Origin of the sequence: Streptomyces sp. NPDC048441, assembly GCF_043200235.1 — a bacterium.
Taxonomy (GTDB): Bacteria; Actinomycetota; Actinomycetes; order Streptomycetales; family Streptomycetaceae; genus Streptomyces.
On sequence record NZ_JBICXM010000005.1, the window covers coordinates 341,913 to 453,267 of the forward strand.

Sequence of the window (111,355 nt, forward strand, 5' to 3'; positions counted from 1 at the left end):
AGTGACGACCTCCACGCGCGCGCGAGGTCCCACCACACGCTCGCCGCGCACCGTGTACCCGACGCTCTCCCCGACCTTCTCGCCGAGCAGCCACGCCATCCGCCGCGCGGCGGCCCGTGCGGCGATGCGCCGGGGCTCCGCGACCACCACACGACGTGCCGGCGTGTCCCCGAGCAGCCCGGCGAGGGCCAGTGGCACCAGCGTCGTCTTGCCCGTCCCGGGCGGGGCGCACAGCACGGCGCTGCCCGGCCCCTCCAGAGCGGAACGCAGGGCGGGCAGCGCGCCGCGTACGGGCAGGTCCAGGGCGTCGTTACGGAGACGGATCACGCACTCAGTCTCGTACGCAGACGAAGATCGCCGACCCCGGGATCAGATTCCCGCGCAACGGTGACCAGCCGCCCCACTCCTGGGTGTTCCACGCGGGCCACTGGGGCTCCACCAGATCGACCAGGCGGAAGCCGCCGGCCACGATGTCGCGCACCCGGTCGCCGACCGTCCGATGGTGCTCTACGTAGACGGCGTTCCCCTGCTCGTCCTGCTCCACGTAGGGAGTGCGGTCGAAGTACGAGGCCGCCACCGTGAGGCCCTCGGGACCCGGCTCGTCAGGGAAGGCCCAGCGCATCGGGTGGGTCGCCGAGAACACGAACCGGCCGCCGGGCCGCAGCACGCGGTGCACGTCCTTGAGGACCCGGACCGGATCCGCGACGAACGGCATCGCTCCGTAGGCCGAGCACACGAGGTCGAAGCTGCCGTCGGCGAACGGCAGCGCCCCCGCGTCCGCCTCTACCAGCGGCACTCCGCCACCGATCCGCAGCGCGTGCTGGAGCTGCCGGTGGGAGAGGTCGAGGGCGACCGGGCGCGCACCCTGCGCGGCGAGCCAGCGCGAGCACTGCGCCGCGCCCGCGCCGATCTCCAGGACGTCCTTGCCCGCCAGCTCCTCGGGCGGGCCGAGCAGCTCGGCCTCCACCTCGTCGAGTCCTTCGGGACCCCACACGAACCGGTCGTCACCCAGGAAGGTGCCGTGCTCGACTTGGTAGTCGTCCGCGTTCCTGTCCCACCAGCCGCGATTGGCGCGACTGCTCTCCGTGACATCGGCGTCACGCCGGGTTGCTTCGGGCTCGGGCGTCTCGGGCAGCTCGGACTCTTGGATGATCGGCTCCATCGTCGTACTCTTCCGTCTGGCTTGTCGCGGCTCGTCGCAGCGGGACAGTAGCGGTGGTGCCGTCAAGGCGTCGCGACAGGGCGCGGTGCGGCCCGTGTGGCCTCATGCGACAGCATTTGTGCCGGGTATGCGGCGTTCCGCCCCGGGTGTGCGCCTTCGCGCATTGACCCTGTCCGGCTGCCCCCGTATGCTACAAGTTGCGCTGCGAGCCTGCCTTCCTCAGACATAGCAGGATGCGCTCGCATCTGTTGTATGTCCCCTCGGTTGTCGAGGCGCCTTCCGTTTCTTCGGAAACTTAGGAATCGGCGCTTCCCAGGCTGTCCGGCTTCTTCAGAGCGAAATCGGCTCCGGCGCTAGCAGTACCTACGACTCACTGTCCGTACCGGAGCCCTTACCCACATGACGAGCAGCACCGAGACCACCGCTTCCACCACCCCGCAGGTAGCGGTCAACGACATCGGTAACGAGGAAGCCTTCCTCGCCGCGATCGACGAGACGATCAAGTACTTCAACGACGGCGACATCGTCGACGGCGTCATCGTGAAGGTCGACCGGGACGAGGTCCTGCTCGACATCGGTTACAAGACCGAAGGCGTGATCCCGAGCCGCGAGCTCTCGATCAAGCACGATGTCGACCCGAACGAGGTCGTCAAGGTCGGCGACGAGATCGAGGCCCTGGTTCTCCAGAAGGAGGACAAGGAAGGCCGTCTCATCCTGTCCAAGAAGCGCGCTCAGTACGAGCGTGCCTGGGGCACGATCGAGAAGATCAAGGAAGAAGACGGCATCGTCACCGGTACCGTCATCGAGGTCGTCAAGGGTGGTCTCATCCTCGACATCGGCCTCCGTGGCTTCCTGCCGGCTTCCCTCGTCGAGATGCGCCGCGTCCGCGACCTCCAGCCCTACGTGGGCAAGGAGCTCGAGGCCAAGATCATCGAGCTGGACAAGAACCGCAACAACGTGGTCCTGTCCCGCCGTGCCTGGCTCGAGCAGACTCAGAGCGAGGTCCGTCAGACCTTCCTCACGACCCTGCAGAAGGGTCAGGTCCGCTCCGGCGTCGTTTCCTCGATCGTCAACTTCGGTGCGTTCGTGGACCTCGGCGGCGTCGACGGTCTTGTGCACGTCTCCGAGCTTTCCTGGAAGCACATCGACCACCCCTCCGAGGTTGTCGAGGTCGGCCAGGAAGTCACCGTCGAGGTTCTCGACGTCGACATGGACCGCGAGCGCGTCTCGCTGTCGCTCAAGGCGACGCAGGAAGACCCGTGGCAGCAGTTCGCCCGTACGCACCAGATCGGGCAGGTTGTTCCCGGTAAGGTCACCAAGCTCGTTCCGTTCGGTGCGTTCGTGCGCGTCGACGAGGGCATCGAGGGTCTGGTCCACATCTCCGAGCTGGCCGAGCGCCACGTGGAGATCCCGGAGCAGGTCGTCCAGGTCAACGACGAGATCTTCGTCAAGGTCATCGACATCGACCTCGAGCGCCGCCGCATCAGCCTCTCGCTGAAGCAGGCCAACGAGGCCTTCGGCGCCGACCCGTCGGCCGTCGAGTTCGACCCGACCCTGTACGGCATGGCCGCGTCGTACGACGACCAGGGGAACTACATCTACCCCGAGGGCTTCGACCCCGAGACCAACGACTGGCTCGAGGGCTTCGAGTCGCAGCGTGAGGTCTGGGAGACGCAGTACGCCGAGGCGCAGACGCGCTTCGAGCAGCACCAGGCCCAGGTCATCAAGTCCCGCGAGGCGGACGCACAGGCCGAGGCCGAGGGCGCTGCGGCTCCCGCTTCCTCGACCGGTACGCCGGCTGCCGGTGGCAGCGGTGGCGCTGGTGGCGGCGGCGGTTCGTACTCCTCGGAGTCGGACGACAACTCTGGCGCGCTGGCCTCGGACGAGGCGCTTGCCGCGCTTCGCGAGAAGCTCGCTGGCGGCCAGAGCTGAGGCTCGCCTCTAGGTGGTAGCAGCTGAACACTGCGGGCCCGCATCCCTTCGGGGGTGCGGGCCCGCTGTTCTGTTTTCAGCCGCGGGCCCGGTGGGGGCTTGGCGCGCAGTTCCCCGCGCCCCTGACGGGGCGTTCTGAGGGACGCTGCTTTACGTGGCTACGGAGTCACCGTGATGTTCGTCAGGGCCTTGCCGCCCGTTACTGTGTTGCTCGCGTATACCGTCGTCTTGCAACTGCCGCTGAAGTTGGTCACGTTGATCGCCAGCTGCTTGTCGCCGGTCGAGCCGCTCAGGGTCGACTTGTTGCCGCGGAAGACCGTGCCGCAGCCCCAGCCGGACTGCTGGGTGTGGGTCTCGTAGCCGTTGTTGAGCGTGTTCTTGCCGGTGTTGTCCTCGATGACGTAGTCGTTGCCCTTCACGTCGATCCACGAGTCGTCGAAGTGGGCTCCGGTCATGCCCTTGCCGTCGAAGGTGTTGCCGGTGACCTTGCCGCCTGTGGTGCCCTCCTTGATGTCGATCGACTCGCCGCCCACGTCCGGACCGATCGTGTTTCCCAGGATCTGAACGTTGTCGCTCTTGTCGGAGAGTGTGTTGGCGGTGCCTACGTAGACGCCCTCTCCCATGCCACTGCCGTCGTTCCCGGTGTCGTAGATCTTCGAGTTCTTGATGACACCGTCGGCGCTCGACTTCCGGAAGTGGACGCCCTCCATATCGAGGCCGTGGACCGTGACCGTGTCCACGACGACACCCTTCGCGGAGTCGATCATGATGCCCTTCTGGCCGCCCGTGACGGTGAGGCCCTTCACCGTCCAGTAGGAGGCGCCGTTCAGATGCAGGCCGTATCCGCCGCCCGCCGTGAGTACCGCCTTCGAGGAGCCGGTCAGGGTGATGCGGGAGCCTGAGCTCGCGGCCGTACTCGTCTTGAAGTTCCCGGTGTACGTGCCGTCGGCGAGGTGGATCGTGTCGCCTGGGGAGGCGCTGGTGAGCGCGGACTTGAGCTCGGCCGCCGTGGAGACGTCGATGGTCCCGGCCGCCTTGGGGGCGGGGGAAGCTGTGGCCACGACGGCCAGGCCTCCGGTGGCGGCGGTCGCGGCGAGCGCGGAGATGAGCAGGGTGCGTCGGGTGTGCATGGGGGTGACCCTCCGGTTCTTGTACATGAACACTGGGTGTGAATATGAACGTAGAGGTGGGGCATGTCCGCGTCAAGGTCTGGACTAAGCCGCGAACTCCGCGTCCCTCTGGGGGTGTTCACGCATACGGACGTCGACAAGTCGTGAGCCGGGAATGCCCGCGGCCCATGGTGCGTTCTGCTGTACGAGTCACGACGACGAGGGCGAGGAGCGGTCACCGTGCTTGATCCGCAGGGTTTGTACGAATGGGAACCGAAGGGCCTCGCTGTTGTCGACATGGCGCTCGCCCAGGAGTCGGCCGGACTGGTCATGCTCTACCACTTCGACGGCTACATCGACGCGGGGGAGACCGGCGACCAGATCGTCGAGAGGCTCACGGACGCCCTGCCCGGTCAGGTGGTGGCGCGCTTCGACCACGACCGGCTCGTGGACTACCGCGCGCGTCGCCCGCTGCTCACGTTCCGGCGCGACCGCTGGACCGAGTACGAGGAGCCCACACTCGAGGTGCGGTTGCTCCAGGACGCCACAGGCGCGCCTTTCCTGCTGCTCACCGGCCCTGAGCCGGACATCGAGTGGGAGCGTTTCGCGGCGGCGGTCCGGCAGATCGTGGAGCGCCTCGGCGTACGGCTCTCGGTGAACTTCCACGGCATCCCGATGGGCGTGCCACACACCCGCCCCGTAGGCCTCACCCCGCACGGCAATCGCACCGACCTGGTGCCGGGGCACCGCAGCCCCTTCGATGAGGCGCAGGTGCCGGGCAGTGCCGCCTCTCTGGTGGAGTACCGCCTCCTGGAAGCGGGCCACGACGTGCTCGGCGTCGCCGCGCACGTCCCGCACTACATCGCGCGCTCCGCGTACCCGGACGCGGCCCTCACGGTCCTCGAGGCGATCACCGCCGCGACGGGCATGGTGCTGCCGAGCGTCGCGCACGGCCTGCGCACCGAGGCGCACCGCACCCAGACCGAGATCGACCGGCAGATCCAGGAGGGCGACGAGGAACTGGTCGCCCTCGTCCAGGGACTTGAGCACCAGTACGACGCGTCGGCGGGCGCCGACGCGCGCGGCAACATGCTTGCGGAGCCCCTGGACATTCCGTCGGCCGACGAGATAGGCCAGGAATTCGAGCGGTTCCTCGCCGAGCGCGAGGGCGACGCGTAGCCGTACGGGCCGGGGAGGCGGCGCGCGACGCCAACCCCTAGGCTGCCGGTCATGCTGAAGGTGGGCCTGACCGGCGGTATCGGCGCCGGCAAGAGTGAAGTCTCCCGTTTGCTGGTCGCGGCCGGGGCGGTACTGATCGACGCCGACAAGATCGCGCGCGAGGTGGTGGAACCGGGAACTCCGGGTCTGGCGGCGGTCGTTGATGCTTTCGGCCCGGAGATTCTCGCGCCGGACGGCTCCCTGGACCGGCCGAAGCTGGGCTCGATCGTCTTCGCCGACCCGGAGAAGCTGGCCGTCCTGAACTCGATCGTGCACCCGCTGGTCGGCGCCCGCTCCGCCGATCTTGAGGGGGCGGCCGCACCGGACACGGTGGTCATCCACGACGTGCCGCTGCTCGCGGAGAACGGCCTGGCGCCGCTGTACGACCTCGTGGTCGTCGTCGACGCGAGCCCCGAGACCCAGCTCGACCGCCTCGTGCGGCTGCGCGGCATGAGCGAGGAGGACGCCCGCGCGCGGATGGCCGTCCAGGCGACGCGCGAGAAGCGGCTGGAGATCGCCGACATCGTGATCGACAACGACGGCCCGCTCGAAGGCCTTGAGCAGCGCGTCGACGCCGTATGGGCGGACCTCGCACGGCGGGCGCGGGCGGCGGAATAGGTGTCGGCGTTTCGGGCGTTGACACAGGGCAGCGAGGGAAGGAGTCACGCGTGCCCGAAATCACCCCGGAGACCCATGTCATCGACTTCCGTGCGGCGGAGCAGCTCCTGGCCGCGCGGGATCCCCGAGGCGCGGTGAAGCTGCTCGACACGGTCATCGCGGCCCATCCCGAGAACACGGCTGCACGCCTGCTGCGGGCCCGTGCCTTCTTCGCCGCTGCCCAACTGCGTGCTGCCGAGCTGGAGTTCAGCATTGTCCTGGAGCGCGAACCGGACAACGCGTTCGCCCATTTCGCGCTCGCCCGCACCTACGAGCGTGCGGCACGGACCGACCAGGCCCGGCGGCACTTCCGCCTCGCCGCGGCGCTGGACCCGCAGCCGGAGTATCTGGCGGCGGCGCGCTTCGAGGGCGGAGATCCACCAGAAGCGCCCTAGCCGGTCCTCGGCGGTTCGTACGGCGGGATGTCGCGCCCCGGCTGGTAGTGCGGGCCCTGGTGGATGTGGTGCACGATCACCGCCATGTCGGCGGTGACGACCAGCCAGAGCACTCCGCAGGCCGCCGCCCACTCGGGACGTCCCACGAGGGCGAAGACGATGGTGCCGAAGGTCGCCCAGATCAGGCCCCATACGCTGAACCAGAAGCGCATCCGCAGGGGACTGCGCGCGGTCAATGGTTCACTGCCTGTACGCATCATGAGAGGTCATCTCCACCCTCTCCACCCTGTCCTGCGGTATCTCCACCTTCCAGGATCCACCCGTGGGTGGTGGACCGGAAGGGCCGCAGGATCCAAGATCGTAGATGTGCAGATCAGGGGGTGTGGCTGTGCTGGACGTACTGAGGGCCAGGGCGAGGACGGACGAGGGGTTCGCGGCGTGGCTGAAAGATCTTGAGGACGCGGAGGAGCCGCGAGCTCGGGCGGTGCTGCCCAGCGCCGACGAACTGCCGGACGTGCTGCTCGACCTGGCGGTGCCGCACGAGGACATCAACGGCCTCGTGGCGTTGCACAGGCGGCTGACGGAGGACGCTGAGGCGCGCCGGCTGCTCGACCGCAGCGTCGACGCGACGGTGCGGGACATGGGGAAGGTGGGCGCGGGGCCCAAGTATCCGCCCCTGCCTGCGGAGTTGGGTCCGCTCAGCTTCTTCTTCCACGTGTATGTCTTTGTGGCGTCGCTGCCGTACGTGCGCGCCTACCACCGGAGCCGGGGCATCCCCGACGACGTCTCGCGGCGTACGCTCGCCGACCTCGGACGGCACATAGCCGTGCATCGCAGGGCGCGTGGTGGCCCCGGCCTGCTGCAGCCGGGCTGGAACTCCCTGCATTTCCGCGGTGAGCTGTACCAACTGGGGCGGCTGCAGTTCCAGCGTGCCGTGCTGGGCGAGCGGATGGGGCGGGCGTTGGCGGCGGCGGGATATTCCGCAGGTCAGGGGGACCCTTGTCTGAACCTCCACGTCACCGACTTCCGGGGGCCGCTGTCGCCGGAGGCGTGCGACCGGTCGATAGCTCTCGCGCGGGAGTTCTTCGCACGCCACTTCCCGGAGGAGCGATATGAGACAGCCGTGTGCCACTCCTGGCTGCTCGATCCGCAGCTGAAGCGGTATCTGCCCGCGGGATCGAACATCGTCCGCTTCCAGGGGCGCTTCCGGGCGGCCGACGGATATGGGCGCGAGCCGGAGGACAGCGTGCCTGTCGCTTTCGTCTTCGGCGACGGAGACCTCCCCCCGGCCGAACTGCCCAGGCGGACAAGGGTGGAGAGGGCGGTGGGGGATCACTTGCGGGCTGGAGGTCATTGGTATGCGGGGCATGGCTGGTTCCCGCTGTAGGGAGTGGGGCCACGGGGACGGGAGGGAACGGGCCATCGACGCGTTTCGTTGACGGAGCATGACTGTTGAGATGCGTGAGGGATACGAGGGGACGGGCCCCGGAGCGATCACGCCGGACGGCTGTGCGGTGGACCTGTACGCGCGCTTGTCCGTCGGGAACGAACCCGATGTCATCGCCGGTGCGGTGCCGGCCGGGGCGCACATTCTGGAGTTGGGCAGCGGTGCGGGGCGGGTCACACGTCCCTTGCTGGAGCGGGGGTTCCGGATCACGGCGGTGGACGAGTCCGCCGAGATGCTGGAGAAGGTCGCCGCGCTCGACGGGAGGGTGCGCACGATCCGGAGCCCGATCGAGAAGCTCGACCTGGGCGAGCGGTTCGAGGTGGTGCTGCTCGCGTCGTTCCTGGTGCACAACGGCGACGTGTCGGTGCGGCGCAGGATGCTGCGGGCCTGCTGGAGCCATGTGACGGACGACGGCTGTGTGCTGATCCAGCGGGAGGGCGCGGATTACCACACGAACCTGCCGAGGGAGCGGGTCGACCCTGGTGGGTACACCGTGCGGATCGTGTCGGCGGAGCCGGTCGGGGGCGGGGTGAACCGGGTGCACGCGGAGTACATCTTCCCGGATGTCCGGTGGACCCAGACGTTCCTTTCGCGGCCTCTGTCGAAGGAGGGGTTCGAGGAGGCGCTCGAGGAGGCGGGGCTGAAGGTCGACAAGTACCTGACGGAGGACGGGATTTGGGTTCGGGCGGTGCCAGTCCGCTGACGCGGGCAGCCGGGAGCACGGCGGAGTGGTGGCGCGGCGGGGTGGTGGCGCGGCGGGGTGGTGGCGCGGAGGGGTGGTGGCCGGGTGGTGGCGCGGGCCTGGGCGGTCGGCTGAGATGCCGCTGTGCGGGCGTCGCGCGGGGAAGGGTGCCGCAGGGCGATGAGTTCCGCGGGGCGGGTCGGTCTATCTCGGTGACAGCACAACAGCCCCTGCTCACCGAGGAGATCACCATGACCACGGCCACCGCCACCACCACGGCCACCGCCACCACCACGGCCACCGCCACCACCACTGCCACCGGTTCCTCCGCCCGTACTGCCGCTGCCGGACGCCGCCCCGTACGCATCGCGCTGCGCACCGTCCAGGTGGTGCTCGCCCTGTTCTTCGGCCTCGCCAGTGGGGCGCCGAAGCTGATCGCGCACCCCACGGCGGTCGAGGCCTTCGAGCGGCTCGGATGGGGCGAGCCGGGGATGTACGCGATCGGCACGCTCGAGGTGCTCGGCGGGATCGCGCTGCTGATTCCGGTGCTCAACTCCGTCGGCGCGGCGGGCCTCGTCGGGCTGATGATCGGCGCGTCCATCGTGAGCGTCACCGCGCTCGGCGGGGAGAACGCCGCCACGCCGCCCATCCTGATCCTGCCGCTGGCGTGGATCGCCTGGGCGCGACGCGGGCAGACGGTGGAGCTGGTCCGGCTTCTGCGCCGCAGGGCGTGAGGCACAGGGCGTGAAAAGCGTCCAGCGAAAGTCCGTCCGCCGTAGCGGAGTCAGGTCCTTGCGTCGAGGGCTCACCCGGAGACTGCCGGGCGAGCCCTCGACGCAAGGGCACGCTGCGGTCTAGTTTCCGCTAGGGCGCTTCTGATGGATCTCCGCGGCGTCGCGACACCCGGCACGCACTCCCCCAAGCTCTCGGCTTCGCTCGAGCAGAGAGTGCCCCCATGACGCACGGCGCGAAGGGACAGGTGGCTCCGCCACATGACCCTTCACACCGCACTTCCCCAAGCTCTTCGAGCAGGGGGGACCCCCAGCGCACGCACCGAACGCCGCTCCTTCTCCCACGGAGATCCATCAGAAGCGCCCTAGCCCTCGACGCCGCGAAGGCGCTCCATCTCGCGGCGGTCGCGTTTGGTGGGGCGGCCCGTGCCGCGGTCCCGGATCCCGGCGGGGGCCACTGCCTCGCGGGGCGGCGGGGGAGGGCTGTTGTCGATGTAGCACTCGATGGCCACCGGAGCGCCCACGCGCTTGCGGATGAGGCGTTTGATGACGACGACATGCTCGCGGCCGCCCGCGTGGCGCAGCCGCACCTCGTCGCCCACATGCACGCCGTAAGCGGGCTTCACGCGCTCGCCGTTGACCCGTACATGGCCGCCCTTGCAGGCCGCCGCGCCCATGGAGCGGGTCTTGACCAGACGTACGGACCAGATCCAGACGTCGACCCGTACGGAACCCCCGCCAGCCCCCGCGCCCCCGCCAGCCCTCGCGCCCCCGCCCGCGCCTGCCGGACCGCTACCGCCTGAAGTCTCCGAAGCCATACCCCGACTGTAATGCGGCAGCAGTGCGGCATCCCCGGCCGCACGGCGAGCCGTCCGGAAACGGTTCGCCTCGGAGTCTGATAATTCGGGCTAATCACCACAAAGCCGAATGTAGACCGAGGGGTGCCGCCCATGAAGCTCGAAGCCACCGTCGACGACCTGATGGACACGTTGCGAGCCGACCTCGAACGGCTTGCCGCGATTCCCTCGATCGCCTTCCCCGGCTTCCCGCCGGAGCCGGTGCGAGAAGCGCACGATCTGCTGGTCGAGCTGTTGCGGGGAGCGGGGGTGCCGACCGTCGAGCGGCTCGATCTGCCGGACACCGCGCCCGTGATCTACGGGGAGATCCCGCCGCCGACCCCCGATGCGCCGACGGTCCTGCTCTACGGCCACTACGACGTCCAGCCGCCCGGCGACGAGTCCCTGTGGAAGTCGCCGCCCTTCGAGCCGACCCCGATCGAGGGAGGCCTGCGCGCCCGTGGCATCGCGGACGACAAGTCCAATGTCATCGCGCACCTGGGGATGCTGCGGGCGTACGGGGGACGGCCGCCGGTCGGGATCAAGATCGTCATCGAGGGGCAGGAGGAGTACGGCAGCGCCTTCGACGACTATCCGCCCACCGATCCGGAGCGGTTCGCCTGCGATGCCATGGTCGTCGCCGACCTCGGGAACCTCCGGCCGGGCACCCCCACCCTCACCACCGCCCTGCGCGGCGCATCCGAAGTGATCGTAGAAGTGCGCACCCTGGCTGAACCGCGCCACAGCGGGGAGTTCGGCGGTGCGGCGCCCGACGCGCTGCTCGTGCTCCTCAAGGCGCTTGCCACTCTGCACGACGTACACGGCGATGTGGCGGTGGAAGGGCTCCGGCGCGAGGACTGGACCGGCACCACCTACACCGAGGACGAGTTCCGCGCGCTCGCCAGTGTGCGCGAAGGAGTGCCGCTCGTCGGCAGCGGCAGCCTGGGCGAGCGGCTGTGGAGCGGCCCCGCGATCACCGTGGTCGGCCTGGACGCACCCAGCGTCGAGCACGCCGCGTCGGCCGTCGTGCCGTACGCACGCGCCAAGTTGAACCTCCGATTCCACCCCCGCCAGGACGCGAAGGAGGCGCAGGGCAAGCTGGTCGACCACCTGCGGTCGCTCACCCCCTTCGGGGTTCCGCTCACCGTCACGCCCGGCGACACAGGCCCCGGATACGAGGCGGCCACCGGCGGCCCCGCCTACCGCGCCGCCCGCGCCGCGCTCAAGGAGGCCTGGGGCGAGGACGCCTCGTTCGTCGCGACCGGCGGCTCCATCCCCCTGGTCAACGGCCTCGCGAAGGCGGCACCCGGCGCCGAGGTGCTGCTCTTCGGCGCTCAGGACAGCATGTGCAATCTGCACGCCCCGAACGAGCGCGTCCTCTTCTCCGAACTGCGCAACACGGTCGTCGCCATGGCCGCCTTCGTGCGCGAGTACGCCGCCGACTTCAGTGGCTCCGATGGTTCTGCCGGCTCCGACGGCTCCGATGCCACCCCGGAGAGCGGCGCATGAGTACCACCGCGACCGACCGACCCGGCACCGAAGAACCCGAGCACAAACCGAAGTTCACTTTCCCCAGCGCCCTGACCATCCTCGCGATCGTCACCGTGGCCGTCTGGCTGCTCGCCTTCCTCATCCCGTCCGGCGCCTACGACCGCAACGGCAAGGGCGCCCCGGTCGAGGGCAGCTACCACCGGGTCGACTCGGGCCAGAGCTTCGTCGACCGCCTGAACGACCTCTTCCTCGCGCCGGTGAACGGCCTGTACGGGGTCCAGGACGAGAAGTCGGGCATCGTGGGGCCCGACATGGCCGGGGAGTTGTACGGCAGCGCGGGCGTGTTCCTGTTCGTGCTCGCCATCGGCGCGTTCATCACCGTGGTCTTCGCCACCGGCGCCCTCGACCGCGGGATCGGCCGCCTCGCCCACCGGCTTCGTGACCGCGGCGCGATGCTGATCGCCGGGGTGATGATCGTCTTCTCCGTTCTCGGCACCGTCGAGGGGTTCGCGGAGGAGACGCTCGGCTTCTACGGCCTGATCGTGCCGCTGATGCTCGCCCTGGGCTACGACCGGATGGTCGCGGTCGGCGCGATCATCCTGGGGGCGGGCATCGGCGTGCTGTGCTCGACGGTCAACCCCTTCGCGACCGGAGTGGCATCGTCCGCCGCCGACATCTCACTCGGCGACGGCATCGTGCTGCGGTTCGTGATGTGGATCGTCCTGACCACGGTCACCATCGCCTACGTCATCCGCTACGCGAAGCGCGTACAGAAGAAACCGGAACGCTCCCTCAGCGGCTTCCTGCCCGGTGACCGCGAGCAGACGGCCGCCGACGCGGGCGAGGTGCCGGAACTGACGAGCCTGCACAAGGCCGTGCTCGTGCTCGTCGCGCTCGTCTTCGCCTTCATGATCTTCTCCGTGGTGCCGTGGGCGAGCGCGCTCACGGGCAAGGCGGACGCGACACCGTACGGCTTCGAACTCGGCTGGTCCTTCCCGCAGTTGGCGGCGCTCTTCCTCTGTGCCGCCGTGCTCGTCGGGGTCGTGGCGCGGATGGGCGAGCAGCAGGTCAGCTCGACGATCATCCAGGGCGCGGCCGACTTCATCTCGCCCGCCCTGGTGATCGTGCTCGCGCGCGGAGTCACCGTGATCATGAACAATTCGAAGGTCACGGACACGGTCCTGCACTCGATCGAGGGCGTGGTCAAGGGCACGTCCTCCGGCCTCTTCGCGATCATCGTCTTCGTCGTGAACCTGCCGCTGGCCTTCCTGATCCCCTCCACATCCGGCCACGCGACGCTCGCCATGCCGATCCTCGCCCCGCTCGCCGACTTCGCCGGGGTCTCGCGCTCGGTCGTCGTCACCGCGTGGCAGGCGGCCAGCGGCTGGATGAACCTCTGGGTGCCGACGACGGCCGTGACCATCGGCGGGGTCGCGCTCGCGAAGGTCGGTTACGACAAGTACCTGCGGTTCGTCTGGCCGCTGCTCGCCATCCTCTTCCTGCTGATCTGCGTCTTCGTGGCGCTAGGAGCTGCGCTGACATGACAACAGCTGACATGACAACAAACTCACCCACTGCCGAGGCCCGTCCTTCGGCCGCCGCGTACCGCAACCTCGCGGTCGCCACGGTCGGGTTCACGCTCACCTTCTGGGCCTGGGATCTGATCGCGCCGCTCGGCAGCGACTTCGGGGACCGGCTCGGACTCACGTCGTTCGCGCAGTCGCTGCTGGTCGCCGTGCCGGTCATCGTCGGCTCGCTGGGCCGGGTGCCGGCCGGCGCGCTCACCGACCGCTACGGCGCCAAACTGATGTTCCCGCTGGTCTCGGCGCTCACGATCGTGCCGGTGCTGCTGATCATCCTGGCCAAGGACAGTTACGTCGGGATGCTCGCGGTCGGCTTCCTGCTCGGCCTCGGCGGGACGACGTTCGCGATCGGCATCCCGCTGGTCAACTCCTGGTTCCCGCCCGCCCACCGGGGCTTCGCGCTCGGGGTCTTCGGGATGGGGATGGGAGGCGTGGCGCTTTCCGGCTACTTCACGCCGCGCATCGCCAAGCACGGCGAGAACCTGCCCTATCTGGTGGTGGCGGTCGCCCTTGCCGCCTTCGCGGTGATCGGGGCGCTGCTCATCACCGACCACCCCGACCGGCCGGTCCCGACGAGCCCGCTCGCGACCCGACTCGGGGCGGCGGGGCGGCTACGGGTGACCTGGGAGCTCTCCGCGCTGTACGCGATCGGGTTCGGCGGCATCGTGGCCTTCGGGGTCTATCTGCCCACCTATCTGAAGACGTGGTACGACCTGTCGCCCACGGACGCGGGCACGAAGGCGGCCGGGTTCGCGCTGGTCACGGTCGTCTTCCGGCCCGTCGGAGGCTGGCTCTCCGACCGGATCCATCCGGCGACGGTCACCTCGTTCGCGCTGGCCGTCGTCGCCGTCTTCGCCATCGCGCAGGCCTTCGAACCGACGCTGAATCCGGGCGGCACGATCTGCTTCCTCGTCATGGCGGCGGGGCTCGGCACGGCGAGCGGCAGCGTCTTCGCCCTCGTCTCGCAGGTGACGCCACAGGCGCAGGTCGGCTCCGTGACGGGAATCGTGGGAGCGATGGGAGGCCTTGGCGGGTTCGTCCCGCCGCTGGTCATGGGGGCCATCTACAGCGCCAAGGACTCGTACTCGATCGGGTTCATGCTGCTCTCGGATCTGGCGCTCGCGGGGTGCGTGTACGCGTACGGGCGGATGCGGGGGCTCCGGGCGGGGTGAGGTGTCAGTGGCCCGGGGAGGGTTATCGTCGCGCGATGGGCCTTTATCCGGAGATCGAACCGTACGACCACGGAATGCTTGAAGTCGGCGACGGCAACCGCGTGTACTGGGAGGTGTGCGGCAATCCGCTGGGGAAGCCGGCGGTGGTGCTGCACGGAGGACCGGGGTCGGGGTGCACGCCGTTCTTCCGGCGGTACTTCGACCCCGACGCGTATCGCGTCGTGCTCCTGGACCAGCGGGGATGCGGACGGTCGACGCCGCCCGCCAGTGACCCCCGTACGGACATGAGCGTCAACACGACGGGGCATCTGCTGGCCGACCTGGAGCTGCTGCGGCGGCATCTGGGGATCGAGCGGTGGCTGGTGTGGGGCGCGTCCTGGGGGTCCGTGCTGGGGCTCCGCTATGCGCAGATCCAACCCGACCGGGTGTCGGAGCTGGTCCTGACGGGCCTCGCCACCGGGAGCCGGGCGGAGGTCGAGCTGCTGACCCGGGGTCTCGGGCGGATCTTTCCGGAGGCGTGGGAGGCGTTCCGCGACGGGGTCCCGGAGGAGGAGCAGGGCGGGGAGCTCGCCGGGGCCTACAACCGGCTGCTCGAGTCCCCGTGTGCGGGGGTCCGGGCTGCGGCCGCGCGGGCGTGGACGGACTGGGAGACGGCCTTCGCTTCGGCGGCGCCCCGGTCTGTTCCCCGATACGAGGACGCGGCGTTTCGAGCGGGGTTCGCCCGGACCGTCACGCACTACTTCGCCAACGACCATTGGCTGGGCGGCGACGAGGTCGTCCTGCGGGACGCGGGGGCGTTGGCCGGGATTCCCGGGACGATGGTGCAGGGGAGCCTTGACTTCGGGAATCTGGTGGGGATTCCTTGGCGGCTTCAGGGGGCCTGGCCGGGGAGTGAGTTGGTCCTTGTCGGGGATGTGGGGCATGACGCGGGGGCGCGGGGGATTTCGGAGGAGCTGGTGGGGGCGACGGATCGGTATCGGGTGGGGTGAGGTCCGAGGTCCGAGGTCTCGGCGGGGCTTTCCCCCATCCCGCCCCTTTCCGATGTTCGTAAGCAGATGTTCCGTCCCGCCCGGCGTCTGACCGGGTGGGACGTCTGCCTTCCTGCGTCTGCGCCCGTCCCCGGTTCTGCCAGGTAAGGGGCGGGGCACATGGTGTGGGCGGGAGTCCCTACAGCAGGGCGCCGCCGGACACCTCGAGGCGCTGGGCGGTGACCCATCGCAGGTCCTCGGAGGCGAGCGCGGCAACCGCGTCGCCGATCTCCTGCGGTTCACCGACACGGCCGAGCGCGGTCTGCGCGCCCAAGCCCTCGCGCATCTGCGCGTCGTCCCGCATGGCGCCGCCGTTGAAGTCGGTGGCGGTCGGCCCTGGCGCGATGGTGTTTACGCGGATCTTGCGCGCCCCCAGCTCCACGGCCAAGGTCCGGCCAAGGACCTCGACCGCCGCCTTGGAGGCCGAGTACACCGAGGTGCCAGCACTGGTGTGGCGGCTGAGGGAGGAGGAGACGTTGATGATCCGCCCCCCGTCGGCCAGCACGGGCGCAAGCGCCTGGATAAGGAAGAACGTGCCGCGCACGTTGGTGTCCATCACCGCGTCGAAGTCGTCGACCGTGACCGCTTCCAACGGTCCGAACAGCCCGATCCCGGCATTGTTGACCAGGACATCAAGCCGGGTCGCGTCCCAGCGCTCCAGTTGCGCGGCCAGGTGGGAAACGAAGGCGGGAAAGGAGGCCACGTCGCTGATGTCCAGCCGCAGCGCGGCAGCCGTGGCGCCGGTTTCCTGAACGGCTTTGACCGTCTCCTCGGCCTCCTGCGCGTCGCCGCGGTAGGTGACGATGACGCGCAGCCCGTGCCGGGCCAGCGCCTGGGCCGTGGCCCGGCCCAGCCCGCGATTGCCGCCGGTCACCAATGCGGTCCTGGCTGACTCCATGTGTGCTTCTCCCTGCGGAAACGGAACGACGCAGGCGGGGGAACACTCCCGCCGACCGAATGCGAGTCGTGCGACTCGCCTCCCTGGCCACGTAAACATCCGCACAGTGGCGAGTCAAGTGACTCGCCTCGTGATGAGTCATACTGGTCCCATGACCGCAGGACTCTCCGCGCACCATCAACGACTCGCTCAGCGCAAGCGCGAGGCGATCACCGCAGCGGCCACGAAGCTGTTCCTGGAACGGGGCTATGACGGGACCTCGCTGGCGAAGATCGCGCAGGAAGCGGTCGTCTCGAAGTCCACGCTGTTCAAGCAGTTCCCGACCAAGGCGGCGCTCTTCGAGGCCATCGTTACCGAGTACTGGAAGGGTGGGCCGGACCCGGCGGCGCCCGCGACGCAGCCCGGTGACCTGGGCGTCGGCTTGAGCGCGATCGGCCGCCAGTACGCCGACCTGATCGGCCGGCCCGCGATGGCGGCCCTCTTCCGCATCGTCATCGCCGAACTGCCGCGCTTCCCGGAACTGGGACGGGCTCAGTTCGAGCTGGGCAAGCTGCCCTACTTCATCTCCGTCCAGCGCTACCTGGAGGCCCAGAACGCCGCGGGCGCTGCGGTGGTACCTGACGCGGAGAGCGCCACCAACCAGTTCCTCGGCATGATCGCCAACTATGTCCTGTGGCCGCGGATGCTGCTTGCCGACTGGAGCCCCGCACCTGCCGACGTCGGCCACGCGGTCGACGAGGCGGTCACGACGATGCTCGCCCGCTACGGCCGCAGCGCCAACGACTCGTAGCACTCCTGAGGGCTCCGGCGCCGCTGCGGGTGCGGACGGCGCTCGCCCCCGGACCCCCGGAACGCTGCGGGAGGCATGTCACAGCCGGGAAGGGGCGGGGCTGGGGACTAGTCCTGTTCTTCCTCGCCGAACAAGTGCCGCACGGTCGACCGGTAATTCGTCCGCACATGCGCCAACGCGTGGGCCCGCGCCAGACCCGCGTCCCCCGACGCCACCGCCTCGTACAGCTCCCGATGCTCCGCCAGGAGATGCACCCACTCCTCGTTCCGCCGCGTCATCCACCGCAGCCGCCCGTCCACCGGCTCCATGACCGACGTCAGCAAACCGTTCCCCGCCATCGCGAGCAAGCGGTCGTGGAAGCGCGTGTTGATGTCAGTGATCGCCTCCCCGTCCGCCGTGCGCGTCGCCGCCGCCGCGCTGTCGAGCAGGGCGGACAGCTCCGCAAGGCCCTCCTCCGTGGCGCGTTCCGCCGCGCGGCCCGCCGCGTAGACCTCCAACGCCTCGCGCAGTTCGAAGAGTTCGGTCACGTCGGTGCGGGTGAGGCGGCGTACGACGGTCCTGCGTGGCGTCTCGAAGGTGACGAAGCCCTCGGCGACAAGGGCCCGGATCGCCTCGCGCACCGGGACCCTGGACACTCCGAGGCGCTCGGCGAGCTCGCGTTCGACCAGCCGGTCACCCGGGCCGAGGCGCCCGGCGATGATCTCTTGCCGCAACTCGGCGAGCACGCGTTCGCGTACGGCGGCCAGCGGCTGCTCCACGGTCGTCATGGGGTCCATCATCGCCGAACTCCGCCATTGCCGAACTCCGCATCAGCGCATCGATTTACCGATTCGTAACCGTAGGGACATTGCCGGGCGCCCTTGGTGGCGGGAACATGACGTCACCTTTGGTATACCAAAAATTGGTATACCAAAGCACGCCGCACCTCCGTCCCCCTTGCAGGAGGCCCCGTGTCCCTCACTCAGCGCGCCGACTCCCCCGGCGCCGCGACCGACTTCGTGCCCGACCCCCGCCTCACCAACGAAGACCTCGCCCCGTCCGCCGAGCGCAAATGGAAGGTCTTCGACCTCTTCGCCCTCTGGATGTCCGACGTCCACAACCTCGGCAACTACACCTTCGCCGCCGGACTGCTGGTCCTCGGCCTCAACGTCTGGCAGATCTTCACCTCGCTCCTCGTCGGCTTCATGCTCATCTACGTCGGGATGAACATGATGGGGCGCATCGGGCAGCGCCACGGAGTGCCGTTCCCCGTGGTCAGCCGCATCAGCTTCGGTGTCTGGGGCGCCAACATCCCCGCCCTGATCAGGGCCGTGATCGCCATCATGTGGTACGGAATCCAGACCTATCTGGCCTCCATCGCGGTCAATGTGATGCTGATCGCCGCTTTCCCGGGGCTCGACTCCTGGACCGAACACTCCTTCCTCGGGCTGCACGCCCTCGGCTGGTGTTCGTTCGTCGCCCTCTGGCTGGTGCAGGGGCTGATCATGACCCGAGGCATGGAGTCCGTACGGAAGTTCCAGGACTTCTGCGGGCCCGCCATCTGGGTCGTGATGATCGCCCTCGCCGTGTGGGTCCTCTGGAAGGCGGGCTGGACCATCTCCCTGACCAGCACCCCTCACCCCGTCTCCACCGGCGAGCAGGTCCGGCAGTGGTTCGGAGCGATCGGCCTCATCCTCGCCACCTACGGCACGCTGATGCTGAACTTCTGCGACTTCTCGCGCTTCGCCCCCGACTACCGCACCGTCAAGCGCGGCAACTTCTGGGGCCTCCCCATCAACTCCACGGCCTTCGTGATTCTGTCCGTCGTCGTCACCGCCGGAAGCCTCGAAGTCTTCGGCAAGGCCATCACCGACCCCGCCGAACTGGTCGCCGAGATCGGCAACACCTGGGTGCTGATCTTCGGAGCGCTCACCTTCGCCGTCGCCACGATGGGCGTGAACATCGTGGCCAACTTCGTCTCACCCGCGTACGACCTGGCCAATGTCTGGCCGCAGAAGATCACCTTCAAGATCGGCGGAATCATCTCCACGGTCGCCGCGCTGCTCGTCACGCCGTGGAACCTCTACTCCAACCCCACCGTCGTCAACTACTTCCTCGGCGGCCTCGGCGCCTTCCTCGGGCCGCTGTTCGGGATCATCGCGGTCGACTACTTCTGGGTGAAGCGCGGGCGCATCGACGCCGAAGCTCTCTTCAAGGCCGAGCCGGGATCGCCGTACTACTACAAGAAGGGCGTCAACCCGAAGGCGCTCGCGGCCTTCGTGCCGACGGCCGGGTTCGCCGCGGTGTGTGCGCTCGTGCCGTTCTTCGACTACGTCGCGCCGTACTCCTGGTTCATCGGGACGGCCACGGCCGCGCTCCTCTACGCCGTCCTGTGCCACGCCGAGCGGACCGCCGCGCTCACGGACGAGGTCGCACCTACGGACGAGGTCGCACTCACGGGCGAGGTTGCCTTCACGGATGCGGTGGAGGGCTAGTGCGCATCGTCGTCACCAACTGCAATACGACGCGGTCGATGACCGAGGAGATCGTGGCGGGGGCGCGGGACGCTGCCGCCCCCGGCACCTCGATCGTCGGGCTCACCCCCGCCTGGGGTCCTGAGTCCGCCGAGGGGTGGCTCGACAGCTATCTCTCGGCCGCGGCCGTCCTCGACACCCTGCGCGGGTACGAGGAGTCGTACGACGCCGTCGTCATGGCCGGGTTCGGCGAGCACGGGCGTGAGGGCGCCCGTGAGCTCCTCGACGTGCCCGTCGTCGACATCACCGAGGCGGCGGCCCATCTGGCCTGTCTGCTCGGGCGGCGGTACGGCGTCGTCACCACCCTCGACCGGGCGCGCGGCCAGATCGAGGACAGTCTGCACGCGGCGGGCGTCGCGCGGAACTGCGCGGCCGTCGTGGGGACCGGGCTCGGCGTCCTAGACCTCGCGGACTCCGAGGTCACCGTCCGCGCGTTCCTCGCCGCCGCCGAGCGGGCCCGCGAAGCGGGGGCCGAAGTCCTGGTGCTGGGCTGCGCCGGGATGACCGGGCTTCAGGAGAAGGTCGGCGCCGCTCTCGACATGCCGGTGGTCGACGGTGTCGCCGCGGCGGTGAAGCTCGCCGAATCGCTCGTCGGGCTCGGCCTGACCACGAGCCGCGCCGGCGGCTACGCCAAACCCCTGCCGAAGGCGCGCACTTGGGCACCACCGTCGCAGTCGCCGCCGTCGGAGTGATTCTCCGGGCGATCTGCCGCCGGACCGGCGGTGTACGCGGCCTCGCGGGGGTCGGGTGACCGCAGACTCCGGGGAATGCGCCGGGCCGGTCCGGTGCCGAGCAAGTGGAGTGCCCGGTGTCGCAGCCGTCCCTCGGATCAGCTGGCCGAGCCCGTCGCCGTTCCCGTGGCGCCCAAGCCCGTGGTGCCCAACCTCGCGGCGCCCAACCCCGTGGCGCTCGTCCCCGCTTCGCCCGGCTCATCGCCGCCGTGCTCCTCACGGGCGCGGCGGCGTCCGGCTGTGCGGGGGTGACGGGCGTGGTGCCGGGGGGCACCGCTGACGGCGCGTACGCATCCGGCGCTTCCGGGCACGCGGGAGCCGCCCCCGCCACCAGCTTCTGGGTCGACCCGAACAGTGCCGCCGCCCGCCAGGCCGCCCAGTGGCGAAGCCAGGGCTACACCGCCAAGGCCCGGCTCATCAACCGCATCGCGGGACGCGCCCAGGCCCTGTGGCTCAACGATCCGGAGCCGGGGCCCGCCGTCCGTGCGGCCACGGAGGCCGCGGCGAGGCAGCGGCGCACGGCAGTGCTCGTCGCCTACTTCATCCCGCACCGCGACTGCGGCGACTACTCGGCAGGCGGGGCGGCCACCGCGGGTGAGTACCGGCGGTGGATCGACCAGTTCGCCGCGGGCATCGGCGACCGTCCCGCGTACGTCATCGTCGAACCGGACGCGGTCGCGCAGAAGATCGCGGGCTGTGCGAAGGCGGACGCCCGCGAGCGGTACGGCCTCCTCGCCTACGCGGTCGGCCGCATCAAGGCGCGCCCGCACGCCAGGGTCTATCTCGACGCGGGCAACTCCGGCTGGATCCCCGATGAACGCCGCCTCGTCGCCCCGCTGCGGCAGGCCGGGGTCTCCAGGGCCGACGGCTTCGCGCTCAATGTCTCCAACTATCATACGAACACGGTCAGTTCGGCCTACGGCAACCGTCTCTCCAGAGAGCTCGGCGGCGCCAAGCACTTCGTCGTCGACAGCAGCCGCAACGGCAACGGCCCCTACACCGGAAGCGGCGCCAACTCCTGGTGCAACCCGCCTGGCCGCGCCCTCGGCACCCCGCCCACCACCCGCACCGGCGCCTCCGCCCTCGACGCCTACCTGTGGATCAAGCGGCCGGGCGAGTCCGACGGAACCTGCCGGGGCGGTCCGCGCGCCGGGCTGTGGTGGGCGCAGTACGCGCTGGGGCTCGCCAGCAGGGCGCGCGGCTAGCGGGGGTGCCCGTCGGGGACGATGGCCGTCGCCGTGATCTCGACGAGCTGACCGGCGTAGCCGAGGCATGTCGTGCCGAGCAGCGTCGACGTGTGCGGGCCCTTCGCGAGCAGGTCGGAGGCGCGGACGACCTCCCACGCCTCGCTCAGCGGTCCTGGCTCGTCGCTCACGACGTACACCGTGCTGGCCACCACCTGCGTCAGGTCGCTGCCGATGGCGCGCAGGGCCTCGTCGAGGTTGGCGATGACCTGCGCGGTCTGGCGCACCACGTCGCCCTTCCCGACGAGATTCCCCGCCGGGTCGAGCGGCACCGAGCCCGCCATGAACGCGAGCTTGGTGCCTGCCTCGACGACTGCGGCATGGGCGTATCCCGGCGGCGGGAAGAGGGTGGGCACGACGGTGCGGTGAGTAGTGGCAGCCATGGTGCTGATCGTGCGGGACGCGGGCGGTGGCGCGCCATCGAATTTCCACCCCGGGGTGCCGGGCCCGTCAGTGCACCGCCGCCGGTGAAATCCCGTCCCGGACAAGGAGATTGGGCTTGCCGTCCCCGTCCGCCCGCGTGCTCCAGATGTCCTGCTTCCGGTCGCCGCCGCCCGGCAGCGCGTACGCGAGGGTGTCGTCGTCCAGCCACGCGGCCTGGTCGTCGACGTTACGGGACTCGGCGACCGAGTGTTCGCGCATGGTGCGCAGGTCGAGTACGTAGAGGCGCCAGGGATCCGAAGTGCCCTTCCGTACCCGCTTCTTGAAGGCGATGCGGGTGTTGTCGGGCGAGAGGGAGGGGCACTCGACGTTCGTCCGCAGGGCCTTGGCGGTCCACTTCTTCATGTCGCCCTCGACCAGATAGGTCTTGCCCTTCGTCGAGACGGTCGCGTAGAAGCGGTTGTCGTCCTTGGCGAAGGTGACGCCCCAGTAGTTGACGTCGGGGGAGTGGTAGCGGCTGCCGTCCAGGGTGAGTTGGATCTCCTCCATGTTCTTGATGAGGTAGCCGGTGCGGGTGTCCAGGATCGATGTGCGGGTGGAGAAGGAGGAGCCCGCGTACGAATCCCCCGTGGCGAACATCGTCCAGGACAGCATCCGGCCCGACGCCGAGACGCGGGCCCGGTTGGGGATGCCGGTCAGGGCGATGCGGCGCTTCTCGCGCAGCTTCCGGTCCAGGACCAGGGCGTACGACGTGGGCGGGATGCCCGCGCGGCGCTGGAGGCAGAGTGCGGTGTTCGCGGCGGCGTAGAAGCGTTCGCAGGAGGGTCCGCCCGGGGTGCGGTGACCCTTGCCGGACGGGGTGGCGGTGCGGGCGACTCGGCCTGCACCGCCTGCACCGCCTGAGCCTTCCGTGCTGCGGAAATAGAGGTGGCCCGTGTCGAGGCCGAACTCCGATGCGGCGGCGGTCGGTTCGGCGCGTTCGGCCGCGTGCAGGGTGTAGGCGACGGCCACGGTGGCGAGGACGGCGGCGGTCGCGGCCACGGCGATGATGCGGGTGCGCAGGGACTTGGCCTTGGGGTGGGGGTCGGGGTCGGGGTCCGGGTCGTTCTGGGTCGTGCCATCTGTCATGCCGTCATGCCTGCCTTTCGCGGCGAGGGCAGCAGCGCTGTCGCCCCCGCCAGTGCCACCGTCAGTGCGAGCGCCGCGCAGGTCAGCGCGGGGCCGATGCCCCACAGAGTCCAGGCCGCGCCGAACCCGGCGGCCGCGACGAGCCGGGCGAGCGCCTGGCCCGTCTGGAGTACGGCCATACCGCTGGCCCGGCGCCCCTGCGGAAGCACCGGTGTGGCGAGCGCCATCAGGACGCCGTCGGTGGCCGCGTAGAAGATGCCGAGGAGGAGCAGTACGCCGATGAGCAGGGTCCAGCCGTCGGCGGGGGAGAGCAGCAGGACGTACCCGCCGAGGAGCGCCACATGTCCGGCCAGGAAGGGGACCCGGCGGCCCACGCGGTCGGCCAGGCGCCCCGCAGGCACCGCCAGGAGCAGATAGACGGCTGCGGCGCCCAGCGGGAGGAGCGGGAACCAGCTGATCGCGAAGTCGAGCTGCCGCTGGAGGAGCAGATAGAGGAAGGCGTCGCCGATGGTGGCAGCGCCGAGGAGGGCCGCAGCTCCGAGGATGCGGCGGAAGGCGGGGAGGCGGAGGAGGTCAAGTACCTTGAATTTCGGGGTGCTTGGCGCGCCTTCTGGCTCCGTCACCGGGACCGTCACCGGCACCGGCAGCGCGTCGCCCCGGCCCGGCACGAACGCGACCAGCATCAGTACTCCGAGAAGCCCGAAGCAGAAACTGACCACGAACACGGCGTCGTACGCGTCCGCAGTCGCCCAGAGCAGCGCGAACGCGGCGAGCGGCCCGAGCAGCGCGCCAGTCGTGTCCATCGCGCGGTGCACGCCGAACGCCCGGCCGAGGGCGTCCGGCGGGCTGCTGAGCGAGATCAGCGCGTCGCGCGGCGCGGTCCGTACGCCCTTGCCGATGCGGTCGGCGGCGAGGGCCGCGCCGATTCCGGCCGTGGCGCCGCCCGCGAGGAGCAGGCCGAGCCGGGAGAGCGCGGAGAGGGCGTAACCGCCGCCCGCGACGAGCTTGTGCCGCCCGCCGCGGTCGGCGGCGTACCCGCCGATGAGTCGTACGAAAGCGGTGACCCCGTTGTAGAGGCCGTCGAGGAATCCGAACTGGAGCGGTGAGAGGCCGAGTTGGAGGACGAAGTAGAGGGGGAGGACCGCCGTGACCATCTCGGACGAGATGTCGGTGACCAGGCTGACCGCGCCGAGGGCGATGACAGGACCGGCGACGCGGCCGCGCTTGGCTCTGGTGGTCTTGGCCTCTGCTGTGGAAGCAGCTTCGGCTTCGGCCTTCGCCTTGGCGACCGCGTCCGTTGACGCCAGATACATCTCAGCGGCTCAGTGACACTTGTAGGACGGGCTGCTGTCCTTCGTCGCGCCGTCCGTGCCGATGAGGTTCCAGGAGAAGCCGGTGTCGGTGAAGTCCAGCTTCACCACGCCGAACGTCTTGGTGAGCCGCTTCTCGCTGTTGGGCTGGACTTCCTCGATCTTGTACGGGTTGGCGCCGCCCATCCCGCCGAGCAGCTCGACGATGCCGTTGGCGTCGGCCTTCCCGTCCGGGTTCTGCGGCGCGAACCGCTCGTAGTGGTGGTCGTGGCCGTTCATGACGAGCTCGGCCTTTTTGTCGTAGAGCAGCTTCCAGACCGGCCTGCTGACCGGGTCGTTGCCGTGCTCGCCCGAGGAGTAGAGCGGGTGGTGCCAGTACGCGGCCACGCACTTCTTGGAGTTCGCGGCGAGGTCGGCCTTGAGCCAGTCGATCTGCGCGTCGTCGTCGAAGCTGTTGGAGTCGAGGGCGATGAAGTGCCAGTTGTCCTGGTCGAAGCTGTAGTAGCTCTCGCCCTTGGGGTAGGCGATGTCGCCGAAGTAGGACTTGTAGCCCTCCAGGGCGCCGTCCGGGTCGTACGTCTCGTGGTTGCCGGGCACCGGCCGCGTCTTGTCCTTGAAAGTGCCCCAGCTGGTGTCGTAGTAGGCCTCGAAGTCCTTGAGGCGTGCGTCGTCGTACTGGTTGTCGCCCATCGTCATCACGAAGGACGGGTTGAGCTTCTTGACGAGCTCGGCGGTCTTGGGGTGCTCGCAGCCGCTGTCGTCGGAGGTGCACTGCTCGGCGATGTCTCCGGCGGCGACGGCGGTGAAGGCCGCCTTCGTGTCCTGCCCGGCCGGCGCGGCGTCGGCCTTGTCGGCAGGGGACCAGAGGAGGGCGCCGCCGACGAGGGCGAGCGAGGCGCCGGCCGCGAGGGGGATGGCCCAACGGGCCTTCCTCTTGTGGGACGCGTTCGTACGGGACTTACTCGTACAGGACTTGCTCGTACGAGATTTGCTCGTGGGGGTTTCGTCCGTGCGGGAGTTCATGGCGCGGGGGGTGGGCGGCATGTCCGTCTCCTATTTCGGCGTGGGGGGCCGTGAGCGGTGCGGGGCCGTTCGCAGGGCATCCTGCCGAGACGGCATGACCGCGTCAATGACTTGGGGCGAACTACTGTTAGGAAAGTTTCCTACCAGCGCTCGCTCCGGGACGGCTGGCCTAGGGTGGCGTGCGGGAATGACATGCGGGTGACTGAAGGTGAGCGAGGTGGTGAACGTGACGGCGGGGGCTGGCGCGGGCGCCGCTGTCGTGGCCGCTGGGCTTGTCCGCACCTGCGCTGCCGTCTTCCTTCCGGCCGAGGTGCCGAGGGAGGGGCGGATCGCGTTCTGGGCGCCGGACGGGAGGCTGCCCGGCGGAGGCGGTACCGGTGGGTTTCCCGGCGCCACCGAGGGTGAGATCTCCGTCGTACGCCCACACGGCAAGGGAGTCCGTACCCGTACCGTCCCGGCGTGGATCCTGCCGATGCCGGAAGCGGTCCCGCTCCTGCTGCGCGCCACCACATCCGCGCCCCCGTACTCGCGCCAGCACCAGCACCCCCACCCGTACTCGCACCAGCACCCCGCCGTGGCCTGCTGGACCGCTGCCGCCCGGCACGCCCTGCACCTGGCCGCGCGGGGCAGGCTGCTGCCTGGTCTGACCGGCGGCGACCTGGACGCGTGGCGGGCCGGGCCGCTGGACGCCGCCGACGTCACGCAGCTGCGGGCGATCGCCGCGGCGATGCCGGCCCAGGCGCACGCCGTACCGCTGCCCGGCAGCAAGCCCCTCCTGCTCCCCGAGCCGCTCGCCCTCGTCAGGGCCTTCGTCGACGCGGTGGTGGACACCCTGCCGCGTACGCCCGCCGCGGCGCACGCGGTCGGCGCACCCTTCGCGGCACGCGAGCCGCAGCGGCTGCCGGGCGCACGGGAGTGGGCCGCGGAGGTGGCCGCCGGGATGGACGCCGGGGTGCGGGTGTCGCTGCGGCTCGATCTGCAGGCGCACGAGGTGTTCGACACCGGGGATGCTGCTGCCCCCGATGGCGTCGGCGAGGACGGCGCCGCAAGCCCGGCGGCCGCAGTCGTGCAGGTGCACAGCCTCGCCGACCCCACGCTCGTCGCGGACGCGGCTCAACTCTGGTCGGGGGTCGACCACTTCGGCCCGCGCGCCCGCGTCGACACGCTGCTCGCGGTGCGGCGCGCGGCCCGCGTATGGCCGCCGCTCGCCCGTCTCCTCGAACGGCCGCGCCCGGACGTACTTCCGCTGAGCGAGGGGGAGTTGTACGAACTCCTGGGCACGGCGGCGTCGAGGCTCGGCGCGGCGGGCGTCGCCGTCCACTGGCCCAGGGCACTGACGCGCGGCCTGACCGCGACCGCTGTCGTACGCCCCGCCCCCGGCACGGCGGCCGACAACTTCGACTTCTTCAAGACCGAGCAACTCCTGGAATTCCGCTGGCAGTTGGCGCTTGGCCCCGGCGACGGGGGCGGCACGGGCGGTGGCCCCCTCACTGAGGCGGAGATGGACATCCTGGCGGAGGCGCACCGCCCGGTCGTACGCCTCCGTGACCAATGGGTCCTGGTCGACCCCGAACTCGTACGCAAGGCACGCAAACGGGATCTGGGACTCCTGGACCCGGTGGACGCGCTCTCTGTCGCACTGACGGGGACGGCGGAGGTGGAGGGCGAGCGGGTCGAGGCGGTCCCGATCGGCGCCCTGGCCCGCCTCCGGGGACGCCTGACCGACGACCTGCGCCCGGTCGCTCAGCCCCCCGCACTCGCGGCCACCCTGCGCGACTACCAGCTCCGGGGCCTCGCGTGGCTCGACCTGATGACGTCGCTCGGCCTGGGCGGCTGCCTCGCCGACGACATGGGCCTCGGCAAGACGGTCACCCTGATCGCGCTCCATCTGCACAGGGCCCGCCCCGAACCGACGCTGGTGGTCTGCCCGGCATCGCTGCTCGGCAACTGGCAACGGGAGATCGAGCGGTTCGCGCCGGGGGTCCCGGTGCGCCGCTTCCACGGCGCGGGCCGCAGCCTCGACGGTGACCTGGAGGGCGGCTTCATCCTGACGACCTACGGCACCATGCGTACAAGCGCACCCGAACTGGCCGCGCACGCCTGGGGCTTGGTGGTGGCGGACGAGGCGCAACACGTCAAGAACCCGCACGCGGCGACGGCGAAGGCGCTGCGCACGATCCCCTCCCCGGCGAGGGTGGCCCTCACCGGCACCCCGGTCGAGAACAACCTCTCCGAGCTCTGGGCCCTGCTGGACTGGACGACACCGGGCCTGCTCGGCCCGCTCAAGGCGTTCCGCGCACGCCACGCCCGCCTGGTGGAGGGTGGCGAGACCGCCGAGAACGACGAGGCGATGGCGCGCCTGGCCCGCCTGGTCCGCCCCTTCCTCCTGCGCCGCAAGAAGTCGGACCCGGGCATCGCCCCGGAACTCCCCCCGAAGACAGAAACGGACCACCCGGTCACGCTCACCCGCGAACAGGCGTCGCTCTACGAGGCGGTCGTACGCGAGACACTCGCCCATATCGAGGCGTCCGAGGGCATCGCACGCCGAGGCCTGGTCATGAAGCTCCTGATGGCACTGAAGCAGATCTGCAACCACCCGGCGCAGTACTTGAAGGACGGCGAGATCGTGAAGCGCGGGGGCGGCTCCCGCTCAGGGAAACTGGAACTCCTGGACGAACTCCTGGACACGATCCTGGCGGAGGACGGCGCGGTCCTGATCTTCACGCAGTACGTGGAGATGGCGCGCCTGCTCGAATCGCACCTGTCACGGCGCGGCATCGGCACCCAACTCCTCCACGGCGGTACGCCGGTCCCGCGCCGGGAGGAGATGGTGGACCGCTTCCAGTCGGGCGAGGTCCCCGTGTTCCTCCTCTCCCTCAAGGCGGCGGGCACGGGCCTGAACCTCACCCGGGCGGGCCACGTCATCCACTACGACCGCTGGTGGAACCCGGCGGTAGAGGAACAGGCCACGGACCGCGCCTACCGCATCGGCCAGACGCAGCCGGTGCAGGTCCACCGGCTGATCGCGGAGGGCACGGTGGAGGACCGCATCGCCGAACTCCTGGCGGCGAAACAGGCGTTGGCGGACGCGGTGCTAGGCGAGGGCGGCGAGTCGGCACTCACGGAGCTCTCGGATGCGGACCTGGCGGATCTGGTATCGCTGCGGAGGGTTTCGTGAGGGGCGGGGGCGGTGTCCGTCGCCCTGGAGTGAGCGGGACCGGGGGTGCGGGCCGGGCGACCGGCGGCAGTCGCGTCTTCCCCCCGTTCCCTCAACACTCCGACCCCCAGGCTCCGTTCGCCACCTCCTGGTGGGGCAACGCCTGGATCGACGCGCTGGAGGGAACCGCGCTCGACCCCGGCCGCCTCTCCCGCGGTCGCGCGTACGCTCGCGAGGGCCACGTCGACACGATCACGGTCGCGCCGGGCCGCATCGTGGCGTACGTACGCGGCAGCCGCCCCCGCCCCTACCGCGCCGAGATCCGCATGGGCACCCTCACGCCGGAGGACTGGAACAACTTCCTGGACGCGGTGGCCACCGAGCCGGCGCACATCGCGGCGCTACTGGACAAGGACATGCCGCACGCACTGGTGGCGGCGGCGGAGCGAGCCGGAGTCCAACTCCTCCCAGGCCCAGGCGACTTGGTCCCGTCCTGCACATGCCCGGACCACGGCCGCCCCTGCAAGCACGCGGCAGCGCTCACGTACCAGACGGCCAGGCTCCTGGACGCGGACCCCTTCGTACTCCTCCTCCTGCGAGGCGGAGACGAACAGGCCCTCCTGGACGAACTGACGCACCGTAACGCACACCAGGCGGCCCGCGAGCAATCCACGAAGTCAACGGACACCACCACCGAGCCCTTCCCCGGCACCCTGGCCCGAGACGCCCTGGCCACGGACTACCGCCCCCCGCTCCCGCCCCCGCTCGCACCTCCCACCCACCCAGGCGAACCCCCGCTCCTCCCCTCACTCCCCGGCGCCCCCAACCCCACATCCCTGGAGTTCCTGGCCACGGACGCGACGTCCAGGGCCCACGCGCACCTGACCACCGGCACGGACCCTTTCCCCGCCGCCGACCCCTGGCACGACGCGGTCCGCCTGGCGGCTTCCCACCCCGGCCTGACAGGCCGCCGCACCTTCAGCCGCCAATTCGCCGAACTGGCAAGGGCGGTGGGCCACACCTCCGCGGACCTCTCCCGCGCGGCGGCGGCCTGGCGCCAGGGCGGCGAGGAGGGCCTGTCACTCCTGGAGTCCCCGTGGGACCCCCCGGCGGGCCCCTTCGACCGAGCCCGGGGCGCCCTGATCGCGGCAGACCTCCCCCGCATGACAATCCACCGCAACCACCTCACGAACACCCCCGGCTCCCTCCAGCTCCGCTACGGCAGGGACGGCCGCTGGTACCCGTACCGAAGCGAGCCGGGGCGGGACGACTGGTGGCCGGAGGGGGAGGCGGATGGGGATCCGGTGGGGGCGTTGAGCGGAATGCTCGGGTCGTAGAGCCGTGCCTCGACCCAGGCGCGAGAGGCGAGCCGGGGCGCCGGTCGGGATACCCAACTCGGGACAGTCGACGGCGATGACGGTCCCTGGTTCGAAGAGAGCCTTGCCGAGATGTCCGCAGAAGGTCGTGAGCGGGTCGTGACCCCCTGGTTCCGGCCGCACTTCGAAGAGCGGACACAGTGCTGAGTGATCACGTGGGCTGTATTCCCTGAGCGGCTTCCGCCTGCGGAACACCATGTACTTCGAGGTTCAGCGGCCCGATCCGATCGGGAAAGTTCATATTCAGTCAGGGAGGGGCGATTTCAGACCGAGATGTCGTATCCGAACGGACGGGCTCGGATTGGTGCCCGTTCATGGGGGCGCGGACGTGCCTGGCCCTACTCGTGCGAGGTGACGAACGAGGTGAAGGCCGCCCACGAGGCGTCTGTGAAGGAGAGTTGAGCTCCTGCTGTGGCCTTGGAGTCTCGGACGTGCATGACGCCGGGGGCGGTGGCCACCTCGACGCAGTCGGGGCCTTCGTTCGTGCTGTGGCTGCTCTTGAACCACTCCAGCTTGTCGGCGCTGTCTATGGAGGAGGTGTCGATCATGTCTCTCCCAGCACTCGTTCGATGAAGGTCAGTGACTCTCGTGGGGTGAGGGCCTGGGCCCGGATGATCCCATACCGTGCTTCAAGGACGCGGACCGATTTTCGATCAGCGGTCACGCGACTGAACTGCTGGACTTCGGTGTGCGCCACTCTGGATCCCTGCTGAGGTTCGATGAGCCGGAACGAGCCACCGAGGCCCGCGTTTTCTTCACGGCCCGTTGGCATCACTTGGATTTGAACGTTCCGCAACTGGCCCACCTCCAAGAGGCGTTCGAGCTGTGCGCGCAAGACCATCCTGCCACCGACAGGACGGCGCAGCGTCACCTCTTCTTGCACGAAGCTCATCACGGGTGCGGGCCAGTGGCCGAAGATTTCCTGGCGCGCCAGCCGTGCGGACACATGACGCTCGATGGTCTCCTCGTCGAGAAGGGGCGTGCGCATTTGGAAGAGGGCTCGAATGTAGTCCTCGGTCTGCAGGAGACCGTGAACCACTTCGTGGGCATACGCGCCAAGCTCGACGGCGTCTGCCTCCAGCTTCGCCAGGTCCCGCACCTTCTTCGGATACCGAACCTCCCTCAGGTCCTCCTTAAGCGCGGCCAGCATCCCGTTCGCGTTCAGCGCCCTGTCCGCCTTGTCCAGGAACTCGGGCTTGGGGATCCGTCGGCCCCGCTCGACCGCCGACACCTGATGTTCCGTGTATCCGATGGCCAGCCCCAACTCGGCCTGCGTCAGCCCCGCCCGGATCCGCCACCGCCGGACGTGGCGCCCCACGATCGCCAGGACCTGGGACGTCTCCTCGTCCAAGTCCTGTGTTTCGTCCGCTGGGTCCTGCTCTTCGTGTTCTGCGGCAGTCATGCCGTGCCCACCTCCGACGTGCCCGTACTCAACGCGATTCGGCCTCGTGAGGCTGCGGCCGACAGCCCGTACAGCCCGCCCCCGGTGACCCGACAAAGGGCGCTCCGTACCAGCGGACTTCCTGTTCAGAGTGTGTAGCGGATCGACACGCTGAGTGACATGAATCCGGAAAGCGTCACCCTCGAACCCGCCGCAACCACCCAGCAGTTCGCGGTCCACCTCTCCGCGACCCGACGAGGCGCCTGCCTCGCCCGATACCTCGCCACGCAGCAACTGGACGCGTGGGGCTGGTCGTATGGCACTGAGGCTTCGGATGTCGTCGCCCACCTCGTCGCTGAGCTTGCCGCGAATGCCGTTCAGCACGGTCATGTACGTGGTCGCGACTTCCGTCTCCGGCTCTCCGTCACGCCCGAGAACACTCTCCGTATCGAGGTCACCGACGCGTGTGCTGACCGACTCCCGCACGTCTCCGGCGACCACGAACCAGCGTCGCCCGACTCGGAGTCGGGACGCGGCCTGCTCCTCGTCGAGGCTCTTGCCGACGGCTGGGGATGCGATACCTCCGATCCGCTCGTCAAGACCGTCTGGGCGGAGGTTTCCCTCCGGTGAATGGATTGGTGCCGTGGCCGGGTTTGCTCGTTTGGCCAGGTCGCCGCCGGGGCGCGGCATCGCGCGCCCCGGTGAGGCGCGCCACCCTTTAAAGGAACGGGCAAGAAACCAACCCAACCGATCCCGGACTCGTCTCCCCAACTCCCGTGGTCACACGTTCTGATGACTCGACGTCCGGAATGCGGATGGGTGGGGTACGGTCGCCGCAGTACAGAACCAGAGAGCGCAACCCCCACAACAAAAAAGACGGCCCCCGACAGGACTGCAATCCTGACCGAGGGCCTGACCAACCTGGAAGTGAGCCCTTCCCGATGGCTGATCCGCAGTCTAACGCGGGCGTGCCCGCGCACCCGCTCCCCGATGACGCTCCCCGCGCCGGGGTCCTCCACGTACGTCACCGCCACACCGACCGCTTCACGGTCGTCGGCAACCACCTCGCCCAGCATCCGCGCCTCTCCGCGACCGCGATCGGCTTCGCCGTCCACATCCAGTCGCTGCCCGACGGCGCCTCCGTCACCGCCAAGGCGCTGACCCTCCGTTTCCCCGAGGGCGAGACGACCGTCCGCAGGGCCCTCAACGAGCTCGAAGCGGCTGGCTATTTGGAGCGGCGCCGCGTTCCGCTCGGCGGGGGTCGCGTCGCCACCCGCACGTTCTCGTTCGACAAGCCCGGCTGCGCATCGGAAACGCCCGAGGACAAGTCGGTCTCCGGGATCGGGCCCAGCTCGGCACCCACAACTCCGGCCCACTCCAGGCCAGCAGGCGCTTCCGTCCGCGTACCGCCAAAACGGCCGTCACTGCCTCCCCAGCCAGTAGGCCCCGCCGCCGACCTCCTCGCCCGCCTTCGCCTGGTCGACCCCCGCCTCCTCCTCTCCACCACCGACGTACGAACGCTTGCCCCTGCCGTCGACACCTGGTTTGCCCGCAACGCCACCCCCGGCCAGATCGTCCGCACCCTCACCGCGAACCTCCCGCCCGATCCCACGCCCATCCATCACCCTGCCCGCTTCCTCGGCTACCGCCTCACCACGCTCCTTCCACCCCCGCTCCCCGCAGCGGCAGCACCGCCCCAGCGCGCGGCACCTCTACAGACCTGCGACGGCTGCGATCGCGCCTTTCGCACCCACGACGCCACGGAGCTGTGCGCCGACTGCCGCACAGACACCCCGGCCGCAGCCTGATCCCTGTCGTAGAGCCCGCGCGGCGTTGGCCGAAGCCGCGATCTATGAAGTACGCGAACGGCTGTTCACCGATGCGAGCGCCGACGTCGTCGGCGCGGGGCAGGTGATGTTCGAGCGGCTCCGTACTCTTCGCAGTGTTGTCGCGACGGGTGCTTCGCAGGCCTCGCCCGCCTTCCACGCCGCCTCTCGCCTGCGGTATTCGGATGGGCCGGGTGGGACGGCAGGGACCGGTGCTTGATATGCCGAGGGGAGGACGGTGGCGGGGCGTGATGGGCGTGATGCTGCCTCACGCGTGCAGGTGAGCCAGTAGGGCGTCAGGCGTGGGGTAGGGGCGTTCCTCGGGGAGCAGGACCGCTGCCGATTCCAGGTCTTGGTCTTTGCGTACGAGGGTGTGGATCGCGTGGGCCCTGTCGGTGACATCCGTGATTGAGACCGTCCACTCGTCCGCGTATCTGCGTGCCGCGTCGCCCGCCAGGCCCAGCTGGAGGGAGCGGTGCGGGAGTGGGTTCAGGTGCAGGTCGCGTTCCGGGTCCCACTGGACCCGGGTCGGTGCGCGCCTCAAGTCCCGCTTCCAGGACGCCTGGTCGGGATGCACCCCGTGGGCATAGTGCGACAGACACGCGTGGCGGAGGGCCCACTCGAAGCCCTCGCGCGTGATCTCCACCGCAAGGACGGTCTCCTGGCCCTCCTTCGTGGCCCAGCCGCAGCGGTACATCATCCACAGGAAGGAAGGCTTGATCCACGTCATGCGGTCCCGCTTCCATGCGGCGGGGAAGCGGCCGGTGCGGGCCGCGGGCTCGCCGAGCTCGGGGGCGTACGCCTGGTAGACGGTGACCGTCGATTCCGTGTGCAGGGCGCGGATCTGGTGGGTGGGCGGTGTGGCGGTGATGGCGGAGTCGTCGTCGGTGTCTGTGCGGTTCATGGTCGTCAGCCTGCGGTCCGCTTGCCGTCCCGCGCCAGCGAATTGCGTGCCGATGGTGTGCACCAGGGCCGCCGCCATCAGTACGACCAACGTAGGGTTGAGGCCTCCGTTGGTCGTACTGACGGGGGGTGGGGGACCGGCTGTTTTGTGGGTGAGTGCTGCCCGCCGTTTTGTACGTGAGTGCCGCCCTCCGTGAGACCTCGCCTCGCGCGGCATCCGCGAACCGTCACATCGTGGAAACGCGCCCGTTCCTTTTTCGCCAGAATCACTGCTTACGGTGGATCACAAGCCCAGGCCGAAGTCGTCCGGCGGCACGTACCCGTCGATGCCCGTCCCGATGACGACACAGGAACACGGTGAGCCCGGTGACCCCCCGCGCAACTTCCCTCCCGCCTTGGCTCGGCCATGCCCTGCGTACGCAGCGTGGGCCCGTGCCGTGGCATTCCGTGGTGCGGGGTGCGCTGGCCGCGGGGCCGTTGTTGTGTGCGGGTGTCGTCGCCGGGCGGGTCTCCGTGGGGGTCGTGGCCGCGCTCGGGGCCATGCTGGCCGGGATCAACGACCGGCCCGGGAGCCGGCGGGTCGCCGTGCGGCGGCTCGGGGTGCCCGCGCTCTCGGGGGCCTGTGGGCTGGCGTTCGGGGTGTACGTCGGGGCGTGGGGCGGCGGCAGCCCGCTGTTGTTGCCCTTGCTGTTCGCCGTCCTCGGGCTGCTGGCCGGTGCCTTCTCCGCCGCGGGGCCCATCGCCTCCGCCAGCGGTACGCAGCTGCTCGTCGCCGCCGCGATCGGGGCCGGGATGCCGCTGCCCGAGCCCGGGTGGCAGCGGGCGCTCTTCTTTCTCGCCGGGGGTGCGTGGCTGATCGCGCTGCGGCTCGTACTCGTGCTGCCCTCGCCCCGTGACGGGCGGGCCGGTGCCGGGCCCTACCGCCTCGACGGCGAGCGCACCGCCGTCGCCGCCGTCTACGAAGCCGTCGCCGCACTCCTCGACGCCGCGGGCAGCCTGCAATCCACCACCCGCCGCGCCGCCCTCACCGCCGCCCTCGACCATGCCCAGGACGCCCTCTCCGGGCCGCGCCTGCGGCGGCACTCCGGCTCGGCGGCCGAGCGGCGTCTGCACGCGCAGTACGCGGCCGCGCTGCCGCTCGGCGAGGCCGCGACCGCCCTCGCCTGGGCCGGTGAGTCGCTGCCGGGGCGCGCGGGGGAGGGGCCTCGCCGCATCGCCGCCGCCATCCGCGACGGCGTCCCCTGCGGGCCGCTGCCCGCGCCCGGCCGTTCCGGTGCCGGGCTCCGCGCCCTCGACGACGCCCTGCTGCACGCCGCCGAAGCCTTCGACAGCGGCAGCGCAAGGCCCTTGCACGGCCGCGGGCGCGCCCCCGCCGACGTGCTGCGCACGGCCGCCGGGCCCGGTGGGCGCGAGTACGGCGTGCGGGTCGCGCTCTGCTTCGGGGCCAGCGCCGCCGTCGCGCAAGCCCTGCACCACGAGCACTGGTACTGGCTCCCCGCCACCGCCGTCTTCCTGGTCAAGCCCGACCTCGGGCCGTTGGCGTCGCGCGTCCTGTGCCGCGCCCTCGGCACCGTCCTTGGCGCCGTCCTGTTCGCGGGGCTCGCCGCGCTGCTGCCGCGGCCCGCCGGGCTCGTCGCCGTCGTCGCCGTGTGCGGGGCGCTGATTCCCGTCGCCACCCGGCACTTCGCCGCCCAGACCGCCGTCGTCACCGTCCTCGTACTCGCCCTCGTCATGGTGGGCGGGGAGCCGCAGGCCTCCTGGGGGCGGATCGGCGAGACGTTGCTCGCCTGCGGGATCGTCCTGCTGGTTGGGCATCTGCATCTGCCGTGGCCGGTGCGGCGCGGCGGTCGCGTACAGGACCGGCTCACGGCCGCCCGCGAGTCCGCGCACGCGTATCTGCGACATGTTCTGCGCGGCGCCGAAGACGAACTTGAACTCGACCCCGACCGCGCCGCCCGCTGGGCCCTGCGGCGCGAGGCCTACCGGACTCTGGCCGAGGCCCGCGCCGCGATCGACATGGCGGCCGCCGAACTCCCCACCCTCGCCCGGCACTCCGCGGGTTCGGAGGAGGTGGCGGCCGCCCTCGAGCGTCTCGTCGACACCACGACCGCCTGCGCGGTGCACGTCGACGACACGGGGCGCCTGCCGCGGCGGCACAGGGAGCGCATCGACGCACTGCTCGCGGAGCTCACTCCGGTGGCGTGACGGAACCGCCCAGCGGTGGCGCGGCTCAGAAGTCCACGCGTACTCGGTCGTCGAGCCGCGCCACCGAATCCTGCCCGTACTCCTTGATGTAATCCGTGCGGATCTCCTCGATCTGGGCGTCGCGCTTGTGCGCCTGCGGTGTCGGATAGAGCAGGATCAGCTCGTACGAACGCTCCCGCTCGATCTTGCCGTTGGAGTCACGCCACTGGCCGCGGCCGTCCTGCACGGTGAGCCCGTCCGGGAACGACGGAGTCACCTCGTCGTCGATGAACGCCATGAACTGCTTGTCCGTCACGTCGGGGCCGCCGTCGGGGCGTTCCGTGCCGAAGAGGAGGCGGGTCTCGGTGTAGGCCGTACCCCGCGACACCGTCGACGTGGCGGCCGTCTTGGTGGCGTGCGATTCGGTGTCCAGCGAGGCGTACGCGGCCGGGGCGCCGACCGCGAGGACCGCCGTCGCGGCGGCGGTCACGACGAGACGGGTGCGGGAGATGCGGGAGAGGCTGAGGGCCATGAGGGCTGATCCCTTTCAATGGGGGTTGTGCAGGCCGATGGGGGTTGTGCAGGTCGATGGGCGTTGTGCAGGTCAATGGCGTTGCGCAGGTCAATGAGTTCCGCAGGTGTGCGGATCTCTGGCTTACGTTGATCCATAACGGGCGCCGACGGTAGCGGACACGCCATGCCCCCCGCCCTCCCCCTCCCGGCCGCACGGCTGGATATCCCTCCCTGCCCGTAAGCCGCCGTCTTCCCATGCGACACGCAACTCCCATACGTTTCATGAGACTTGACCGGAGCGGTGGAGGGGCGGCTGGCATGAGGGCACGTACAGGGACAGGTCTTGCCGTGGTCGTCGCGGCGGCGGGCGTACTGTCGCTCGGAACCTCCGGGGCCGCGAGCGGCACCCCCGGCCTCGCCGCCGGCGACCCGGCCCCCCAGTCGCCCTACGCCGCCACCACCGGCGTCGGCGTCCACAACGCCTACGAGAAGGCGAAGTACCCGTACTTCGCCGACGCGCTCGACTCCGGCGCCGGGATGCTCGAACTCGACGTATGGACCAATGTGTTCGGGAGCGGATGGCGGGTCTCGCACAGTAATCCGGTCGGCAATGACAACAACTGCGAGAACGCCGCGACTCCGGCCGAATTGCGTACCAAACCGCGCAACCAGAGCCTCGCCGGATGCCTGGCGGACATGAAGAGTTGGCACGACGCCCACCCCGGCCACCGGCCCATCCTCCTGAAGGTGGAGCTGAAGGACGGCTTCCAGGGGAAGAACGGGCGCGGGCCCGCCGATCTCGACGCCCTTCTGACGAGCAAGCTCGGCGACGCCGTCTACCGTCCCGGTCAGCTCACCGGGGGGCACGCCACCCTCGACGAGGCCGTACGGAGTGATGGCTGGCCCCAACGGAGCGCCCTCGCCGGAAAGTTCATCGTCGAGCTCATACCCGGCACCGTCGAGCAGGACAACCCGGCCGACACCCTGTGGACCGACCGCGAGTACGCCACGCACCTGCGCGACCTCGCGGCGGCCGGGCGGCTCGGAGACGCCGCCGCCTTCCCGGCCGTGCTCGGCGCCGAGGCGGGCGACCCGCGCGGGCGGTACGCGGACGCGGCGATCCGGCCCTGGTTCGTGCTGTTCGACGGCGACGCGTCCACGTACGCGGGCGGCACCATCGACACGAAGTGGTACGCCGACCGGCGCTACCTCGTCGTCATGTCCGACGCCCACAACGTCGCCCCGGCCATCGACTCCGTCAACCCGACCGAGGCCCAGGCCCGGGAGCGCGTCGCCCTGCTCGCGCGCGGGCACGCCAGCATCGTGTCGTCGGACTGGTATCCGCTGCCGGGAGTCCTCTCGACCGTGCTCCCGCGCGGCTGATGCTCAGCCCTCAGACTGATGCTCAATTCTTAGAGGGACGCCCTTACATCTCGATCCGTATCCACACCGGCGCGTGGTCCGAGCCTGCCGCATCCCTCCGCTCCGCCGGATCGCTGTCCCCGACCGACGGCAGCGCGGTCGCCGTCGAGCCCGGCACACCCGTCCCCGCCGCCTTCACCTGCCGCAGGAGGCTGCGGCTCACCAGGGCGTGGTCGATCAGTTCGCGGCGCCCCGCATGGATGCGGGAGTACCGCTGCTCGGCCGGGATGAGCGGGGCCACGTTCCACAGCCGCTGCGCGTCACCCTTGTCCGCCTTGTCGAACCCGGGGGTGCCGATCTCGGAGCCGGGCGGGCCGAGGAGGATCTGGGTCGTCGCCGCCGACACCTCGTCGTTCAGATCGCCGAGCACCACGACATCGTGCTCGCGGCCGTCGCCCTTCAGGAGCCGGTCGGCCAGCGAGCGCACCGTCACGGCCTCGGCCGCACGGCGGTACAGCGCGTACGCACCGAAGCGGGCCCGCTCACCCTCGTCCCGCGGCTGGAACCGGCCGCCGCCGTACGACAGGAGCTTCGACTTCAGATGGCACACGGCCGCGTCGAAGAAGAAGGCACGCGTCGACACCGTCACCGCGAGGATCCCGCGGCCCGCCCGCGTCACCGGCTTGCCCGCGTCGCCGACCTGCACCGGGCGCAGCTGCGCGGGGAAGCCGACGTCGTCGGCCACGACGGACACCGGGATCCGGCTCAGGAACCCGACCCTGATGCCCCGCTCGTCCGCGTGCTCGGAGAGCGTGGTGTGCCAGGTGCCCTCCAGCATCCCGGCCAGATCGGTGAGCGCCTCCGGGTCACCGACCTCCTGCACGCCGAGCAGGCTCGGGTTCAGCGCCCCGATCGTCGCCGCGAGGGAGGCCAGCTTCGCCTCGTACGCGGCCTTGTCCTTGGGCCCGAACGCGCCGCCGGGCCGGTAGAGGTTCTCCAGGTTCCAGGTGCCGAGGAGCATGGCGGGCTCCAACTGTTCTCGCGTCGTCGTGTGTGAATTGTCATCGTGTGTGAATTGCCGGGTGTCGCCAGCGTGCTCGCGAATCCACCCACGCGACAGGGCCCGGGATGCGCACTCCCCGTACCGTGAAGAGATGACGCAGCCTCCCCCGCACGGCCCTGCCGACCTCGTCATCACGGGCTGCACAGCCCTCGTCCACGACGCGGAGGATCAGGTCGGATTCCTCGACGACGCCGCCCTCGTCGTACGCGACGGACTCATCGAAGCCGTCACCACCACCCCCGACGTGGCTGGCCTCCCGGCCACCGAGCGCATCGACGCGCGCGGCCAGGCCGCCGTGCCGGGGCTCATCAACTGCCACACGCACACCCCGATGGTGGCTCTGCGAGGCATCGCGGAGGACCTGCCCGCCAACGAGTGGTTCAACGACTGGATCTGGCCCATCGAGTCCAATCTGACGGAGCGTGTCGTCGGGCTCGGTGCGCGGCTCGCCTGCGCCGAGATGATCCGGGGCGGCGTGACGACCTTCGCCGACCACTACTTCGCGATGGACACCGTCGCCGCCGCCGTCACGGAGAGCGGCCTTCGCGCGAACCTGGGAGCGGCATTCTTCTCCTCGCAGGGGCCCGAAGGCCGCGCTGCGTCACTGGAGTTCGCTCTCAGGCAGCGCGGGGCCGCCGGGGGCCGCATCACCACCTCGCTCGCCCCGCACGCCCCGTACACCGTCGATGACGCCGACCTCGCCGCGACCGCCGAACTCGCCCGCGAGCACGGCCTGATGGTTCACCTGCACGCCTCCGAGGACCGCGCCCAGACCGCCATCAGCCTGGAGCGCCATGGCCGCACCCCCATCGAGATCCTGCACCGCACCGGACTGCTCGACGTCGATGTCCTCATCGCGCACGGCACCGGCATCCTCGAACGTGACCTGCCCGTTCTCCAGCAGGGCACGGGACGCATCGCTGTCGCGACCGCGCCCCGCGGCTACCTCAAGTTCGGCTGGGACACCACGCCCGTGCGCGCCCTGCGCGACATCGGCATCCCCGTCGGCCTCGCCACGGACGGAGCCGCGTCGAACAACACCCTGGACGTGTGGGAGTCCATGGCGCTCACCGCACTCGTGCAGAAGTCCACGCAGCGCGACCCCAGCTGGCTGACCGCCCGTCAGGCCCTCGACCACGCCACACTCCAGAGCGCGCGGGCCGTCGGCCTGGGGGAGGAGATCGGCAGGCTCGCGCCGGGTCGCCGAGCCGACATCGTCCTCGTCGACCTCGACGGACCGCACACCCAGCCCGTGCACGACCTCGCCGCCACCCTGGTGCACAGCGCGCGCTCGGCGGACGTGCGCACGACGATCGTCGACGGACGCGTCCTGATGCGCGACCGGCGGCTGCTGACCCTCGATGTGCCCGAAATCGTCGCGGAGTTGGGCGCCGAGCTGCCCGCGCTGATCGACCGCAGTCATGGGAAGCGGATCCAGGAGTACGAGGGTTGAGTGCGGGGCGTGGCGGGGCGGGGCTAGGCGCGAGGGCTGACGGCGGTATCCGGCGGACCGCTGCCTAGGGTGGAGGTATGCCCATCACTCCGCAGCAGGACCCCGCCGACGGTCTCATCGACGATCCGTACGCCACGTACGCACGGCTGCGTGACACCGCGCCGGTGCACCGCATCGCGGGGACCGACGGCAACCCGGCCTGGCTGGTCACGCGGTACGACGACGTACGAGCCGCCCTCGCCGACCCACGGCTCTCGCTCGACAAGAGCAATGCGCTGCCCGGCAGCTACCGGGGGTTCGCCCTGCCGCCCGCCCTCGACGCGAACATGCTGAACATGGATCCGCCGGACCACACCCGCATCCGGCGTCTGGTGGTCAAGGCCTTCACATCGCGCCGGGTGGAGAGCCTGCGCGAACCGATCCGTCGTACCGCCGACGAACTCCTCGACGCCATGGAGCCGTTGGGGAGCGCCGATCTCGTCGCCGCGTACGCCGGTCCGCTCCCGATCACCGTCATCTGCGATCTCCTCGGCGTGCCTGCCGGGCAGCGGACGGACTTCCGGGTCTGGACCGACACCCTGATCACGCCCGACCCCGCACATCCGCAGAGCGCGAAGGAGGCCGTCGTCGCGATGCTCGGCTTCTTCACACGGCTTCTGGCGGACAAGCGCGAGGAGCCCGCCGACGATCTGCTGTCCGACCTCATCGCCGTACGGGACGGGAGTGACGCTGGCCGGGGGGAGACAGGCCGAGGGGAGACTGGCCGAGGGGAGGCGGACCGGCTGAGCGAGGACGAGCTGATGTCGCTCGCCTTCCTGATCCTCTTCGCCGGGTACGAGAACACCGTCCAGCTCATCGGCAACGCGACCCTCGCCCTCCTCCGCCACCCCGACCAGCTTGCCGCCCTCCGCAAGGATCCGACTCAACTCCCTGCTGCAGTAGAGGAGTTCAACCGCTACGACGGCCCCACGCCGCTCGCCATTCGCCGTTTTCCCCTCGAAGACGTCACCATCGCCGGCGTCACCGTCCCGGCGGGCGAGACCGTGCTGCTCTCCCTGTCGGCCGCCAACCGCGACCCGCGCCGCTATCCCGACGCCGACCGCCTCGACATCACCCGCGACACCACGGGCCAACTCGCCCTGGGGCACGGAATCCACCACTGCGTCGGCGCGCCTCTCGCACGCCTGGAGACGGTGATCGCGCTCGGCGCGCTCATCGAGCGCTTCCCGCACCTCGCGCTCGACGGACGCCCCGATGACCTGCGGTGGCGTCCCTCGATTCGGGCGCGCGGACTGCTCGCCCTACCGGTGACCTTCTGACCGGGCATTCAAGCTGACCGGGCATTCAAGATTCTGGATTTCTGGAGTTCTGGAAACTTTCTTCGCCGCGACCGATGAGTTCCGACGAGCCCGCAGGTCACCCCTCGCAGAGGCACGGATCCGATGTGCGGATCCGCAGGAGGGACTGAGGGACCATGGGACTTCCCGACATCGTCACACGCGAGGAGTGGCTCGCCGCGCGCGAGGAACTGCTCGTGAAGGAGAAGGCGGCGACCCGGGAGCGTGACGCGCTGAACGCCGAGCGGCGTCGGCTGCCGATGGTCGAGATCACCAAGGAGTATCTGTTCGACGGCTCCGACGGCAAGGCGACACTGTTCGACCTCTTCGACGGACACGCCCAACTCATCGTGTATCACTTTATGTTCGCCCCGGAGTGGGACACGGGCTGCCGCAGCTGCTCCGCCTTCATCGACCAGATCGGGCACCTCGCCCATCTGCGGTCCCGCGGCACGACCTTCGTCGCCGTCTCCCGCGCGCCGTTCACCAAGATCCTCCCCTTCAAGGCACGGATGGGCTGGACGGTGCCCTGGTATTCGTCCAACGCCGACGACTTCAACCGCGACTTCCACGCCACCGTCTACGACGGCCGGGACCCCGCCGATCAGCCAGGCCTCAGCTGCTTCCTGCGGGACGGCGACCGCGTCTTCCATACGTACTCGACGTTCAACCGCGGCACCGACGGGGTGGCCTCCTACTCGACCCTCTTCGACCTCACCGCGCTGGGGCGGCAGGAGGAGTGGGAGGAGCCCAAGGGCCGCTCGGCGGGGCTCGGGGCTCCGGCGGGCAGCCGCAGGCTGCGGTATCACGACGAGTACGAGGAGTGAGGGGTAGGGGCTTACGAGGAGTGAGGAACTGACACAACTCGGTGTCAGGTCCGTCACGTTGTGAGTCCTTTCCGCCCCCCGGCGCGTTCTACTCCATAAGAGTCCATCGACAGATTGACGGACTGGCAACGGGGGAGCAGGAAGACAATGATGAACAGCCGAGTGGTACTTGAACGCTTTCCGGCCGGTGGGCCGCGAGGATCATGGCCCGCGGAGGAGTTCGCGCGGGCCCGCCGCATGGAGGGGCAGCGGGCGGAGGTCGTGATGGACCTCGCCTCTGACGCCTTTCTGGTGATCGTGCGCGAGACAGCGGCCGAAGTGACCGAGGTGGCAGTCGCCGCCTAAGCCGGCCTTCAGCGCTCGGCGTGCCCGTTCGGTGACGCGGGTGACCACGGGATCTTCGCCGTGAACTGGTCCGCCTGGAGCGCGTAGAGCTCCGCGTACACACCACCCGTCCGCAGCAGTTCGTCCGGTGACGTACCTCGATTGCGTACGTCGGGTGGGGACGTGCGAGGACTTGCAACCCCGGGCAACTGTTGCCGGTTCGCCGAGCCCGCAGTGCCATACCCCATGCAGGCAACTCCGCACCGCCCAGGCAAAGGAGTTCTTCCGTGGCCGGCACTCTTCGGACATCTCACGTTCCTTACGGGCACGGCCTCGACGGTCCCGCGCTGCTCGGCGCGTACCGCACGATGCGTACGATCCGTGCCTTCGAGGAGCGTCTCCACGAGGAGTTCGCGACGGGCGACATCCCGGGCTTCGTCCATCTGTACGCAGGCGAGGAGGCCTCGGCCGCAGGTGTCTGCGCCCATCTCGACGACGACCGCGATGTCATCGCCTCCACCCACCGCGGCCACGGTCACTGCATCGCCAAGCACGTCGACGTGAAGTCGATGATGGCCGAGATCTACGGACGGGCGACCGGGTCGTGCCACGGCAAGGGCGGTTCCATGCACATCGCCGACCTCTCCAAGGGGATGCTCGGCGCCAACGGCATCGTCGGTGGCGGCCCGCCCCTGATCTGCGGCGCCGCGCTCGCCGCGAAGGTGCGCGGGGACGGCGGCGTCGGTGTGGCCTTCTTCGGCGACGGCGGCAGCAACCAGGGCACCACCCTGGAATCTCTGAACCTCGCCTCCGTCTGGCACCTGCCCGCCGTCTTCGTCGCCGAGAACAACGGCTACGCGGAGGCCACTTCGGCTGACTGGTCGGTGGGCGGCGGTTCCATCGCGGCCCGCGCTGCGGCCTTCGGTATGCCGGGCCGTACGGTCGACGGATTCGACTTCTTCGCCGTGCACGAGGCAGCGGGCGAGGCGGTCGAACGGGCGCGTTCGGGTGGTGGACCCACCCTCATCGAAGTCCAACTCACGCGCTACTACGGGCACTTCGAGGGAGACCAGCAGAAGTACCGGGCGGACGAGGTGCGCCGCGCCCGTGCCGAACTCGACTGCATCAAGCGCTTCCGGGAACGGGTGGCGGTGCTGGACATGCTGACGGTGGATCAGCTCGACGCGGTCGACGCCGAAGTCACCCAGCTGATCGACGAGGCGGTCTCCCAGGCGCAGGCCGCGCCCCGGCCGACCGTCGCGGATCTGGAGACCGACGTCTACATCTCGTACCTCTGAGGGGAGTCGACCGTGGCACGCAGCATCAGCTATCGCGAGGCGCTCGGCGAGGCGCTGGCGCAGGAGATGGAGCGCGATCCCTCCGTCATCGTCATGGGCGAGGACAACGCCGGCGGCGCGGGAGCCCCCGGCGAATCCGATGCCTGGGGTGGGGTGTTGGGCGTGACGAAGGGGCTCTATCCGCGCTTCCCGGGGCGGGTTCTCGACACTCCGATCTCCGAGTCGGCGTTCATCGGCGCGGCGATCGGCGCCGCGACGCGCGGCCTGCGGCCGGTCGCCGAGCTCATGTTCATCGACTTCATGGGGGTGTGTTTCGACCAGATCTTCAATCAGGCCGCGAAGTTCCGGTACATGTTCGGTGGCAAGGCCATCACTCCCGTCGTCATCCGCGCGATGTACGGGGCCGGTCTGCGGGCGGCGGCCCAGCACTCGCAGGCCATGTACCCCGCGTTCACCGCCGTCCCCGGACTGAAGGTCGTCCTGCCGTCGTCTCCGTACGACGCGAAGGGGCTGATGATCCAGGCGATCAGGGACGACGACCCGGTGATCTTCTGCGAGCACAAGGCGATGTACGACGTCGTGGGCGAGGTCCCCGCGGAGAGCTACGCGATCCCCTTCGGCGAGGCAGGCATCGTGCGTGAGGGCGATGACGTGACGATCGTGGCCCTGGGCCGCATGGTGAGCGTCGCATCCGAGGCGGCGGCCGAGCTCGCCTCGTCCGGGGTGAGCTGCGAGATCATCGACCCCCGCACGACGAGCCCGCTGGACTCCGACACGATCATCGAGAGCGTCGAGGCGACCGGGCGTCTTGTCGTGGTCGACGAGGCGGGGCCGCGCTGCGGCATGGCGGCCGACATCTCGGCGCTCGTCGCGCGTGAGGCGTTCGGGGCGCTGCGGGCACCGATCGGGACGGTGACCCCGCCGCACACGCCGGTGCCGTTCAGCCCGACGCTCGAAGACCTCTATATGCCGGACGCGGGGCGCGTCGGCGCCGCGGTCAAGTCGGTCGTCGACTGGAAGCCATGAGGAAGCCGTGAAGATGCCGTTCATCGAGCGGGTCACCATGCCCAAGTGGGGCCTGTCCATGAAGACCGGAAAGATCACCGAGTGGATCGCGGAGGAGGGCGACGAGGTCGAGGAGGGCGACGATCTGGCCGAGATCGACACCGACAAGATCGCGGGCACCCTCGAGGCGCCACGGAGCGGGGTACTGCGGCGGATCGTCGCCGAAGCGGGCGGCGAGGCCCCCGTGGGCTGCGTCATCGCGGTCATCGCCGGTCCGGAGGTGCCGGAGGACGAGATCGAGCGGGTGGCCGCCGAGGCGCGGGAGCAGCTGGCGCGCGGGGTGCCCGCGGAGGACGAGGGCAGCCCGGTGAGCGGCGTCGCGGAGGTGGCGGGCAGGGGCCTCGCGTACGCGACGTCGGGCGGCGGGCCCGAGGAGATCGTGCTGGTGCACGGGTACGGCGGCGACAAGAACTCCTGGCTCTTCGTGCAGGAGCCCCTGGCGGCGCGGCACACTGTGTACGCGCTCGACCTGCCGGGCCACGGAGAGTCGGCCAAGGACGTGGGCGACGGGAGCCTGGCAGCGCTGACGGCGGTCGTCACGGGGTTCCTCGACGCGCTCGGCATCGAGCGGGCCCATCTGGTGGGGCATTCGCTGGGCGGCGCGGTGGTCACCGCGGTGGCGGCGCGGGTTCCGGACCGGGTCCCTTCACTGACGCTGATCTCGCCCGCCGGATACGGCCCGGACGTCGACGCGTCCTGTCTGCGGGGCTTCGCGGAGGCCTCGACACGGCGCGAGCTCCGCCCTCACGTACGGAAGCTGTTCGCCGACGAGGGACTCGTGACGCGGCAGCTGGTGGACGACCTCCTGAAGTACAAGCGGCTCGACGGCGTCGACGCGGCCCTCCGTACGCTCCTGTCGACGCTGGTCGCCCCGGGTGGCGGCGGGGGCCTCGACGTGGCGTCTCTGCTCCCGGACGAGGTGCCCGCGGTGGCTGTGTGGGGGCAGGCGGACCGGGTGATTCCGGTGTCCAACGCGGCGTCGCTGCGGGGGCGGGTGCCGGTCCGGGTGGTGGAGGGCGTGGGGCACATGGCGCAGATGGAGGTGCCGGGGGAGGTGGTTGCGGCGGTGGAGGCCGCTGTGGCGGGGGCTAGGTCTGCCTAGGCCCGCGCAGTGTCTCCTCCAGGCCCGCCAGGCCCGCGTTTTCTACGCCCACACCGCGCGTTTTCTACGCCCGCACCGCGCGAGTTCTACGCCCGCACCGCGCGAGACCACGCGGGCGTGGTCCCCGTAGCCCGGCACAGCGCCAGATACAGCGGAATCGGCGGCGTATAGGGCACCTCGCCCCCGGAGGGGCTGTGGATCAGGGAGGGTGCGCGCCGGGCGCCCGGCACTACGGCACCTGCCGCGTAATACGCCGGGGACGGCCACTCGAGGGCGACATCGGAGTCCGCGGGGACGATCCACCACCACCGGGCCCCGTCGACCCCGTCGGCATCGCTCTCCACGTCCTCGTACACACACCCCACCCGCGGCAACCGCGCCATCAGCCGAGGTCCGAGCCCCGAAGGCACCGCCACGGCGTCGCATCCCAGCGGCTGGGACATCCCCTCAGGGACGGCGAGGCGCGTCCGCGGCGGGGCGGCGGTGCGCCTCCGTTCCATGCGGACCAGCGTGTCCAGATCCAACAGCCGCCGCACCGTCACTGCGCTCACACGCCCCCCGTCCACGTCGTTCACGCTCACGTCGTTCCCGCACCCGCACCCGCGGTGGTCACCTCGTCACCCGTCACCTCACGCCCGAAGCTCCGCCCATACGGTGAGACCGGCTCCGGCGCCCTCGTCCCGCACGCCCCACGCCGTGCTGACCGCGTCGACGAGGAGGAGGCCCCTCCCGTGCTCGTCGTCCGCGTCGGGCCCTTCCCGGGCGGGCCGCGGGACACCTGATCCGTATCCGTCGTCACGCACAGCTATCCGCAGCTTGCCGGGGCCCGTGCAGAGCTCACAGATGATGCGGTGACTCGCCGTGTGCACGATCGCGTTGGTGACCAGCTCGGAGACCACAAGGGCCGCCGCGTCGCGGGCGTCCTCGTGGATGTCCCAGCCCATGAGCTGGGCCTTCGCCAGTCTTCTGGCCTGCGACGCGGAGCCCGGCCGTGGCACGAGCGCGAAGCTGACGCAGAGCTCGGCGCCGCTCTCGGCCCACGCGTCGGCGGTAATGCCAACAGGGGCTTCGGCGGCTGCTGCATGTAACGGCGCGGGCGGAGTCACAGCATCCACTATCGCCCCGTCGGGAACACCTTGGCAAGACCCACTCTGAAAAGTGCACAGTGGCGTGTCCCTTCTGGGCAGCACATGGCACACTGCTGGCAACGGCTCCAGGTGCGGAGTGAATTGGCATTACATGGAGTACGTGGAGGTAGGACGTGAGCGAACCGCGGTCCGCGCCGACCGTCGGCCAGGTCGTCCTCGGCCGTCGCTTGCAGGACCTGCGTGAGCGCGCGGGCCTCAAGCGAGAGGAGGCGGCACGGATCCTTCGTGTCGCCCCCGCCACGGTCCGGCGTATGGAGATGGCCGAGGTCGCGCTCAAGATCCCGTATCTCCAGCTGCTCCTGAAGTCCTACAGCGTCGCGGACGACGAGGCCGATGCCTTCGTGACGCTCGCCGAGGAGGCGAACAAGCCGGGCTGGTGGCAGCGGTTCCACGACATCCTGCCGGGCTGGTTCAGCATGTACGTAAGCCTCGAGGGTGCGGCCTCCCTCATCAGGTCGTACGAACCGCACTTCGTTCCCGGTCTGCTGCAGACCGAGGAGTACGCACGTGGCGTGATGCGCTCCGGAGCGATCGGCCAGACCAACCCCGATGACATCGAGCGGTACGTGGCGCTGCGCATGGAGCGCCAGTCGCTGCTCACCCGCGAGGACGCGCCGCGGGTCTGGATCGTGATGGACGAGACCGCCCTGCGCAGACCCGTGGGTGGTCCCGATGTGATGCGCGAGCAGATCGACAAGCTGCTCGAAGCCGTCGAACTTCCTCAGGTGACGCTGCAGATCGCGCCGTTCGCGGCGGGTCCGCACCCGGGCACGTACGGACCGTTCGTGCTCTTCCGCTTCGCCGTGGCGGAGCTCCCGGACATGGTCTACAGCGAGTACTTGACGGGCGCGGTCTATCTGGACGCGCGCACCGAGGTGGCCACCCACCTCGAGGTCATGGACCGCATGGCGGCGCAAGCCGCGACGGCACATCGCACAAAGGAGATCCTCCGGGACCTCCGCAAGGAGCTGTGAATGGATCGACACCGAGCCGGTACGCGACCCGGGTCCAAGCCCGGAGCCGGGTCCCGCCCCGAGTCACGGGACGACTCCCGGATATACAACGGTATGCCCGCTCGTGAGCTCGGCAGCGAGGGCTGGCACAAGCCGTGGAGCGGCGGCAACGGCGGCAACTGCCTGGAGGCCATGAAGCTGGCCGACGGCCGGGTCGCGGTCCGTCAGTCGACCGATCCGGACGGTCCGGCCCTGATCTACACGCACAGTGAGATCAACGCGTTCATCCAGGGGGCGAAGGCGGGGGAGGCGGACTTCCTGCTGTCGTGAGGGGCTTCCAACCGGGTAACCGGCTATCCGGCTAACTGACTAACCGGCGGTCATCGGCCGGTCGTACGGCCCGATCGGCGCCGCGAGCTGGGTCGAGCCCGTCAGCCACCGGTCCACGGCGGCAGCGGTCGCGCGGCCCTCGGCGATGGCCCATACGACAAGGGACTGGCCGCGGGCCGCGTCGCCTGCCACGAAGACGCCGGGCACGCTCGTCGCGAAGTCCGTGTCCCGGGCGAGGGTGCCGCGGGCGTCGACGTCCAGGCCGAGCTGGTCGATCAGGTCATCCGCGGCCCGATCGGGGCCGGAGAAGCCGAGCGCGAGAAGGACCAGGTCGGCGGGGAGTTCACGCGTCGTGCCGGGGAGCGGGCGGCGGTCCGCGTCGACCTCGGTCAGGTGCAGGGCGCGCACCCGGCCCGCTGTGTCACCCGCGAAGAGCAGCGTGGACGCGGCGAACAGGCGCGCGTCGGCGTCCGCCGCGGGAGCCGTCCCCAGCTCTCCCGCCTCCTCGTGGGCGACGGAGAGACGGTAGACCTTCGGGTACGTCGGCCAGGGCTCGGCAAGGTCGTCGCGTGCGTCGCCGGGCCGCTCGTAGATGTCCAACTGCGTGACGGACGCGGCCCCTTCACGCACGGCCGTGCCCAGACAGTCGGCCCCGGTGTCCCCGCCGCCGACGATCACGACGTGCCTGCCCGCGGCGGACAGCGGGGATCTTTCGAGATCCCCCTCGCACACGCGGTTGGCGAGCGGCAGATACTCCATGGCCTGGTGGATCCCGGTCAACTCCCGCCCCGGTACGTCAAGTTCACGCCAGGCGGTCGCGCCGACGGCCAGCACCACGGCGTCGTTCCTCGCGAGCAGCTCCACCGCGCCGATGTCCTGCCCGATCGCGATCGACGTACGGAAGACCGTGCCCTCCGCCCGCATCTGCGCGAGCCGTCGCTCCACGTGGTGCTTCTCCATCTTGAACGCGGGGATTCCGTACCGCAGGAGGCCGCCCGCGCGGTCGTCGCGCTCGTACACGGCGACGGTGTGTCCGGCCCGCGTCAGCTGCTGCGCGGCGGCGAGTCCGGCCGGGCCCGAGCCGACGACCGCGACGGTCCTGCCGGAGTGCCTGCCCGGGGGCATCGGCGGGTTGCGGCCGTCCTGCCAGGAGCGGTCGGCGATGGCCGCCTCGACGTTCTTGATGGTCACCGCGGGCTGGTTGATCGCGAGGACACAGCCCGCCTCGCAGGGGGCGGGGCAGAGGCGGCCGGTGAACTCGGGGAAGTTGTTCGTGGCGTGCAGCCGGTCCGCTGCCGTGTGCCAGTCGGAGCGCGAGACGAGGTCGTTCCAGTCGGGGATCAGATTGCCCAGCGGACAGGCGTCGTGGCAGAAGGGTATGCCGCAGTCCATGCACCGGTCGGCCTGCCGCTCGACGATGGGCAGCAGCGCGCCGGGGACGTACACCTCGTCCCAGTCCTTGACGCGTTCGCCGACGGGGCGGCGCGGCCATTCCTGGCGGGTGGTGGTGAGGAAGCCCTTGGGGTCGGCCATGGCCGTCTCCCTCGCAGCTTTCGCAGGCTTTCGGCCACTGTACGTCGGGGAGCGGGGGACGGCATGTGGTCAGGTCAGGGTGAGGTGGGCCGGGTCGTGCCAGGTCAGGTCAGGTCAGGGCGAGGATGAAGGACGCGGTGGCGGCCAGCGAGGCTCCGGTCCTGATGTGGTTCCACATGGTCCATTCGCTGACGTACGTACGCCAGTGGTCCGCGCTTGCCGGTGCCTGGGCGTCGAGCTTGGCGAGGGCGTCGTTGCGGGGGACGTTCGCGGCGATGGTCACGCCGAACGTGCCGAACAGGTACAGCGCACTGCCGAGCAGCAACTCGACGGTGCCCTCCTCGGGCCAGAGCACGAACGTGACGACGGCGACGACGCCGCTGAGTCCGGCGGCGCCCATGAACACGGCCATGAACCCGGCGGTGACCGCCTTGACGTTGATCGACTGCATCGCGGCGATGCCCTGGGCCGGGGGCAGGGCGGCGAGGGCCGGCATCACGAACGTAGAGAACGCGATGAACGCTCCGGAGACCAGGCCGAAGGCGAGCACGCCGAGGACGACGAGCACGAAATAGGGTCCCTCGATCATGGCAACTCCCGTGTTGGGTAAGGCAGCCGTCTGGTGAGTGAGCCGCGAGTGATCCTCCACGGCGCGGCCCCGCACCACAAGTGAAATGCCGGGACCGGACCGGGGGCCATGCGTGGGGCGCGCGGGCGCATACGCGGGCGTCTGGGTACGTCTGCGTACGAGGGAAGAATCCGTCGTGGAGCGGGTGGTTCAGGCGACCACGTCCTCCCGGCCAGGGCTCTGCCAGGCCCGTAGCGTCGCCTCCACCGCAGGGGCGATCCGGCGCCGTGCCTCCCCCCTGGGGACCCCGCTCATCAGGAGGCGGTCGTACGGCGTGTCCGTGTGCCGTACGGCGGCGATCACCGCTCCTGTCACCGCGGCGGCGGACAGCGCACGGCCCGCCGCACTCCGCCCCACCCGGCCACTGCCCCGCACGGACGCGTGCGCGGAGATCGCCCGTGCTCGCTCCTTGGGGCATCCAGGGAACAGACGGCGTATCTCGTCCGCGAAAGCCGCCGTGAAGTCGACGTCCTGCGCGGCCCGGCGCGCCGCGTCCCGTGCCCGGCGCCGCCCCCGCGCCTCCGCGTCCGCGAGGCACCGCTCCTCGGCCCTGGCGAGCGCCGCCTCCTCGACGAGGACGCCCTGACGTTCATAGCGACCCTGTCGCCGGTTGAAGCGGACGACCACGGCGGAGAGACCGCTCCCCTCGCGGGCCCGTCGCGTGAGGGCGGTGTCGCCGCGCGCCAGGAAAACCAGCTGGCCGAGGTCGGCGCAGTCCAGGCAGCGCGGCTCGGCCTCCTCGATGACCAGGAGGGAGAGCGGTCCGCCGCGGCACTCCGCGCAGTGGCGGCGTTTCAGAGGTTGGATGGCGAGAAGGCCGGTGCGGACAGGGGGTGTTGGTGCCATGGAAGGTTCATTCCCCGGTCAGCGGGCGTGTACCGCGCTGGGAGAGCGGCTGGGGGATAAGTCAGGGGAGAGGCTGGGGGAGAGGTCAGGGGGCGGTGAGGGGTGCGGCTGGGGGGAAGAGGTCAGGGGCGTGGTGAGGGGTGCGGCTGGGGGGAGAGGTCAGGGGCGTGGTGAGGGGCGCGGCGAGGGTGGTGGCCAGGGGCCCGGCATCATGGGGCGGGTGCGACTCGAAGCGATCACCTGGGACCGGCTCACCGACACCCTCGCCGACCGCCTCCTCGACCTTGAGGCCGCGGATGCGAGCCCCTGGCCCCGCATCGCGTTCGACGGAGCCCCGGCGGCGAGGCCCGGCGAGCTCGCCCAGCGCGTGGCCGACGCGCTGCGGGTGCGCGGGCGGCCCTCGCTCGTTGTCGCCGCGGAAGGCTTCCTGCGTCCTGCCTCGCTGCGTCTCGAGTACGGGCGCGAGGACGTGGAGGCGTACTACAGCGGCTGGTTCGACATCGGCGCGCTCTGGCGTGAGGTCTTCGGGCCGCTGGATCCCGGCGGTACGGGACGGGTGCTGCCGGATCTCTGGGACCCGGCGGCGGACCGCGCGACGCGCAGCCCGTACGTCCAACTCCCGCCCGGAGCACTGCTGCTGCTGCACGGGCCGCTGCTGCTCGGCCACTGGTTCCCCTTCGACCTGACGGTGCATACGAGGCTTTCGCCGGGCGCACTGCGGCGACGTACCGCAGAGGGCGAGCGGTGGACACTGCCCGCCTTCGAGCGGTACGAGGCGGAGACGGACCCCGGTGCGGTGGCGGACGTGGTCGTACGCGCGGATGATCCGCGGCATCCGGCGTGGGGCGGCTGGTGAGCGAGTTCGGCCGGAACGGGGAATCGATCGAGAGAAGGTGCCGTAACCCCTTTTATATGCACGTGCATATAGTTAGAGTCTGGGCATGGCGACAGCAGAGATCAACTTCAGCGAATCGGTCCGCACGCTCCTCGACGGCAAGAACTTCGCCAGCGTCGCGACCCTCGGCCCCGGCGGCGCACCCCAGAATTCGGTGGTGTGGATCAAACGGGAAGGCGACACGGTGCTGTTCTCGTCCACGGCGGGGCGGCAGAAGGTGCGCAACCTCGAACGTGACCCGCGCATCAGCGTCTCGGTGTTCGACCTGGCCAACCCGTACGCGTCGGCCGAGATCCGCGGCGTGGCGGAGATCCTCCCCGACCCGGAGAAGCGGCTCCCGCACGAGCTCTCGCACAAGTATCTGGGCATCGACCCGCCCGGCGAGAAGGGCGAGGAGGCCCGGGTTGTCATCCGCGTGATCCCCGAGAAGGTCGTCGGCTTCTCCGTGTGAGGCCCTCTCCGGAGTGCGGACCGGAGGGGGCCCGGCGAGAATGAGGGGCGCCGGGACTAGCTGCGCGCCTCCGCGCCGCGCCGGCCGCCGGCACCGGGAGGTACTCCATGACCACCGCCGGAGACATCATGCACCGCGGCGCCCAGTGGATCCCCGCACACGAGACCCTGGACCGCGCCGCACAACTGATGCGCCAGCTCGATGTGGGCGCCCTGCCCATCAGCGACGAGAACGAGCGGCTCTGCGGCATTCTCACCGACCGCGACATCGTCGTGGGCTGCGTGGCGATGGGGCACGACCCGTCCCGGGTGACCGCGGGCGACATGGCCAAGGGGACGCCGCGCTGGATCGATTCGGGCGCGGACGTCGACGAGGTCCTCCAGGAGATGAAGGGCCGCCAGATCCGCAGGCTCCCGGTCATCGAGAACAAACGCCTGGTGGGCATGATCAGCGAGGCCGACCTCGCCACGCACCTCACCGACGACCAGCTCGCGGCGTGGGTCGAGAGCGTGTACGCGAAGGGCTGACCGCCGGTGATCCGCGTGGCCCGTACGGGCGGTACGGCCCGTACCGCCCGTACCGCCTAGAGCCAGCCGTTGCGCCGGAAGCCGCGGTAGAGCACGAGGCAGGCGGTGGCGATCAAGCCGACCACCAGGCCGTAGCCGTACTTCCAGTGCGTTTCGGGCATGTGGTCGAAGTTCATCCCGTACACACCGCAGACCATCGTCGGCACGGCGATGACCGCGGCCCATGCGGTGATCTTCCGCATGTCCTCGTTCTGCGCGACTGTCACCTGTGCGAGATGCGCCTGGAGAATCGAGTTGAGGAGCTCGTCGAAGGCGGTGAGCTGCTCCGTGACCCGCTTCAGGTGATCGTCGACGTCCCGGAAATAGGCCTGTATCTCCGGGGCGACCACCCGCATCGGCTGGGTGGCGAGGATCTGGAGCGGGCGGCCGAGCGGCACCACGGCCCGCTTCAGCTCGAGGAGTTCGCGCTTGAGCTGGTATATGCGGCCAGGGTCGGCGCGCTCACCTTCCTTGGAGAAGACGTCCATCTCCACCTGGTCGATGTCGGCCTGCACCGCGTCCGTCACCACGAGATACTCGTCCACGACGTGGTCGGCGAGCGCGTGCAGGACCGCCGCGGGTCCCTGGGCGAGCTGCTCGGGCGCCGCCTCGAGCTCCTCGCGCAGCGGGCCGAGTGAGCCATGGCTGCCGTGTCGCACGGTGATCACGAACTCCTGGCCGACGAAGACCATGATCTCGCCGGTGTCCACCACCTCGCTGGTCGCGGTGAGTTCGGCGTGTTCCACATAGCAGACGGTCTTGAACACGGCGAACAGTGTTTCGTCGTAACGCTCCACCTTGGGCCGCTGGTGGGCGTGGACCGCGTCCTCCACGGCGAGCGGGTGCAGGTCGAAGAGCTCGGCGATGCCCGCGAACTCCTGTTCCGTCGGCTCGTGCAGGCCGAGCCAGACGAATCCGTCACCGTCCTTACGGATGCGCTTGACCGCCTCGACCAGATCGGGGCCGCCCTCCTGGCGCACGCCGTCGCGGTACGTCACGCACTTCACCACCGATGAGCCCAGCGGGGAGCGGGCGGGGTGGCTCAGGTCGACGCGGTTGTGCTTGCGCACGAACTGGGCGACCCGCGCGACTCTCCTCAGACCGCCCATCTTCCGGAGGTTCCCTACCTTCCGCAGGTTGCCTGCCATCGACATGCGTGGCTCCTCGTTCTGGTGACTTGGCGTGCCAGTCTGCCAGTACGTTCCGACCGTGCGGTCGGGGCCTGGGGGAACGGAATACTCCGCTCCGGGTATTCGGAGCCGCCTCCCGGGACCGAGGCGGGCAACTGGGATAGTCGGGGCATGACGCTCATCGACGGCTATCTCACCGGTAATCGGAATCTGCGTGGGGAGGCGGACGCGGGTGAGGGGCGGCGCTCCGACGCCTTCGCCACGCTCTTCGACCCCACGACGTTCCGGCACATCGAGCGGCTCGGCATCGGTACCGGCTGGCGCTGCTGGGAGGTCGGGGCGGGCGGCACCTCCGTCGTCTCCTGGCTCGCGAAGCGGGTCGGGCCCACCGGGCGAATCCTCGCGACCGACACGGACATCTCCTGGCAGACGTCGGCGGCCCGCACGCCGGTGGAGGTGCGCGTGCACGACGTGGGTGCTGACGCGCCGCCCGCCGGGGGCTTCGATCTCGTCCACGCGCGGCTCGTCCTGTCCGGGGTCCCGGACCAGGAGCGGGCCCTGGCCTCGATGATCAGGGCGTTGCGCCCCGGGGGCCGCCTGCTGATCGAGGAGGCCGACCCCGCCCTGCAGCCGCTGGCCTGTCCGGACGAGCGCGGCCCGGCGCAGGAGCTGGCGAACCGTCTGCGCCGCGCGGTCCTCACCCAGCGCGGCACCGACCTCGCGTACGGCCGCGGCCTGCCCCGCCTGTTGCGTACGGCGGGCCTGCGCCAGGTGGAGGCCGACGCGTACTTCCCGCTGACCTCGCCCGCCTGCACGGCGCTCGAAACGGCCATGATCCAGCAGTCCCGCACGGCCCTGACGGCCGCGGGCGCGGCCACGGACGACGACATCACGGACCACCTCGCGAACATCGCGGCGGAGCCCATGGACCTGGCGACAGCACCGCTGATCTCGGCGTGGGGGAGGAAGGGGTAGGGCCGCCTGTCCGGCAGATCACGGCCGACAGATCATGACCGGGGCGGCGCTGCCGTCGCGCCATCAGCCGCTGCCGCGGTGGGCGGCACCTCGCCGCGTTGCGAAACGACCGAAGGGGCTCCGCCATCAGGCCGCTCCGGCGCTTTGCGAGGCACCGCACCGGACGACGCGGCCTGTCGCCCCTGGTCCGCCCCTAAGGTGTGCCCCCGCCGAAGCTGACGACCGGTCAAGGGGCCGCAGCGGCAGGCAAGGGCGGCCTGCCTCCCACCCGTTCGACGGCCGAGGCTCCCGCCCGGCACCCCTCCGCCAGAGCCTCGCGGAGCCCCGCACCCCTGAGCCGGGAGGCGAGAAACGCGCCGGTGAACGCGTCTCCCGCGCCCGTCGAGTCGCGCGGGGTCGCGGGCAGCGCGGGGGCTTCGGCCCGTACCTCGCCCTCCCGGGCGGCCAGCGCACCCGCGGCGCCCCGCTTGACCACCACTGACGGGAACTGGCGACTCAGCTTGGCGGCCGCGTCCGCCAGGTCGGCCGTGTCCGCCACGTCAGGCATCCCCGTAAGCAGCCGCGCCTCGTCCTCGCTCGGCAGCAGCACGGCGACCCCGTCCGTCGCCGCCAGGAAACGGTCCACGCCCAGTTCGGCCAGGAACCCCGCCGACGCCGGATCGACACTCACCGGCACTCCACGCGCGCGTGCCGACGCCAGCGCGGCCTCGGCCGCCGCCCGGCTCGGCTCCGCGAAGAACAGATACCCGGACAGGTGCAGCCACCCGACGCCCTCAAGGAGGTCGGGGGACCAGTCGGCGGCCGACAGACGCAAGGACGCGCCACTGTCCGTCAGGAACGTCCGCTCGGCCCCGGCCCCCGCGCCCCCGTCGACCAGGCAGATCACCGTCCCCGTAGGCGCCTCGGGGTCGACGACGAGACGGGAGCGTACTCCCGCGCGGGTGAGCGCCTCCTCGTGCCAGGTCGCCGACTCCGCGCCGACCCGCCCGAGGAGGCGTGCGTCGCTACAGCCCCAAGAGGCCGCCCAGCACGCGACGTTGGCGCCCGCGCCGCCCGGCACGGTACGGATCGCCGCCGTCGTGTCCGTGCCCCGTGCCAGCGGCGTACGGTGCCGCGCGACGATGTCCGTGACGACGTCGCCGACGACCAGCAGGGCACCACCCCGCGAGCTCACCGCCCCGCCCAGGCCGCCGCGATCCGTCCCGCGAGCCGCACATTGCCCCGGACCGCCGCGAGGTTGGCGCTCAGTGATGCACCGTCGGTGCGCCGCACCAGCTGGTCCAGGAGGAAGGGCGTGACCGCCTGTCCGGTGATGCCCCGCTCCGCGCACTCCTCCAACGCCTCGGCAAGCACGCGCGCGTGCAGCGCGGGATCGAGCTGCTCCGGCTCCGGCACGGGGTTCGCGACGAGCAGCGCGGACTCGGGGCCGCCGACCGCGTCCTGGGCCCGCATGACCGCCGCGACGTCCGCGGGCGTACGCAGCGTCCAGTCCACCGGATGCCCGGAATCGGTGAGATAGAAGCCGGGGAAGCGGTCCGTCCCGTATCCGGCCACTGCGACGCCCAGCGTCTCCAGGCGCTGTAGCGTCGCCGGGACGTCCAGGATCGACTTCACGCCCGCGCAGACGACCGTGATGCGCGTCCGGGCGAGCAGGCCCAGGTCGGCGGACTCGTCCTGCGTCACCGCCCACTCCCGGTGCACCCCGCCGAGCCCACCCGTGGCGAACACCCGTACGCCCGCGCGCGCCGCGAGCAGGGCCGTCGCGGACACCGTCGTCGCCCCGCTCGCGCCCGCCGCGACCGCGAGCGCCAGGTCGCGGTGGCCCAGCTTCCGGACGCCGTCCTCATTCGCGACGCGCTCCAACTGCTCCTTGTCCAGGCCGATATGGGGCCGCCCGTCCAGGACGGCGATCGTCGCGGGGACGGCTCCCTGCGTGCGTACGACCTCTTCGAGCTCACGCGCCACCTGGAGATTGCGCGGGCGCGGCAGCCCGTGCGCGATGATCGTGGACTCCAGCGCGACGACCGGGCGCCGGTCCGCCACAGCCGCCTGTACCTCGTCGGACACCACCAGCACGGGCCTGCCTCCTGTCTGTCGGGTCTCCCCTCATCCCTTCATCCCTGGCGGTGTGGGCGTACTCGCAAACCCCGTAGCCCCCGTAGCCCCCGTAGCGGCCCGCCCCGGCGCGCGCCTCTACGGAGGGCCCGATTAGGGTGACCCGCCATGACTACGAATGATCAAGCCGTCGCCTCGTTCACCGTGCACATCCCGGATGCCGAGCTGACAGCGGAGCCGCTCGATCCGGCGCAGATCGTCTCCGGCACCCCGGAGGTCACCGGCAAGGTGCTGTGGGAGTCCGCCGACGGCAAGCAGCTGCGCGGCATCTGGCAGATCACACCCGGCGTGGTCACCGACACCGAGGCCAACGAGCTCTTCGTGGTCGTCAGCGGCCGGGCCACGGTCGCGGTGGAGGGCGGCGACGTGCTGGAGATCGGCCCCGGCGACGCGGCCGTCCTGCGCGAGGGCGACCGTACGACGTGGACCGTGCACGAGACGCTGCGCAAGGCGTACCACATCACCCTGCCCTGATCGCAGGGGTCGCAGCCGCCCGGATCGCGGTCGCCCGGATCAGGCAGGTCAGGCCTTCTTGACCGACATCGACCGGCGGAGTGCGAGCGCCGCCATCGGCAGCAGCACGCATACGCCGATGAGGTTGAGCCAGCCGTAGCTCGCCCGCGCGACGATGAGGCCGGCCGCCGCGCCGCCGATCCCCGCCGCCGTGTTCATGGTCAGGTCGGACAGGCCCTGCACGGCGGCTCGGGCCGGCTGCGGCACCGAGTCGGTGAGCAGCGCGGAGCCGGAGACCAGGCCTGCCGACCAGCCGAGGCCGAGGACGAAGAGACCGGCGGCGGTCTGCCCGTGGCTCGGCCCCGCGGTGCCGGCGAGCAGTGCGGCACAGCACAGCAGTCCGACCGCGAGGCCGATCACGGAGAGCCGCCCGAAGCGGTCCGAGAGCCAGCCCATCACCGGCGAGAGCGCGTACATGCCGGCGATGTGCCCGCTGATGACCAGGCCGACCAGTTGCAGGCTCGCTCCGTGGTGCCCCAGGTCGACCGGGGTCATGACCATGATCGAGACCATCACCGTGTGCGACACGGCCACCGTCACAAGGGCGAGCCGGGCCATCGGCGATGCGGCCACCGCGGCCATACCGGCCCGCAGCGAGCGGCTCTGCGCGGAGTGGTTCTCCTGCGGGGCGAGGGCGCGGGCGGTGAGCAGCGGGTCCGGACGCAGCAGCACCGCCACCACGAGGCCGGTGAGCGCGAAGATCCCGGCGGCGAAGAGGAAGGGGCCCGCCGCCTCGGGTATGGAGGTGCCGGAGAAGGCGCGGCTGGTGGGCGCGGCGATGTTCGGGCCGAGGACCGAGCCGATGGTGGTGGCCCAGATGACGAGGGAGATGGCACGCCCGCGCCGGTCGGGCTCGGCGAGATCGGCCGCGGCGAAACGTGCCTGGAGATTGGCGGACGAGCCCGCCCCGAAGCCCGCCATGCCGAGCAGCAGCAGGGGGAAGCTCTCGATGACCGCGGCGAGGACCACGAGCCCCGCTCCCAGGGCGCCGATCAGATACGCGAGGACAAGACCCGGCCGCCGTCCGCGCGACGTCATCAGCGCGGCGAGCGGCAGTGAGAGCAGGGCCGTGCCTGCCACGGACGCGGTGGGCGCGAGGCCGGACAGCGCCTCCGTCCCGCTCACCTCGGTCGCGAGCATCGGGGCGAGGGCGATGCCGATCGGTACCCCGAGCCCGCCCAGTATCTGACTGGAGATCAACACCGCTGTGGTGCGGCGGCGCAGGGCGGGCAGCGCCTCCGGCGTGGGTATGTCAGGAGCGTCGAGGGTCGAAGTCACTGACGCAGTGTGCCAGGACGTTCGTACGCTGGAAACGCAGTTTTCACACCTCTCCGGGGTCGGAAGAGCGGCTTCCGGCGGCAGCGTCAGAACAGCGGCTGCGGCAGCACCCCTTCCAGGGCGAGGAGCTGGCGCTTGGTCTCGAGGCCGCCGCCGAAACCGCCGATGCCGCCGTCGCTCTCGACCACCCGGTGGCACGGAACCACGACCGGCAGCGGGTTGGCGCCCATCGCCATGCCGACCGCCTGGGCCGCGCGTGGCTGGCCGACGCGCTGGGCCAGGTCCCCATAGCCGACGACAGCGCCGTACGGAACGGTGGTCAGTTCGCGCAGGACCTGGCGGTTGAACCCGGAGATCAGAGACCAGTCGAGCGGCAGCTCGAAGTCGCGCCGCTCGCCCGCGAAATAGGCCGCGAGCTGGCGTATGGGCTCGGCGAGGAGCGGGGAGTCGGGAGCGTGCAGCGGCTCGGCCCCCAGCCGGGAGCCGAGCCGCTCGAGTGCCTTGTCGCGCACCGCGTCGGTGGCGTGGAAGCCGACGCTGACCAGACCGTCATCGGTCGCGGCGAGCAGCAGCGGACCGATGTCGCTCGCGACGACGGCCCACACCACCTGCCGGGGGTCCTGCTGATCCGGCCGGACCTGCACATTGGCGTTCATGTGCACCACCGTACGACCGGGCACTGACAACGGGGCCCCCGAGCGCGCAGGCCCTACTTGGAGATGGCCGCACGCACGACATCGGGTGTGTTCGTGATGATGCCGTTCACCCCGAAGCCCGCCACCCGCTGTGTAGCTGCCGCGTCGTTCACGGTCCAGGTGAAGATCTCCAGGGGCTTCCCGTGCGGTCCCTTGGTGGCGTGGATCGCGGCGACGTACTCCTTGGAGATGGAGCTGTGCGTCGCGTTGATCTGGTCCGAGAACTTCGCGTACTCGGGCAGGTCGGCGGTCGCCGGCGTGCCGAGGAAGCCGGTCTTGATGTCGGGCCGCAGCTTGTGCACGGTCTTCACGCTGTCCGCGCTGAAGCTCTGGATGACGAGCTTGCTCTTGAGGTGGTGTTGGTCCAGCCAGCCCGTTTTGCGCAGGACGTCGAGACCCTGCTTCTCGATGCCCGGGTACAGCTCGGGCTTCTTGAACTCGAAGACGAGTTTCTGGTGGTTGCGCGAGACGCGGTTCATGTACTGCTTCAGCGTCGGCACCCGCTGTCCCGCGTACTTCGGGCTGAACCAGCTGCCCGCGTCCAGCCTGGCGATCTCGGCGGCGGTGAAGTCCGCGACCTTCCACGGCGCACGGTCGGGGAAGAGCTCCTCGACGTTCGTCGTCCGCTTCAGGGTGTCGTCGTGCATGATCACGAGCTCGCCGTCCTTGGTGCGCTGGACGTCGTTCTCGACCCAGCGGAACCCCATGTCAGCCGCCTTGTCGATGGCTGAGAAGGTGTTCTCGGGCGCATAGGCGGAAGCACCCCGGTGCGCGACGACCAGCGGTCTGTCGTGCCGGACGGAGGCCTGCGCCGATGTCCCCGCCGACGTGTCGTCGGCGGCGTGAGCGGTGGCGGAGGGGAGGACGAGTGCGCCGGCTCCAAGAAGAGCGGCGGTGGCGGCAGCGGCAACGCGTGCGTACAACGGTGACTCCTCGCAATGTAGTGGTCACTGACCGGATGAGAGTGACAGTCCACGGCCAACGCGAGACAGGTGCAGGATGGCCACAGGTTGAACGGCGACAGCCGGGCTTCTTTCCGGGAAAATCGTTCGTACGTTCCGCAGTGAGCTTTACTCTCTGCGTCAGCCCATGGCCCGTCAGTGGACGGCCGGCCGGGGCCATTTGGGGGCTTTCCCTGGCATTCAGGGACTACAGGCGGAAGGGCTACCGCTCATGCAGGGCACGATCGACGGTTTCAGCTACGGACTTGTCACCCCGGTGGTGGCGTATGTCATGGCATGCCTCGGCGGTGCGCTGGGCCTGCGCTGCACCACCAGGTCGCTCCTCGTGGCGCACTCCTGGAGGCCAGGCTGGCTCGCGCTCGGCTCGGCGGCCATCGGCTCCGGCATATGGACCATGCACTTCGTCGCGATGATGGGCTTCACCGTGAAGGAAGCCCCGATCCACTACGACAAGGCGCTGACCTTCGCGAGCCTCGCCGTCGCCATCGTCATGGTCGGCATCGGGATCTTCATCGTCGGCTACCGAGGGGCGACCGGGACAGCGCTGTTCACCGGGGGCACCATCACCGGCCTCGGCGTCGCGTCGATGCACTATCTGGGAATGGCCGGAATGCGTCTGCGCGGGACGCTCGAGTACAACACCCTCACCGTCTCCGCGTCCGTGGTGATCGCCGTCGTCGCCGCCACGGCCGCGCTGTGGGCGGCCGCCCAGGTCAGAGGTTTCCTCTGGAGCCTCGGTGCGAGCCTCGTCATGGGCCTGGCCGTCAGCGGCATGCACTACACCGGGATGGCCGCCCTCGACGTCCATCTGCACGGCTCGGCCGCCGCGCCGTCCGGGGACTCGCCCGCCGAACTGCTCGCGCCCATGATGATCGGCCCGCTCGCCTTCCTGCTCCTCGCGGGCGTGATCGTGATGTTCGACCCGCTGATGGTGATGGGCAAGGCCGACCTGGAGAACGCCGCGCGGGGGCCGCACGCCCCCTACCCCGTCCCGCGCTCCGGCGACCGGCACGACCCGCGGGCGAGCCGCAGGCCCCCGCAGCGCCCCGGCCCCAGGACCCCGCAGAGCTGGTGATCCGACCCCGTTGTCAGTGCGGGGTCGTACGGTGGTTTCCATGCGGCCCGTATCCAAGATCGAACGCACGGTGGCGCCTTTCGAGGTCGTCAGCAACTACACGCCAAGCGGCGACCAGCCGGCGGCCATCGCCGACCTGGAGCGGCGCATCCGCGCAGGTGAGAAGGATGTCGTCCTGCTCGGCGCGACCGGCACCGGAAAGTCGGCCACCACCGCGTGGATGATCGAGAAGCTCCAGCGCCCCACCCTCGTGATGGCGCCGAACAAGACGCTGGCCGCCCAGTTGGCGAACGAGTTCCGAGAGCTCCTGCCGAACAACGCGGTGGAGTACTTCGTCTCGTACTACGACTACTACCAACCCGAGGCGTACGTCCCGCAGTCCGACACGTACATCGAAAAGGACTCCTCGATCAACGAGGAAGTCGAGCGCCTGCGCCACTCCGCGACGAACTCGCTGCTCACCCGGCGTGACGTGATCGTGGTCGCCTCCGTCTCCTGCATCTACGGCCTCGGCACACCGCAGGAGTACGTCGACCGGATGGTGCCGCTCAAGATCGGCGACGAGATCGACCGCGACCAGCTCCTGCGCCGCTTCGTCGACATCCAGTACACGCGCAACGACGTGGCCTTCGCCCGCGGCACCTTCCGGGTCCGCGGCGACACCATCGAGATCTTCCCGGTCTATGAAGAGCTGGCCGTCCGCATCGAGATGTTCGGCGACGAGATCGAGGCGCTCTCCACGCTGCACCCCCTCACCGGCGAGGTCATCAGCGACGACGACCACCTCTATGTCTTCCCCGCCTCGCACTATGTGGCGGGCCCGGAGCGCATGGAGAAGGCGGTCAACGGCATCGAGAAGGAGCTCGCCGAGCGCCTAGCCGAGCTGGACAAGCAGGGCAAGATGCTGGAGGCCCAGCGCCTTCGGATGCGCACGACGTACGACCTGGAGATGCTCCGCCAGATCGGCTCCTGCTCCGGCATCGAGAACTACTCGATGCACTTCGACGACCGCGAGCCCGGCTCCGCACCGAACACCCTCATCGACTACTTCCCCGAGGACTTCCTCCTCGTCATCGACGAGTCGCACGTCACGGTCCCGCAGATCGGCGCGATGTACGAAGGGGATGCCTCCCGCAAGCGCACCCTGGTGGACCACGGCTTCCGGCTGCCGTCCGCGCTGGACAACCGCCCGCTGAAGTGGGAGGAGTTCCTCGGCCGCATCGGCCAGACCGTCTACCTGTCGGCGACCCCGGGAAAGTACGAACTCTCGCGTGGTGACGGCTTCGTCGAGCAGATCATCCGCCCGACCGGCCTCATCGACCCGGAGGTCGTGGTCAAGCCCACCGAGGGGCAGATCGACGACCTGGTGCACGAGATCCGCACCCGCACCGAGAAGGACGAGCGCGTCCTGGTCACCACCCTCACCAAGAAGATGGCCGAGGACCTCACCGACTACTTCCTCGAACTGGGCATCCAGGTCCGCTATCTGCACAGCGACGTCGACACCCTGCGCCGCGTCGAGCTCCTGCGTGAACTGCGCGCCGGTGAGTACGACGTCCTGGTCGGCATCAACCTCCTGCGCGAGGGGCTCGACCTGCCCGAGGTCTCCCTGGTGTCGATCCTCGACGCCGACAAGCAGGGCTTCCTGCGCTCCGGCACCTCACTGATCCAGACCATCGGCCGCGCGGCACGCAACGTCTCCGGTCAGGTCCATATGTACGCGGACAAGGTCACCCCGGCGATGGAGCAGGCCATCGACGAGACCAACCGCCGCCGCGAGAAGCAGATCGCGTACAACAAGGAGAGGGGCATCGACCCGCAGCCTCTCCGTAAGAAGATCAACGACATCGTGTCGGCGATCGCGCGCGAAGAGGTCGACACCGAGCAACTCCTCGGCACGGACTACCGCAAGGCGAAGGAGGCGGGCGCGGGGAAGGCCGCCAAGGCGCCGGTGCCCGCGCTCGGCGGAAAGGCGGGCAAGGCCGCCAAGGGCAAGGCAGCCGAGAAGGTGCCCACGGACCGTCCCGCGGCCGAACTGGCCGAACAGATCGAGGAGATGACCGCGAGGATGCGCGCGTCCGCCGCCGACCTCCAGTTCGAGATCGCCGCCCGGCTGCGTGACGAGGTGTCGGAGATGAAGAAGGAGCTCCGGCAGATGAGGGAGGCGGGGCAGGCGTAGGGCGGGGCAGGCGTACTGCCTGGTGTGTTGCAGGACCGACACAAAGTGCCGCCCGCACTGCGGCACTGTCAGTGCCTCTGCGTAGGGTGCTTGGCAACCGCACAGACCGGCGGTTGCCCAGGCATTTCGAGAGGGGACAGCGCGTGACGGTCAACATGACCAAGGGTCAGGCCATCAGCCTGCAGAAGGACGACGGGGGTGCCCTGACCGCGGTGCGCATGGGGCTCGGCTGGCAAGCGGCCCCGAGGCGTGGCCTGTTCGGCACGCGCACGCGTGAGGTCGACCTGGACGCGTCGGCGGTGCTCTTCGCCGACAAGCAGCCGGTGGACGTCGTGTTCTTCCGTCACCTCGTCAGTGACGACGGTTCCGTGCGGCACACCGGTGACAACCTCGTCGGCGGTGTCGGCCAGGGCGGGGACGACGAGGCGATCCTTGTCGACCTGGCGCGGATCCCGGTCCACATCGACCAGATCGTCTTCACCGTGAACTCCTTCACGGGGCAGACGTTCCAGGAAGTGCAGAACGCCTTCTGCCGCCTGGTCGACGAGACCAACGGCCAGGAGCTCGCCCGCTACACACTCGACGGCGGCGGTCAGTACACCGCGCAGATCATGGCGAAGGTCCACCGCGCGGGCGCGGGCTGGCAGATGACGGCCATCGGCAATCCTGCCAACGGCCGCACGTTCCAGGACCTGATGCCGTCGATCCTGCCGCACCTGTAGTCACACGGCAGCCACGCGGCACCAGTAAGTACAGAGGGCACGAGGGGGACGAAGGCGATGACGGCCGAACTGGTCCGGGGGCAGAACCATCCGCTTCCCGGCACCCGTCTGGAGATCCGGGTCTCGGTCGGCAAGCCGATCGTGGCCGGGGTCACGCTCAGCGACGACCAGGGCAAGGTGCGCGGCACGGACTGGGTGGCCCATCCCGGCTCGCCCACGCTGCCGGGCCTCGAAGTGCCCAGGCAGGCGGCAGCCGACCACCGCCTCGCGGTGGACCTCGGAGCCGTGCCGGAAGCGGTGCACCGGGTCAACGTCCTCCTCGCGCTGCCCGTCGGCGTCGGGGGACCGGTCAGCTTCGGCTCCCTCGCCGCCCCCTTCGTCGCCGTCACCGGACTCGACGGCTCCGAGGTCGCCAGCTACACCATCACCGACCTGGACGCCGAGTCCGCCGTCGTCGCCCTGGAGCTCTACCGCAGGCAGGACGCGTGGAAGGTGCGCGCCGTCGGCCAGGGCTATGCGGGCGGCCTCGCCGACATGCTCACCGACCAGGGCCTGCCGGGGGCCCGCGAACTGGCGGGCACGATCAACGAAGCGGTGGCCCAGGGCCTCGCCCGCTCGGTCGCCGCGCCGCCGCCCCGCCCCTCGGACGAGGCCCGCGTGCGGACGACAGGTGGGCAGGCGGGGCGGACCGCAGCTGGTTCGGGAACACCCGGTCCGGACGGCGCCGCCCCCCAGCCCACCCCCGCCACGTACCAGCCGGGCGACGCGAACAGCACGGGCGGCAGCCCGGTCGACTACACCCACCCCAGCCGTCAGACCAGCACACCGCCGCCGCCCGCGCCGACCGCGGCTCCGGCCGAGCCGGGCAGGTCCGCCCAGCCCGTGGCGGGCGACGCGACCGGCTGGTCCATGGACGAGCGGCTCTACAACCAGGTGTGGGGCATGTTCGAGGACCTGGCCCGCACCACGGCCGCGTACCGAAGCGCCGTGGACTTCGCCGAGTCCCGTATGGACCAGGAGCTCGACAAGGTCCTCTCCGACCCGCGCAGCCGCATCGGCGGCACCGGTGACGCCGCGCGCGAGGTCGCCCGCGCCAAGCACGGCCTCCTCGTAGACCAGGCACAGGCCGCACTCGACCGCGACCTGGCCCAGCTCGCCGCCGAGTCCGAGGTCGTCGAACCGGCACTGCCCATGGCGTACGCGGGCTGGGACAGCCCCGTCTGGCACGCCTACCGCACCCCCATGGAAATCCCCATGGCCCTGCGCCTCGGCGACCTCCACCTGCCCGAGAGCCCCGATGTGCGTATCCCGATGCTGGTCAGGCTGCCCCTGGAGCGCGGCCTGTGGATCGACAGCGGCCGCTCGTCCGGCACGGATTCCCTGGCCGACGTGGATCAGCTGCGCAGCCTCGCCGTGGACAGCGCGGTCGCGCACACGGCGCGGCTGCTCGCGGTCTATCCGGCGCGCGAGTTCACGGTGCATGTCATCGACGCGGCGGGCTCCGCGGCGGGCGCCCTCGCTCCGCTGGTGACGGCGGGCGTGCTCGCCGAGCCGCCCGCTTCCGGCGCGGCAGGTGTCTCCGCCGTACTCACCAAGCTCACCCAGCGCGTGGACCTGGTGCAGATGGCGATCCGCGCGGGTGCTTCCGACGCGCTCCCGCCGGACCTGGACACCGCCGAGCAGCTCCTGATCGTCAACGACTTCCCGCACGGCTTCGACGACCGCGCCGTGACCCAGCTCCGCTACCTCGCGGACGAGGGCCCGGCGGTCGGCGTGCACCTGATGCTGGTCGCCGACCGTGAGGAGGCCGCGGAGTACGGCCCGCTGCTCGACCCGCTCTGGCGCGCGCTCCTGCGCCTGACGCCGGTGGCCGACGACCACCTCGCGGACCCCTGGGTCGGCCATGCGTGGACGTACGAACCGCCGATGGCGCCGCCCGGCAGCCGCGTCCTTGAGCAGGTCCTGGGCCAGGTCGCCGAGGCGCGCCGCAAGGGCGGCCGCTGACCGAAGGGCATCGCTCCTGACCTGGGCTTTTGGTGCCTGCTTGCCATCCCCTTTACTAAGTCTTGGTGTTTCACGTACTCTTCTTCCAGCGGAGGGGAGTACTCCCGAACGCGACGTACCCGTCAATACGGACCGCCATCGGTCCCGGGGCGTCGGCCCGCGGGGCGGTGAGCCGCCTCGGGTGGAAGAGACCTCCGGCAGCGACGACGCTGATCAGTAGCCGTACGACGCCGGAGGCGCAGTGGACGTTTCAATGACCCTTTGGGTGCTGACCATTCTTGGTCTGAGTGCCCTGATCGCGGCCGACTTCTTCATCGGCCGCAAGCCGCATGACGTGTCGGTCAAGGAAGCCGGAATCTGGACGATCGTCTGGATCGTGCTGGCCGCGCTCTTCGGAGTGGGCCTGCTCATCTGGGGCGACAGCCAGGCGTCCGGCGAGTTCTTCGCGGGCTTCATCACCGAGAAGTCGCTCAGCGTCGACAACCTCTTCGTCTTCATCCTGATCATGGCGAAGTTCTCGGTGCCGAGCCATCTCCAGCAGCGGGTGCTGCTCTTCGGCGTGCTGATCGCGCTGGTCCTGCGAGCGATCTTCATCGCCGCCGGCGCCGCGGTCATCGCCAACTTCTCCTGGGTCTTCTACATCTTCGGCGCGTTCCTGATCTACACCGCCTGGAAGCTCATCCAGGAGGCGCGCTCGGACGACGAGGAGGAGGAGTTCGAGGAGAACCGCCTCCTGAAGTCCGTCGAGAAGAAGTTCGGCGTAGCCGACCGGTACCACGGCACGAAGCTGTTCATCGAGAAGAACGGCAAGAAGATCCTGACGCCCCTCATGGTCGTCATGCTCGCCATCGGCACCACCGATGTGCTGTTCGCGATGGACTCGATCCCCGCGATCTTCGGCCTCACCCAGGACCCGTACATCGTCTTCACGGCGAACGCCTTCGCCCTGATGGGTCTGCGCCAGCTGTACTTCCTCATCGGCGGACTTCTCAAGAAGCTGGTCCACCTCAGCTACGGCCTGTCGGTCATCCTGGGCTTCATCGGCGTGAAGCTGGTCCTGCACGCACTGCACGAGAACGGGGTGCACGTCCCCGAGATCTCCATCCCGGTCTCGCTCGGCGTCATCTGCGGTGTCCTGGTCATCACGACGATCACCAGCCTCATCGCCTCCAAGAAGCAGGCCGAGAAGGAAGCGGCGGAGGGCACGGGCAAGGACGCGGCCGAAGGGACTCCGAAGGACAGCATCGAGGCCTGACGGCGTCCGGCGTAGGAGTTACCAGCACATCGAGTGGCCCGCGGCCGATTGCCGCGGGCCACTCCCCGTGCTTGCTTGAGAGCTATGAAGTTCATCCAGATGATCGAGTTCGAGACGGACCGCATCGACGACATGCGGGCCCTGGTCGAACAGACCGAACAGCAGTCGACGGGCCGCGAAGGCGGCCCCACGCACCGCCTCGTCCTCGCGGACCGGGGCAATCCGCGCCGCTTCTTCGTGCTCATCGAGTTCGCGTCGCCCGACGACGCGCAGCGCAACAGCGCCGCTCCCGAGACCACACACCTCGCCGAGCAGCTCGCCGCGCTCTGCACGAGCGGCCCGTCCTTCACGGACTGTGACGTACGGGAGATGACAGATCTGAAGTAGCGGGGCCCTGAAGTAGCGGGACCCTGAAGTGGCTGTGCTCTGAAGTAGCGGGGCCCCACCGCCCGGTGCAGCATCAAAGGCATGATCACTCGGCTCGGCACACTCGCCACGCAGTGGACCGCGGCCGTGCCGGTCCTCGCCGTCGTGCTGCTCGCCTTCACCTGGGGGCGCGATGTGCCGGGCGCCGTCGTCGCCCTGGTGACGCTCGTACTCGCCGGGGCGGTGCTCGCCGCGGTGCACCATGCGGAGGTGATCGCGCACCGCGTCGGCGAACCGTTCGGCTCGCTCGTCCTCGCGGTCGCCGTGACGATCATCGAGGTCGCGCTGATCGTCACTCTGATGGCCGATGGCGGGGACAAGAGCGCCACGCTGGCCCGCGACACGGTGTTCGCCGCCGTGATGATCACCTGCAACGGCATCGTCGGCATCTGCCTCCTGGTGGGCGCGCTCCGCCACCGCGTCGTCGTCTTCAACCCGGAGGGCACCGGCGCGGCCCTCGCCACCGTCGCCACGCTCGCCACCCTCTGCCTGGTCCTGCCGACGTTCACCACGACCAAACAGGGCCCGGAGTTCACCACGGGCCAGCTCACCTTCGCCGCTGTCGGCTCGCTCGTCCTGTACGGCATGTTCGTGACGACGCAGACCGTGCGCCATCGTGAGTACTTCCTGCCGGTCACCCGTAAGGGCGAGGTGATCGAGGGCGAGCACGACGAGGGTCCTTCCGCCCGCTCCGCCCTCATCAGCGTGGGGATGCTCGGCCTCGCCCTGATCGGCGTGGTCGGGCTCGCCAAGGGCGTATCGCCGACGATCGAGTCGGGTGTCGAGAGTGCCGGTATGCCCCATGCCGTGGTCGGCGTGATCATCGCGCTGCTCGTGCTGCTCCCGGAGACCATCGCCGCCCTGCGCGCCACCCGCCGTGACCGTATGCAGACCAGCCTGAACCTCGCCCTCGGCTCCGCCATGGCCAGCATCGGCCTGACCATCCCGGCCGTCGCGGTCGCCTCGGTCTGGCTCTCCGGGCCGCTGGTCCTCGGCCTCGGGCCGACCCACATGGTGCTGCTCGCGCTCACCGTGGTCGTCGGCTCGCTCACGGTCGTGCCGGGGCGCGCCACGCTCCTACAGGGCGGCGTCCATCTGGTGGTGTTCGCGGCGTACTTGGAGCTGGCGGTCACGCCATGACGGGCGGTCATGGGGGTCTACGTAGGCGCGGCACGCTCCTCAGTACGCTGGCCGCATGACCCGCACCCTGGCCAACGCCCCCATCATGATCCTCAACGGCCCCAACCTGAACCTGCTCGGTCAGCGCCAGCCGGAGATCTACGGCTCCGACACCCTCGCCGACGTCGAGGCGCTCTGCGCCAAGGCCGCCGCCGCGCACGGCGGCACCGTCGATCTGCGGCAGAGCAACCACGAGGGTCAGCTGGTCGACTGGATCCACGAGGCGCGCGAGCAGCACGTGGGCATCGTCATCAACCCGGCGGCCTACTCCCACACGTCAGTCGCGATTCTGGACGCACTCAACGCCTGTGACGGGATGCCGGTGGTGGAGGTGCACATCTCCAACATCCATCAGCGCGAGGAGTTCCGGCACCATTCGTACGTGTCCCAGCGCGCCGACGGCGTCATCGCGGGGTGCGGTGTGCAGGGGTACGCGTTCGCGGTGGAGCGGGTGGCGGCGCTGGTCGGCGGGGCCTGAGCTCGTCGACGTACAGGCAGCTCACCAACCCCGGCGACGCCACTCCGACAAGTGCGGGCGCTCGGTGCCGAGCGTCGTGTCGTTTCCGTGGCCGGGATAGACCCAGGTCTCGTCGGGAAGCGTGCCGAAGATCTTCGTCTCGACGTTGTGGAGGAGGCTCGCGAAGGCCTGCGGGTCCTTGTGGGTGTTGCCGATGCCGCCGGGGAAGAGGCAGTCGCCGGTGAAGACGTGCGGGTGGCCGTGCGGGTCGTCGTACACGAGGGCGATCGAGCCCGGCGTGTGGCCCACCAGGTGGCGTGCGGTGAGCGAGACGCGGCCGACCCGCACGGTGTCGCCGTCCACGAGCGGGACGTCCGTGGGCACCGGGATGCCCACGGTGTCCTCGCGGCCGGCGAAGGTGCGGGCGCCGGTCGCCTCGACGACCGCGGCGAGGGCCTGCCAGTGGTCGCCGTGCTGATGAGTGGTGACGACGGACGCGATGCCGTCGTCACCGATCAGCGTGAGCAGTGTCGCGGAGTCGTTCGCCGCGTCGATCAGGAGCTGCTCGCCCGTGGCCCGGCAGCGCAGCAGATAGGCGTTGTTGTCCATCGGGCCGACCGCGGCCTTCGAGATCATCAGGTCCTGCAGCTCGTGCACATCCGCACCGCCGCCGACCTTCACTGCTCCGCTGTACGTCATGTTCCTCAGCCTATAGCGGGGGCAGTACGGGGAGGAGGCCGCCTTCGGCCGTCAGCGCGGAGCCGTCGCGACGGCCCGCGAGCCAGCCGACCACGTCGGGCGCGGGGCCGGAAACGGTGATCTCCGGGTCGCCGTCCCGGCCGGTGCTCCACGCGCGCGTGCCGTCCGTGATCCGGGTGGGCGGCACATCGGGGTTCCCCGCGAAACGAGCCGCCAGGAACGCCGTCTCCCGCTGTACGAACGCCTCAGGCAGGTCCTCGAGTTCGTACCCGATGCCGAGGTCGACGTGGTGCAGCTCGATCTCGCCCCACCGCCGGAACGGCACCCGCGACGCGGAGTCGGTCACTCCGTTGCGCATCGTGACGGTGCGGGACCAGTCGGCGGGAGCGGCAGCCTGGGCGTCGAAGCGGGCCCCGGACTCGCGTACATCCAGAAGCTGCTCGGCAAGCGGCCGGGGCGCGTCCCGCTCGATGTCGCTGTCCCGCGCCTCGGCGCTGGCATACATGGGCCGCCCGGCCAGAACATTCACCAGCGCGTCGGCGTTCCGCGCGAGATGGGCCAGGACATGGCCCCGGCTCCAGCCCGGCAGCCGTGACGGCTCGGCAGTCGAATCGTTGTTCAGTTTCGCGGCTGCGGTGAGCAGCCGATCGGTCGCGTCACGTACAGACGCCAGGTCGCGCACATGATCAATCATGCGCCCGACGATAGTCGCGCCACACGATCGGGTGAAGGTGTCCGGGCGACACCGCAAATCGAATGCACGTGCTATATGGTCGGACGCGGCATCGGGCATTCTTGGTGGTCCGGGTTTGTTACCAACCAGGGGAACCGCCCCGGCGTTGTCAGTGGCTCGCCCTAGTCTGTGAATGACGGGGGTCCCGCCCCTGTCACTTCTCTCAAGAAAGGTGCGGACCGGCGTGGCCGACCGTCTCATCGTCCGTGGCGCGCGCGAGCACAATCTCAAGAACGTCTCGCTCGACCTCCCGCGTGACTCCCTCATCGTCTTCACCGGGCTCTCCGGGTCGGGCAAGTCCTCGCTCGCGTTCGACACGATCTTCGCCGAGGGCCAGCGGCGGTATGTGGAGTCGCTTTCCTCGTACGCCCGGCAGTTCCTCGGCCAGATGGACAAGCCGGACGTCGACTTCATCGAGGGCCTCTCGCCCGCGGTCTCCATCGACCAGAAGTCGACCTCGCGCAACCCGCGCTCCACGGTCGGCACCATCACCGAGGTCTACGACTATCTGCGCCTGCTCTTCGCGCGCATCGGCAAGCCGCACTGCCCCGAGTGCGGCCGTCCGATCGCCCGGCAGTCGCCGCAGGCCATCGTCGACAAGGTCCTCGAGCTGCCGGAAGGCAGCCGCTTCCAGGTCCTCTCGCCGCTGGTCCGCGAGCGCAAGGGCGAGTTCGTCGACCTCTTCGCCGACCTTCAGACGAAGGGCTACAGCCGAGCGCGGGTCGACGGCACGACGATCCAGCTCTCCGAGCCGCCCACGCTGAAGAAGCAGGAGAAGCACACCATCGAGGTGGTCATCGACCGCCTCACGGTGAAGGACTCCGCCAAGCGGCGCCTGACCGACTCCGTGGAGACCGCGCTCGGCCTCGCGGGCGGCATGGTCGTGCTCGACTTCGTCGACCTCCCCGAGGACGACCCCGAGCGCGAGCGGATGTACTCGGAGCACCTGTACTGCGCGTACGACGACCTGTCCTTCGAGGAGCTCGAGCCTCGCTCCTTCTCCTTCAACTCGCCCTTCGGCGCCTGCCCGGACTGCTCGGGTATCGGTACGCGCATGGAGGTCGACCCCGAGCTGATCGTCCCCGACGAGGACAAGTCGCTCGACGAGGGCGCCATCCACCCCTGGTCGCACGGCCACACCAAGGACTACTTCGGGCGGCTCGTCGGCGCGCTCGCCGACGCCCTCGGCTTCTCCACCGACATGCCCTGGGCCGGACTCCCGCAGCGCGCCAAGAAGGCCCTCCTGTACGGCCACAAGACGCAGATCGAGGTGCGCTACAGGAACCGGTACGGCCGCGAGCGGGTCTACACCACCGCCTTCGAAGGTGCCGTCCCCTTCGTCAAGCGCCGCCACAGCGAGGCCGAGAGCGACACGAGCCGTGAGCGCTTCGAGGGCTACATGCGCGAGGTGCCCTGCCCCACCTGTGAGGGCACACGCCTCAAGCCGATCGTCCTGGCCGTCTCGGTCATGGGGAAGTCCATCGCCGAGGTCGCGGCGATGTCCATCAGCGACTGCGCGGACTTCCTCGCCCAGCTGAAGCTGGGCGCCCGCGACAAGAAGATCGCCGAGCGGGTCCTGAAGGAGGTCAACGAGCGGCTGCGGTTCCTGGTCGACGTCGGCCTCGACTACCTCTCGCTGAACCGCGCCGCGGGCACCCTCTCCGGAGGCGAGGCCCAGCGCATTCGCCTGGCCACCCAGATCGGCTCCGGCCTCGTCGGCGTCCTCTACGTACTGGACGAGCCGTCCATCGGCCTGCACCAGCGCGACAACCACCGCCTGATCGAGACCCTCGTGCGCCTGCGCGACATGGGCAACACGCTCATCGTCGTCGAGCACGACGAGGACACCATCAAGGTCGCCGACTGGGTCGTCGACATCGGCCCCGGTGCGGGCGAGCACGGCGGCAAGGTCGTGCACAGCGGCTCCATGAAGGAGTTGCTCGCCAACGAGAAGTCGATCACCGGCCAGTACCTCTCGGGCAAGCGGTCCATCCCGGTGCCGGACCTGCGCCGCCCCGCGGACCCGTCCCGTCAGCTGACGGTGCACGGGGCCAGGGAGAACAACCTCCAGGACATCGACGTCTCCTTCCCGCTCGGCGTGCTCACGGCGGTCACAGGTGTCTCGGGCTCCGGCAAGTCGACGCTCGTGAACGACATCCTCTACACCCACCTGGCGCGCGAGCTGAACGGCGCCAGGTCCGTCCCCGGACGGCACACGCGCGTGGAGGGCGACGACCTCGTCGACAAGGTCGTGCACGTCGACCAGTCGCCCATCGGCCGCACACCGCGGTCGAACCCGGCGACGTACACCGGAGTCTTCGACCACGTCCGCAAGCTGTTCGCGGAGACGATGGAGGCGAAGGTCCGCGGCTATCTGCCGGGACGCTTCTCCTTCAACGTCAAGGGCGGCCGCTGCGAGAACTGCTCCGGCGACGGCACCATCAAGATCGAGATGAACTTCCTCCCGGACGTGTACGTCCCGTGCGAGGTCTGCCACGGGGCGCGCTACAACCGCGAGACGCTGGACGTGCACTACAAGGGCAAGTCCATCGCCGAGGTCCTGGACATGCCGATCGAGGAGGCGCTCGACTTCTTCGAGGCAGTGCCTGCCATCTCCCGCCATCTGCGCACGCTCAACGACGTGGGTCTCGGGTACGTGAGGCTTGGCCAGTCCGCGCCGACGCTCTCCGGTGGCGAGGCCCAGCGCGTGAAGCTGGCCTCCGAGCTCCAGAAGCGCTCGACGGGACGGACCGTCTATGTGCTCGACGAGCCGACCACCGGTCTGCACTTCCAGGACATCAGCAAGCTGATCACGGTCCTCTCCGGCCTGGTCGACAAGGGCAACACGGTCATCGTCATCGAGCACAACCTCGACGTCGTCAAGACCGCGGACTGGGTCGTCGACATGGGCCCCGAGGGCGGCAACGGCGGCGGTCTCGTCGTCGCCGAGGGCACGCCGGAGGAGGTCGCGGGAGTCGCGACGAGCCACACGGGCAAGTTCCTTCGGGACATCCTGGCGGCGGACCGGATCAGCGAGGCGTTGCCCTCGCAGGGGCGTAAGGGTGTTGCTGCTGCCGCCCCGGCGGCGAAGAAGGCGGTGGCAGCCAAGGGGGCCGCCAGGACGGTTGCGACTAAGAAGGTCGCTGCCAAGAAGGTGACTGCTAAGAAGGCTGCTCCGAAGAAGGCGGCGGCCAAGGCCCGTAAGAGCTGACGGTTCGCCGTGCGCATCTGCGGGTGCGCTGTGGCTGGTCGCGCCCCGCGGCGGAGCCGCTCATGTCGCAGCCCCGCGCCCCTTCGGGGCCCCGTGAACGGGCCGCAGGACAAGTTCCCTTGTCCTGCGGCCCGTTCCCGTGTTCGCCTTGGTGGCATGACCGTACGCATCGAACGCTCAGGCCCCGTCACCACCATCGTGCTGTCCCGGCCCGATGTGCGGAACGCCGTTGACGGGCCCACGGCCCGCGCCCTCGCCGACGCGTTCCGTGCCTTTGACGCCGATCCCGATGCGCATGTGGCCGTGCTGTGGGGCGAGGGCGGCACCTTCTGCGCCGGTGCGGATCTCAAGGCGATGGGGACGCCGGCGGGGAACGAGGTGACGGAGAAGGGGGACGGGCCCATGGGGCCGACCCGGATGCGGCTTTCCAAGCCCGTCGTCGCGGCGATCTCCGGGCACGCGGTCGCCGGAGGCCTTGAACTCGCGCTCTGGTGCGATCTGCGCGTCGCCGACGATGACGCCGTACTCGGCGTCTTCTGCCGCCGCTGGGGCGTCCCGCTCATCGACGGCGGAACGGTTCGGCTGCCCCGGCTCATCGGGGAGAGCCGGGCCATGGACCTGGTGCTGACCGGCCGCCCTGTCCCCGCCGCGGAGGCGCTGGCCATGGGCCTGGTCAACCGGACCGTACCGCCGGGCACGTCGCGTGCCGCGGCCGAACGCCTGGCCGCGGAGATCGCCGCGTTCCCGCAGACCTGCCTGCGGAACGACCGGCTCTCCGTACAGGAACAGGGTGGTCTGAGCGAGGACGAGGCGATGGAGGGCGAGCTGCGCCACGGTCTGCGGTCCCTTGCCGAGGCGGCGGACGGCGCGGCCAGGTTCGCCGCGGGGGCGGGGCGGCACGGGGCCTTCGAAGACAGCTAGGCACACGCCCACACGCCCACACGCCCACACGCCCACACGCCCACACGCCCGTCGACTAGCCTTCGGCGGGCGCGGCCTCCGGCTCCAGGAACTGCATGTCCAGCTGGATCTTCACCACGTCACCGAGCATCCCGGCACCGAAGTCGAGACCGTAGTCGCTGCGGCGGATCTCGCCGGTGGCTTCGAAGCCCGCGTGGCGCCTGCCGTCGCCCGGGAAGGCCTGCAGCCCACCGAACTCGACGGCGAGGGTGATCGGCTTCGTGACGTCACCGATGGTCAGTTCGCCCTCCAAGGTCCACTCGTCCTCCTTGCCGATGACCCGCGTCGAGCGGAACGTCATCGTGGGACGGCGCTCCACGTCCAGCAGGTCCGGCGTGCGGACATGCGCGTCGCGGTCCGTGTTGCCGGTGTCGATCGAGGCCAGGGCGATGGTGGCGGTCACCGACGAGGTGTCGAGGCTCTCGCCCACGACAAGGCCCGCCGTCACCTCGCTGAACCGGCCCCGCACCTTCGAGATGCCGAGGTGGCGGATGGTGAAGTTGACGGCGGAGTGGAAGGGGTCGATCTCCCAGCTCCCGGCGGGGAGGGGAAGCGTGGTCGTCGCGGGGGCGGTGTTCGTGTCGGAGGTCATGCCCTCACGATGCGAGGCCGCGCGCACCGGAGGAAGGCCGGGCTGAGACTGGTAGTGACAGGGCCACGATCCGGTCGGGGACTGCTGGTACGTTCGGCAGGATGAGCGACAACGAGCTCGGCACCTTCCTGCGTACCTGCCGTGAAGCGGTCACGCCCGCCGAGGTCGGGCTCCCCACAGGACCCCGGCGCCGCACGCCGGGCCTGCGCCGTTCCGAGGTGGCCACGCTCGCCGGGGTCAGCGTCGAGTACCTCGCCCGGCTCGAACAGGGCCGGGACCGCCACCCGTCGCCGCAGGTGATGGGCGCGCTCGCGGATGCCCTGCGGCTGTCCCTGGAGGAGCGCTTCCACCTGAGCCGCCTGGAGAAGGAGAAGAGCGGCGACCCCTGCTGCCCGACGGCGAGTGTGCCGTCCCAGGCGGTGCGCCCCACCGTGCGGGCGCTCATCGACCGCCTTGAGCCCGCCCCCGCCGTGCTGTTCAACCGGCTCAGCGATGTCCTGGCGTACACCTCGGGCTATGAGCGGATCGTGGGTCCCATCGGCCTGCTGGACGCCGAGCGGCCGAACCTCATCCGGTTTCTCTTCACCGACGAGCGGGCCCGCGCCGCCTACCCCGAATGGGACGGCGTGGCCGACGAGCAGGTCGCTTCGCTCCGTGCCGGGTCCATGCTCACCGACCCCCATACCGAGGGATTCGCCGACGAGTTGACCGTCATGGCCGGTGCACCGTTCACCGACCGCATGGGTGTCGTGCCGCGGTCGCCGCGGCTCAGTGGCGTCGAACGGATGACACACCCGGAGATCGGTGAGGTGCGCCTCGCGTACGAGACGCTGACCCTGCCCGACGCCGACGGTCAGCGTCTGGTCGTCCACCTGCCGGCCGACGATGCCTCGTCGGCCGCGCTCGACCGGCTCAACGGCCGCAGGCCGGGCGGCCTCCGGGCGGTGACGGGCTGACCGCCCTCACCCCAACTCCTTGGCGTACGGCGGTTCCGCCCCCGCCCGGGACACGGTGACGGCCGCCGCGCGTGCAGCGAAGCGCAGCACGCCGCCCCAGTGGTCGGCGCCGAGCCCGGACAGGGCATCGGCGGACAGCGCGTCTCGTGCGGAAAGCCCGTGCAGCAGTGCCGCGTTGACGGTGTCGCCCGCGCCGATGGTGTCCACCACGTCGACCCGCTCGCCCGGCACGGACCACTCCCCGCCGTCCTGTGTGAAGACGGTGAGGCCCTTGCCGCCCCGCGTGATCACCACGGCGGCGGGACCGGTGGCGAGCCACTCCCGCGGTGTGCCGCCGAGCCAACTCGCGTCGTCCTCGGACAACTTGAGCAGCGAGACCGACGGCAACCAGCTCTTGAAACGGGCCCGGTAGGCGTCAGCGTCCGGGATCAGACCCGCTCGGACATTGGGGTCGAGCGTCGTGAAGACACCCCGCGCCGCCTCCCGGCGCATCAGCTCCTCGTACGCGCTCGCGCCCGGTTCGAGGACGAGCGAACAGGTGCCGAACGACACCGCGCGTACGTCGTCGGGCAGCCGGTCCGGGGTCGTGAAGAGCCGGTCCGCCGTGCCCTCGACGTAGAAGGAGTAACCGGCGGAGCCGTCCGCGCCGATCGAGGCGACGGCGAGCGTCGTCGGCTCGGCGCCCCGCTGGACGTACGACACATCGACACCCGCGGCCCGCAGCCCGTCCACCAGCGCAGCGCCGAACGCGTCCCGCGAGATCCGCGAGCAGAAGGCGACGGGGGAGCCGAGGCGGCCGAGCGCCACCGCGGTGTTGTACGGGCCGCCGCCGAGCCGCGGGGCGAGAGCGTGCAGCCCGGCACCGGCACCGGCACCGGAACCGGCGCCCGCGGAGTCCTGCGGTACCAGGTCGATCAGGGCCTCTCCGGCGACGACTATCACGGGCGGTTCCTCTCGGCTCTGCGGTCATGCCCTCCGGCTTCCGCCACAGGCTAGAGCTTCCGGGCGGGCGCGGGCCGACACGGGCGGCACTCGGGCACGGTCGTGCCCAACGTGGGCAGACAGCCCTACCGGTATGGTCTGATCCGTCACCGAAGCGCCTGACCTGTGGAGATTCCATGCCCGGCACGCCTCCCCCCGCCCGCCGCACCGTGCTGCGCGCCGTCGCCATCGCCCCGGCCGCCGGTCTCGGGATCACGGCCTGCTCGTCCGGCGGTGACGGCGGCGGCACCAGCACTTCGGCGCCGACCGCGCCGGTGGACCTCGGCGCGTCCGATGACGTGAAGGTGGGCGCGTCGGAGCTCTACCTCGACGAGAACGTGGTTGTCAGCCGCATCTCGGACGACCAGTACAAGGCCTTCAGCACCATCTGCACGCACAGACAGTGCCCCATCAACAAGCTCGAGGGCCACAAGCTCATCTGCCCCTGCCACGGCAGCCAGTTCGACGCCACGAACGGCAAGGTCCTGCACGATCCGGCCGTCGCACCGCTGCATGAGCTGTCGGTGAAGGTGGAGAACGGCAAGATCGTCGCGGGGCCGAAGGCTTAGGGAGCCGAAGGCGGAGCCGAAGACCTGGGGATCGGACCGGCGGGCGGCTCACTCCCAGTCCCACGCGATCCCCAGGATCCCCGCCCGGACCTGCGGCTCCACGATGTGCACCGACCGATGGCTGCCGCTCAGCGTCAGCTCCTGGCGCCCGCCGCGCGGTGCGGCGGCCGAATGCTGGGTGAAGCGGTGGCAGCGTACGGGCAGTGCCCCCTCGTCGAACCGCACCTGGAGGGCGTACTGCCCGCCCGCGAAGGTGAAGCCCCGGAAGTACTCGGTGGCCGCCCCCGCCGTGCCGTCATCGAAGCCGTAGCGGAACAGATGGGTGTCGCCTGCGCGCAGGCGTGCGTCGAAGAGCAGTTCGGCGACCAGGACACCCGTCTCGTGGTGCCACCGCACGCGTCCGGTGCGGCAGTTCTCCAGGGCGTGTACGCCGATGCGTTCCGGTACGCAGCCGGGGTCCCCGTGGTAGATCGCGAGGTAGCGGTCGACGTCGTCCCGGTGGGCGCGCACGACGTGCTGGGAGTCGCGGCCGAGCAGCTCGCGGCGCCCGCCGATCCGTACGCGCTCATGGTGGCCGATGGTGTGCAGACCGCCGTCGAGCGGTGACCCGAGCTCCGTGAGCAGCGACTGGAGGACATCGGACGCCTCCACGAGTGAGCGGTAGGAGCGGGCGGCGGGGCGTTCGCAGTCGGGATGCTCGGAGGGCTGGGCGAGGAGGCGGATCAGCGACTCCTCGGGGAGCTTGAGGATCTCCTCCAGGGCGCGTACGGCACGGAGCGACTCGGTGCGCTGGGGGCGGCGCGCACCCTGCTGCCAGTAACTCAGGCTCGTCACGCCGACGTTGACTCCTTGCCGCGCGAGATGATGCCGTACGCGTTGCAGCGGGAGGCGCCGTGCGGCGATCGCGGCGCGCAGCGCCACATGGAAGGGGCCGGTGCGCAGGGCGGCCTCCAGGTCCGCAGGCGCGCCGTCCGCGAGCTGTGTGCCGTGCCGCATCGCAAGGACCCTTCTGTGAACATTCACTTCGGCCGTCCGGGCGTACGCGCCGGTCGGAGCGGGCCCACCAGGTGGGCGTACGAGGGGTGTTCACATACGTACGCCGCTGTTCACGGCCCAAGTAATCCCGCATTGAACCTTGTTGACCTGCACCCGACAACACTCGATGCTCAATCGCAGCGTCCGGACGCGCTCCTCCATCACCCCACCCCCTGCTTGTGAGGAACGCGATGCGCCATCGAATCAGCAGGTACAGCGGACGCAGACGGTTGTCCGCGCTCGCCTTCGTCGCGGCCGCCCTGGTGGCCGTACCGGCGGCCACGGCCACGGCAGCTCCCTCCGACCCGTCGCTTCTCGCCGCCAAGCGCCTGAACATCACGATGCAGGCGCAGCAGAAGACCAACTGGTGCTGGGCCGCGGCCGGGAACACGATCGCCACCTTCTACGGCAAGAACTACAGCCAGAACCAGTTCTGCAACGCCGCCTTCGGGCGCAACCAGAGCACCGAGTGCCCCAACTCCCAGGCCAACCTCGCCGACGTACAGAACGGCCTGGACTGGGCGGGCATCAACGCCGGTTCGTATGTGAGCGGCTGGCTGCGCTATCCGACCGTGCAGGCCGAGATCAACGCGGGCCGCCCGGTCGAGACCCGCATCCAGTGGTCGAACGGCGGTGGCCACATGCACGTCCTCTACGGGTACGACGACGCGAGCAGCTGGGTCTACTGGGGCGACCCGTGGCCCTCCAACGACCGCTACAACTGGGCCTCGCACAGCTGGTACGTCAACAACAACACCTTCTCCTGGACCCACTCGCTGTACCGGATAGGGGCGTGAGAGCGATGACCCGTCACCCTCTGAGGGCTGTGCTCGCCGGTTCGGCCGCCACCCTGCTGCTCGGCCTCGCGGCGCCGCACGCCACGGCCGACTCCGGGCCTTCACAGGCTTCCCGAGAGGCGGCCCACGAGGCCGCGAGCACTCCCAAGACCCTCGACACGCTCTCCCGCTTCTTCGCTCGCGAGGGGGCGGTCAGCAAGGCCGCGGCGGACCCGCGGGTGCGGGGCGACGCCGTGCCTGTGCGCTATCTCTCCCCGGAGTTCGTCGCGGGCGAGAAGGGCGCGCCGGTCGCCCGTACGGAGTTCCTCGCCAGCGAGGCGGTCTCATCCGACGGGCAGGAAGCCTCCTTGTGGACGGTGAAGCAGGGCGGTTCCTGGCAGGTCGTGAACATCGCCACCGGGGACGACGAGACGCACTACGCGCGCGTGGGCGGCGACAAGCTCCCCGGGGGCACCGTCTTCCACGAGCCGCAGATCAATGCCTGGTACGTGCAGGGGCGTGGCCGTGTGCTGCCGCTCGACAAGGACGCCGTACGTGCCGTGGGCTCGGGCGGGATGTCGGTCGCCGCCTATCAGAAGCGCGTCCAGAAGGCGTACGCCGACAAGCTGCCGGGGTCCGCGTACGCGAAGTCCGGCAAGGCGGGGGGCTATGCCGCCCGGGAGGAGCCGGTCGGAAAGCCCTCGGCGGCTGCACCTGCACCTGCACCCGCGGCTTCGGCTGAAGGCCCCGTCACGGTCGCCTCCTCCGTGGCCGGAGTGGGGGCCCTGGTCGCCCTCGGTCTCTCCGGGGTTGCCCTCCTGCGGCGTCGCGCCCGGCAGCACGGTTGACCTGCCCCGGCCTCCGGCCGGGACTTCCCAGCCCACCCGCCCTTCAGGGCGGGTGGGCTCAAGGGTGGGGGAGGCGGCAGCCCAGCCGTAGCCCGTTGGGAGGGCGACTGCGAGGGAGAGCGGACCGCCCCTCCAGACACTGACTGTCAGCCCTCGCCAGTAGGCTGTCAGACATGGCAGACCCCTCCAGCTACCGCCCCAAGCCGGGACAGATCCCCGACTCGCCGGGGGTCTATAAGTTCCGCGACGAACACCGTCGGGTGATCTACGTAGGCAAGGCGAAGAGCCTGCGCCAGCGCCTGGCCAGCTACTTCCAGGATCTGACGAACCTCCACCCGCGCACCGCCACCATGGTGACGACGGCCGCCTCCGTCGAGTGGACGGTGGTCTCCACCGAGGTCGAGGCGCTCCAGCTCGAATACTCCTGGATCAAGGAGTACGACCCTCGGTTCAACGTCAAGTACCGCGACGACAAGAGCTATCCGTACCTCGCGGTGACGATGAACGAGGAATTCCCGCGCGTGCAGGTGATGCGCGGCCACAAGAAGAAGGGCGTCCGCTACTTCGGTCCCTACGGACACGCGTGGGCGATCCGCGACACCGTGGACCTCCTCCTGCGCGTCTTCCCTGTACGGACCTGCTCCGCTGGAGTCTTCAAGAACGCCGAGCGCACCGGCCGCCCCTGCCTCCTCGGCTACATCGGCAAGTGCGCCGCGCCCTGCGTGGAGCGGGTCTCCCCGGAGGAGCACCGCCAACTCGCCGAGGACTTCTGCGATTTCATGACGGGCCGTACAGGGACGTACATCCGCCGCGTGGAGCGCCAGATGGCGGACGCCGCCGAGGACATGGAGTACGAGAGGGCGGCCCGTCTGCGCGACGACGTCGGTGCCCTCAAGAAGGCCATGGAGAAGAGCGCGGTCGTCCTCGCCGACGCCACGGACGCCGATCTGATCGCCCTCGCCGAGGACGAGCTGGAGGCGGCCGTCCAGATCTTCCACGTCCGCGGCGGCCGGGTGCGCGGCCAGCGCGGCTGGGTCACCGACAAGGTCGAGGCGGTCACCAGCGGTGACCTCGTCGAGCACGCCCTCCAGCAGCTCTACGGAGAGGAGAGCGGGGACTCCGTACCGAAGGAAGTCCTCGTCCCCGCGCTGCCCGACCCCATAGAGCCCGTCCAGGAGTGGCTCACCGAGCGCCGCGGTTCGAACGTCTCCCTGCGCATTCCGCAGCGCGGCGACAAGAAGGCGCTCATGGAGACCGTGGCGCGCAACGCCCAGCAGTCGCTCATGCTGCACAAGACGAAGCGCGCCTCCGACCTCACCACGCGCTCCCGCGCCCTGGAGGAGATCGCCGGGGCGCTCGAGCTCGACAGTGCCCCGCTGCGCATCGAGTGCTACGACATCTCGCATCTGCAGGGTGACGACGTCGTGGCCTCGATGGTCGTGTTCGAGGATGGCCTCGCACGCAAGAGTGAGTACCGCCGTTTCCAGATCAAGGGCTTCGAGGGCCAGGACGACGTCCGCTCGATGCACGAGGTGCTCACGCGCCGCTTCAAGCGCTACCTCGCCGACAAGGAGAAGACGGGGGAGTGGTCCCCCGATGAAGGGGAGGGCGTCACCGACGAGACGAACGGCGGGTCGAACGGCCTGACCGAGGAGGACGGCCGCCCCAAGCGCTTCGCCTACCCGCCCCAGCTCGTCGTCGTGGACGGCGGCCAGCCGCAGGTCGCGGCGGCCCAGCGCGCCCTGGACGAGCTCGGCATCGACGACATCGCGGTCTGCGGCCTGGCCAAGCGCCTCGAAGAGGTCTGGGTGCCCGGTGACGACGACCCGGTGATCCTGCCGCGCACCAGCGAGGGCCTGTACCTTCTCCAGCGGGTGCGTGACGAGGCGCACCGCTTCGCGATCACCTACCAGCGCGCCAAGCGGGCCAAGCGCTTCAAGGCCGGGCCGCTGGATGCCGTGCCGGGCTTGGGCGACGCGCGCAAACAGACGCTGATCAAGCACTTCGGTTCGGTGAAGAAGCTGCGATCCGCGACAATCGACCAGATCTGCGAGGTTCCGGGCATAGGCCGCAAGACGGCAGAGGCGATCGTGGTGGCCCTGGCCAGTGCGGCTCCCGTGGCGCCCGCCGTGAATACGGCGACCGGAGAGATCATTGAAGACGAGGAACCCGCCCGCGCGGGAGCCTCAGGCAGCGAAAGCGGCACAAGCGAGGAGCCCGTGTCCGCGGGCACCTCAGAGGAACGACGGGGGCAGGAGACATGACCGAGCACGACGAAGGCGGCGAGCAAGAAGTGAGTACGGGCACGACGATCACGCCAGGTGAGGCCGCCGAGGTGGCGATCCCCGAGCTGGTGATCATCTCCGGTATGTCCGGCGCGGGACGCAGCACCGCCGCGAAGTGTCTGGAGGACCTCGGCTGGTTCGTCGTCGACAACCTGCCGCCCGCGCTGATCCCCACCATGGTCGAGCTCGGCGCCCGCTCGCAGGGGAACGTGGCCCGCATCGCGGTCGTCGTCGACGTCCGTGGTCGCCGCTTCTTCGACAATCTGCGCCAGTCCCTCGCGGACCTGGAGGCGAAGAACGTCACCCGGCGGATCGTCTTCCTGGAGTCCTCGGACGACGCCCTGGTGCGCCGCTTCGAGTCGGTCCGCCGCCCGCACCCGTTGCAGGGCGACGGCCGCATCGTCGACGGCATCGCGGCCGAGCGAGAGCTCCTGCGCGAGCTGCGCGGCGACGCCGACCTGGTGATCGACACGTCGAGCCTGAACGTCCACGAGCTGCGCGCCAAGATGGACGCCTCCTTCGCGGGTGACGAGGAACCCGAGCTGCGGGCCACCGTCATGTCCTTCGGCTTCAAGTACGGCCTGCCGGTCGACGCGGACCTCGTCGTGGACATGCGCTTCCTGCCCAACCCCCACTGGGTCCCGGAGCTGCGCCAGTACACCGGGCTCAACGAGGAGGTGGCGGCGTACGTCTTCAACCAGCCCGGCGCCAAGGAGTTCCTCGACAGGTACGCCGAGCTGCTCCAGCTCATCGCCGCGGGCTACCGCCGCGAGGGCAAGCGTTACGTGACGATCGCGGTCGGCTGTACGGGCGGCAAGCACCGCTCCGTCGCCATGTCGGAGAAGCTCGCGGCCCGCCTCGTGGCCGAGGGTGTCGAGACCGTTCTCGTCCATCGGGACATGGGGCGAGAGTGAAGGCTTCCCTGCGGCTGAACCGCCTGGGCCGCAAGCGGGGCACCCAGCCCAAGGTCGTGGCGCTCGGCGGCGGGATGGGTCTCTCCGCGTCGCTCACAGCGCTGCGCCGCATCACCGGCGACCTGACCGCCGTGGTCACCGTCGCCGATGACGGCGGCTCGAGCGGGCGGCTCCGCGACGAGCTCGGCGTCCTGCCGCCCGGCGACCTGCGCAAGGCGCTCGCGGCGCTGTGCGGTGACGACGACTGGGGCCAGACATGGTCCCGTGTCATCCAGCACCGGTTCCAGTCCAAGGGCGACCTGCACGAGCACGCGGTCGGCAATCTGCTGATCGTCGCCCTGTGGGAGCAGCTCGGCGATCACGTCCAGGCCCTCGACCTGGTCGGCAAGCTGCTCGGCGCGCACGGCCGCGTACTGCCCATGTCCGCGGTCCCGCTGGAGCTCCAGGCCCTGGTCAAGGGGCACGACCCGGAGCGCCCCGACGACGTGGACACCGTGCGCGGGCAGGCCACGGTGGCGCTGACGCCGGGTGAGGTGCAGTCCGTGCACCTCGTCCCGCACGACCCGCCTGCTGTCCCCGAAGCGGTCGCCGCCGTGCTCGACGCGGACTGGGTGGTGCTCGGTCCCGGCTCCTGGTTCTCCTCGGTGATCCCGCATCTGCTGGTCCCCGAACTGTTCGAAGCGCTGATCGAGACGAAGGCCCGCAGGGTGCTCTCGCTCAACCTCGCGCCACAACCCGGTGAAACCGATGGCTTCTCTCCGCAGCGTCATTTGGAGGTTTTGGCCCGACACGCCCCTAAACTCGCCCTGGACGTGGTGCTGGCCGACGACGCCGCCGTGCCCGACCGTGAGTCACTCACCGATGCCGCCAAGCGGCTCGGCGCCACGGTCGAGCTGGCGCCGGTGGCCAGGCACGATGGCACTCCGAGGCACGATCCGGAGCTCCTGGCCACCGCGTACGACCGTATTTTTCGGATGCATGGAAGGATCGGCCCATGGCGATGACGGCAGCGGTGAAGGACGAGATCTCCCGGCTTCCCGTCACCCGGACCTGCTGCAGGAAGGCAGAGGTCTCGGCCATCCTGCGGTTCGCGGGCGGCCTTCACCTGGTGAGTGGCCGGATCGTGATCGAGGCGGAGCTGGACACGGCGATGGCCGCGCGAAGGCTGAAGCGGGACATTCTTGAGATTTTCGGGCACGGCTCGGAGCTGATCGTGATGGCTCCCGGCGGGCTGCGCCGAGGTTCGCGCTATGTCGTGCGCGTAGTGGCGGGCGGCGACCAGCTGGCCCGCCAGACGGGCCTCGTGGACGGCCGCGGACGGCCCATCAGAGGCCTGCCGCCCCAGGTGGTCTCGGGGGCCACCTGTGACGCGGAGGCGGCCTGGCGCGGGGCGTTCCTGGCGCACGGTTCGCTGACCGAGCCGGGGCGTTCCTCCTCTCTCGAGGTGACCTGCCCGGGGCCCGAGGCGGCGCTCGCTCTTGTCGGTGCCGCGCGCAGGCTGCAGATCGCGGCGAAGGCCCGTGAGGTGCGTGGCGTGGACCGCGTCGTGGTCAGGGACGGTGACGCGATCGGCGCCCTGCTGACCCGGCTCGGCGCCCACGAGTCCGTCCTTGCCTGGGAAGAGCGGCGGATGCGCCGCGAGGTGCGCGCCACCGCCAACCGCCTGGCCAACTTCGACGACGCGAACCTGCGCCGCTCGGCCCGCGCGGCGGTCGCCGCGGGCGCCCGTGTGCAGCGCGCCCTGGAGATCCTCGGCGACGAGGTGCCGGAGCATCTGGCGGCCGCCGGGCGCCTGCGCATGGAGCACAAGCAGGCCTCTCTGGAGGAGCTGGGCGCACTCGCCGAGCCGGTGCTGACGAAGGACGCGGTCGCCGGCCGTATCCGCCGGCTGCTCGCCATGGCGGACAAGCGGGCACAGGACCTGGGGATCGCGGGTACGGAGTCCACCCTGAGCGAGGAGCTCGCCGACAACATGGCTGTCTGAGAGACCCCATATCGCGTGGAGCCGCCGGTGCCGCACAGGCGCCGGCGGCTTCTTCGCGTCCTTCTCGTCTCGTCCTTCACGCCATATTGACATGATCATGAAGTATCACGAGCCTGGCGTTCGCACACAAATGTGATGGACAACCGCAAGGGGGGCTCATGAGACGAAGAGCGAGATCCAGAGCCAGTGTCAGATCGGTGATAGCCGCGGGGGCGCTGCTCATCGGCGGGCTCGTCGCCGTTCCGCAGGCCCAGGCCGACAGCGGGGCGAAGGCCCCGGCCGCCGATGATCCGGCGGCCGTGAAGGTCTACGAGGCCGAGGTCACCAAGAAGCAGATCCCGATCCTCATCGAGGCGGGCCAGGACGCCCACGAGCTCGCGGGGCAGGCCCCCGAGCGCGGCACCGCCCGCGTCGAGGTCTATCTGACCAAGGCGCAGGCCAAGGGCGTGGAGCGCGAGGGGGTCGAGCTCACCGAGCAGAAGGTCTCGGCCAGTACGGAGCAGAAGCTCAAGGCCGCGGGGGACGGCGTCTTCAGGCCGTACGGCGGCAAGGGCGGTCTCAAGGAAGAGATCGTCAAGACCGGGCAGGCCCACCCCGGCCTCACCAAGGTCGTCTCCATCGGCAAGACCCTCAAGGGCCAGGACATCCTCGCCCTGAAGCTCACCAAGGGCGCCGACAAGTCCAAGGACGGCTCCAAGCCCGCCACGCTCTACATGTCCAACCAGCACGCGCGCGAGTGGATCACCCCCGAGATGACCCGCCGCCTGATGCACCACTACCTCGACAACTACGGCAAGGACCAGCGCATCACCAAGCTCGTGGACTCCTCCGAGCTGTGGTTCGTGCTCTCCGCCAACCCCGACGGCTACGACTTCACACACGCTGCCGACGGCGACCGCCAGTGGCGCAAGAACCTCCGCGACATCGACGGCGACGGCAAGATCGCGGCGGGCGACGGCGTCGACCTCAACCGCAACTTCGCCTACAAGTGGGGCTACGACAACGAGGGTTCGTCCCCGGAGGCGTCCTCGGAGACCTACCGCGGCACCGGCCCCATGTCCGAGCCCGAGACCAAGGCGCTCGACAGCTTCGAGAAGCGCATCGGCTTCGCGTACGGGATCAACTACCACTCGGCGGCCGAACTGCTCCTCTACGGAGTGGGCTGGCAGGTCGCCACGCCGAGTCCGGACGACGTCCTCTACAAGGCGCTGAACGGCACCCCGGAGAAGCCCGCCGTCCCCGGCTACCACCCGCAGGTCTCGTCGGAGCTCTACACCACCAACGGCGAGGCGGACGGCCACGCGGGCAACATCAACGGCATGTCGATGTTCACCCCGGAGATGTCCACCTGCCAGACGGCCTCCAACATCGACCCGAACGACGCCTGGAAGCCCGAGGACTGTGCCTCCATCTTCACTTTCCCGGACGACGAGAAGCTGATCCAGCAGGAGTTCGCGAAGAACATCCCGTTCGCGCTCGCCGTCGCCGAGACCGCACTCCACCCCGACCAGCCGGTCTCAGTGACCGGCATCGAGGCCCCCGACTTCACGCCGGACGCCTTCACGACGTCGTACGCGCGCGGCGGTGACCAGGAAGTCGCCGTCACCGCCCGCAAGTCGGTGCGCGACAAGAAGCTCAACTACCGCGTCAACGGCGGCCGTACGCAGGGCGACGGCGTCAAGGCCTGGAAGGGCGGCGAGACGTACGGCGGCAAGGACAACCTCCACTTCGACGAGTACCGCGCCGACGTCGAGGGCGCACGCGTGGGCGACAAGGTAGAGGTGTGGTTCACCGGACGCACCAAGAAGGGGCGCACGGAGAGCGAGCACTTCACGTACACCGTCGCCGAACGCCCCAAGGCGAGCACCCTCGTCGTGGCCGAAGAGGGCGCGGCGGCCACGCAGGCCCAGAAGTATGTCGACGCCCTGAAGGACAACGGCCGTTCCGCCGTGGTCTGGGACGTCGCCAAGCAGGGCACCCCGCACCCACTCGGCGTCCTCTCGCACTTCTCCGCGGTCGTGCACTACACCGGCGACCCGGTGCCCACAGCGGCCACCCAACTCGCCCTGCGCGCCTACCTCAACGAGGGCGGCAAGCTGATCGAGTCCGGTGAGCGCACCGGCGGCAACGTGGACCTCGGGGGAGCACTCTCCGACGACTTCGCGCAGTACTACCTCGGCGCGTACGAACGCCTCTCCGCACCCGGCGCCAACAGCTTCACCGGCAGCGGCGCGCTGAACGGCGTCAGCACCCCGCTCGCCGCGGCCGACACCAACCCGCTGGACAAGGCGGGCCGTTACACCGTCACGTCCGACAGTCTGCCCGCCGACAAGTTCCCGCAGTTCAAGAGCTCGGCGGCAGGCAGCTACCCCGGCCTGAACAACCCGTACGCGCCCTTCGAAGGCCAGGGCATGGCATCGGCGACCCACGCCGACCAGGACTGGAAGCGGCTGACCCACACCATCGACCTGACCGGAGTCTCGGCCGCGGACGCGCCGGAGCTGCGGTTCGCGCTCAACTGGAACCTCGAGCCCGGCTACGACCACGGAGTGCTCGAGGCGCACACCACCGGCGCCGACGACTGGACCACGCTCCCGGACAAGAACGGCAACTCGTCCCAGACCGTGCCCGCCGAGTGCGGGGCCGGGTTCTTCATCAACGGCCACCCCTTCCTGCGCCACTACCTGACGCAGTCGGCGACCGGCTGCACGGCGAGCGGCACCAGCGGCGCCTGGAACAGCTTCACCGGGTCCTCCGGCGGCTGGAAGCCCGTCGCGTTCGACCTGAGCGCCTACGCGGGCAAGAAGATCGAGGTCTCGCTCAGTTCCATCACCGACCCCTCCAGCGGAGGCCGCGGCCTCTTCGCCGACAACGCGCAGATCGTCGTCCGCGGCAACGCGACGGAGACCGAGGGATTCGAGTCGGGGCTCGGCACCTGGGCCGTCTCCCCGGCCCCGGCCGGAAGCCCCAATATCACAGGCGACTGGGCGCGGACGGGGGAGCTCTACAAGCCCTATGCGGCCGTCACAGCGCGTGACAGTGTGCTGCTCGGCTTCGGGTTCGAGCATGTGCCCGGAAAGGCCGAGCGCTCCGCTCTTATGGGCGCCTCCCTTGCACATCTGCGTCGCTGACGCTGCGTAGTCAGGATCGAGATTCCGGCGGCTCGTATTCCTACTCGGGGGTACGGGCCGTCGGCCCCCGTCGATGTCACCCCAAGGCCATCAGAGAGGTAGGGTCGGAGGCGGTCGGGGACATCCCATACAACTCGCCGGCGTCTGAAACCGGCGTACCAACGAGGAGATCGGTTCGTGACGATCCGCGTAGGCATCAACGGCTTCGGCCGCATCGGGCGCAACTACTTCCGAGCGCTGCTTGAGCAGGGTGCGGACATCGAGATCGTGGCTGTCAACGACCTGGGTGACACCGCGACTACGGCGCACCTCCTTAAGTACGACACCATCCTGGGCCGTCTCAAGGCCGAGGTGTCGCACACCGAGGACACCATCACGGTCGACGGCCGCACCATCAAGGTGCTGTCCGAGCGCAACCCCGCCGACATCCCGTGGGGCAAGCTCGGCGTCGACATCGTGATCGAGTCGACGGGCATCTTCACCAAGAAGGCCGATGCCGAGAAGCACATCGCCGGTGGCGCCAAGAAGGTTCTCATCTCGGCTCCGGCCAAGGATGAAGACATCACCATCGTGATGGGCGTCAACCAGGACAAGTACGACCCGGCGAACCACAACGTCATCTCGAACGCGTCCTGCACCACCAACTGTGTGGCGCCGATGGCGAAGGTTCTCGACGAGAACTTCGGCATCGTCAAGGGCCTGATGACGACGGTCCACGCCTACACCAACGACCAGCGCATCCTGGACTTCCCGCACTCGGACCTGCGTCGCGCCCGCGCCGCCGCCGAGAACATCATCCCGACCACGACCGGTGCCGCCAAGGCCACCGCTCTGGTCCTTCCGCAGCTCAAGGGCAAGCTCGACGGCATCGCGATGCGCGTCCCGGTCCCGACCGGTTCCGCCACCGACCTGGTCGTGGAGCTCCAGCGCGAGGTCACCAAGGACGAGGTCAACGCCGCGTTCAAGAAGGCCTCCGACGACGGCGACCTCAAGGGCTTTCTCACTTACACCGAGGACCCGATCGTGTCCTCGGACATCGTCGGCGACCCGGCGTCCTGCACCTTCGACTCCTCCCTGACCATGGTCCAGGAGGGCAAGACGGTGAAGATCCTCGGCTGGTACGACAACGAGTGGGGCTACTCCAACCGCCTCGTCGACCTCACGGTCTTCGTCGGCGGTCAGCTCTAAGCATCAGCATCAGAGCAGGCACCTCGATGTGAGCACAGGGTCCGGACCGCGCAATACTGCGTGGTCCGGGCCTTGTTGCACGTCAGCCCTCTTAAGGAGTCCTGGAGTCCAGCCATGAAGACGATCGACGAACTTCTCGCCGAAGGGGTCGAAGGCAAGCGGGTCTTCGTCCGCGCCGACCTCAATGTGCCGCTCGCCGACGGCACCATCACCGACGACGGCCGCATCCGCGCTGTCCTGCCGACCATCACCAAGCTCGCCGACGCCGGCGCCAAGGTGATCGTCGCCTCGCACCTCGGCCGCCCCAAGGGCGCCCCGGACCCGGTGTTCTCGCTGCTGCCCGCCGCCGAGCGCCTCGGTGAACTCCTGGGCAAGCCCGTGGCGTTCGCCCAGGACACCGTGGGTCCCGCCGCGCACGACGCGGTGAACGGTCTCGAGCCCGGCCAGGTCGCCGTCATCGAGAACCTCCGCTTCAACGCGGGCGAGACGTCCAAGGACGACACCGAGCGCGGCGAGTTCGCCGACCGGCTCGCCGCCCTCGCGGACGTCTACGTAGGCGACGGTTTCGGCGCCGTGCACCGCAAGCACGCTTCGGTGTACGACCTCCCGGCGCGCCTGCCGCACTACGCCGGCTACCTCATCGCCACCGAGGTCGGCGTCCTGAAGAAGCTCACCGAAGACGTCAAGCGCCCGTACGTCGTCGCGCTCGGCGGTGCCAAGGTCTCCGACAAGCTGGCCGTCATCGACCAGCTGCTCGGCAAGGCCGACCGCCTCCTCATCGGCGGCGGCATGGCCTACACCTTCCTCAAGGCCCAGGGCCACGAGGTCGGCATCTCCCTCCTCCAGGAGGACCAGGTCCCGAAGGTCAAGGAGTACATCGAGCGCGCGGAGGCGAACGGCGTCGAGCTGGTCCTCCCCGTCGACGTGCTCGTCTCCACCGAGTTCCCGGACCTGAAGACCAAGGCCCCGGCCAATCCCACCACGGTCGCCGCGGACGCCATCCCGGCCGACCAGGAGGGTCTCGACATCGGACCCGAGACCTGCAAGCTCTACGCCTCGAAGCTCACCGACGCGGCCACCGTCTTCTGGAACGGTCCGATGGGCGTCTTCGAGCACCCCGACTACGCCGAGGGCACCAAGGCGGTCGCCCAGGCTCTCCTCGACTCCCCGGGCTACACGGTCGTCGGCGGTGGCGACTCCGCCGCGGCCGTCCGGACCCTGGGCTTCGACGAGAACGCATTCGGCCACATTTCCACCGGCGGCGGCGCTTCCCTCGAATACCTCGAGGGCAAGACGCTCCCCGGCCTCGCCGCACTGGAGAACTGAGACCTGATGACTACGCGTACCCCGCTGATGGCGGGCAACTGGAAGATGAACCTCAACCACCTCGAGGCCATCGCGCACGTCCAGAAGCTCGCCTTCGCCCTGGCCGACAAGGACTACGACTCCGTCGAGGTCGCCGTCCTGCCGCCCTTCACCGACCTGCGCTCCGTGCAGACGCTGGTCGACGGCGACAAGCTCAAGATCAAGTACGGCGCCCAGGACATCTCGGCGCAGGACTCCGGTGCCTACACCGGCGAGATCTCGGGCGCGATGCTCACCAAGCTGAAGTGCACGTACGTGGCCGTCGGTCACTCCGAGCGCCGCCAGTACCACGACGAGACCGACGAGATCTGCAACGGCAAGGTGAAGGCCGCGTACAAGCACGGCCTGACCCCGATCCTCTGCATCGGCGAGGGCCTGGACATCCGCGAGGCCGGCCAGCAGATCGAGTACACCCTGGCCCAGCTCGACGGCGGTCTGAAGGACGTACCTGCCGAGCAGGTCGAGTCCATCGTGATCGCGTACGAGCCGGTGTGGGCCATCGGCACCGGCAAGGTCGCCACCCCCGAGGACGCCCAGGAGGTCTGCGGCGCGATCCGTGGCCGCCTCGCCGAGCTGTACTCCCAGGAGCTCGCCGACAAGGTGCGCATCCAGTACGGCGGCTCCGTGAAGTCCGGCAACGTGGCCGCGATCATGGCGCAGCCCGATGTCGACGGCGCCCTGGTGGGCGGCGCGGCTCTGGACACGGACGAGTTCGTCAAGATCGTCCGGTTCCGCGACCAGTGAGTATGCGGTAGCGCCGATACGTCGTACCCTTGCGGGGGCCGGGCGGCTTCTCACCAAGAGGCACCGGCCCCCGTCGTCGATACAGAGCCGATTCAGATCCGAGGAAGTTGGTCCAGCCGTGGTTATGGGGTTCTCGATCGCCCTGATCGTCTTCAGCCTGCTGATGATGCTGCTGGTGCTGATGCACAAGGGCAAGGGTGGCGGTCTGTCCGACATGTTCGGAGGCGGTATGCAGTCGTCCGTCGGCGGCTCTTCTGTCGCCGAGCGCAACCTCGACCGCATCACTGTCGTGGTCGGTCTTGGCTGGTTCGCATGCATCGTCGTGCTCGGCCTGTTGATGAAGGTGAACAACTGACCGCGAAAGCGGCTTGATTGCTACCTTGCTAAAGCTTCGCTTAAAGCCCCATGTACGGTGCGCGCCTCACAACGCGGATTATCATGGGGCTTGCGTGTCGGGGTGAGGGTGTAACTCCGAACACTGGACGCGCGTTGGGCCTTACGTAGACTGAGGCGCCCGCAGCAGCACCATCACGCAGGGAGTTACGACCGTGGCAAGTGGCAACGCGATCCGTGGAAGTCGGGTCGGGGCGGGGCCGATGGGCGAGGCCGAGCGCGGTGAGTCCGCGCCGCGACTGCGCATCTCCTTCTGGTGCTCCAACGGACACGAGACGGTGCCCAGCTTCGCCAGCGACGCGCAGGTTCCCGATACTTGGGACTGCCCCCGCTGCGGCTTCCCCGCTGGTCAGGACCGGGACAACCCGCCGGACCCGCCGCGCACCGAGCCGTACAAAACGCATCTGGCGTACGTACGTGAGCGGCGCAGCGACGCGGACGGCGAGGCGATTCTCGCGGAGGCGCTGGCCAAACTGCGGGGCGAGATCTAGAGCGTGCGAAGGGCCGGGCATCCGAGGATGTCCGGCCGCTGTGTTTTTCATGCGGCGTTTACTGGCACGTGTCCGGACAGACAGCTTCAGAGATCTCATATCGGGCCCTGATCAATTAGGTTGGAACGTGCAGCGGGGCAAGGTACGTACACAGGTACGAGAGAAGGCTGAAGTCCGAGATGAACGCAGAAAGCCGCGCCAGGCTCAATCAGACGCCCGAGTGGACGGCGCTCGGCAAGCACCGTGAGCAGCTCGGTGATGTGCAGCTTCGTGAGCTGTTCGCCAAGGATCCGGCGCGCGGCACCGGCTACACGCTCCAGGTCGGCGACCTGCACATCGACTACTCCAAGCACCTCGTCACGGACGAGACGCTGACGCTCCTGCGCGAGCTCGCCGCGGCCACCGATGTCTTCGGCCTGCGGGACGCCATGTTCCGTGGCGAGAAGATCAACACCACCGAGGACCGCGCGGTCCTGCACACCGCGCTGCGCGCCCCGCGGGGAGCGGTCGTCGAGGTCGACGGCGAGAACGTGGTGCCCGCCGTGCACGCCGTGCTCGACAAGATGGCCGCCTTCGCGGACAAGGTCCGCTCCGGCGAGTGGACCGGGCACACCGGCAAGCGCATCAAGAACATCGTCAACGTCGGCATCGGCGGCTCGGACCTCGGTCCCGCCATGGCGTACGAGGTGCTTCGCTCCTTCACCGACCGCGACCTCACGGTGCGCTTCGTGTCGAACGTCGACGGCGCCGACCTGCACGAGGCCGTGCGGGACCTGGACCCGGCCGAGACGCTGTTCGTCATCGCGTCGAAGACGTTCACCACGATCGAGACCATCACGAACGCGACGTCCGCGCGCGACTGGCTCCTGACCGGCCTGCGCGCCGACCAGAGCGCCGTCGCCAAGCACTTCGTGGCCCTGTCGACGAACGGCGGCAAGGTCTCCGACTTCGGCATCGACACGGCCAACATGTTCGAGTTCTGGGACTGGGTCGGCGGCCGCTACTCGTTCGACTCGGCGATCGGTCTCTCGCTGATGATCGCCGTGGGCCCGGACGCCTTCCGCGAGATGCTCGACGGCTTCCACCTCGTCGACGAGCACTTCCGCACGGCGCCCGCCGATTCCAACGTGCCTTTGCTGCTCGGCCTGTTGGGCGTCTGGTATGGGAACTTCCACGACGCCCAGGCGCACGCGGTCCTGCCGTACTCGCACTACCTCTCCAAGTTCACCGCCTATCTCCAGCAGCTGGACATGGAGTCCAACGGCAAGTCCGTCGACCGCGAAGGCGAGCCGGTCGACTGGCAGACGGGACCTGTGGTCTGGGGCACGCCGGGCACGAACGGGCAGCACGCGTACTACCAACTCATCCACCAGGGCACGAAGTTGATCCCGGCCGACTTCATCGGCTTCGCCGAGCCCGTCGCCGATCTGCTGCCGGGCCTGGTCGCCCAGCACGACCTCCTGATGGCCAACTTCTTCGCGCAGACGCAGGCGTTGGCCTTCGGCAAGACGCCCGACGAGGTGCGTGCCGAGGGTGTGCCGGACGAACTCGTCCCGCACAAGACATTCCGGGGCAACCACCCGACGACGACGATCCTCGCCAAGGAACTGACGCCGTCGGTTCTCGGCCAACTCGTCGCGCTCTACGAACACAAGGTGTTCGTGCAGGGCGCCGTGTGGAACATCGACTCCTTCGACCAGTGGGGCGTCGAGCTCGGCAAGGTCCTCGCCAAGCGCATCGAGCCCGCGCTCACCGAGGGTGCGGACGTGCCGGACCTCGACGGGTCGACGACGGCGCTCGTCGCCAAGTACCGGACACTGCGGGGGCGTTGAGCCGCTGAACGCTACGGCCCGGCCCGCCATGAGGCGGACCGGGCCGTAGCGCTGTGCGAGCCGTTCAGGGAGAGGACGGCGGATACAGATCGCGCGGCAGCTGCGAAGCCGCCGCGGCGTCGAGCAGCCACAGCGTCCGCGACCTGCCGTACGCGCCCGCCGCGGGCGCCTGTACCTCGCCCGCGCCCGACAGGGCGATCGCCGCGGCGTTCGCTTTGTCCTCGCCCGCCGCGAGCAGCCACACCTCGCGGGCCGCCCGGATCGCCGGGAGCGTGAGCGTGATGCGGACGGGCGGCGGCTTGGGCGCGCCGTGCACGCCGACCACCGGCCGCTCCGTCTCGCGGACCGCGGGCAACTCCGGGAAGAGCGAGGCGACATGGGTGTCCGGGCCGACGCCGAGCATCAGCACGTCGAACGTCGGCACCGGACCATGGTCCTCGGGCCCCGCGGCCGCGGAGAGCTCCGCCGCGTACATCTCGGCCGCCGCGTCCACCTCGTACGCGCCGTCCGACGCGGGCATCGGATGCACCCGGGCCGGGTTGAGAGGCACCGAGTCGAGCAGTGCCTCCTTGGCCTGGGTGTAGTTGCGCTCCGGGTCGCCGTCCGGCAGGAAGCGTTCGTCGCCCCACCACAGGTCGAGGCGCGACCAGTCGATCGCGTCCTTCGCCGGGGCCGAACTCAGCGCCGACAGCAGGCCGTTGCCGTTGCGGCCACCGGTCAGGACCACCGACGCGTAGCCGCGGGCGGCCTGCGCGTCGACGATCTTCGTGATGAGGCGGGCCGCGGCGGCCTGCGCCATCAGTTCCTTGTCGCGGTGCACGACCAGCTGCGGGGCCGCGCTCACTTCGCCGCCGCCTTCTTGGCCGCGGTCTTCTTCGCCGGAGCCGCCTTCTTGGCCGCATCGGCGGGCTCTTCCACCGCGGGCACCGTCGTCTGCTCCCCGGGGTCACCCAGGCGGTCCACGCCGTACCTCAGCGCGGACGCGTAGGTGTCGTCCGGGTCCAGACGACGCAGCTCCTCGGCGATCAGCTCGGCCGTCTCGCGGCGCTTGAGCGCCACCGCACGGTCGGGCTGCCCCTGGATGGAGAGCGTGGCCAGCGAGCCGTCCGCCCTGCCGAGCACGATGGGACCGCAGTCGGTGTCCATACGTACGCCGGTCAGACCGGGGCCCGCCGAGAGCGAGCGCTTCACGGGGACGTCGAGCCGGTCCGCGAGCCACATGGCGAGCAGCTCGCAGCTCGGGTTGAACTCCTCGCCCTCCACCTCGACCGACGTCACCTTGCAGGTGACCTGGTCGAGAGCGGCCGCGAGCATCGAGCGCCACGGGGTGATCCGGGTCCAGGACAGGTCCGTGTCGCCGGGGTGGTACGCCTCGGCGCGCGCGGTCAGCTCGTGGATCGGCTGCTCCGCGGCGTACGTGTCCGTGACGCGGCGCTGGGCGAGCGCGCCAAGCGGGTCCTTGGCCGGGTCGAGCGGCGCGTTGACCGGCCACCAGACGACCACGGGGGCGTCGGGCAGGAGCAGCGGCAGGACCACCGACTGGGCGTGGTTGATGCCCTCGCCGTACAGCCGAAGGACCACCGTCTCGCCGGTGCCCGCGTCCGCGCCGACCCGCACCTCGGCGTCGAGGCGCGACGTCGTGCGGTCGCGGGGCGAGCGCGCGGCCCGCTTGATGACGACCAGGGTGCGCGAAGGGTGCTCGCGGGACGCCTCGTTGGCGGCCTTCAGGGCGTCGTAGGCGTTCTCCTCGTCGGTGACGATGACGAGGGTGAGCACCATGCCGACGGCCGGGGTGCCGATCGCCCGGCGCCCTTGTACGAGCGCCTTGTTGATCTTGCTGGACGTGGTGTCCGTAAGGTCGATCTTCATGGCCGACGCCAGCTCCGTCCGTCTCGTGCGAGCATTTCGTCCGCCTCGGTCGGGCCCCAGGTGCCGGACGAATACTGCGCGGGCTTGCCGTGCTTGTCCCAGTACTCCTCGATCGGGTCGAGGATGTTCCAGGACAGCTCGACCTCCTCCGTACGCGGGAAGAGGTTGGCGTCGCCGAGCAGGACGTCCAGGATCAGGCGCTCGTACGCCTCCGGGCTGGACTCGGTGAAGGACTCGCCGTACGCGAAGTCCATCGACACGTCACGGATCTCCATCGAGGTGCCGGGCACCTTCGAGCCGAACCGGACCGTGATGCCCTCGTCGGGCTGGACGCGGATGACGATCGCGTTCTGCCCGAGCTCCTCCGTCGCCGTGTGGTCGAAGGGGGAGTGGGGCGCGCGCTGGAAGACGACCGCGATCTCCGTGACGCGGCGGCCGAGGCGCTTGCCGGTGCGGAGGTAGAAGGGGACGCCCGCCCAGCGGCGGTTGTCCACCTCCAGCTTGATGGCCGCGTAGGTGTCGGTCTTCGACTTGGGGTCGATGCCGTCTTCCTGGAGGTAGCCGACGGCCTTCTCGCCGCCCTGCCACCCCGCGGCGTACTGACCGCGGACCGTGCTCTCGCCGAGGTCCTTGGGCAGCCGCACGGCGCCCAGGACCTTCGCCTTCTCGGCGACCAGGGCGTCCGCCTCGAAGGAGGCGGGCTCCTCCATCGCGGTCAGCGCCATCAGCTGGAGCAGGTGGTTCTGGATGACGTCGCGGGCGGCGCCGATGCCGTCGTAGTAGCCGGCGCGGCCGCCGATGCCGATGTCCTCGGCCATCGTGATCTGGATGTGGTCGACGTACGACCGGTTCCAGATCGGCTCGAACATCTGGTTGGCGAAGCGGAGCGCCAGGATGTTCTGGACGGTCTCCTTGCCGAGGTAGTGGTCGATCCGGAACACCTGGTCCGGGGCGAACACCTCGTGCACGATCGAGTTGAGCTGCCTGGCGGACTCCAGGTCGTGCCCGAAGGGCTTCTCGATCACTCCGCGGCGCCAGGAGCCCTCCGGAGCGTCCGCGAGCCCGTGCTTCTTGAGCTGCTGGACGACCTGGGGGAAGAACTTCGGCGGCACGGAGAGGTAGAAGGCGAAGTTGCCGCCCGTTCCCTGCGCCTTGTCGAGGTCCTGGATGGTGGCCTTGAGCTGCTCGAAGGCATCGTCGTCGTCGAAGTTGCCCTGGACGAAGCGCATCCCCTGGATGAGCTGCTGCCAGACCTCCTCGCGGAAGGGCGTACGCGCGTGCTCCTTGACCGCGTCGTGCACCTCCTGCGCGAAGTCCTCGTCCTGCCACTCGCGCCGGGCGAAACCAATGAGGGAAAAGCCCGGCGGGAGAAGGCCTCGGTTGGCGAGGTCGTAGACAGCGGGCATCAGCTTTTTACGGGACAAATCGCCCGTGACGCCAAAGATGACCAGGCCCGACGGCCCCGCGATACGCGGGAGCCGTCGGTCTGCGGCGTCACGCAGCGGATTGCTGCTTGACAAGGTGGTCAGCCCTCCGAAGGGGTGAGGCGCTTGAGCTCCGCCTCGGTGGACTTGAGCAGGTCGTTCCAGGATGCCGCGAACTTCTCGACGCCTTCGTCCTCGAGCAGCTGCACCACGTCGTCGTAGCTGATGCCGAGCTTCTCGATGGCCTCGATCTCACCGCGCGAGACGTCGTACGTCCCCGACACGGCGTCGCCCGTGATCTGCCCGTGGTCGGCGGTGGCCTCGAGGGTCGCCTCCGGCATGGTGTTCACGGTGTTCGGCGCGACCAGGTCGTCGACGTACAGGGTGTCCTTGTACGCCGGGTCCTTGACGCCGGTCGAGGCCCACAGCGGACGCTGCTTGTTGCCCTGCGCCTTGTCGAGCGCGGCCCAGCGGTCGGACGAGAAGACCTCTTCGTACGCCTCGTACGCCAGACGCGCGTTGGCGAGAGCGGCCTTGCCCTTGAGAGCCTTGGCCTCGTCGGTGCCGAGCGCGTCGAGGCGCTTGTCGATCTCGGTGTCCACGCGGGACACGAAGAAGGACGCCACCGAGTGGATCTTGGAGAGGTCCAGGCCCGCGGCCTTCGCCTTCTCCAGGCCCGCCAGGTACGCGTCCATGACCTCGCGGTAGCGCTCGAGCGAGAAGATCAGCGTCACGTTCACGCTGATGCCCTTGCCGATGACCTCGGTGATCGCGGGCAGGCCCGCCTTCGTCGCCGGGATCTTGATGAGCGTGTTCGGGCGGTCCACCAGCCAGGCGAGCTGCTTGGCCTCGGCGATCGTCGCGTCGGTGCTGTGCGCCAGACGCGGGTCGACCTCGATCGACACGCGGCCGTCCTGGCCGCCCGTCGCGTCGAAGACCGGGCGCAGGATGTCGGCGGCGTCACGGACGTCCGCCGTCGTGATCATGCGGATGGCCTCTTCGACGGTGACCTTGCGGGTGGCGAGGTCGGTGAGCTGCTGCTCGTAACCGTCACCGCTGCTGATCGCCTTCTGGAAGATCGACGGGTTCGTCGTGACACCCACGACGTGGCTCTGGTCGATCAGTTCGGCGAGGTTGCCGGACGTGATCCGCTTGCGCGACAGGTCGTCCAGCCAGATCGCGACGCCTTCGTCGGAGAGGCGCTTGAGTGCGTCTGTCATGGGAAATACATCTCCTACTTGATGGTATGTCGGCGTCAGCGCTGAGCGGCGTCGATCGATTCCCGGGCTGCTGCGACCACTGCGTCGCCAGTGAACCCGAACTCGCGGAAGAGCACCTTGCCATCGGCCGAAGCGCCGAAGTGCTCCAGTGAAACGATGCGTCCGGCGTCACCCACGAAGCGGTGCCAGGTCAGGCCGATGCCCGCCTCGACCGCCACGCGCGCCTTGACGGACGGCGGAAGCACGCTGTCGCGGTACTCCTGGTCCTGCGCCTCGAACCACTCGACGCACGGCATCGAGACGACGCGCGTCGGAACGCCCGCGGCCTGCAACTGCTCGCGCGCCTCGACGGCGAGCTGCACTTCGGAGCCGGTGCCGATGAGGACGACCTCGGGGCTGCCGCCTTCGGCCTCGAACAGGACGTAACCGCCCTTGACCGCGCCTTCGGTGACCTCGCGGTCGTACGTCGGCACGCCCTGGCGGGTCAGCGCGAGGCCGTGCGGGGCGCCCTTGCCGAACTCCTTGGTGTAGCGCTCCAAGATCTCGCGCCACACGACGACGGTCTCGTTCGCGTCCGCGGGGCGGACCACGTTCAGGCCCGGGATGGCGCGCAGCGATGCCAGGTGCTCGACCGGCTGGTGCGTCGGGCCGTCCTCGCCGAGGCCGATGGAGTCGTGCGTCCACACGTACGTCACCGGCAGGTGCATCAGCGCGGAGAGACGGACGGCGTTGCGCATGTAGTCGGAGAACACCAGGAAGGTGCCGCCGAAGATGCGGGTGCCGCCGTGCAGCGCGATGCCGTTCATCTCCGCGGCCATGGAGTGCTCGCGGATGCCGTAGTGGATCGTGCGGCCGTACGGGTCGGCCTCCGGCAGGGGGTTGCCCACCGGGAGGAACGACGACGTCTTGTCGATCGTCGTGTTGTTCGAGCCCGCGAGGTCGGCGGAGCCGCCCCACAGCTCGGGGATGACAGGACCGAGCGCCTGGAGGACCTTGCCGGACGCGGCGCGCGTCGCGACACCCTTGCCCGCCTCGAAGACCGGGAGCTTCTCCGCCCAGCCCTCCGGCAGGTCGCCCGCGGCGATGCGGTCGAACTCGGTGGCGCGCTCCGGGGAGGCGGTGCGCCAGGCGGCGAAGCCCTTCTCCCACTCGGCCTTGGCGTCACGGCCGCGGTCGAGCGCCTCGCGGGTGTGCGCGAGGACCTCGTCCGACACCTCGAAGTGCTGCTCCGGGTCGAAGCCGAGTACGCGCTTGGTGGCCGCGACCTCTTCGTCGCCGAGCGCCGAGCCGTGCGCGGCCTCGGTGTTCTGCGCGTTCGGCGCGGGCCAGGCGATGATCGAGCGCATCGCGATGAAGGACGGGCGCTCCGTCTCGGCCTTCGCGGCCTGGATCGCGGCGTAGAGGGCGGCCGGGTCGAGGTCGCCGTCCTCCTTGGGCTCCACGCGCTGGACGTGCCAGCCGTAGGCCTCGTACCGCTTCATGGTGTCTTCGGAGACAGCCGTCTCGGTGTCGCCCTCGATCGAGATGTGGTTGTCGTCCCACAGCAGTACGAGGTTGCCGAGCTTCTGGTGACCGGCCAGCGACGACGCCTCGCCGGAGATGCCCTCCTGGAGACAGCCGTCACCCGCGATCGCGAAGATGTGGTGGTCGAACGGCGACTCGCCCGCGGCGGTCTCCGGGTCGAACAGACCACGCTCGTAGCGGGCTGCCATCGCCATGCCCACGGCGTTCGCGACGCCCTGGCCGAGCGGGCCCGTCGTCGTCTCCACACCGGTGGTGTGCCCGTACTCCGGGTGGCCGGGGGTCTTCGAACCCCAGGTACGGAACGCCTTCAGGTCATCGAGCTCCAGGCCGAAACCGGCGAGGTAGAGCTGGATGTAGAGGGTCAGGGACGAGTGACCCGCGGAGAGGACGAACCGGTCGCGACCGGTCCACTCGGCGTCCGCGGGGTCGTGCCGCATGACCTTCTGGAAAAGGGTGTACGCGGCGGGCGCGAGGCTCATGGCCGTACCAGGATGGCCGTTGCCGACCTTCTGTACGGAGTCCATGGCCAGGACGCGGGCGGTATCAACGGCCCGCTGGTCCAGTTCGGTCCACTCGAGGTCTGTGGTGGTCGGCTTGGTGCTCACCCTGAGTCAGGGCTCCTCTCCACAATGTCGAATGCCGGCGATGTAGATCCCACCGGCCGATGTCGAGCCTACCGCTGTAAAGACGTGCATTTTTTCGAGTCATTCCAGACTGCGGGGGCGGGCCGGGATCCGCCTCTCGAAAGGGATCCATGGTGTTCACCATGTGATCTCGAAGCCGCTCATCTGGACTCTCAGAACGAGTGCGGGACCGCTCATCTGAACGAGTGCCGGGCCCTGTTCCGGGCGGTTCGACATGCCGCTCAACACGCCGCTCAACACGAGCCCACCCCCGCGAAGGGCGAGGTATGGGCAACGTCTACAGTGGCGTGGTACGCGTGAGCCTTTACCGGATCTTCATGTCTGAACATCCGACGCGGCTCGCTGGGAAGTCTCTGTCAGGGGTGTGCGTGACGGCCGTTGAATCCCGTCCAGCGGGAGCAATTGGGACGAGCTCTAGCCCGAGCCACCGGCCGTTCGGGGCCCGTGTCATGGCGTTCGTGGCGCTGACCAAGCCACGCATCATCGAGCTCCTCCTGATCACCACCGTTCCGGTGATGTTCCTCGCCGAGCAGGGGGTGCCCGACCTGTGGCTGGTCTTCGTGACCTGCCTCGGCGGCTACCTCTCGGCGGGCGGCGCCAACGCGCTCAACATGTACATCGACCGTGACATCGACGCCCTCATGGACCGTACGTCGCAGCGGCCGCTGGTCACGGGAATGGTCAGCCCGCGCGAGTGCCTGGCCTTCGGCATCGCGCTCGCGATCGCCTCCACGCTGCTCTTCGGACTCGTCGTCAACTGGCTGTCCGCCTGGCTGGCCCTCGGCGCCCTGCTCTTCTACGTCGTCGTCTACACGATGATCCTCAAGCGCCGCACCTCGCAGAACATCGTCTGGGGCGGCATCGCGGGCTGTATGCCGGTCCTCATCGGCTGGTCCGCCGTCACCGACTCCATGGCGTGGGCGCCGGTCATCCTCTTCCTTGTCATGTTCTTCTGGACGCCGCCGCACTACTGGCCGCTGTCCATGAAGGTGAAGGACGACTACGCGCGCGTGGGCGTGCCGATGCTGCCCGTCGTCGCGTCGAACAAGACGGTCGCCCGGCAGATCGTCCTCTACAGCTGGGTGATGGTCGCCGTCTCGCTGCTGCTCCAGCCCCTCGGCTACACCGGCTGGTTCTACACGGCGGTGGCGTTTGTGACCGGCGGCTACTGGCTGTGGGAGGCGCACGGCCTGCAGAGCCGCGCCAAGGCGGAGGCCACGGGCGGCAAGCTCAAGGAGATGCGGCTCTTCCACTGGTCGATCACCTATGTCTCGCTGCTGTTCGTGGCGGTCGCGGTGGACCCCTTCCTGCGCTAGGCGCTTCGGGGCGTGGCCGACGCCACGTCACCCGCCCGTCGCCAGTTGATCTACCCGTCGGTAGCATCCTGTTCATGGCAGAGACGCAGCAGGCTCAGCAGGTGGACGACAGCAAGCAGGCCGCCAAGGCCGAGCGCCGAGCGGACAGGCTGGCGAAGCAGATCGGGACGTTCGCGAAGGCGCACGGCGGTGCCGAGGGACAGCTCGCGTACATCGGGCACGAGGGCACCCGCATCGTCCTGGTCGGCGACGACGGCGGCTGGGGCGATCTGGTGGCGCCCACCTACGCCATCGCGCAGAGCGCCGTGGAGAAGGCCGGGATCACCGTCCACGAGGACTTCGACGGTGACTTCGCGGCCAAGGTGAAGACCGGCCCCTACGAATGGTCGCGCATGGCGGGCATTCAGCTCGGCGGTCCGAGCAACGGCTGAGGGCCCGCACCGTCCGGCCACAAGACGGCCACCATTCGGCACTGTTTCCGAGAACGTCCGGAAGCAACACCTGACGCCCGGGTCACCCGTTAGACCGTAGGAGCACGGTCCGTCTACGGAGAGCCCGGATGATCGAAACGCCGTCCCTGGTGGACCAGTACTGCCACGGAGTGCTGCGCACGGAGCTGGGCCTCGGCACCTTCGAGGCCCACCTCGGCCGCGGCGAGGGCCCGCCCGCGCCGGGCACCACCTTCTTCGACACCCAGACGGGCTTCGCCGTACGCCGCTGGTGCCCGCCTCTGCTCGGCCTCGAACCGCACTGCCCGCCCGCCCGCTATCTCGCCCGGCGCCGCGACCTGGGCGTACTGGAAGTGGGACGGCGGCTGTTGCGGGGGAGCGGCATCACGACGTATCTCGTCGACACCGGGCTTCCCGGGGATCTGACGGGTCCTTGCGAGATGGCGGCCACCGGCTGCGCCGAGGCCCACGAGATCGTCCGCCTCGAACTCCTCGCGGAGCAGGTCGCCGACACCTCGGGCACGGTCGACTCCTTCCTCGCCAACCTCGCCGAGTCCGTGCACGCGGCCGCGGCGGCCGCCGTCGCGTTCACCTCCGTCGCGGGCGTTCAGCGCAGTCTCGCCCTGGCCCCCGAACCGCCGGGCCCCGGCGAGGTGCGGGGGGCGGCGGGCCGCTGGCTGGCCGGACGGCAGGTGGGCGGGGCGCTCCAGGACCCCGTACTGCTCAGACATCTGCTGTGGATCGCGGTGGCGTCGGGACGCCCGCTGCAACTGCACGCGGGGGCCGGCGACCCGCAGACGTACTTCGGCGGCTTCGCGCGGGCGACCGCGGGGCTCGGCACCGATCTGGTGCTCCTGCACGGCTATCCGTACCACCGCAACGCCGCGGATCTGGCGGGCGTCTTCCCGCATGTGTACGCCGATCTGGGCCCCGCCCTGGTGCGCACGGGTGCCCGCGCGGCGGCCGTGCTCGCGGAGATCCTGGAGCTCGCGCCCTTCGGCAAGCTGCTGTTCTCCAGCGGCGCGCACGGGCTCCCCGAGCTGCACGTGGTCGGTGCGCGGCTCTTCGGGGAGGCGCTGGGGCGGGTGCTCGGCGGGTGGGTCGCGGAGGGCGCGTGGTCGCTGGCGGACGCGCAGCGGGTGGCGGGGCTCATCGCGGCGGGCAACGCCCGCCGCGTGTACGGCCTTTCGGAGAGCTGACCGGCCCTTCGGAGGACTGACGGCTCAGGACTGACGGCTCAGACGGCCGACAGCTGGGAGTCGCCGCTCTGGGAGGGGACCTCCGCCGTGCCGTCCGGACGCTCACGCATGGCGAGCAGGACGCGCATGACGCCGATCCAGACCAGGCACGAGCCGAACATGTGCAGGCCCACCAGGATCTCGGGCAGGTCCGTGAAGTACTGGACGTAGCCGATCGCGCCCTGGCCGAGCAGGATCAGGAACAGGGCACGGGTGCGGTGCAGGGGGCCCTTGGGGGCGTCGACGGCCTTGAGGACGAACCACAGCGCGAACGTCAGCGTCACCACGATCCAGGCGAGGACGGCGTGCGCCTTGCTCACGGTCTCCCAGTCGAAGCCCATCCGCGGCACCTCGCTGGAGTCGCCCGCGTGCGGCCCGGAACCCGTCACGACCGTGCCCACGGCGATCAGCAGCACCGAGGCCCCGACCAGGAACCACACCAGCTGCGCCACGGCCTTGCCGACCAGCGGACGGGGCTCCTCGTCACCCTCGCGGGTGCGCTGCCACATCGTGACGGCGACCGCGATCAGGGCGGTGGAGAGCAGGAAGTGCGCCGCGACCGTGTACGGGTTCAGGCCCACGAGGACCACGATGCCGCCGAGCACCGCGTTGCCCATGACCAGCCAGAACTGGAGCCAGCCGAGCCGCGTCACGCCGCGCCGCATCGGCTTCTGCGAACGGGCCGCGATGATCGCCCAGCCGACGGCCGCGCACAGCACGTACGTCAACATGCGGTTGCCGAACTCGATGACTCCGTGGAAGCCCATCTCGCTGGTGGCGGTGAGGGACTGGTCGGTGCACTTGGGCCAGGTCGGGCAGCCGAGGCCCGATCCTGTGAGCCGGACGGCCCCGCCGGTGACCACGATGCAGACCGTCATCGCGAGCGAGATGAGGGCCGCGCGCTGGACGGTCCGCTGAGTCGGGGTCCAGCGTTCGGCGATGAAGGCGAGCGGGTTGCGCACGGCAGAGACGGCGTCGGCTCGGGTCACTTTTGGCACGGGCCCATCGTAGGGGGCCGCTTGTGCACGGCTTCACGAGGGGGACGTATGCGGTGCTTCTGTGACCGGGGTTACTCCCAGCGGAAGAACTTCGCCGCCGCGCCGAGCCCCAACACGGCCCAGACGGCCAGGATCCCGAGGTTGCCCCACGGCATCCCCGCGCCGTGCTGAAGCACGTCCCGCAGGCCGTCCGAGAGCGCCGAGATGGGGAGCAGGCCGAGCACCGACTGGGCCGCGTCCGGGAACTTGTCGAGCGGCACGATGACCCCGCCGCCCACGAGCAGGAGCAGGAAGACCAGGTTGGCGGCGGCCAGGGTCGCCTCCGCCTTCAGGGTCCCCGCCATCAGCAGGCCGAGACCGGAGAAGGCCGCGGTGCCGAGGAGCAGGAGGAGGAGTACGGAGACGGGGTTGCCGTGCGGTGACCAGCCGAGGGTGAAGGCGATCACCGTCAGGAGCGCGATCTGTAGGACCTCGGTGACAAGCACCGACAGGGTCTTCGCCGCCATCAGGCCCCAGCGGGGCAGCGGAGAGGCGCCGAGCCGCTTCAGGACGCCGTAGCGGCGCTCGAAGCCCGTGGCGATGGCCTGCCCGGTGAACGCCGTCGACATCACGGCGAGGGCGAGGATGCCCGGCGCGAGGAAGTCCACGGCCTTGCCGTCGCCCGTGTCGACGATGTCGACCGCGCTGAACAGCACGAGCAGGAGTGTGGGGATGACGACCGTGAGCAGCAGCTGTTCGCCGTTGCGCAGCAGCATCTTCGTCTCGAGCGCCGCTTGCGCGCCGATCATGCGGGGGAGCGGGGCGGCGCCCGGCTTCGGTGTGTACGTACCGGCGGCGCTCATCCGCGCAGCTCCTTGCCTGTGAGCTCCAGGAAGACGTCTTCCAGGGTGTGGCGTTCGACGGCGATCTTCTCCGGCATCACCCCGTGCTGGGCGCACCAGGAGGTGACCGTGGCGAGCAGCTGCGGGTCGATCGTGCCGCTCACGCGGTAGGCGCCCGGGGTGAGTTCGGCCGCGGCCGAGTCCGGCGGGAGCGCTTTGAGGAGCGAGCCGACGTCGAGGCCGGGGCGTCCGGAGAAGCGCAGGGTGTTCTCCGCGCCGCCGCGGCACAGCTCGTCCGGTGTCCCCTCGGCGATGACCTTGCCCGCGTCGATGATGGCGACCTCGTCGGCGAGCTGCTCGGCCTCGTCCATGTGGTGCGTGGTGAGGATGACGCTGACGCCGTCGGTGCGCAGATCGCGTACGAGATCCCAGGTGGCCCGGCGTGCCTGCGGGTCGAGGCCCGCGGTCGGCTCGTCCAGGAAGACGAGCTCGGGCCGTCCGACCACGGCGAGGGCGAGCGCGAGGCGCTGCTGCTGGCCGCCGGACAGGCGCCGGTAGGTGGTGCGGCCGCAGCTCTCCAGGCCCAGGCGCTCGATCAGCGCGTCCACGTCCAGGGGGTGCGCATGCAGCTTCGCCATGTGGCGCAGCATCTCGTCGGCGCGGGCGCCGGAGTAGACGCCGCCGGACTGGAGCATCACGCCGATGCGGGGGCGCAGCGCGCCGGCCTCGCGGACCGGGTCGAGGCCGAGGACGCGGACCGTGCCCGCGTCCGGCCTGCGGTAGCCCTCACAGGTCTCGATCGTGGTGGTCTTACCGGCGCCGTTCGGGCCGAGGACCGCGGTGACGGTGCCCGCGCGGACCCGGAGGTCGAGGCCGTCCACCGCGGTCTTCTTGCCGTACCGCTTGACCAGTCCCGTGACCTGGACGACGGACTCATTTCCCATGGCGGGAAGTCTAGAGAGGGGGAGGCGGGCGGTGGGCAGGGGGCTACTGGCCCGCCCACTCGGCGCGTGAGCGGTGGGTCTCCAGCCACTTCTCGGCGTACGCGACCGCGTCGGCCACCGGGAAGAGCCGGGCCGTCGCCGCGCCCACGGTGCCCCGCACGACGGGGCGGTCCCGCTCGAAGTCGGCGCCGAGCTCGTCGAAGCGCTCGTCGGAGATCGAGGGCTCGCGCACCGTCATCCAGCGGCGCCCCTCCGGGGTCATGACCGCGAAGGAGTTCTCGGCTTCAGGGGCGGGGATCCGGTATTCGGCCAGGTGGAAGGAGGTGCAGGAGCCGAAGCCCGCGCCGAGCAGCAGCACTCGGGCGCCCGATCGCTCCAGGCGGGCCAGAGGGCTGCGCTCGCCGAGTCGGCAGTCGAGCGCGTGTCCCTCCAGGAGGGCCGCCGCGCGGGGGCCGACCGCGGCGAAGGAGGTCTGGGGGTGGGCGCTGCGCAGGGCGCCGGGCCAGGTCCGTACGGCCTCGGGGATCGCGCCGACGCCTCGGGTGGGGGCGGTGCGCGGGTCGTACGCCGGGATGGACGCGCGGATCTCGGGCCACCAGGACTCGGGCACCGGCGGCTTCTCCCACTCCGCCGGGTCGGAGTTGTCGCTGGACTGGGTGGGGACCACGAGGGTGCCCTTTTGGCCCAGTACGTCGAGGAGTGCCTGGACGACGGTGACCTGGCCGCCGCTGACCCACCCCAGGGCGCTCAGTGAGGAGTGCACGAGGAGGGTCTCTCCGGGGGTCACACCGAGCTCGCGGAGGTCTGCCGCGAGGGACGTCCGCGTAGACAAAGGGCCGGTCGGAGGGGGTGTCGACATGGTCCAGGAGTCTGGTCGCCCCGGCGGTCGCCCGCCACCGCTTTGATCGATCAGTGATCGTTTTCGCAGGTCAGCTTAGGTATGCCTAAGTGATGCAGCGCACCGGACCTTGATCCGGACGCGGGTTGTCAAGCTCTGAGGAATTACGCAACAATGGCGTTGTGAAAAACGTTGGCGAGGCTCCGCAGGAGGAACTCGCGACCGGGGAGCGGTCTACGCGCAACCGGGTCGCGCGCTCCATCCTGGACCACGGCCCCTCGACGGTTGCCGACCTCGCCGGCCGCCTCGGCCTGACGCAGGCCGCAGTGCGCAGGCACCTTGACACCCTCCTCCATGAGGACGTCATCGAGCCCCGTGAGCAGCGGATCTACGGCGCACGCACGCGTGGCCGCCCCGCCAAGGTCTTCGCGCTCACCGACTGCGGCCGGGACGCCTTCGACCAGTCGTACGACAAGCTCGCCGCCGACGCCCTGCGCTGGATCAGCGAGCGGCACGGCGAGGGAGCGGTCGTCGAATTCGCCCGCGAGCGGATGGCCGCCCAGGCCGTGGCCTACCGCAAGGCGATCGAAGCGGTGGCCCCCGAGCAGCGCGCGGAGGCTCTCGCGAAGGCGTTGACCGCCGACGGGTACGCTGCTACGGCGCGTAGCGCGCCGGTCGGAGAGCAGCTGTGCCAGCACCACTGCCCGGTCGCCCATGTCGCCGAGCAGTACCCACAACTTTGTGAGGCGGAGACGGAGATCTTCTCCGCCCTCCTCGGGACGCACGTCCAGCGGCTCGCCACCATCGCGCACGGCGACGGCGTCTGCACGACGTTCATCCCGAGCAACGCCTCACAGCCCCCACAGACCACTGTTAAAGCATCCGCAAGCACGGCCGGGAGGAACCCCGCATGACGCTCCCCACGGAGACTGCCCACCCCGAACTCGATGGTCTGGGCACGTACGAATACGGCTGGGCCGACTCCGACGTGGCCGGTGCCTCTGCCAAGCGCGGCATCAACGAGGACGTCGTCAAGGACATCTCGCAGAAGAAGTCCGAGCCCGAGTGGATGACGAAGCTGCGCCTCAAGGGCCTGCGGCTCTTCGGTAAGAAGCCCATGCCCAACTGGGGCTCGGACCTGTCGGGCATCGACTTCGACAACATCAAGTACTTCGTGCGTTCCACGGAGAAGCAGGCCCAGTCCTGGGAGGACCTGCCCGAGGACATCAAGAGCACGTACGACAAGCTCGGCATCCCCGAGGCGGAGAAGCAGCGCCTCGTCGCCGGTGTCGCCGCTCAGTACGAGTCCGAGGTCGTCTACCACCAGATCAACGAGGAGCTCGAGGCGCAGGGTGTCATCTTCATGGACACCGACACGGCGCTCAAGGAGCACCCTGAGCTCTTCAAGGAGTACTTCGGCACCGTCATCCCGGTCG

At 69.9% G+C, this 111,355-nt stretch carries 107 protein-coding genes (2 of these 107 only partly in view); 65 read left to right on the forward strand and 42 right to left on the reverse strand.

What is annotated here, in order from left to right; all coding sequences use genetic code 11:
• Positions 1-327 carry the 5' portion of an ATP-dependent RNA helicase gene (locus ACGFSB_RS15220; RefSeq protein WP_393398657.1) on the reverse strand. It extends 2,313 nt beyond the left edge of the window, so the window shows 327 of its 2,640 coding nt (coding positions 1-327); the start codon lies at positions 325-327; its stop codon lies off the left edge, out of view.
• 4 nt (positions 328-331) lie between these two features.
• Entirely contained in the window at positions 332-1,162 is an 831-nt protein-coding gene (locus ACGFSB_RS15225) for a class I SAM-dependent methyltransferase (protein WP_393398659.1), read from the reverse strand.
• A 399-nt stretch (positions 1,163-1,561) separates the two neighbouring features.
• Between ACGFSB_RS15225 and rpsA the strand changes: the two genes are divergently transcribed.
• Positions 1,562-3,094 (forward strand): 30S ribosomal protein S1, encoded by a 1,533-nt coding sequence (gene rpsA, locus ACGFSB_RS15230; protein ID WP_393398661.1) that lies wholly within the window; start codon positions 1,562-1,564, stop codon positions 3,092-3,094.
• A gap of 158 nt (positions 3,095-3,252) precedes the next feature.
• On the opposite strand, the gene ACGFSB_RS15235 is transcribed toward rpsA, so the two are convergent.
• Positions 3,253-4,224: a right-handed parallel beta-helix repeat-containing protein gene (locus tag ACGFSB_RS15235; protein WP_393398663.1), complete on the reverse strand. Its 972-nt coding sequence runs from the start codon at positions 4,222-4,224 to the stop codon at positions 3,253-3,255.
• A gap of 219 nt (positions 4,225-4,443) precedes the next feature.
• Between ACGFSB_RS15235 and ACGFSB_RS15240 the strand changes: the two genes are divergently transcribed.
• The 3 genes from ACGFSB_RS15240 to ACGFSB_RS15250 are packed head-to-tail and all read left to right on the forward strand — an operon-like array spanning position 4,444 to position 6,473.
• On the forward strand, positions 4,444-5,382 hold the full coding sequence (locus ACGFSB_RS15240; protein WP_393398665.1) for a PAC2 family protein: 939 nt from the start codon (positions 4,444-4,446) through the stop codon (positions 5,380-5,382).
• Positions 5,383-5,433: 51 nt separating this feature from the next.
• Positions 5,434-6,039 carry a dephospho-CoA kinase gene (gene coaE, locus ACGFSB_RS15245; protein ID WP_393398667.1) on the forward strand — a complete coding sequence of 202 codons (606 nt, stop codon included), beginning with the start codon at positions 5,434-5,436 and terminating at the stop codon, positions 6,037-6,039.
• A gap of 50 nt (positions 6,040-6,089) precedes the next feature.
• Positions 6,090-6,473, forward strand: coding sequence for a tetratricopeptide repeat protein (locus ACGFSB_RS15250; RefSeq protein ID WP_393398669.1), 384 nt, complete (start codon positions 6,090-6,092; stop codon positions 6,471-6,473).
• On the opposite strand, the gene ACGFSB_RS15255 is transcribed toward ACGFSB_RS15250, so the two are convergent.
• Positions 6,470-6,730: a DUF6343 family protein gene (locus tag ACGFSB_RS15255; RefSeq protein WP_393399045.1), complete on the reverse strand. Its 261-nt coding sequence runs from the start codon at positions 6,728-6,730 to the stop codon at positions 6,470-6,472. The genes ACGFSB_RS15250 and ACGFSB_RS15255 overlap by 4 nt on opposite strands.
• Before the next feature lie 227 nt (positions 6,731-6,957).
• Here ACGFSB_RS15255 and ACGFSB_RS15260 point away from each other — a divergent pair, with 227 nt between their 5' ends.
• The 3 genes from ACGFSB_RS15260 to ACGFSB_RS15270 all read left to right on the forward strand — a co-directional run bounded on the left by ACGFSB_RS15260 (position 6,958) and on the right by ACGFSB_RS15270 (position 9,336).
• Positions 6,958-7,860: an acyltransferase domain-containing protein gene (locus tag ACGFSB_RS15260; RefSeq protein WP_393399047.1), complete on the forward strand. Its 903-nt coding sequence runs from the start codon at positions 6,958-6,960 to the stop codon at positions 7,858-7,860.
• A gap of 58 nt (positions 7,861-7,918) precedes the next feature.
• Positions 7,919-8,623, forward strand: a complete 705-nt coding sequence (locus tag ACGFSB_RS15265) for a class I SAM-dependent methyltransferase (RefSeq protein WP_393398671.1) — start codon at positions 7,919-7,921, stop codon at positions 8,621-8,623.
• 230 nt (positions 8,624-8,853) lie between these two features.
• Positions 8,854-9,336, forward strand: coding sequence for a DoxX family protein (locus ACGFSB_RS15270; RefSeq protein ID WP_393398673.1), 483 nt, complete (start codon positions 8,854-8,856; stop codon positions 9,334-9,336).
• 362 nt (positions 9,337-9,698) lie between these two features.
• On the opposite strand, the gene ACGFSB_RS15275 is transcribed toward ACGFSB_RS15270, so the two are convergent.
• Complete coding sequence (locus ACGFSB_RS15275; RefSeq protein WP_393398675.1) at positions 9,699-10,151, reverse strand: RNA-binding S4 domain-containing protein; 453 nt, start codon at positions 10,149-10,151, stop codon at positions 9,699-9,701.
• A gap of 132 nt (positions 10,152-10,283) precedes the next feature.
• Between ACGFSB_RS15275 and ACGFSB_RS15280 the strand changes: the two genes are divergently transcribed.
• From ACGFSB_RS15280 to pip, 4 genes are read left to right on the forward strand one after another with little or no spacing between them, the layout of a single operon-like run.
• The gene (locus ACGFSB_RS15280; protein WP_393398677.1) at positions 10,284-11,678 is read left to right on the forward strand and encodes a M20/M25/M40 family metallo-hydrolase; all 1,395 of its coding nucleotides are present in this window, start codon (positions 10,284-10,286) and stop codon (positions 11,676-11,678) included.
• On the forward strand, positions 11,675-13,204 hold the full coding sequence (locus ACGFSB_RS15285) for a YfcC family protein (protein ID WP_393398679.1): 1,530 nt from the start codon (positions 11,675-11,677) through the stop codon (positions 13,202-13,204). Before ACGFSB_RS15280 ends, ACGFSB_RS15285 begins: the two co-directional genes overlap by 4 nt.
• On the forward strand, positions 13,201-14,415 hold the full coding sequence (locus ACGFSB_RS15290; RefSeq protein WP_393398681.1) for an MFS transporter: 1,215 nt from the start codon (positions 13,201-13,203) through the stop codon (positions 14,413-14,415). The genes ACGFSB_RS15285 and ACGFSB_RS15290 overlap by 4 nt, the downstream gene beginning before the upstream one ends.
• Positions 14,416-14,450: 35 nt before the next feature.
• Positions 14,451-15,404 carry a prolyl aminopeptidase gene (gene pip, locus ACGFSB_RS15295; RefSeq protein WP_393398683.1) on the forward strand — a complete coding sequence of 318 codons (954 nt, stop codon included), beginning with the start codon at positions 14,451-14,453 and terminating at the stop codon, positions 15,402-15,404.
• A 178-nt stretch (positions 15,405-15,582) separates the two neighbouring features.
• Here pip and ACGFSB_RS15300 read toward each other — a convergent pair whose 3' ends face one another.
• Entirely contained in the window at positions 15,583-16,341 is a 759-nt protein-coding gene (locus ACGFSB_RS15300) for an SDR family NAD(P)-dependent oxidoreductase (protein WP_393398685.1), read from the reverse strand.
• Positions 16,342-16,492: 151 nt separating this feature from the next.
• Between ACGFSB_RS15300 and ACGFSB_RS15305 the strand changes: the two genes are divergently transcribed.
• Positions 16,493-17,131 (forward strand): TetR/AcrR family transcriptional regulator, encoded by a 639-nt coding sequence (locus ACGFSB_RS15305; protein ID WP_393398687.1) that lies wholly within the window; start codon positions 16,493-16,495, stop codon positions 17,129-17,131.
• A 107-nt stretch (positions 17,132-17,238) separates the two neighbouring features.
• On the opposite strand, the gene ACGFSB_RS15310 is transcribed toward ACGFSB_RS15305, so the two are convergent.
• Complete coding sequence (locus ACGFSB_RS15310; RefSeq protein WP_393398689.1) at positions 17,239-17,898, reverse strand: GntR family transcriptional regulator; 660 nt, start codon at positions 17,896-17,898, stop codon at positions 17,239-17,241.
• Positions 17,899-18,081: 183 nt separating this feature from the next.
• Between ACGFSB_RS15310 and ACGFSB_RS15315 the strand changes: the two genes are divergently transcribed.
• From ACGFSB_RS15315 to ACGFSB_RS15325, 3 genes are all read left to right on the forward strand, one after another.
• The gene (locus ACGFSB_RS15315) at positions 18,082-19,605 is read left to right on the forward strand and encodes an NCS1 family nucleobase:cation symporter-1 (protein ID WP_393398691.1); all 1,524 of its coding nucleotides are present in this window, start codon (positions 18,082-18,084) and stop codon (positions 19,603-19,605) included.
• A complete protein-coding gene (locus ACGFSB_RS15320; protein WP_393398693.1) occupies positions 19,605-20,336 on the forward strand; it encodes an aspartate/glutamate racemase family protein in 732 nt (243 codons plus the stop codon). Before ACGFSB_RS15315 ends, ACGFSB_RS15320 begins: the two co-directional genes overlap by 1 nt.
• Positions 20,337-20,575: 239 nt before the next feature.
• Positions 20,576-21,580 carry a glycoside hydrolase family 6 protein gene (locus ACGFSB_RS15325; protein ID WP_393399049.1) on the forward strand — a complete coding sequence of 335 codons (1,005 nt, stop codon included), beginning with the start codon at positions 20,576-20,578 and terminating at the stop codon, positions 21,578-21,580.
• Here ACGFSB_RS15325 and ACGFSB_RS15330 read toward each other — a convergent pair.
• From ACGFSB_RS15330 to ACGFSB_RS15345, 4 genes are all read right to left on the reverse strand, one after another.
• A complete protein-coding gene (locus tag ACGFSB_RS15330) occupies positions 21,577-22,002 on the reverse strand; it encodes a RidA family protein (protein ID WP_393398695.1) in 426 nt (141 codons plus the stop codon). The two genes, ACGFSB_RS15325 and ACGFSB_RS15330, sit on opposite strands and share 4 nt — an antisense overlap.
• A 67-nt stretch (positions 22,003-22,069) precedes the next feature.
• Positions 22,070-23,128: a hypothetical protein gene (locus tag ACGFSB_RS15335; protein ID WP_393398697.1), complete on the reverse strand. Its 1,059-nt coding sequence runs from the start codon at positions 23,126-23,128 to the stop codon at positions 22,070-22,072.
• Complete coding sequence (locus tag ACGFSB_RS15340) at positions 23,125-24,441, reverse strand: MFS transporter (RefSeq protein WP_393398699.1); 1,317 nt, start codon at positions 24,439-24,441, stop codon at positions 23,125-23,127. The genes ACGFSB_RS15335 and ACGFSB_RS15340 overlap by 4 nt, the downstream gene beginning before the upstream one ends.
• 9 nt (positions 24,442-24,450) lie before the next feature.
• Positions 24,451-25,482: a metallophosphoesterase family protein gene (locus ACGFSB_RS15345; protein ID WP_393398700.1), complete on the reverse strand. Its 1,032-nt coding sequence runs from the start codon at positions 25,480-25,482 to the stop codon at positions 24,451-24,453.
• A 205-nt stretch (positions 25,483-25,687) separates the two neighbouring features.
• On the opposite strand from ACGFSB_RS15345, the gene ACGFSB_RS15350 reads away from it, so the two are divergent.
• Together ACGFSB_RS15350 and ACGFSB_RS15355 are read left to right on the forward strand one after the other, a co-directional pair.
• Positions 25,688-28,639 carry a DEAD/DEAH box helicase gene (locus ACGFSB_RS15350; RefSeq protein WP_393399051.1) on the forward strand — a complete coding sequence of 984 codons (2,952 nt, stop codon included), beginning with the start codon at positions 25,688-25,690 and terminating at the stop codon, positions 28,637-28,639.
• 29 nt (positions 28,640-28,668) lie between these two features.
• Complete coding sequence (locus ACGFSB_RS15355; RefSeq protein ID WP_393398702.1) at positions 28,669-29,955, forward strand: SWIM zinc finger family protein; 1,287 nt, start codon at positions 28,669-28,671, stop codon at positions 29,953-29,955.
• A gap of 377 nt (positions 29,956-30,332) precedes the next feature.
• Here the strand turns inward: ACGFSB_RS15355 and ACGFSB_RS15360 are convergent, their stop codons facing one another.
• Both ACGFSB_RS15360 and ACGFSB_RS15365 read right to left on the reverse strand, forming a co-directional pair.
• The gene (locus ACGFSB_RS15360) at positions 30,333-30,542 is read right to left on the reverse strand and encodes a DUF397 domain-containing protein (protein WP_393398704.1); all 210 of its coding nucleotides are present in this window, start codon (positions 30,540-30,542) and stop codon (positions 30,333-30,335) included.
• Positions 30,539-31,396: a Scr1 family TA system antitoxin-like transcriptional regulator gene (locus ACGFSB_RS15365; RefSeq protein WP_393398706.1), complete on the reverse strand. Its 858-nt coding sequence runs from the start codon at positions 31,394-31,396 to the stop codon at positions 30,539-30,541. The genes ACGFSB_RS15360 and ACGFSB_RS15365 overlap by 4 nt, the downstream gene beginning before the upstream one ends.
• Positions 31,397-31,555: 159 nt before the next feature.
• Here ACGFSB_RS15365 and ACGFSB_RS15370 point away from each other — a divergent pair, with 159 nt between their 5' ends.
• Positions 31,556-32,005 (forward strand): ATP-binding protein, encoded by a 450-nt coding sequence (locus tag ACGFSB_RS15370; RefSeq protein WP_393398708.1) that lies wholly within the window; start codon positions 31,556-31,558, stop codon positions 32,003-32,005.
• Between the two features lie 311 nt (positions 32,006-32,316).
• On the forward strand, positions 32,317-33,183 hold the full coding sequence (locus ACGFSB_RS15375) for a hypothetical protein (protein WP_393398710.1): 867 nt from the start codon (positions 32,317-32,319) through the stop codon (positions 33,181-33,183).
• Positions 33,184-33,469: 286 nt separating this feature from the next.
• On the opposite strand, the gene ACGFSB_RS15380 is transcribed toward ACGFSB_RS15375, so the two are convergent.
• A complete protein-coding gene (locus tag ACGFSB_RS15380; protein ID WP_393398712.1) occupies positions 33,470-34,105 on the reverse strand; it encodes a DUF4291 domain-containing protein in 636 nt (211 codons plus the stop codon).
• Positions 34,106-34,536: 431 nt separating this feature from the next.
• On the opposite strand from ACGFSB_RS15380, the gene ACGFSB_RS15385 reads away from it, so the two are divergent.
• Entirely contained in the window at positions 34,537-36,309 is a 1,773-nt protein-coding gene (locus ACGFSB_RS15385; protein WP_393398714.1) for an FUSC family protein, read from the forward strand.
• Positions 36,310-36,334: 25 nt separating this feature from the next.
• Here ACGFSB_RS15385 and ACGFSB_RS15390 read toward each other — a convergent pair whose 3' ends face one another.
• On the reverse strand, positions 36,335-36,820 hold the full coding sequence (locus ACGFSB_RS15390; protein WP_393398716.1) for a DUF3574 domain-containing protein: 486 nt from the start codon (positions 36,818-36,820) through the stop codon (positions 36,335-36,337).
• A 299-nt stretch (positions 36,821-37,119) separates the two neighbouring features.
• Between ACGFSB_RS15390 and ACGFSB_RS15395 the strand changes: the two genes are divergently transcribed.
• On the forward strand, positions 37,120-38,184 hold the full coding sequence (locus tag ACGFSB_RS15395; protein ID WP_393398718.1) for a phosphatidylinositol-specific phospholipase C domain-containing protein: 1,065 nt from the start codon (positions 37,120-37,122) through the stop codon (positions 38,182-38,184).
• Positions 38,185-38,227: 43 nt separating this feature from the next.
• Here the strand turns inward: ACGFSB_RS15395 and ACGFSB_RS15400 are convergent, their stop codons facing one another.
• Positions 38,228-39,184 (reverse strand): endonuclease/exonuclease/phosphatase family protein, encoded by a 957-nt coding sequence (locus ACGFSB_RS15400; protein ID WP_393398720.1) that lies wholly within the window; start codon positions 39,182-39,184, stop codon positions 38,228-38,230.
• Positions 39,185-39,317: 133 nt separating this feature from the next.
• Here ACGFSB_RS15400 and ACGFSB_RS15405 point away from each other — a divergent pair, with 133 nt between their 5' ends.
• The 4 genes from ACGFSB_RS15405 (at position 39,318) to ACGFSB_RS15420 (ending at position 43,188) form a co-directional block, all read left to right on the forward strand.
• On the forward strand, positions 39,318-40,679 hold the full coding sequence (locus ACGFSB_RS15405) for an amidohydrolase (protein ID WP_393398722.1): 1,362 nt from the start codon (positions 39,318-39,320) through the stop codon (positions 40,677-40,679).
• Between the two features lie 77 nt (positions 40,680-40,756).
• The gene (locus ACGFSB_RS15410) at positions 40,757-41,998 is read left to right on the forward strand and encodes a cytochrome P450 (RefSeq protein WP_393398724.1); all 1,242 of its coding nucleotides are present in this window, start codon (positions 40,757-40,759) and stop codon (positions 41,996-41,998) included.
• Between the two features lie 155 nt (positions 41,999-42,153).
• On the forward strand, positions 42,154-42,843 hold the full coding sequence (locus tag ACGFSB_RS15415) for a DUF899 domain-containing protein (protein WP_393398726.1): 690 nt from the start codon (positions 42,154-42,156) through the stop codon (positions 42,841-42,843).
• 150 nt (positions 42,844-42,993) lie between these two features.
• On the forward strand, positions 42,994-43,188 hold the full coding sequence (locus ACGFSB_RS15420) for a hypothetical protein (RefSeq protein WP_393398728.1): 195 nt from the start codon (positions 42,994-42,996) through the stop codon (positions 43,186-43,188).
• An 8-nt stretch (positions 43,189-43,196) separates the two neighbouring features.
• Here ACGFSB_RS15420 and ACGFSB_RS15425 read toward each other — a convergent pair whose 3' ends face one another.
• Positions 43,197-43,415, reverse strand: coding sequence for a hypothetical protein (locus ACGFSB_RS15425; protein ID WP_393399068.1), 219 nt, complete (start codon positions 43,413-43,415; stop codon positions 43,197-43,199).
• A gap of 39 nt (positions 43,416-43,454) precedes the next feature.
• Between ACGFSB_RS15425 and ACGFSB_RS15430 the strand changes: the two genes are divergently transcribed.
• From ACGFSB_RS15430 to ACGFSB_RS15440, 3 genes are read left to right on the forward strand one after another with little or no spacing between them, the layout of a single operon-like run.
• A complete protein-coding gene (locus tag ACGFSB_RS15430) occupies positions 43,455-44,465 on the forward strand; it encodes a thiamine pyrophosphate-dependent dehydrogenase E1 component subunit alpha (protein WP_393398730.1) in 1,011 nt (336 codons plus the stop codon).
• Positions 44,466-44,477: 12 nt separating this feature from the next.
• Complete coding sequence (locus ACGFSB_RS15435; protein ID WP_393398732.1) at positions 44,478-45,491, forward strand: alpha-ketoacid dehydrogenase subunit beta; 1,014 nt, start codon at positions 44,478-44,480, stop codon at positions 45,489-45,491.
• Positions 45,492-45,504: 13 nt separating this feature from the next.
• Positions 45,505-46,632 (forward strand): acetoin dehydrogenase dihydrolipoyllysine-residue acetyltransferase subunit, encoded by a 1,128-nt coding sequence (locus ACGFSB_RS15440; protein WP_393398734.1) that lies wholly within the window; start codon positions 45,505-45,507, stop codon positions 46,630-46,632.
• Between the two features lie 86 nt (positions 46,633-46,718).
• Here the strand turns inward: ACGFSB_RS15440 and ACGFSB_RS15445 are convergent, their stop codons facing one another.
• A complete protein-coding gene (locus tag ACGFSB_RS15445) occupies positions 46,719-47,183 on the reverse strand; it encodes a hypothetical protein (protein WP_393398736.1) in 465 nt (154 codons plus the stop codon).
• Between the two features lie 78 nt (positions 47,184-47,261).
• Positions 47,262-47,738, reverse strand: a complete 477-nt coding sequence (locus ACGFSB_RS15450) for an ATP-binding protein (protein WP_393398738.1) — start codon at positions 47,736-47,738, stop codon at positions 47,262-47,264.
• Between the two features lie 155 nt (positions 47,739-47,893).
• Between ACGFSB_RS15450 and ACGFSB_RS15455 the strand changes: the two genes are divergently transcribed.
• On the forward strand, positions 47,894-48,754 hold the full coding sequence (locus ACGFSB_RS15455; protein ID WP_393398740.1) for a helix-turn-helix transcriptional regulator: 861 nt from the start codon (positions 47,894-47,896) through the stop codon (positions 48,752-48,754).
• Between the two features lie 93 nt (positions 48,755-48,847).
• Positions 48,848-49,063: a DUF397 domain-containing protein gene (locus tag ACGFSB_RS15460; protein ID WP_393399053.1), complete on the forward strand. Its 216-nt coding sequence runs from the start codon at positions 48,848-48,850 to the stop codon at positions 49,061-49,063.
• 39 nt (positions 49,064-49,102) lie between these two features.
• Here ACGFSB_RS15460 and ACGFSB_RS15465 read toward each other — a convergent pair whose 3' ends face one another.
• From ACGFSB_RS15465 to ACGFSB_RS15475, 3 genes are all read right to left on the reverse strand, one after another.
• The gene (locus tag ACGFSB_RS15465) at positions 49,103-50,596 is read right to left on the reverse strand and encodes a glutamate synthase subunit beta (RefSeq protein WP_393398742.1); all 1,494 of its coding nucleotides are present in this window, start codon (positions 50,594-50,596) and stop codon (positions 49,103-49,105) included.
• A gap of 109 nt (positions 50,597-50,705) precedes the next feature.
• Positions 50,706-51,185, reverse strand: a complete 480-nt coding sequence (locus ACGFSB_RS15470) for a DUF1772 domain-containing protein (protein ID WP_393398744.1) — start codon at positions 51,183-51,185, stop codon at positions 50,706-50,708.
• A gap of 189 nt (positions 51,186-51,374) precedes the next feature.
• A complete protein-coding gene (locus tag ACGFSB_RS15475; protein WP_393398746.1) occupies positions 51,375-52,070 on the reverse strand; it encodes a DUF2293 domain-containing protein in 696 nt (231 codons plus the stop codon).
• Between the two features lie 211 nt (positions 52,071-52,281).
• On the opposite strand from ACGFSB_RS15475, the gene ACGFSB_RS15480 reads away from it, so the two are divergent.
• The 3 genes from ACGFSB_RS15480 to ACGFSB_RS15490 all read left to right on the forward strand — a co-directional run bounded on the left by ACGFSB_RS15480 (position 52,282) and on the right by ACGFSB_RS15490 (position 53,943).
• Positions 52,282-52,926 carry a uridine kinase gene (locus tag ACGFSB_RS15480; RefSeq protein ID WP_393398748.1) on the forward strand — a complete coding sequence of 215 codons (645 nt, stop codon included), beginning with the start codon at positions 52,282-52,284 and terminating at the stop codon, positions 52,924-52,926.
• A gap of 85 nt (positions 52,927-53,011) precedes the next feature.
• Positions 53,012-53,416, forward strand: coding sequence for a PPOX class F420-dependent oxidoreductase (locus ACGFSB_RS15485; RefSeq protein WP_393398750.1), 405 nt, complete (start codon positions 53,012-53,014; stop codon positions 53,414-53,416).
• A 107-nt stretch (positions 53,417-53,523) separates the two neighbouring features.
• Entirely contained in the window at positions 53,524-53,943 is a 420-nt protein-coding gene (locus ACGFSB_RS15490; protein ID WP_393398752.1) for a CBS domain-containing protein, read from the forward strand.
• A 56-nt stretch (positions 53,944-53,999) separates the two neighbouring features.
• On the opposite strand, the gene ACGFSB_RS15495 is transcribed toward ACGFSB_RS15490, so the two are convergent.
• Entirely contained in the window at positions 54,000-55,136 is a 1,137-nt protein-coding gene (locus tag ACGFSB_RS15495; RefSeq protein WP_393398754.1) for a magnesium and cobalt transport protein CorA, read from the reverse strand.
• Positions 55,137-55,283: 147 nt separating this feature from the next.
• Between ACGFSB_RS15495 and ACGFSB_RS15500 the strand changes: the two genes are divergently transcribed.
• Positions 55,284-56,087 (forward strand): class I SAM-dependent methyltransferase, encoded by an 804-nt coding sequence (locus ACGFSB_RS15500; protein WP_393398756.1) that lies wholly within the window; start codon positions 55,284-55,286, stop codon positions 56,085-56,087.
• A gap of 226 nt (positions 56,088-56,313) precedes the next feature.
• Here the strand turns inward: ACGFSB_RS15500 and ACGFSB_RS15505 are convergent, their stop codons facing one another.
• Positions 56,314-57,261, reverse strand: coding sequence for a carbohydrate kinase family protein (locus ACGFSB_RS15505; protein WP_393398758.1), 948 nt, complete (start codon positions 57,259-57,261; stop codon positions 56,314-56,316).
• Positions 57,258-58,163: a pseudouridine-5'-phosphate glycosidase gene (locus ACGFSB_RS15510; RefSeq protein ID WP_393398760.1), complete on the reverse strand. Its 906-nt coding sequence runs from the start codon at positions 58,161-58,163 to the stop codon at positions 57,258-57,260. The genes ACGFSB_RS15505 and ACGFSB_RS15510 overlap by 4 nt, the downstream gene beginning before the upstream one ends.
• Before the next feature lie 147 nt (positions 58,164-58,310).
• Between ACGFSB_RS15510 and ACGFSB_RS15515 the strand changes: the two genes are divergently transcribed.
• Entirely contained in the window at positions 58,311-58,676 is a 366-nt protein-coding gene (locus ACGFSB_RS15515) for a cupin domain-containing protein (RefSeq protein ID WP_393398762.1), read from the forward strand.
• 48 nt (positions 58,677-58,724) lie between these two features.
• Here the strand turns inward: ACGFSB_RS15515 and ACGFSB_RS15520 are convergent, their stop codons facing one another.
• The 3 genes from ACGFSB_RS15520 to ACGFSB_RS15530 all read right to left on the reverse strand — a co-directional run bounded on the left by ACGFSB_RS15520 (position 58,725) and on the right by ACGFSB_RS15530 (position 61,611).
• Entirely contained in the window at positions 58,725-59,993 is a 1,269-nt protein-coding gene (locus ACGFSB_RS15520) for an MFS transporter (protein WP_393398764.1), read from the reverse strand.
• An 86-nt stretch (positions 59,994-60,079) separates the two neighbouring features.
• Positions 60,080-60,649 carry a methylated-DNA--[protein]-cysteine S-methyltransferase gene (locus ACGFSB_RS15525; protein ID WP_393398766.1) on the reverse strand — a complete coding sequence of 190 codons (570 nt, stop codon included), beginning with the start codon at positions 60,647-60,649 and terminating at the stop codon, positions 60,080-60,082.
• Between the two features lie 53 nt (positions 60,650-60,702).
• A complete protein-coding gene (locus tag ACGFSB_RS15530) occupies positions 60,703-61,611 on the reverse strand; it encodes a glycerophosphodiester phosphodiesterase (RefSeq protein ID WP_393398768.1) in 909 nt (302 codons plus the stop codon).
• A 250-nt stretch (positions 61,612-61,861) separates the two neighbouring features.
• On the opposite strand from ACGFSB_RS15530, the gene ACGFSB_RS15535 reads away from it, so the two are divergent.
• The 8 genes from ACGFSB_RS15535 to aroQ all read left to right on the forward strand — a co-directional run bounded on the left by ACGFSB_RS15535 (position 61,862) and on the right by aroQ (position 70,968).
• Positions 61,862-62,725 (forward strand): MHYT domain-containing protein, encoded by an 864-nt coding sequence (locus ACGFSB_RS15535; protein WP_393398770.1) that lies wholly within the window; start codon positions 61,862-61,864, stop codon positions 62,723-62,725.
• Positions 62,726-62,765: 40 nt separating this feature from the next.
• Entirely contained in the window at positions 62,766-64,904 is a 2,139-nt protein-coding gene (uvrB, locus tag ACGFSB_RS15540; protein ID WP_393398772.1) for an excinuclease ABC subunit UvrB, read from the forward strand.
• 143 nt (positions 64,905-65,047) lie between these two features.
• Positions 65,048-65,626, forward strand: coding sequence for a TerD family protein (locus tag ACGFSB_RS15545; RefSeq protein ID WP_344521847.1), 579 nt, complete (start codon positions 65,048-65,050; stop codon positions 65,624-65,626).
• A 57-nt stretch (positions 65,627-65,683) separates the two neighbouring features.
• Entirely contained in the window at positions 65,684-67,630 is a 1,947-nt protein-coding gene (locus ACGFSB_RS15550; protein WP_393398775.1) for a TerD family protein, read from the forward strand.
• Between the two features lie 241 nt (positions 67,631-67,871).
• On the forward strand, positions 67,872-68,885 hold the full coding sequence (locus tag ACGFSB_RS15555) for a TerC family protein (RefSeq protein ID WP_393398777.1): 1,014 nt from the start codon (positions 67,872-67,874) through the stop codon (positions 68,883-68,885).
• An 84-nt stretch (positions 68,886-68,969) separates the two neighbouring features.
• Positions 68,970-69,272 carry a hypothetical protein gene (locus ACGFSB_RS15560; protein WP_393398779.1) on the forward strand — a complete coding sequence of 101 codons (303 nt, stop codon included), beginning with the start codon at positions 68,970-68,972 and terminating at the stop codon, positions 69,270-69,272.
• Between the two features lie 81 nt (positions 69,273-69,353).
• Positions 69,354-70,451, forward strand: coding sequence for a calcium:proton antiporter (locus tag ACGFSB_RS15565; protein ID WP_393398781.1), 1,098 nt, complete (start codon positions 69,354-69,356; stop codon positions 70,449-70,451).
• Positions 70,452-70,506: 55 nt separating this feature from the next.
• Positions 70,507-70,968: a type II 3-dehydroquinate dehydratase gene (gene aroQ, locus ACGFSB_RS15570; RefSeq protein WP_393398783.1), complete on the forward strand. Its 462-nt coding sequence runs from the start codon at positions 70,507-70,509 to the stop codon at positions 70,966-70,968.
• Between the two features lie 21 nt (positions 70,969-70,989).
• Here the strand turns inward: aroQ and ACGFSB_RS15575 are convergent, their stop codons facing one another.
• Both ACGFSB_RS15575 and ACGFSB_RS15580 read right to left on the reverse strand, forming a co-directional pair.
• Positions 70,990-71,646, reverse strand: coding sequence for an MBL fold metallo-hydrolase (locus ACGFSB_RS15575; RefSeq protein ID WP_393398785.1), 657 nt, complete (start codon positions 71,644-71,646; stop codon positions 70,990-70,992).
• Between the two features lie 10 nt (positions 71,647-71,656).
• Positions 71,657-72,340, reverse strand: coding sequence for a maleylpyruvate isomerase family mycothiol-dependent enzyme (locus ACGFSB_RS15580; RefSeq protein ID WP_393398787.1), 684 nt, complete (start codon positions 72,338-72,340; stop codon positions 71,657-71,659).
• A 223-nt stretch (positions 72,341-72,563) separates the two neighbouring features.
• Between ACGFSB_RS15580 and uvrA the strand changes: the two genes are divergently transcribed.
• Together uvrA and ACGFSB_RS15590 are read left to right on the forward strand one after the other, a co-directional pair.
• Positions 72,564-75,590, forward strand: a complete 3,027-nt coding sequence (gene uvrA, locus ACGFSB_RS15585) for an excinuclease ABC subunit UvrA (RefSeq protein ID WP_393398789.1) — start codon at positions 72,564-72,566, stop codon at positions 75,588-75,590.
• Positions 75,591-75,746: 156 nt separating this feature from the next.
• Complete coding sequence (locus ACGFSB_RS15590) at positions 75,747-76,511, forward strand: crotonase/enoyl-CoA hydratase family protein (RefSeq protein ID WP_393398791.1); 765 nt, start codon at positions 75,747-75,749, stop codon at positions 76,509-76,511.
• A gap of 55 nt (positions 76,512-76,566) precedes the next feature.
• On the opposite strand, the gene ACGFSB_RS15595 is transcribed toward ACGFSB_RS15590, so the two are convergent.
• Entirely contained in the window at positions 76,567-77,142 is a 576-nt protein-coding gene (locus tag ACGFSB_RS15595) for a YceI family protein (RefSeq protein ID WP_393398793.1), read from the reverse strand.
• A 101-nt stretch (positions 77,143-77,243) separates the two neighbouring features.
• Between ACGFSB_RS15595 and ACGFSB_RS15600 the strand changes: the two genes are divergently transcribed.
• Positions 77,244-78,098 (forward strand): helix-turn-helix domain-containing protein, encoded by an 855-nt coding sequence (locus ACGFSB_RS15600; protein ID WP_393398795.1) that lies wholly within the window; start codon positions 77,244-77,246, stop codon positions 78,096-78,098.
• Positions 78,099-78,104: 6 nt separating this feature from the next.
• Here the strand turns inward: ACGFSB_RS15600 and ACGFSB_RS15605 are convergent, their stop codons facing one another.
• Entirely contained in the window at positions 78,105-79,040 is a 936-nt protein-coding gene (locus ACGFSB_RS15605) for a carbohydrate kinase (protein ID WP_393398797.1), read from the reverse strand.
• A gap of 176 nt (positions 79,041-79,216) precedes the next feature.
• Between ACGFSB_RS15605 and ACGFSB_RS15610 the strand changes: the two genes are divergently transcribed.
• Positions 79,217-79,648 carry a Rieske (2Fe-2S) protein gene (locus ACGFSB_RS15610; RefSeq protein WP_393398799.1) on the forward strand — a complete coding sequence of 144 codons (432 nt, stop codon included), beginning with the start codon at positions 79,217-79,219 and terminating at the stop codon, positions 79,646-79,648.
• Between the two features lie 48 nt (positions 79,649-79,696).
• On the opposite strand, the gene ACGFSB_RS15615 is transcribed toward ACGFSB_RS15610, so the two are convergent.
• Positions 79,697-80,644, reverse strand: a complete 948-nt coding sequence (locus ACGFSB_RS15615; RefSeq protein ID WP_393398801.1) for a hypothetical protein — start codon at positions 80,642-80,644, stop codon at positions 79,697-79,699.
• A 230-nt stretch (positions 80,645-80,874) separates the two neighbouring features.
• Here ACGFSB_RS15615 and ACGFSB_RS15620 point away from each other — a divergent pair, with 230 nt between their 5' ends.
• The 13 genes from ACGFSB_RS15620 to pgi all read left to right on the forward strand — a co-directional run bounded on the left by ACGFSB_RS15620 (position 80,875) and on the right by pgi (position 96,634).
• The gene (locus ACGFSB_RS15620) at positions 80,875-81,480 is read left to right on the forward strand and encodes a papain-like cysteine protease family protein (protein WP_393398803.1); all 606 of its coding nucleotides are present in this window, start codon (positions 80,875-80,877) and stop codon (positions 81,478-81,480) included.
• A gap of 5 nt (positions 81,481-81,485) precedes the next feature.
• On the forward strand, positions 81,486-82,307 hold the full coding sequence (locus tag ACGFSB_RS15625) for a hypothetical protein (protein WP_393398805.1): 822 nt from the start codon (positions 81,486-81,488) through the stop codon (positions 82,305-82,307).
• 173 nt (positions 82,308-82,480) lie between these two features.
• A complete protein-coding gene (gene uvrC, locus ACGFSB_RS15630; protein WP_393398807.1) occupies positions 82,481-84,571 on the forward strand; it encodes an excinuclease ABC subunit UvrC in 2,091 nt (696 codons plus the stop codon).
• Complete coding sequence (gene rapZ / locus ACGFSB_RS15635) at positions 84,568-85,506, forward strand: RNase adapter RapZ (protein ID WP_393398809.1); 939 nt, start codon at positions 84,568-84,570, stop codon at positions 85,504-85,506. Before uvrC ends, rapZ begins: the two co-directional genes overlap by 4 nt.
• On the forward strand, positions 85,503-86,510 hold the full coding sequence (gene yvcK / locus ACGFSB_RS15640; protein ID WP_393398811.1) for a uridine diphosphate-N-acetylglucosamine-binding protein YvcK: 1,008 nt from the start codon (positions 85,503-85,505) through the stop codon (positions 86,508-86,510). Before rapZ ends, yvcK begins: the two co-directional genes overlap by 4 nt.
• Positions 86,501-87,490, forward strand: a complete 990-nt coding sequence (gene whiA, locus ACGFSB_RS15645; RefSeq protein ID WP_393398813.1) for a DNA-binding protein WhiA — start codon at positions 86,501-86,503, stop codon at positions 87,488-87,490. The genes yvcK and whiA overlap by 10 nt, the downstream gene beginning before the upstream one ends.
• A gap of 158 nt (positions 87,491-87,648) precedes the next feature.
• On the forward strand, positions 87,649-90,621 hold the full coding sequence (locus ACGFSB_RS15650) for a M14 family zinc carboxypeptidase (protein ID WP_393398815.1): 2,973 nt from the start codon (positions 87,649-87,651) through the stop codon (positions 90,619-90,621).
• A 177-nt stretch (positions 90,622-90,798) separates the two neighbouring features.
• Complete coding sequence (gap, locus tag ACGFSB_RS15655; protein ID WP_393398817.1) at positions 90,799-91,809, forward strand: type I glyceraldehyde-3-phosphate dehydrogenase; 1,011 nt, start codon at positions 90,799-90,801, stop codon at positions 91,807-91,809.
• Between the two features lie 114 nt (positions 91,810-91,923).
• Positions 91,924-93,135 carry a phosphoglycerate kinase gene (locus ACGFSB_RS15660; RefSeq protein WP_393398819.1) on the forward strand — a complete coding sequence of 404 codons (1,212 nt, stop codon included), beginning with the start codon at positions 91,924-91,926 and terminating at the stop codon, positions 93,133-93,135.
• A gap of 6 nt (positions 93,136-93,141) precedes the next feature.
• Complete coding sequence (tpiA, locus tag ACGFSB_RS15665) at positions 93,142-93,918, forward strand: triose-phosphate isomerase (RefSeq protein WP_393398821.1); 777 nt, start codon at positions 93,142-93,144, stop codon at positions 93,916-93,918.
• Between the two features lie 124 nt (positions 93,919-94,042).
• Positions 94,043-94,273, forward strand: a complete 231-nt coding sequence (gene secG, locus ACGFSB_RS15670) for a preprotein translocase subunit SecG (RefSeq protein ID WP_393398823.1) — start codon at positions 94,043-94,045, stop codon at positions 94,271-94,273.
• Positions 94,274-94,466: 193 nt separating this feature from the next.
• On the forward strand, positions 94,467-94,802 hold the full coding sequence (locus ACGFSB_RS15675; RefSeq protein WP_078077905.1) for an RNA polymerase-binding protein RbpA: 336 nt from the start codon (positions 94,467-94,469) through the stop codon (positions 94,800-94,802).
• 179 nt (positions 94,803-94,981) lie between these two features.
• Positions 94,982-96,634 (forward strand): glucose-6-phosphate isomerase, encoded by a 1,653-nt coding sequence (gene pgi, locus ACGFSB_RS15680; RefSeq protein WP_393398825.1) that lies wholly within the window; start codon positions 94,982-94,984, stop codon positions 96,632-96,634.
• Between the two features lie 64 nt (positions 96,635-96,698).
• Here the strand turns inward: pgi and pgl are convergent, their stop codons facing one another.
• Genes pgl through tkt form a run of 5 tightly spaced genes read right to left on the reverse strand, consistent with a single transcriptional unit; the run spans position 96,699 to position 103,276 of the window.
• Entirely contained in the window at positions 96,699-97,478 is a 780-nt protein-coding gene (pgl, locus tag ACGFSB_RS15685; RefSeq protein ID WP_393398827.1) for a 6-phosphogluconolactonase, read from the reverse strand.
• On the reverse strand, positions 97,475-98,503 hold the full coding sequence (opcA, locus tag ACGFSB_RS15690) for a glucose-6-phosphate dehydrogenase assembly protein OpcA (RefSeq protein WP_393398829.1): 1,029 nt from the start codon (positions 98,501-98,503) through the stop codon (positions 97,475-97,477). Before opcA ends, pgl begins: the two co-directional genes overlap by 4 nt.
• Positions 98,500-100,023 carry a glucose-6-phosphate dehydrogenase gene (gene zwf, locus ACGFSB_RS15695; protein WP_393398831.1) on the reverse strand — a complete coding sequence of 508 codons (1,524 nt, stop codon included), beginning with the start codon at positions 100,021-100,023 and terminating at the stop codon, positions 98,500-98,502. Before zwf ends, opcA begins: the two co-directional genes overlap by 4 nt.
• A 5-nt stretch (positions 100,024-100,028) precedes the next feature.
• Positions 100,029-101,147: a transaldolase gene (gene tal, locus ACGFSB_RS15700; RefSeq protein WP_393398833.1), complete on the reverse strand. Its 1,119-nt coding sequence runs from the start codon at positions 101,145-101,147 to the stop codon at positions 100,029-100,031.
• Positions 101,148-101,182: 35 nt separating this feature from the next.
• On the reverse strand, positions 101,183-103,276 hold the full coding sequence (tkt, locus tag ACGFSB_RS15705) for a transketolase (protein WP_393398835.1): 2,094 nt from the start codon (positions 103,274-103,276) through the stop codon (positions 101,183-101,185).
• 401 nt (positions 103,277-103,677) lie between these two features.
• Between tkt and ACGFSB_RS15710 the strand changes: the two genes are divergently transcribed.
• From ACGFSB_RS15710 to ACGFSB_RS15720, 3 genes are all read left to right on the forward strand, one after another.
• Entirely contained in the window at positions 103,678-104,631 is a 954-nt protein-coding gene (locus ACGFSB_RS15710; protein WP_393399056.1) for a heme o synthase, read from the forward strand.
• A gap of 74 nt (positions 104,632-104,705) precedes the next feature.
• Complete coding sequence (locus ACGFSB_RS15715; RefSeq protein WP_393398837.1) at positions 104,706-105,062, forward strand: hypothetical protein; 357 nt, start codon at positions 104,706-104,708, stop codon at positions 105,060-105,062.
• 128 nt (positions 105,063-105,190) lie between these two features.
• A complete protein-coding gene (locus tag ACGFSB_RS15720) occupies positions 105,191-106,279 on the forward strand; it encodes an amidohydrolase family protein (protein ID WP_393398839.1) in 1,089 nt (362 codons plus the stop codon).
• Positions 106,280-106,317: 38 nt separating this feature from the next.
• On the opposite strand, the gene ACGFSB_RS15725 is transcribed toward ACGFSB_RS15720, so the two are convergent.
• The 4 genes from ACGFSB_RS15725 to ACGFSB_RS15740 all read right to left on the reverse strand — a co-directional run bounded on the left by ACGFSB_RS15725 (position 106,318) and on the right by ACGFSB_RS15740 (position 109,940).
• On the reverse strand, positions 106,318-107,316 hold the full coding sequence (locus ACGFSB_RS15725; protein ID WP_393398841.1) for a heme A synthase: 999 nt from the start codon (positions 107,314-107,316) through the stop codon (positions 106,318-106,320).
• A 71-nt stretch (positions 107,317-107,387) separates the two neighbouring features.
• A complete protein-coding gene (locus ACGFSB_RS15730) occupies positions 107,388-108,158 on the reverse strand; it encodes an ABC transporter permease (protein ID WP_393398843.1) in 771 nt (256 codons plus the stop codon).
• Positions 108,155-109,081 (reverse strand): ABC transporter ATP-binding protein, encoded by a 927-nt coding sequence (locus tag ACGFSB_RS15735; RefSeq protein ID WP_393398845.1) that lies wholly within the window; start codon positions 109,079-109,081, stop codon positions 108,155-108,157. Before ACGFSB_RS15735 ends, ACGFSB_RS15730 begins: the two co-directional genes overlap by 4 nt.
• A gap of 43 nt (positions 109,082-109,124) precedes the next feature.
• Positions 109,125-109,940, reverse strand: coding sequence for an aminoglycoside N(3)-acetyltransferase (locus ACGFSB_RS15740; protein ID WP_393398847.1), 816 nt, complete (start codon positions 109,938-109,940; stop codon positions 109,125-109,127).
• A 161-nt stretch (positions 109,941-110,101) separates the two neighbouring features.
• Here ACGFSB_RS15740 and ACGFSB_RS15745 point away from each other — a divergent pair, with 161 nt between their 5' ends.
• On the forward strand, positions 110,102-110,833 hold the full coding sequence (locus ACGFSB_RS15745) for a helix-turn-helix transcriptional regulator (protein WP_393398849.1): 732 nt from the start codon (positions 110,102-110,104) through the stop codon (positions 110,831-110,833).
• Positions 110,830-111,355: the beginning of a Fe-S cluster assembly protein SufB gene (gene sufB, locus ACGFSB_RS15750; RefSeq protein WP_393398851.1), read on the forward strand. It continues 896 nt past the right edge of the window; 526 of the gene's 1,422 nt are visible here — the first part of the coding sequence; the start codon lies at positions 110,830-110,832; its stop codon lies beyond the right edge, outside the window. Before ACGFSB_RS15745 ends, sufB begins: the two co-directional genes overlap by 4 nt.

Excerpts from the sequence above, each read along its gene's own strand:
- pgi (WP_393398825.1), top strand. The coding sequence starts at position 94,982 with ATGAACGCAGAAAGCCGCGCCAGGCTCAATCAGACGCCCGAGTGGACG.
- ACGFSB_RS15395 (WP_393398718.1), top strand. The coding sequence starts at position 37,120 with ATGAGGGCACGTACAGGGACAGGTCTTGCCGTGGTCGTCGCGGCGGCG.
- ACGFSB_RS15720 (WP_393398839.1), top strand. The coding sequence starts at position 105,191 with ATGATCGAAACGCCGTCCCTGGTGGACCAGTACTGCCACGGAGTGCTG.
- ACGFSB_RS15580 (WP_393398787.1), bottom strand. The coding sequence starts at position 72,340 with ATGATTGATCATGTGCGCGACCTGGCGTCTGTACGTGACGCGACCGAT.
- ACGFSB_RS15305 (WP_393398687.1), top strand. The coding sequence starts at position 16,493 with ATGACCGCAGGACTCTCCGCGCACCATCAACGACTCGCTCAGCGCAAG.
- tal (WP_393398833.1), bottom strand. The coding sequence starts at position 101,147 with ATGACAGACGCACTCAAGCGCCTCTCCGACGAAGGCGTCGCGATCTGG.
- tpiA (WP_393398821.1), top strand. The coding sequence starts at position 93,142 with ATGACTACGCGTACCCCGCTGATGGCGGGCAACTGGAAGATGAACCTC.
- ACGFSB_RS15460 (WP_393399053.1), top strand. The coding sequence starts at position 48,848 with ATGCCCGCTCGTGAGCTCGGCAGCGAGGGCTGGCACAAGCCGTGGAGC.
- ACGFSB_RS15310 (WP_393398689.1), bottom strand. The coding sequence starts at position 17,898 with ATGACGACCGTGGAGCAGCCGCTGGCCGCCGTACGCGAACGCGTGCTC.
- ACGFSB_RS15275 (WP_393398675.1), bottom strand. The coding sequence starts at position 10,151 with ATGGCTTCGGAGACTTCAGGCGGTAGCGGTCCGGCAGGCGCGGGCGGG.
- rapZ (WP_393398809.1), top strand. The coding sequence starts at position 84,568 with ATGACCGAGCACGACGAAGGCGGCGAGCAAGAAGTGAGTACGGGCACG.
- uvrC (WP_393398807.1), top strand. The coding sequence starts at position 82,481 with ATGGCAGACCCCTCCAGCTACCGCCCCAAGCCGGGACAGATCCCCGAC.
- aroQ (WP_393398783.1), top strand. The coding sequence starts at position 70,507 with ATGACCCGCACCCTGGCCAACGCCCCCATCATGATCCTCAACGGCCCC.
- ACGFSB_RS15590 (WP_393398791.1), top strand. The coding sequence starts at position 75,747 with ATGACCGTACGCATCGAACGCTCAGGCCCCGTCACCACCATCGTGCTG.
- rpsA (WP_393398661.1), top strand. The coding sequence starts at position 1,562 with ATGACGAGCAGCACCGAGACCACCGCTTCCACCACCCCGCAGGTAGCG.
- ACGFSB_RS15615 (WP_393398801.1), bottom strand. The coding sequence starts at position 80,644 with ATGCGGCACGGCACACAGCTCGCGGACGGCGCGCCTGCGGACCTGGAG.
- ACGFSB_RS15425 (WP_393399068.1), bottom strand. The coding sequence starts at position 43,415 with ATGGGGTATGGCACTGCGGGCTCGGCGAACCGGCAACAGTTGCCCGGG.
- ACGFSB_RS15420 (WP_393398728.1), top strand. The coding sequence starts at position 42,994 with ATGAACAGCCGAGTGGTACTTGAACGCTTTCCGGCCGGTGGGCCGCGA.
- ACGFSB_RS15340 (WP_393398699.1), bottom strand. The coding sequence starts at position 24,441 with ATGTATCTGGCGTCAACGGACGCGGTCGCCAAGGCGAAGGCCGAAGCC.
- ACGFSB_RS15490 (WP_393398752.1), top strand. The coding sequence starts at position 53,524 with ATGACCACCGCCGGAGACATCATGCACCGCGGCGCCCAGTGGATCCCC.
- ACGFSB_RS15400 (WP_393398720.1), bottom strand. The coding sequence starts at position 39,184 with ATGCTCCTCGGCACCTGGAACCTGGAGAACCTCTACCGGCCCGGCGGC.
- ACGFSB_RS15410 (WP_393398724.1), top strand. The coding sequence starts at position 40,757 with ATGCCCATCACTCCGCAGCAGGACCCCGCCGACGGTCTCATCGACGAT.
- ACGFSB_RS15485 (WP_393398750.1), top strand. The coding sequence starts at position 53,012 with ATGGCGACAGCAGAGATCAACTTCAGCGAATCGGTCCGCACGCTCCTC.
- ACGFSB_RS15390 (WP_393398716.1), bottom strand. The coding sequence starts at position 36,820 with ATGGCCCTCAGCCTCTCCCGCATCTCCCGCACCCGTCTCGTCGTGACC.
- ACGFSB_RS15550 (WP_393398775.1), top strand. The coding sequence starts at position 65,684 with ATGACGGCCGAACTGGTCCGGGGGCAGAACCATCCGCTTCCCGGCACC.
- ACGFSB_RS15735 (WP_393398845.1), bottom strand. The coding sequence starts at position 109,081 with ATGGGAAATGAGTCCGTCGTCCAGGTCACGGGACTGGTCAAGCGGTAC.
- ACGFSB_RS15235 (WP_393398663.1), bottom strand. The coding sequence starts at position 4,224 with ATGCACACCCGACGCACCCTGCTCATCTCCGCGCTCGCCGCGACCGCC.
- ACGFSB_RS15595 (WP_393398793.1), bottom strand. The coding sequence starts at position 77,142 with ATGACCTCCGACACGAACACCGCCCCCGCGACGACCACGCTTCCCCTC.
- coaE (WP_393398667.1), top strand. The coding sequence starts at position 5,434 with ATGCTGAAGGTGGGCCTGACCGGCGGTATCGGCGCCGGCAAGAGTGAA.
- ACGFSB_RS15365 (WP_393398706.1), bottom strand. The coding sequence starts at position 31,396 with ATGACTGCCGCAGAACACGAAGAGCAGGACCCAGCGGACGAAACACAG.
- opcA (WP_393398829.1), bottom strand. The coding sequence starts at position 98,503 with ATGAAGATCGACCTTACGGACACCACGTCCAGCAAGATCAACAAGGCG.
- ACGFSB_RS15560 (WP_393398779.1), top strand. The coding sequence starts at position 68,970 with ATGAAGTTCATCCAGATGATCGAGTTCGAGACGGACCGCATCGACGAC.
- secG (WP_393398823.1), top strand. The coding sequence starts at position 94,043 with ATGGGGTTCTCGATCGCCCTGATCGTCTTCAGCCTGCTGATGATGCTG.
- ACGFSB_RS15440 (WP_393398734.1), top strand. The coding sequence starts at position 45,505 with ATGCCGTTCATCGAGCGGGTCACCATGCCCAAGTGGGGCCTGTCCATG.
- ACGFSB_RS15625 (WP_393398805.1), top strand. The coding sequence starts at position 81,486 with ATGACCCGTCACCCTCTGAGGGCTGTGCTCGCCGGTTCGGCCGCCACC.
- ACGFSB_RS15730 (WP_393398843.1), bottom strand. The coding sequence starts at position 108,158 with ATGAGCGCCGCCGGTACGTACACACCGAAGCCGGGCGCCGCCCCGCTC.
- ACGFSB_RS15370 (WP_393398708.1), top strand. The coding sequence starts at position 31,556 with ATGAATCCGGAAAGCGTCACCCTCGAACCCGCCGCAACCACCCAGCAG.
- ACGFSB_RS15500 (WP_393398756.1), top strand. The coding sequence starts at position 55,284 with ATGACGCTCATCGACGGCTATCTCACCGGTAATCGGAATCTGCGTGGG.
- ACGFSB_RS15405 (WP_393398722.1), top strand. The coding sequence starts at position 39,318 with ATGACGCAGCCTCCCCCGCACGGCCCTGCCGACCTCGTCATCACGGGC.
- ACGFSB_RS15600 (WP_393398795.1), top strand. The coding sequence starts at position 77,244 with ATGAGCGACAACGAGCTCGGCACCTTCCTGCGTACCTGCCGTGAAGCG.
- ACGFSB_RS15265 (WP_393398671.1), top strand. The coding sequence starts at position 7,919 with ATGACTGTTGAGATGCGTGAGGGATACGAGGGGACGGGCCCCGGAGCG.
- ACGFSB_RS15290 (WP_393398681.1), top strand. The coding sequence starts at position 13,201 with ATGACAACAGCTGACATGACAACAAACTCACCCACTGCCGAGGCCCGT.
- ACGFSB_RS15515 (WP_393398762.1), top strand. The coding sequence starts at position 58,311 with ATGACTACGAATGATCAAGCCGTCGCCTCGTTCACCGTGCACATCCCG.
- ACGFSB_RS15715 (WP_393398837.1), top strand. The coding sequence starts at position 104,706 with ATGGCAGAGACGCAGCAGGCTCAGCAGGTGGACGACAGCAAGCAGGCC.
- ACGFSB_RS15740 (WP_393398847.1), bottom strand. The coding sequence starts at position 109,940 with ATGTCGACACCCCCTCCGACCGGCCCTTTGTCTACGCGGACGTCCCTC.
- ACGFSB_RS15475 (WP_393398746.1), bottom strand. The coding sequence starts at position 52,070 with ATGGCACCAACACCCCCTGTCCGCACCGGCCTTCTCGCCATCCAACCT.
- whiA (WP_393398813.1), top strand. The coding sequence starts at position 86,501 with ATGGCGATGACGGCAGCGGTGAAGGACGAGATCTCCCGGCTTCCCGTC.
- ACGFSB_RS15285 (WP_393398679.1), top strand. The coding sequence starts at position 11,675 with ATGAGTACCACCGCGACCGACCGACCCGGCACCGAAGAACCCGAGCAC.
- ACGFSB_RS15280 (WP_393398677.1), top strand. The coding sequence starts at position 10,284 with ATGAAGCTCGAAGCCACCGTCGACGACCTGATGGACACGTTGCGAGCC.
- ACGFSB_RS15495 (WP_393398754.1), bottom strand. The coding sequence starts at position 55,136 with ATGTCGATGGCAGGCAACCTGCGGAAGGTAGGGAACCTCCGGAAGATG.
- ACGFSB_RS15610 (WP_393398799.1), top strand. The coding sequence starts at position 79,217 with ATGCCCGGCACGCCTCCCCCCGCCCGCCGCACCGTGCTGCGCGCCGTC.
- ACGFSB_RS15255 (WP_393399045.1), bottom strand. The coding sequence starts at position 6,730 with ATGCGTACAGGCAGTGAACCATTGACCGCGCGCAGTCCCCTGCGGATG.
- ACGFSB_RS15535 (WP_393398770.1), top strand. The coding sequence starts at position 61,862 with ATGCAGGGCACGATCGACGGTTTCAGCTACGGACTTGTCACCCCGGTG.
- ACGFSB_RS15375 (WP_393398710.1), top strand. The coding sequence starts at position 32,317 with ATGGCTGATCCGCAGTCTAACGCGGGCGTGCCCGCGCACCCGCTCCCC.
- ACGFSB_RS15620 (WP_393398803.1), top strand. The coding sequence starts at position 80,875 with ATGCGCCATCGAATCAGCAGGTACAGCGGACGCAGACGGTTGTCCGCG.
- ACGFSB_RS15650 (WP_393398815.1), top strand. The coding sequence starts at position 87,649 with ATGAGACGAAGAGCGAGATCCAGAGCCAGTGTCAGATCGGTGATAGCC.
- ACGFSB_RS15380 (WP_393398712.1), bottom strand. The coding sequence starts at position 34,105 with ATGAACCGCACAGACACCGACGACGACTCCGCCATCACCGCCACACCG.
- ACGFSB_RS15465 (WP_393398742.1), bottom strand. The coding sequence starts at position 50,596 with ATGGCCGACCCCAAGGGCTTCCTCACCACCACCCGCCAGGAATGGCCG.
- ACGFSB_RS15575 (WP_393398785.1), bottom strand. The coding sequence starts at position 71,646 with ATGACGTACAGCGGAGCAGTGAAGGTCGGCGGCGGTGCGGATGTGCAC.
- ACGFSB_RS15525 (WP_393398766.1), bottom strand. The coding sequence starts at position 60,649 with ATGAACGCCAATGTGCAGGTCCGGCCGGATCAGCAGGACCCCCGGCAG.
- pip (WP_393398683.1), top strand. The coding sequence starts at position 14,451 with ATGGGCCTTTATCCGGAGATCGAACCGTACGACCACGGAATGCTTGAA.
- ACGFSB_RS15330 (WP_393398695.1), bottom strand. The coding sequence starts at position 22,002 with ATGGCTGCCACTACTCACCGCACCGTCGTGCCCACCCTCTTCCCGCCG.
- ACGFSB_RS15300 (WP_393398685.1), bottom strand. The coding sequence starts at position 16,341 with ATGGAGTCAGCCAGGACCGCATTGGTGACCGGCGGCAATCGCGGGCTG.
- ACGFSB_RS15660 (WP_393398819.1), top strand. The coding sequence starts at position 91,924 with ATGAAGACGATCGACGAACTTCTCGCCGAAGGGGTCGAAGGCAAGCGG.
- uvrB (WP_393398772.1), top strand. The coding sequence starts at position 62,766 with ATGCGGCCCGTATCCAAGATCGAACGCACGGTGGCGCCTTTCGAGGTC.
- ACGFSB_RS15360 (WP_393398704.1), bottom strand. The coding sequence starts at position 30,542 with ATGATCGACACCTCCTCCATAGACAGCGCCGACAAGCTGGAGTGGTTC.
- ACGFSB_RS15345 (WP_393398700.1), bottom strand. The coding sequence starts at position 25,482 with ATGCCGCCCACCCCCCGCGCCATGAACTCCCGCACGGACGAAACCCCC.
- ACGFSB_RS15270 (WP_393398673.1), top strand. The coding sequence starts at position 8,854 with ATGACCACGGCCACCGCCACCACCACGGCCACCGCCACCACCACGGCC.
- ACGFSB_RS15415 (WP_393398726.1), top strand. The coding sequence starts at position 42,154 with ATGGGACTTCCCGACATCGTCACACGCGAGGAGTGGCTCGCCGCGCGC.
- ACGFSB_RS15470 (WP_393398744.1), bottom strand. The coding sequence starts at position 51,185 with ATGATCGAGGGACCCTATTTCGTGCTCGTCGTCCTCGGCGTGCTCGCC.
- ACGFSB_RS15225 (WP_393398659.1), bottom strand. The coding sequence starts at position 1,162 with ATGGAGCCGATCATCCAAGAGTCCGAGCTGCCCGAGACGCCCGAGCCC.
- ACGFSB_RS15480 (WP_393398748.1), top strand. The coding sequence starts at position 52,282 with ATGGGGCGGGTGCGACTCGAAGCGATCACCTGGGACCGGCTCACCGAC.
- ACGFSB_RS15335 (WP_393398697.1), bottom strand. The coding sequence starts at position 23,128 with ATGACAGATGGCACGACCCAGAACGACCCGGACCCCGACCCCGACCCC.
- ACGFSB_RS15565 (WP_393398781.1), top strand. The coding sequence starts at position 69,354 with ATGATCACTCGGCTCGGCACACTCGCCACGCAGTGGACCGCGGCCGTG.